Genomic DNA, 115,343 nt, shown 5'->3' on the forward strand with positions numbered 1-115,343 from the left:
GCATCACGGCGCCGACCTGCCCGGTGGCTCCGACGATTCCGATCCTCATGTGTCTGACTCCTCCTGTGCTGCCGATGCCGGGTCCGTCGACGGGCCGGCGCGCCGTTGCGCCCGCCTGTCGACCTGCCCACGTTCCGACACGCCGACGTGCCGACGGGGCGGGTGCGCCAGGCGCCCGCCCCGTCGTCCAGTGTCTCAGGTCGCTACGGAACGACCTTTTCGATTTTCACGCCACCGGTCCCGGCGACCGTGCCGGTCCCGTTGACCAGCTGCACCTGGCCGAAGAAGGACCGCCCCTCGGGAGCCGCCCCGGCCACCACCACATCGGCGCTGACCTGCGCGGACGCCCCGCTGGCCAGCTTCACCGAGGAGGCTTCGCCGGTCTTGATCTCGCCCAGCGAGGAGGCGAAGTACACATCGCGGTAGTCGTACGCGGTCGAACCGCCCGGGATGCTGTAGCCCGCGACCTCTACGGTGTAGGTGCCGGCCTTGGGCTTGGCCAGGCTCACCGCCTCCTCCGAGTCGCCGTCCGCCGAGGACCCGACGGACTTCCCGTTCAGCAGGACGTTCAGGTCCAGGTCGGCCTTGGCGTCGGAGACGCCGCCGATGGCCACGTCCAGCCGGGAGACGCCCTCACCCACGGTGACGGTGGTGGTCCGCTTCTCACCCTGCTTGATCGTCGGCCGGTCGGTCTTGGCCGAGCCCAGCTCGCCGCCCTTGAGGGTGCCGTCGAGCGCCGCGAAGTCGTTGCCGACCTTCCACTCGACCTTGGTCGGGGTGCCGACCTTGGCCTCCGCCACGGTCTTGACCGCCGGGTCGAACGTGGCGCCGAGCACGTTGGCGGTGAGCGTGTACGGGTTGTCGAGCAGCGGCGAGGTGCGGCGCGACTCGACCTCCAGCTCCCACACGCCCGGCAGCGGGTTCACGTAGGCCCGCTGGTCAGGGCGGCAGGTGTTCGCCGGGTTCGGGTAGTTCGGGTAGCAGTTCGGCGTGCCCGTCGGGTCGACCGGCAGACCGTAGGGGTTGATCGCTATCCACCGGGTCTGGCTGCCGGTGGCGAGCCCGCCCAGCGAGACCTCCAGCGACTTCGCCCCCCGCGGCACGGTCACGAAGTACGAGGTGGTGTTGTTGCGCTGCTGCGTGCCGGTCTCCTTGACCGTGTACGACGGGCTCGCGAGCGGCGTGGCGGCCACCACGGTGGTGAGGATCTGCTTGTCGACGCCCTCGGTCCGCTCGTCGTCCACGTCCAGGATCGCGGAGTGGATGCCGGCGGTCCGCGCCTTGGCCGTGACCTCGAAGGTGACCGGCTTGTTCAGCGGCAGTTTGACCTTGCCGCTGCTGGGCAGGTCGAAGGTGCCGTCGTTGTTGCGCCAGTCCAGCTCGTGCCAGACCGGCCGGTCGGGACCGGTGGTGCGGGTGACGGTGACCTCGTAGGTGCGCGACTGCCGGACCTTGAGCCCGCCCTCGCGGTCGTAGAGACCGGTGCCGAAGCCGGGCTCCTTGAGGAAGCCGGACAGCTTGGTGTCGACCGGGGCCTTGACCGTGTACTGGTGGGCGGTGGCGCCGTCGCGGATGGCGTCCCACGCCTCCACGATGTCGATCAGGCCGGCCCCCTCCTGGTACGCCTGGGCGCCGCGGATGTGCTTGGCCGTGCTGGTCAGCGCGGTGCGCAGATCCGCGGGGGAGAGCTCGATGCGCTTCTGCTTGGCGGCGGACAGCAGCAGCGCCGAGGCGCCCGCGGCCTGCGGGGAGGCCATCGAGGTGCCCTGCAGCATGCCGTAGCCGGGCGGCAGCTGGTAGCCGGCCTCGGCGGTCGGGGCGCCGGGCAGCCAGGTCTGGATGGTGTTGACCGAGGCGCCGGGGGCGGAGATCGACGGGGTGAAGCCGCCGTCCTCGCGCGGGCCGCGCGAGGAGAACGGGAACATGGCGTACTTCCGCTTCACCTCGGAGCCGTAGTTGGCGGCCCAGGTCTGCTTGGAGACGGTGGCGCCGACGCTGAGCACCTTGTCGGAGAGCGCCGGGTCGCCGATGGTGTTGGCGCCGGGACCGCTGTTGCCCGCCGAGATCACCAGCTGCACGCCGTAGGTGTCGATCAGGCGGGTGTACAGCTCGGAGCGGGCGTTGTTGCCGTCGTTGAGGGCGGGCAGCCCGCCGATCGACATGTTGACGATGTCGACGCCGCGGTTGACCACCAGGTCGATCATGCCCTCGGTCAGCGCGACGTTGGTGCAGCCGCCGGTCCAGGTGCAGGCGCGCGAGGAGACCAGCTTGGCGCCGGGGGCCGCGCCGTTCATCTTGCCGCCGAAGAGGCTGTGGGCGGCGGTGATGCCGGCGACGTGGGTGCCGTGCTCGGACTCGATGACGCCGATGTTGACGAAGTCGGCCTTCTTGCCGACCCGGTCGCCGCCGAGCGGGTCCGTCGGCACGTCCTTGCGGATCTCGACCACGAAGGGGATCCGCTCGGCGATCGGGGTGGCCGGATCGTCCTTGCCGAAGTAGCCGACCTGGAAGCCGTCCTTGTACGGCTTCATGGCCTCCTCGTCGCCGAAGTCGCCGTCGTCGTCGAGGTCGACCCGTACGGTGCCGGCGGCGGCGTCGTAGAGCAGCGCCCAGGAGTCCTTGGTGTCGCCGTCCCGGTTGAGGTCGCCGGCCGCGTCGCCGCCGGTCGTCGCGCTCTCCCGGAAGAGGCTGACCTGGTAGGAGCCGGCGGGCGCGGTGTAGCCGCGGCCGTTGAAGCTGAAGTCCGGGCCGGAGACCGAGGTCAGCATGGGGCGCCAGGTGCCGTCCTGGTCCACGATCGGGTCGGTGGCCGTCACCCAGTCGACGATCTTGCGCTCGCCGGTGGTGGTCTTCTGCAGCGCCGGGTGGCCCAGGTCGACGCCGGAGTCGAGGATGCCGATCGTCACGCCCCGGCCGTCGGCCTTGGGGTGGTCCTTCACGAACTTGACGGCGCCGGTCTCGAAGGCGGGCTGGTACGGGTTCTTGGCCGGCGTGTCCTTGCCGGGGGCGGGGTAGGAGCCCGCCTTGGCGCGCTTCGCGCCCTCCGCGCGGTCGGCGCCCGGCGTCGGGTCCGGAAGGGTGATCTCCTGGCGGAGGTCGATGCCGTGGACCGAGGAGAGCCGCTCGGCCTTGGCGATGGCGGCGTCGGCCTTGCCGGTGGGCACCGTGGCCCGGACGTAGCCGAGCTTGTCGTAGGTCTGGCCCACGGAGGCGCCCGGCACCGCGTCCAGCTGCGAGGCGACCTGCTCGGTCGCGCCCGGCGCGGTGGCGATCATCATGGTGACGTTCTTGTCGCCGTCGGCCTTGGCGTCGGCGAGGAGGTCGGCGTCGGTGGCGCCGAGCTTGTCCGAGGAGGACTTCGCGGGTGCGGAGTCGGCGGGGGCGGTGACCCACGGATCGTCCCCGTGCGGGACGGCGAAGGCGGGGCCGGCGGCGGCCAGCGAGGCCACCAGGCCCGCGGCTATCGCGACGCGGACCACCGCGGGTCTGGCGCCCGCGCGACGGGCCGATCTCTCTTCTGCTGAGGGGGGCATGGGCATCCTTGTTCGGAAATCGGAGCCAACAGTCCGTTCACCTTTGTGGAATGAGCGGATGTTTGGGGAGAGTTGCCCGAGCCTGATTGGCTGATTGGCATATTTCCGCCACGCGCCATCGGGGACGAAAGGGTGGGAATGGCCGTCAAGTGACCGGTCACAGCGACCCTGTGCCTTTTATGGATCGCTCTCAGTGCGGTGCGGTTCCCGTGGAGCCCTTCGTTGTCCGCGATGTGGTCGGCCATGTGCGTGGCGACGCCGCCGGTGGCGTGGAGGACGACGACACGCCCGGGCGGCGGCCCGGCGGATCCCTCTCGCCGCCCGGACGGATCGTCGCCTTCCCCGGCAGATGAACGGCAGGTGAGCGACACCGCGCCGGCGGAGGAGCGGCAGATGACCGTCCACGGGCCGGCAGATCGATGTGCGGTGATCGGCGGCGCGCGTTGCCGCTTCGTTAACGCGCGGGTCACTCCCGGTGCCAACGATCCCAGTGACAGGGCAGGACCCTGCCCGACCGCTCACGCCTCGCCCCGGGGAGACCGCGCATGTCCCGCATACGGTCCGCAGCACGCGCCCTCGACCGCCGTACGTTCATCGCCGCCGCCGGTGCCGCGGGGGCCGCCACGGGCCTCGGTGTGGCCTTCGGGCCGGGCAGCGGCTCCGCGACCGCCTCCCCGCCCACCGGGTCGCCCGAGGCCGGCGCCCCCGCCGCCGCCCGGGTGGTCACCGCCCCCGCCGGGCCCTCCACCGCGGGCACCACGCTCCGGAGCGTCGCCGCCCCGCGCGGCAGCGGCGCCTTCAAACGGCTGGGCGACGGCCCCGGTTGGGCCCGCGTGGTACGGACCGAGCTGGCCGCCGCCAAGAGCGGCCGCGAACGCCGCCGCACCGCGCTGGCCTCCTTCGTCCAGCTCACCGACCTCCACCTCACCGACGTGCAGCACCCGGTGCGGTACGAGTTCCTGCGCTCCGGCCAGGTCAACGCCTGGCGGCCGCACGAGGCGCTGTCGGCGGCCGGGGTGGTCTCCCTGATCGAGCGGATCAACGGGCTGCGGGGCGGGCCGGCCACCGGCGCGCCGCTGTCCTTCGCGATGACCACGGGCGACAACACCGACAACAACGCGAAGATCGAGCTGGACTGGTTCCTGACGGCCATGAGCGGTGGCCGCATCACCCCCAACAGCGGCGACCCGCGCCGCTACGAGGGCGTTCAGGACAGCGGGCTGAAGACCTTCTGGCACCCCGACGCCGCGCTGCGCGACGCCGACAAGCAGCTCGGCTTCCCGCGCGTCGACGGCTTCCTCAAGGCCGCGCTCCGCACCGTCAACAGTCCCGGACTGCACCTGCCGTGGTACTCCACCGTCGGCAACCACGACGACCTCTCGGGCGGCGTCTACGCCTTCGACCGCGGCTACATCACGGACCTGGCCACCGGCGGCCGCAAGCTCCAGATCATCCCGGCCGCCGAGGCCAAGAGGATCTACGAAGCGGAGCGCAGGGGTGCCGACCCCAAGGGCGAGGTCATGAAGGAGCTCTTCCGCACCTACGCGAGAAAGATGCGGTCGGTCACCCCCGACGAGCGCCGGGCGCCGTTCACGCTCAAGGAGTACCTGGCGGCGCACCTCGACCCGAAGTACGCCGGGGCGGGCCCGGTCGGCCACGGCTACACCCGGGCCAACCTGGAGAAGGGCACCCTCTACTACTCGTTCCGGATCTCCGACGACGTCATCGGCGTCAGCGTCGACTCCACCGACCCGGGCGGCCACTACACCGGATCCATCGGGACCGGGCAACTGCGCTGGCTGGAGCGGACCCTGAAGGCGCACAAGGACGACCACGTCCTGGTCTTCAGCCACCACTACAGCCGCAGCATGAAGAACATGACGCCCGACCCCGCCAACCCGCGCGAGGCCCGGCACACCGGCGAGGAGCTCGTCCAGCTCTTCCGGCGCCACACCAACGTGCTGGCCTGGATCAACGGCCACAGCCACCGCAACGAGATCACCCCGCGCGGCAGCTTCTGGGAGATCACCACCGCCTCGCACATCGACTTCCCCCAACTGGCCCGGGTGATCGAGGTCGTGGACAACCACGACGGGACGCTGTCGCTCTTCACCACGCTGGTGGAGTCCGCCGCCCCGCACCGCACGGACTTCACCGACCTCTCCCAGACCGGCCTGGCCGCGCTCTACCGCGAGCTGTCCTTCAACGCGCCCGGCGCCCGCGGCACCCTGGCGGGGCAGCCGACCGACCGCAACACGGAGCTGCTGCTGCCCAAACGCTGATCACCACTCAACCTTCCCGACGCCGACCGGAGTCCTCTCCGGTGGATCCCGAGAAACGGGGTCAACAGGGCTCGACGGAAGAAGAGTTGAAGTGTCAAACAATATGACGACACCGGTGAGCTCGTCCGTGACGCACACGCAGCGCCGGGGGCGTGTCGCACGGGCCTCGCTGGCGGCCGTGGCGGCCACCGCCGCCCTGGGCGCGAGCGCGCTGCTGGCGCCGGGCGCCTCCGCCGCCACCCACTCCGCCGGCGCCGGCAAGGGCCACGCCGCCACCCAGAAGGCCCTCGACGCCAACGTGGCGCTCGGCGTGCCGGGCGTCGTCGCCCAGGCCCGCGACGCGCGCGGCACCTGGAACGGCACCTCGGGGGTCGGCAACCTCAAGACCAAGAAGCCGCGCGGCGCGGACGACCGCTTCCGAATAGGCAGCATCAGCAAGACGTTCGTGGCGACCGTGGTGCTCCAGCTGGAGGCGGACGGCAAGCTCGACATCGACGACAAGGTCGACAAGTGGCTGCCGGGCGTGGTCCGCGGCAACGGCCACGACGGCCGTCGCATCACCATCCGCCAGCTGCTCAACCACTCCAGCGGCATCTACAACTACACCGAGGACGCCGGATTCGGCCGGAAGATCCTCAGCAAGAACTTCCTCAAGCACCGCTACGACACCTTCACCCCGCGCCAGCTGGTGAAGACCGCCATGGGGCACCGGCCGTACTTCAAGCCGGGCGCCGACTGGCACTACTCCAACACCAACTACATCCTCGCCGGGATGATCATCGAGAAGGCGACCGGCCACCCGTACGGCACCGAGGTCGAACGGCGCGTCCTCAAGCCGCTCAAGCTGCGCTCCACCTCGCTCCCCGGCACCAAGGCCAGGGTGCCCGGCCCGCACAGCCGCGGGTACAGCACCCTCTTCGACACCAGCCCGAAGGCCAAGGTCCACGACGTCACCGAGATGAACCCGTCATGGGGCCACTCGGCCGGCGAGATGATCTCCACCACGAGCGACCTCAACCGCTTCTACCAGTCCCTGCTGGGCGGCCGGCTGCTCCCCGCCAAGCAGCTCAAGGAGATGAAGACCACCATCCCGATGAGCAAGGAGGCGCCCAACGCCCGCTACGGGCTGGGACTGGCGAAGATCAAGCTGCCCTGCTCCACCACCGTCTGGGGCCATGACGGCGGCATCCACGGCTCGGCGAGCCTCGGCCTCACCACCGGGGACGGGCGCCACACGCTGGCCGCGAACCTCAACGGGGACTGGGCCGGGGACTTCGGCTCCGTGATGACGGCGGAGTTCTGCGGCAAGGGCGCCCCGGCGGCGGCCGGCGGCTGGTCGACCCCCTCGCTCACCGGGGGAGAATGACGACATAGGCGGCGGGCTCGCGGTCGGCCGCGGCCATCAGGGCCGTGCGGACCACCGCGGCCTGCTGCGCGGGGACCTCGCGCAGCTTGCGCGGGGTGATCCGGACCACCGTGATGCCCAGCCGCTCCAGGTGCTCGCGCCGGCCGGTGAATCCGGCCGGCGGCGGGTTCTGCTCATGGCGCGAGGACCGGGTGTCCAGGTCCACCGCCACCGACTGCTCCGGCCAGAAGGCGTCCACACCGCCGAGGCACGGGCCGCCGGGCAGCCGCAGATCGACGTTCCACAGCGGCTGGGGCAGCACGTGCGCGCGCACCATCTCGTACAGCTGCCCCTCCGCGATGGCCCGTCCCTCGGCGAGCAGGCCGTCGACCGCGTCGACCACGTGCGGCCGGGACAGCAGCCGCGAGGCGGAGAGCTCCCCCACGATCGCCGTCGCCTCGCAGTGCCCGCCGCGCACCGCCTCGGTGAGCAGCCGGCGCACCGTCGAGGCGTCGGTGAGTCGTGCCACGGTGTCGGCCAGCGCCCGGGCGACCGGGGCGGTGGGCACACCGGCGATCTCCTCGGACCGGGGCATCGCCTGGGTGCGTACGAAGCGCACGAAGCCGGTGGAGCGCAGCCGTCGGTTGCGAGGCACGAGGACGTCCACGCGGTCCAGCGAGAGCACCGGGGGAGCGGAGGAGAAGCGGTGCAGGGCGAGTGCGGCCAGGCCGGTGATCGCCGCCGGCCCGTAGCCCTCGGCGCCCGGGGGGCCCTCCTCCGTCGGCTCGGCGACGCCACCGGGGGCGCGGCTCGCGGTGTACAGCAGCGCGGCGTGCAGCCGCTCCTCGCTGGTCGGTGGCCCGGGATGGAGCAGATGGACACCCGGCAGGATCTGCTGCCACGGCCCGCCGGACCGGCACCGCTCGGCCGCGGTCGCCGCCGAGACGCCGTGCGCCCGGAGCTGACGCGTCGTCATCACCAGGCGCTGGGTGTCGGACAGATGGTGGAGGGGGCGGGGCGAGAGTGGAGTGTTGTGGTTCATGCCCCGGCCATTCCCGCGGACGCTCGGCCCCCTAACCCCTGTTACACAGTCGTCGACAAAACTGGACAACACCGTACTAAAGCAAGGGTGTTCGGACTTCCGTCATCTGTGCGGACGCACCGGGCGGCCACGCTGGTTCCCCGTGGTCCCGGGAGCCCGGGGCGTGAGCCAGGGGGTGCCGGCTCCGTGCGGCCACGGATGGCCGCGGCCGCACGGAGCCGGACTTGGTAGCGAAGGCGGAACGCCGGTGCGGTCGCCGCGGCCCGCGGCGCGCACGCCCGGCCGGACCCCGACAGGGTCGCGGGACTCCCGACCGGGCCGCCGGACCCCCGACGGGGTCCCTAGACCGCGGCGCGGGCGTCGCACTCCTGGGCCCGCAGCGCGCGGGCCAGGTCGTCGCGGGCCTCGATGACCAGACGACGCAGGGCCGGGGCGGCGTCCTCGTGCGCGGCCAGCCAGACGTCCGTGGCCTCCAGCGTCGCGGGGTCGTCCTGGAGCGCCGGGAAGAGGCCGCGCACGATCGCCATGGCGATCTCGATCGACCGGGTGCGCCACACCTCCTCGATCACCGCGAAGTACCGCGGGGCGTACGGCGCGAGCAGCTCCCGCTGGCCCGGCTGGTCGAAGCCGGCGATGGTGGCCTCCACCAGCGCGTTCGACAGCGCGTCGGACTCCACGACCGTCGCCCACGCCTCCGCCTTGACCTCGGCCGACGGGCGCGCGGCCAGGCAGCGCACCTGGTGGCGCTTTCCGGACGCGGTGTCGTCCCGGCGCAACTCGGCGGCGAGCACCGACTCGTCCGCCACGCCCTGCCCGGCCAGCGTCTCCAGGAACGTCCAGCGCAGCTCCTGGTCGACGTCGAGCCCGTCGATCCGGGCCGTGCCGTCCAACAGTCCGGTCAGCAGCTGCAGATCGGCGTCGTCGGAGGCCGCCTGAGCGAAGAAGCGGGCCCACGCCAACTGGTGGCCGCTGCCCGGCTCGGCGAGCCGCAGCTCGCGCAGCGCCCCCTCGGCCAACGCCCGACCCCCGCGCTCGCGCCACTCCGGCGCCGCGTAGTGCACCAGCGCGCCGCGGGCCCAGACATGGAGCATCTGGAGCACGCCGATGTCGGTCTCCGCCCCGGCGAACCGCAGCACCAGGTCGAGGTAGTCGCGGGCCGGCATCAGCCCGTCCCGGGTCAGGTTCCACAGCGCGGACCAGCACAGCGCGCGGGCCAACGGGTCGGTCAGGTCGCCGAGATGACGGCGCAGCGTGTCCAGCGAGTCGGCGTCGAAGCGCACCTTGCAGTACGTCAGGTCCTCGTCGTTGACGAGGATCAGCTCGGGCCGCTCGGCACCGGCCAGCTCCGCCACCACGGTGCGCTGCCCGGTGACGTCAACCTCCGCGCGGGCGTAGCGCACCAGCGGCCCGCCCGCCTCCACACGGCGGTAGAGGCCGACGGCGACCCGGTGCGGCCGCAGCGTCGGCAGCGCGGGGTCGGCCTCCTGCATGATCGCCAGCTCGGTGACGCGGTCCGCGGCGTCATACGTGGCCTGGGGGGTGAGCACATTGACCCCGGCGGTCTGCAGCCAGGCCCGGGCCCAGGCGGTCATGTCGCGTCCAGAGGTCTCCTCCAGCACCGACAGCAGATCGGCCAGCCGGGTGTTGCCGTAGGCGTGCCGCTTGAAGTAGCGGCGGGCGCCCTCCAGGAAGGCGTCCCGGCCCACGTACGCCACGAGCTGCTTGAGCACCGAGGCGCCCTTGGCGTAGGTGATGCCGTCGAAGTTGAGCTTGGCGTCCTCCAGGTCACGGATGTCGGCGGTGACGGGGTGGGTGGAGGGCAGCTGGTCCGCGCGGTACGCCCACGCCTTGCGGCGGTTGGCGAAGGTGATCCAGCCCTCGGTGAAGCGCGTCGCCTCCACCAGCGAGAAGGCGCCCATGAAGTCCGCGAACGACTCCTTGAGCCAGAGGTCGTCCCACCACTCCATGGTGACCAGGTCGCCGAACCACATGTGCGCCATCTCGTGCAGGATGACGTTGGCCCGGTTCTCGTACGCGGCGCGGGTCACCTTGCCGCGGAAGACGAACTCCTCGCGGAAGGTCACGCACCCCGGGTTCTCCATGGCCCCGATGTTGTACTCCGGCACGAACGCCTGGTCGTACTTGCCGAACGGGTACGGGTAGTCGAAGTGGTCGTGGAAGAAGTCCAGGCCCTGCTTGGTGACGGTGAAGATGTCGTCCGCGTCGAAGTGCTTGGCGAGCGAGGCCCGGCACAGCGCGCCGAGCGGGATCTCCAGCACCGTGCCGTCCTCCAGGGGGCGGCGGTAGTGGTCGCGCTCGACGTGGTAGGGACCGGCGACGATCGCGGTGATGTAAGTGGAGATCGGCCGGGTCGGCACGAAGCGCCACACGGCCGCCCCGTCCCCGGCGGGCTCCGGCGCTGCCGCCTCCTCACCGTTGCTCAGCACCGTCCAGTCGGCGGGGGCGGTCACCGAGAAGGTGAACGGCGCCTTCAGGTCCGGCTGCTCGAAGTCGGCGAAGACGCGCCGGGCGTCGGCCGGTTCGTACTGCGTGTAGAGATAGACCTGTCCGTCCTCCGGGTCGACGAACCGGTGCAGGCCCTCACCGGTCCGGCTGAACGCGCACCGCGCGTCCACCACCAGCACGTTCTCCTCGGCCAGCCCCTCCAGCGCGATCCGCGCGCCGTCGAAGACGGCCGTCGGGTCCAGCTCGCGCCCGTTCAGCGTCACCGAGGTCACCCGCGGCGCGACCAGGTCCGCGAAGCTGTCCGCGCCCGGCTCGGCGCAGCGGAAGCGGATCGTCGTCCTCGAACCGAAGGTGCGCGGGCCCTCGCCGTCTCCCGCATCCGCCGGGTCGACCGCCGTTCGCAGGTCCAGCGCCACCTCGTAGGAGTCCACCGTCAACAGCCGGGCCCGCTCGCGGGCCTCGTCTCGGGTCAGGTTCTCACCGGGCACGACGCGACTCCCTCGTCTCCGTTACGGACTTCTCGAATATCGGACGCTCGAAATCATGACACGCGGGACGGATGGCGGGAATCGTGGGAATGAGACCTGTGGACAACGGTGTTCCGAGGAGCGACGTACTTTCCCGTTCAAGGAGCGACCGTGACCGCGACCACCGCCAAGACCCCCGTCGACTTCTGGTTCGACCCGCTGTGCCCCTGGGCGTGGATGACCTCGCGCTGGATGCTCGAAGTGGAGAAGGTGCGCCCCGTCGAGGTGCGCTGGCATGTGATGAGCCTCGCCGTGCTGAACGAGAACAAGCTGGACGAGGTGCCCGAGGAGTACCGGGAGATGCTGCGCACCACCGCCTGGTGGCCGGTGCGGGTGTGCGTCGCGGCCGAGCAGAAGTTCGGCAGCGAGGTGCTGGGCCGGCTCTACACGGCGCTCGGCACCCGCTTCCACAACCAGGGCCTGGAGCGCGACCGCGAGACGATCGTCGCGGCGCTGGAGGAGGCCGGCCTGCCCGCCGAGCTGGCGGACGCCGCGTACACCGACGCGTACGACGCCGAGCTGCGCGCCTCCCACCAGGAGGGCATAGGTCTGGTCGGCGAGGACGTCGGCACCCCGGTGATCGCGGTCCCGGGCGCGGACGGGGAGCGCGTCGCCTTCTTCGGTCCGGTCGTCACCCCGGCCCCCAAGGGCGAGGCCGCGGGCCGACTGTGGGACGGCACGCTGCTGGTGGCCTCGACGCCGGGCTTCTACGAGATCAAGCGCACCCGGACGGCCGGCCCGATCTTCGACTGAGCGCCGTACCGGAACCGGCACCGGCACCGGCGGGCGTCGGCGACCGACGCCCGCCGCGGAGCGAAGAGCGAAGAGTGAAGTGAAAGGCCCCGCGCGAGCCACCGCGCGGGGCCTTTTCGCGCCTGCCACGTGAAGGGTGAGAAGACGATCACGAGCAGGACGACCGTGTCGGGCAGGTCCTCGCCGGACGTGCGGGTCCCGACCGGAATGAGCGGGTCCCTACCGGGAGAGCCGGCCCTTACGGGGCGAGCAGGAGGTTGTTGGCGCTCTCCTTGGCGGCCGCGTACCGCTTCGCCACGTCCTGCCAGTTGACGACCTGCCACATGGCCTCGATGAAGTCCACCTTCTGGTTCTTGTACTGGAGGTAGAAGGCGTGCTCCCAGGCGTCGAAGACCAGGATCGGCACCGAGCCCTGGCCGACGTTGCCCTGGTGGTCGTAGACCTGCTCCACGATGAGGCGGCCGGTGACCGGCTCGTAGGCGAGCACGCCCCAGCCCGAGCCCTGCGTGGTGGCGGAGGCCTTGGAGAGCTGCGCCTTGAACTTGGCGAAGGAGCCGAAGCTCTCCGCGATCGCGTCGGCGAGTTCGCCCACGCCGTCCTTCTCCAGCGGCTCGCCGCCGCCGTCGCCGGTCATGTTCTGCCAGTAGATGCTGTGCAGGATGTGGCCCGACAGGTGGAAGGCCAGGTTCTTCTGAAGACCGTTGACGGCCCCCCACTGGTCCTTGTCGCGGGCCTCCGCGAGCTGCTCCAGGGTGTCGTTCGCGCCCTTCACATAGGCGGCGTGGTGCTTGTCGTGGTGCAGCTCGATGATCTCGGCGCTGATGACCGGAGCCAGCGCCGAGTAGTCATACGGAAGTTCAGGAAGTGTGTAGATGGCCATGCCGAGCCCTCCGACGCTTATTGCAACTCACTTGCAAGTGCACGCTACCAGCAGAGATGCCGAGCGACAGCGATCAGGGGCGGACTCCGACCAAAGACGGAGGCGGGGCGGGTCCTCGGTCTGAGGACCCGCCCCGCCTCGGGAGCCGGTCGCCGCGCGGAGCGGCCGTGGCGAAGGAGTGGCCGTGTGTTCAGCCGCCGCCCGTCATCGGGTCAGCTCGGCCGCCTGCTTCCGCTCGGCCGCCTTCTGCCGGATGATGCCGAGAACGGCCAGCACCACGGTCAGTCCGCCGGTGTAGTAGAGCTGCTCGCGGGTGCCCTCCTGGCGGGCCATCAGGGCCAGGAAGGCCAGCACGCCGGCGAGCGCCACCCAGGTCAGGTACGGGAAGGCCCACATGCGGACCACGAGCTTCTCCGGCGACTCGCGCTCCAGCCGGCGGCGCATCTGGAGCTGGGAGACGGCGATGAAGCCCCAGACCACCAGCACGACGGCGCCGATCATGTTCGCCACCCAGACGAAGACCTTGTCCGGCGACCAGTAGTTCAGCAGCACGGTGATGAAGCCGAAGAGGCAGGACGCGGCCACCGCGAGCCGGGGCACGCCGCCGCTGACCTTGCCCAGGAAGGCCGGGCCCTGGCCGCGGGCGACCAGCGAGTAGGCCATCCGGGAGGAGCCGTAGATGTTGGCGTTCATCGCGGACAGCAGGGCGACGAGCACCACGACGTTCATGATCTCGCCGGCCGCGGGGATGTCCAGGTGGTTCAGGACCGAGACGTAGGGGCCGTCGCCGACGACCTTCGGGTCGTTCCACGGGATCAGCATGACGATGACGAGCATCGAGCCGATGTAGAAGAGCGCGATCCGCCACATCGCGGTGCGCACGGCGTTCGCGACGCCCTTGACCGGGTTCTCGGACTCGGCGGCGGCGATGGTGACCGTCTCCAGACCGCCGTACGCGATCACGGAGGCGACCAGGCCGACGACCAGGCCGTCGACGCCGTTGGGCATGAAGCCGCCGTGGCCGGTGAGGTTGTCGGTGCCCGGGGCGTCGGTGCCCGGCAGCACGCCGAAGATCGCGAGCAGGCCCAGCACCAGGAAGAGTCCGATGGCGCCCACCTTCAGGGCGGCGAACCAGAACTCGAACTCGCCGAAGTTCTTCACCGAGGCGAGGTTGGAGCCCAGGAAGACGATCATGAAGATCAGGACCCACATCCAGGACTCGGTCTCGGGGAACCAGCCCGTCATGATGCCGGCCGCGCCGAGACCCTCGACGCCCACCGCGAAGGTCAGCAGCGTCCAGTACATCCAGCCGGCGGTGAAGCCGGCCCAGGGACCCAGCGCCCGCTCCGCGTAGACGGAGAAGGAGCCGGAGGCCGGGTTGGCCGCGGACATCTCGCCCAGCATCCGCATCACCAGCATCACCAGGAGGCCGGACAGCGCGTACGCCAGGACGATGGAGGGGCCGGCCGCCGCGATGCCGAGGCCGGAGCTGACGAAGAGCCCGGCGCCGATCACGCCGCCGAGGGCGATCATCGACAGATGGCGCTGCTTGAGGCTGTGGGAGAGCGAGGCGCCGGAATCCCCGGGCATGCCGGTCTTGTCGGTCGCCTCGACGTCGCGCTCTGGCGCGGAGGACGCAGGTGTCCGATTCATGTCGATGATGTGTCCAGTACGTGAGAGCGGAGAGGTACGGAGGGCCCTCAGTGTGGGGTGCGTGTCCGCTCAGGACAACACCTGCGTCAGTGTTGTCTGAATATCGGACACCGACGTGACGCTAAGCGACCGAACATTCGTCAGGTTGTGATCGAAGTAGAACGAATGATGGTCATTTGTTCCGGGAGCGCAGCTCCCGCAGCCCGGCCACCGCCAGCACCGCGGCGGTCGCCCCGGCCGACCACAGCAACTGCGGACGCGCCTGCTCGTCGGTGGCCATGAGAACCAGCACGCCCGCCATGCCGACCAGGGACACCCATGTCAGCCAGGGGAAACACCACATGCGCAGAATCAGGTCGCCCGGCGCCTCACGCTCGATGCGGCGCCGCAGCCGCAGTTGCGACACGGCGATCAGGCCCCAGACGAAGAGCAGTACCGCGCCGACGGCGTTCAGCAAATACTGGAAGATCGAATCCGGCCACTTGAGATTGAGCAGGACCGAGGCGAAACCGAAGGCGACCGAGGCCAGTACCGCCCGCCGCGGCACCCCGCCCCGGGAGATCGCCAGCAGCGACCGCGGCGCCTCGCCCCGCTCCGCCAACGAGAAGACCATCCGAGATGAGCCATACAGATTGGCGTTGAGCGCGGACAGCAGCGCCACGAACACGACCACGTTCATGATCTGCCCGGCGGCCGGCACCCCGATGTGGTCCAGCACGGCCACGTACGGGCTCGTCCCCGGCGTCATGGCCGTCCAGGGCAGCACGGTGACGATGACCAGGATCGAGCCGACGTAGAAGAAGAGGATGCGCCACACGGCGCTGCGCACGGCGCGGCCGACGGCCCGCGCGGGGTCCTCCGACTCGGCCGCCGCGATCGTGACGACCTCCAGGCCGCCGAAGGCGAAGACGACGGCCAGGACGCCGGAGACCACGCCGCTCCAGCCGTTGGGCAGGAAACCGCCCTGTCCGGTGAGGTTGGTCAGCCCCACCGGATCCGTGTCGGGCAGCACCCCGAAGATCGCGAGCAGGCCGAGGCCGAGGAAGAGCACGATCGCGCCGACCTTGAGCGCCGCGAACCAGAACTCGAACTCGCCGAAGTTCTTCACGGCCGCCAGGTTCGCGAGCGTGAAGACCACCATGAAGACCAGCACCCACGCCCACTGCGGCACCGACGGGGCCCAGCCGTTGGCGATCCGCGCCGCCCCCGTCGCCTCCACCGCCAACACGACCACCAGCATGAACCAGTAGAGCCAGCCCACCGAGAAACCCGCCCAGCGGCCCAGCGCCCGCTCCGCGTGCACCGAGAACGCGCCGGAGGCCGGCATCGCCGACGACATCTCGCCCAGCATGCGCATCACCAGCATCGCGAGCGCGCCGGCGAGCAGATACGACACCACGATGCCGGGTCCCGCGACGGCGATTCCGGCACCGGAGCCGACGAACAGCCCCGCCCCGATCACTCCGCCGAGGCCGAGCATCGTCAGATGGCGCTGCTTGAGCCCGTGCGTGAGGGGTTCTTGGGGCAGGGGCTCGGACATCGTGCTCATATCTTTCGGGTTTGGGGAGACTCCACAGTCTCGCGTACAACCGCGACTCCCTGCAAAAGACCGGGAGTGCGCCCCGGACCTCACGTGACGAGCATCACGTCACCCATGTGCGGGAGAACGCATGAACGTCTGACTTTGTGTGAACTCCACCAAGGCCGCTCCCGCGCCTTTGTGGCCAAATCATGGTGATGGGCCATTGATCACTGGGCTAACGTCACCTTGTTCGACCGTGTTTTCGCATGCCCGGTCCTTCTTTGCCGTCCGCGTCACCACCAGCTGTTCCGAGCCTTTCGACCAAGCGGAGTCCTGATGAGCACTGCTGCCGCCGCCCCCCGTTCCGGAGCGGTCCTCGCCGATCTGCTGCCCGCCGCCACCAGCGGTCGGGCCCACGCCCGTGACGCGGCCCTGATCCTCGGCGGTGCCGCGCTGACCGGCCTGGCCGCGCAGCTCTCGGTGCCGGTCCCCGGCTCCCCGGTCCCGGTCACGGGGCAGACCTTCGCGGCGCTGCTGGTGGGCACCTCCCTCGGCGCCCGCCGCGGCTTCCTCTCGCTCGCGGTCTACACCCTGGTCGGCATGGCGGGCATGCCGTGGTTCGCCCAGGCCACCTCCGGCGCCGCGATGCCGTCCTTCGGCTATGTGCTGGGCATGCTGCTCGCGGCGACCGTGGTCGGCGCTCTGGCGCGACGCGGCGGCGACCGCGGGGTGCTGCGCACGGCGGGCACCATGGCGATCGGCTCCGCGATCATCTACGCGATCGGCGTGCCGTACCTGGCGCTCGCCACGGGCATGTCGATGAACGAGGCGGTGGCCGCCGGCCTCACCCCGTTCCTGATCGGCGACGCGCTCAAGGCGGCGCTCGCCATGGGCGCCCTGCCCGCCGCCTGGAAGCTGCTGGGCCGCAAGGGCTGAGCCTGACCGGCGCCCCACATACGAGCCGGGGCCGGCGCACACGAGGTGCGCCGGCCCCGGCTTTTTCCTTCGGTGGGCCTCGTTGGCCGCCGCCGGCGCCCTCTGAGCCCGCACCGCGCCTCCCGGGCCCGTGGGCGCCGCACCGGCGTCTCCCGGGTCCGTGGGCGCCGCACCGGCGTCTCCCGGGTCCGTGGGCGCCGTACCGGCGTCTCCCGGCCAGTGGGTGCCGCACCGGCGCCTCTCGGCTCGGTGAGCGCCGCACCGACGCCTTCCGGCTCGGTGAGCGCCATACCGGCGCCTCCCCATCCGTGGGAGCCGCACCGGCGCCTCTCGGGTCGGTGTAGGCCGCACCGCGCCTCCCGGCTCGGGTGAGCGCCTCCCCTCGCTCACACTCGCTCACGCCTCGCGCCCCGAAACGCAGACGACCCGTACACCCCCAGAAGAAGGGGGTGTACGGGTCGAGGTCGCTTCCTGTGCCGCTCGAACCGCGGACCCAGTGGCGGCGGATCGAGCGACCACAGAGGGCGCTCGGGGGTGGCTCGGCTACGAGCCGGTCAGAGCGTCCTCGGACTCGCTCCGCGCGGCCGACGCCCCGTCCTTCGGCTGCTGGGCGGCGGCACCGAGGCCGAGCTTGTCGCGGACCAGGGCGATGGCCAGGACCAGCACGGCCACCAGCACCGACAGGCTCACGACCTCGCGGTTGGCGTCGTCGAAGAACATGTAGCCGATCACGAAGGTGATCATCGCGATGGTGGCCCAGGTGAGGTACGGGTACAGCCACATCCGGACGACCAGCTTCTCCGGGTTCTCGCGCTCGATGATCTTGCGCATCCGCAGCTGGGTGAAGCAGATGACCAGCCAGACGAAGAGCGCGACCGCGCCGGAGGAGTTCAGCAGGAACTGGAAGACGGTGTCCGGCCACTGGTAGTTGAACCAGACGGCGAGGAAGCCGAAGACGACCGAGCCGAGGATGGCGGGCTGCGGGACGCCGCGCTCGTTGACCTTGGCGAACGCCTTCGGGGCGTCGCCGCGCTGGCCGAGCGAGAAGGCCATGCGGGAGGCGGTGTACAGACCGGAGTTCAGGCAGGAGAGCACGGCGGTCAGCACGATGACGTTCATGACCTGGCCGGCGTGCGGGATGCCGATCGAGTTCAGCGCGGCGACGTAGCTGCCGTCCTTGACGATCGACGGGTCGTTCCACTTCAGCAGGGTCACGACGACGAGGATCGAGCCCAGGTAGAAGACCGCGATACGCCAGATGACGCTGTTGGTGGCCTTGGTGACCGCGCGCTGCGGGTCCTCCGACTCGCCGGCCGCCAGGGTGACGATCTCGGAGCCCATGAAGGAGAAGACGACCATCAGCACACCGGTGAGGATGGCGCCCCAGCCGTTGGGCAGGAAGCCGCCGGCGTCGGTGAGGTGCGCGAAGCCGGCACCCTCGTTGTCCGAACCGGGGAGGACGCCGAAGACGGCGAGCAGGCCGATGACCACGAAGGCGCCGATGGCGACGACCTTGATGCCGGCGAACCAGAACTCGAACTCACCGTAGGAGGAGACCGAGGCCAGGTTGGTGGCGGTGAGCACCACCATGACGATCAGCGCCCAGGCCCACTGCGGGACGTCCGGGATCCAGCCCTCCAGGATCGCGGCGCCGGCCGTGGCCTCCACGGCGAGCACGACCACCCAGAAGAACCAGTAGAGCCAGCCGATGGTGAAGCCGGCCCAGCGGCCGAGCGCGCGGTCGGCGTAGGCGGAGAAGGAGCCGGAGGTCGGGTTCGCCGCCGACATCTCACCGAGCATGCGCATCACGAAGACGACCAACATGCCGACGAGGGCGTACGACAGCAGAATGCCGGGGCCGGCCTTGGCGATGCCGCCGCTGGATCCGACGAACAGGCCGGCGCCGATCACACCGCCGATCGCGATCATGGAGAGATGGCGGTTCTTGAGGCCGGCCTTGAGGCCGTCGGACGAGTTCGCCTGACCGGGGTCGCCGGAGGGCGTACCCACCGGGGGGGTCGCGGGCTGTGCGCTCATGTGCGCGATCCTTTGCACTGGGGTTTCGAGCCACGCCAGTGAATCTCAGGGGAAGCGATAGATGAACCTTTGAATCCAGATCGTTACTTGAGGTTTCCATGAGCTTTCTCCGGCTTTCCCCAAGATCAAGCAGGGAACTCGCCGAGATTGCCTCGTGTTTGCACTGCGTTTGCAACGCCTTTCGGCGCGCCGTGCGCGCCATGCGGCGCGTGCCCCCGGGGCGAATGACCCCGTTCGGGGTGCTTGTGGGGATGGTCGCCCACCCATGGCCGCCGGCGAATGCCGCCCATGTCACACTGCATGCCATGCGCGTGTACCTCGGCTCTGATCATGCCGGACTTGAACTCAAGAACCACCTCGTCGAGTGGCTGACGGCCCACGGCCACGAGCCCGTCGACTGCGGCCCGCACATCTACGACGCCCAGGACGACTACCCGCCGTTCTGCCTGCGTGCGGCGGAGCGGACCGCCGCCGACCCGGACAGCCTCGGCATCGTGATCGGCGGTTCCGGCAACGGCGAGCAGATCGCCGCCAACAAGGTCAAGGGCGTGCGCGCCGCGCTGGCCTGGAGCGAGCAGACCGCCGCCCTGGGCCGCGAGCACAACAACGCCAACGTGATCAGCATCGGCGGCCGGATGCACACCGTGGAAGAGGCGACGAAGTTCGTCGAGATCTTCCTGGACACCCCGTACTCCGGCGAGGAGCGGCACACCCGCCGCATCGAGATGCTCAGCGTCTACGAGACCACCGGTGAGCTCCCGCCGATCCCGGCCCACCACCCGCAGCAGCCGTAGCAGCCGTAGCCCCCGGCCGGCCGGCCGGCCAGCCGGCATCGCCCGCCCCACGCGCCGAAGCGACCGGGGCGGGCGTTCGCGTTTCTCCGGAGGCGGCGTTTCTCCAGAGGCGTTTCTTCGGGCGGCGTTTCTCCACAGGCGTTCCTTCGGATCCGGCGTTCTTCCGGCGTCCGGGTGCCGGCCGCGTACCCTCATCCGTGTCGAATCGCCTCCGGAGGAGTCCGCGTGCCCGAGGGCCACACCATTCACCGTCTGGCGGCGGACCACCGCGCCCTCTTCGCGGGGCGCCCGGTGCGGGTGAGCAGTCCGCAGGGCAAGTTCGCCGACAGTGCCGCGCTGCTGGACGGGGAGCGGCTCACCTCCGCCGAGGCGCATGGCAAGCACCTCTTCCTCGGCTTCGGCGAGCAGGGCTGGGTCCATGTCCACCTGGGCCTGTTCGGCAAGTACGCCCTCGGTGACGCCCCCGCCCCGCCGGCCACGGAGACCGTGCGACTGCGACTGGTCGCCGACGACTCCTACGCCGATCTGCGCGGCCCCACCACCTGTGCGCTGATCACCGATGCCGAGAAGCAGGCGATACACGACCGGCTCGGGCCCGACCCGCTGCGCCCGGCGGACGACGGCGAGGGCGCCTGGGCCCGCGTCTCGCGCAGCCGCACCTCGGTCGCCGCGCTGCTCATGGACCAGAAGGTGATCGCGGGCGTCGGAAACGTCTACCGCGCGGAGGTGCTGTTCCGGCACGGCATCGATCCGTACCGATCGGGGCGTGATCTCACCCGCGCGGAATGGGACGCGATCTGGGTCGATCTGGTCGCCCTGATGCGCGAGGGGGTGCGGAACAACCGGATCGACACCGTCCGGCCCGAACACACCCCGGAGGCCATGGGGCGCCCGCCGCGCGTCGACGACCACGGCGGCGAGGTGTACGTCTACCGTCGCGCCACGCTGCCGTGCCACATCTGTGGCGGCGAGGTCCGCACCGCCGACCTCGCCGCCCGCAACCTCTTCTGGTGCCCCGGCTGCCAGCGGAGGTAGCGGTCCCGGAGAGCGAGGACCGGCGCCCCGAGCGGGGTGACCCCCGGGCGCCGCGCGGCCGTCAGAAGGTGTGCGGCAGCCACGGCGCGACATCGCTGCCGAACGCCGTCGACACCTCCGCCAGCGCCCCCGGCCGCAGCTCGTGCACCCGCCCCGCGCCGGCCAGCGCGGAGAGCGCCACCCCGCCCAGATAGGCGGCGCCCAACTCCCGGGCGCCCAGCCGCAGATCGGCCGGCTCGGTGTCGTCGACGCGCTCGCAGGAGGCGCCCTCGGCGTCGCCCGCCAGCCGCCAACGCCCCTCGTTCCACGGGCAGAACGGGTCGACCACCTCCAGCACGGCGTCGACCGGCACGGAGTACGTCCGCGCCTCCAGCGCCGCGCCGACATCCACCAGTCGTACGTGCAGCCCGTCCCGCACCCCGACCTCGCAGCGCCGAACGTCGGACACCAACTGCCAGAGCGGATCGTCGACCGCGCGGGAGCTCAGCCCGAGCGTCGAGGTCAGATCGAGTTCGAAGAGGTAGCGCCACAGGGCGGCGTACGCGGCCGGAGTCAGCGCCTCCAGATCGGTCAGGACCACCATGCCGTCCGCGCCGGACGGCAGCCACTTCGCGTTGATCGCGTACCGCGCGTAGCCGAGCACCTCGCCGCCCGCCGACTCGGCCAGCACGCAGCGCAGCGGTGAGGCGCCCTTCCGCCTGCCCGGGGGATCCAGCAGCGGCACCCGGTCCCAACCCGGCTGTCGCACCAGCATGCCCGGCCGGGTGACGACCCGCTGCGCGTAGACGCCCTCGCAGGCCGACCGCGCGGCCTCGGGAGTGCTCTGCCGCAGCCGTATGCCCTCGGTGCCCTGCGGAAGATCGATCCGGACCCGCGAGGTGTCGATCTCGGCGTACGCACTCTGCGTAGCGATGCCGTAGCCGAAGCGGCCGTAGATGGCGGGCTCCGAGGCGGTGAGCACCGCGAGGGGTTCGCCCAGCGCGCGTACGTCATCCAACTGCCGGCGCATCATCGCGGTCAGCACACCGCGCCGGCGGTGGGTCGCCCGCACCCCGACCATGGTCACGCCGGCCGCCGGCACCAGCGCCCCGCCCGGGACCGACACCCGGAAGCTGAAGGCGCCCGCCGAGCCGATGATCAGGTCCTCGTCCCAGGCGCACAGGGAACGCTCCACCTCGGCGAGCTCGCGCCACAGCGCGCGCTCCGCCGGGGACTCCAGGGCGCCGCCGAAGGCGCCGTCCAAGACCCCGTACCACTCGTCCCAGTCCTCCGCGCGCAGCGCCCGTAGCTCCGTGGTCATGGGGGCAGGACTACCAGCCCGGTTCTGTCGCGCGCGAACGATTTTCCCCTTGATCGGGCACGGCGATACCCACCGGTTCGCCCCACCCCGGCGGGTGGTTCGGGACACCGCGAATCGACGCGCGTCCGAACGGATCGATAGGGTCCCAAAGCAATGACTGGTAGCGGCGGAGCGGACAGCCCCACGGCCCGGATGCGCAAGGCGCTGCACCGGGCCCGGACAAGCGTGCGCAAAGCCGGGGTCGACTACTTCCGCGGCGACGGCTCCGACTGGCTGGCGCTCGCCACCCTGCTGCTCGCCGTGCCGGCCATCGCCCTGGGCACCATCGCCCAACCCGACTGGTGCGCACCCTCCGCCCTCGTCCTGCCGATCGTCGCCGGCGGGTTGCTGCTGCGCCCGGCCAGCCTGCTGGCGCTCTACGCCGCGGCCGCGGCGGCGCTCATCGTGGAGTCCGCGGTCCTCGGCCCCTATCCGGGCTCGGGAGGCGCCGCCCGGGTCACGCCCGGCACCATCCTGGTCGTCGCCGCGGTGGGCTTCTTCGGGCTGCTGATCGCCCAGTTCCGCAGCAGAGTCGGCGTGCCCTGGCGGCGCGGCGGCACCATGCTGTTCGACCTGCGTGAACGCATCCGGGTGCAGAGCAAGTTGCCCGGACTGCCGCGCGGCTGGCACCGGGAGATGGCGCTGCGCCCGGCCGGCGGCCAGTCCTTCTCCGGCGACTTCGTGGTCGCGGCCCGCACCAACGGCGGGCGGACCCTGGAGGTCGTGCTGACCGATGTCTCCGGCAAGGGCATGGACGCGGCCTCCCGCGCGCTGCTGCTGTCGGGCGCCTTCGGCGGACTGCTCGGCTCGCTGCCCCCGCACGGCTTCCTCCCGGCCGCCAACGGCTATCTGCTGCGCCAGGACTGGGACGAGGGCTTCGCCACCTCCGTCCACCTCGTCCTGGACCTCGACAGCGGCGACTACGAGCTGCTGTCCGCCGGCCACCTCCCCGCCCTCCAGTTGAACGCCGGCACCGGCCGCTGGGAGGAGAAGGCGGCGGAAGGCCCGCTGCTGGGGGTCTACGACGGGGCCCAGTTCGACCCGGTCAAGGGCACCCTGCGCCAGGGCGACGTCCTGATGCTCTTCACCGACGGGCTGGTGGAGACGGCGGAGCGGGACATCAGCGAGGGCATGGACCGGCTCACCGGCGAGGCCGACCGCTATGTGACGGCCGGCTTCCACGGAGCGGCCTGGCACCTGATCGAGACCGTGGCCAAGGACGTCAACGACGACCGCGCGTTGCTGCTGATCTGCCGGCACTGACCGGCCTGCGAGGAGCCGGGATGGATGCCGGGACGAACGCCCACAGAGACGCCGAGAGAGACGCCGACATGAGCCCGCTGAGCCTGGCGGAGGTCGAACGGCTGGCGCGGCGGGCACACGCGGCGCAGCGGGACAAGGCGGGCCGGCCCTACGTCGAGCACCTGGCGGCGGTGGCGGCCGGCGTACGGGAGCGCGGCGGCACGGACGAACAGATCGCCGCCGCCTGGCTGCACGACGCCGTGGAGGACGGCGCCGTCACCGCCGAGTGGCTCGCCGGCGCGGCGCTGTCGCCGTGGACCAAGGACATGATCCGCGCCGTGACGAAGCTGCCGGGCGAGTCGCTCGCCGAGTACACCGCCCGCGTCCTGGCCACCCCGGGCGCCCTGCTGATCAAGGAGGCGGATCTGGCGCACAACGCCGACCCGGACCGTCTCGCCGCTCTCGACCCGGCGACCCGCGACCGCCTCACCGCCAAGTACGCCGAGGTCCGCCGGCTGCTCGGACTGGCCGACTGACCGGCTCACCCGCCGCCCGCGCGGGCCCGCAAGGCCCCACCTCGGGACAACCCCGGCCTCATACTCGGGTTTTCCCCACCCCCGATCCGCCAGCAGCCGCCATGGTCCCGGCCCCCGTCCGCTCCGTACGTTCGAGGAGCTGAACGAACGGGCGAGGCGGAGGGACGGACGGCCATGGGGCTGGGCGGTAGGCGGCGGCGGGCGCGGGCGGCGGAGGCGCCCCGGAGCACCGGGGACTGGGCCGTGGAACTGCGCGGTGTGCGCCGCCAGTACGGGCGTGGGACGGGCGCCGTCCACGCGCTGCGCGGAATCGATCTCGCCCTGCCGCGCGGCAGCTTCACGGCCGTCATGGGCCCCTCCGGCTCCGGCAAGTCGACCTTCCTGCAGTGCGCGGCCGGACTGGACCGGCCCACCGCCGGCTCGGTGATCCTGGGCGGCACCGAGATCACCGGCATGAGCGAGAACAAGCTCACCGCTCTGCGCCGCGGCCGCCTCGGCTTCGTCTTCCAGGCGTTCAACCTGCTGCCCTCCCTCACCGTCGAGCAGAACGTCGTGCTGCCGATGCGGCTCGCCGGGCGGCGCCCCGATCGGCACCACGCCCGCGAGGTGCTGGACCGCGTCGGGCTGCGCGAGCACGCGCGGCGCCGCCCCGGGCAGCTCTCCGGCGGCCAGCAGCAGCGCGTCGCCATCGCCCGCGCCCTGGTCACCCGCCCCGACGTGGTCTTCGCCGACGAGCCGACCGGCGCCCTGGACACCGGCACCGCGGCCGATGTGCTGACGCTGCTGCGGCAGGCGGTGGACGGGCTCGGGGCGACCGTCGTCATGGTCACCCACGACCCCGTCGCCGCCGGCTACGCCGACCGGGTGCTCTTCCTCGCCGACGGCGTCGTCGCCGACAGCCTCAGCCGCGGTTCCGCCGCGGAGATCGCCGCCCGGATGACCCGGCTCACCGCCGGCACGCGCCCCATGGTCGGAGCGGGGGCATGAGGTCCCCGACCAACGGGCTGGCCCGCGCGGCGGTGCGGTTCAAGCCGTCCTCCTTCGTGGGCACCTTCGTCGCGCTGTTCCTGGCCGCGCTCGTCGTGTCCGCCTGCGGCATCCTTCTAGAGACCGGAATACGCGCCTCCGCGTCCCCGCGGCGCTACGCCGACGCCCCCGTGGTCCTCGCCGCCGACCAGAGGTCCCACCTGCCCGTCGGCCAGGGTGAGGACCGCTACGACGGCGGCGCGCCGGTGCCCGACCGGGCCCGGCTGGACGCCGCGCTCCTGACCACGGTGGCCCGTACCCCCGGGGTGGCCGCCGCCGCGCCCGACGTGACCTTCCCCGTGCGCGGCGACGAGGGGCCGCTGACCGCGCACGGCTGGGGCGCCGCCCCGCTCACCGGGGTGACCCTGACCGCGGGTGCCGCTCCGCGCGGCGGCGAGGTGGTGCTGGACGGCGCCGCCGCGCGGGCGCTGGGCGTCCGCCCCGGCGACCGGACCACGCTGACCACGCCCGACGGTGACCGGGAGGTCCGCGTGGCGGGCGTGGCCCGCGCCGGCGCCGAGGCCGGGCCCACGGTCTGGTTCCCCGACGACCGGGCGCGGGAGGCATCCGGGCACTCCGACCGGGTCGACGCGATCCTGGTCCGCCCGACGTCCGGCGTCACGCCGGACCGGCTGGCCGACCGGCTGAAGAAGGCCCTCGACGAGCCGCGCGGCGCGGCCGCGCGCGCCGCGACCGCCGCCCGGGTGCACACCGGCGAGGACCGCGGCGGCGTCGAGGAGTCCGGCCTGGCCGGGGCGAAGGAGATGCTGGTCGCCCTCGGCGGCTCCTTCGGCGGCATCGCGGCCGCCGTCGCCGTCTTCACCACCGCCGGCACGGTCGCCCTCTCCATCGGCCAGCGCGGCCGAGAGTTCGCGCTGCTGCGCGCCATCGGCGCCACCCCGTGGCAGATCCGTCGCTCGGTGGCCACCGAGGCGCTGCTGGTGGCGCCGGCGGCGGGCGCGCTCGGCTGCCTGCCCGGCATCGCGCTGGCGCACTGGTGGTTCGGCCAGCTCAAGGAGAAAGGGGCGATCCCCGCACCGGTGGAGCTCGCCGTCTCCTGGATACCGCTGGTCTCGGCGGTCGGTGCCGGCCTGCTCACCTCGTTGCTCGCCGGGCTGGTCGCGGCCCGCCGGCCCGCCCGGATCAGGCCGGGACAGGCGCTCGGAGAGGCCGCCGTCGAGCGCCTCCGACCCGGCTGGATCCGCACCCCGCTCGGCGTGGCCGCCCTGGTCGGCGGCGTCGCGCTGGCGGGTGTCGCCGCCCACGAGTCCGGCGAGGACGCGGCCAACGCGGCGCTCGGCGTCGTCATGCTCTTCATGCTGGCGGTCGCCCTGCTCGGCCCGGTCATCGCCCGCTGCTGCGCCTGGCTGCTGGGCCTGCCGCTCCGCGCGGGCTCCGCCCCCGCCGCGCTGGCCTCGGCCAACTCCCGCGCGAACGCCCGCCGCCTGGCCTCCGCGATCACCCCGATCGTGCTCGCCATGGCCTTCGCCTCCACGCTGGTGTTCCTCCACACCAGCGAGGACCATGTGATGACCGAGCAGCGCCGCGCGGGCATCGTGGCCGACCACGTCATCGGAGCGCCCGAGGGGCTGCCCGCCGACACCACCGCGCGAGCCGCCGCGACGCCCGGCGTCGCCACCGCCGTCGGCGTCCTGCGCACCGGGGTGCTGGTCCCGGTGGGCTCGGGCGCCGACCGCTGGCTGGAGAGCGCCTCCGCCCAGGGGGTGTCGAGCGGCGGCCGCGACCTGGCGGCCGTCCAGGACCTGGACGTGCGCACCGGCCGATCCGAGGAGATCGGCCGCCCCGGCACGGTGGCCGTCGACTCGCTGCTCGCCCGCTCCGCCCGGGTGAAGGTCGGCGACCGGCTGGATCTACGGCTCCCGGACGGCACCGAGCTGTCGCCCCGGATCGTCGCCACCTACGGCCGAGGGCTGGGTCTCTCTCAGGTGACGCTGGCCCGCGCGGCGCTCGCGCCGCATGTGACCGCGGCGTACGACGGCGATGTGCTCGTCCGCGCGGAGCACGGCGTGGACCGGGCCGCCCTGGCCGCCCGCCTCGCCACGCTCGGGGAGGTCGGGGACGCTGACGGCTACGCGGCCGGGGAGGACGAGGACCGCGCGGTGAACGCCTGGGCCAACACCACCATGGCGGCGGTGCTCGCCGGCTTCGCCGCCGTCTCCGCCGCCAACACCCTGGTCATGACGGTCCTGGACCGCCGCCGAGAGCTGGGCACGCTGCGTCTGGTGGGGTCCACCAGGCGCCAGGTCCTGGGCATGGTCCGGTGGGAGGCGCTGCTGGTGGCCGTCGCGGGCATCGCCCTGGGCACCGCGATCGCTCTCGCCACCCTGGTGCCCATGATGCGCGGACTCACGGGGGAGGACCCCTATATCCCGCCGCTGCTGTACGCGGCGTTCGCAGGTGCGACGGTGGCCGTGGGGCTGGCCGCCACCTCGCTACCGGCCCGCGCGGCGCTCCGTTCGACCGCCCTCGCGACGGGCGGGCAGAAGCGGTGACCGCCCGCCCGCCCACCGTCCGGCAGGACGTCCATGGCCGTCTACGGCCTCGACGACGTATACGGCGTCGGCGACGTATACGGCGTCGGCGAAGTCTGCGGCCTCGGCGGCGTCTTCCGGAACGCCCACGCCATCCTGGGTTCCATCGCCCAGCGGAACATCCGCTGGACGGGTGGGGTGCACAGGACGGTGACCACCGCGGCGGCGATCAGAGAGACGGCGATCTCCCCGAGCGGCTTGTGCAGCCAGGCGTACTCGTCGAACCAGCCCCAGAAGCGGGAGCCCTTGGCGAGGAAGCCGTGCAGCAGATAGCCGTAGAGCGTCCCGGCGCCGAGCACCGTGAACCACATCCGGCGCCGGGGCACCCAGGACAGGAAGCAGACGACCAGCAGCATGGAGCAGCCGAAGAGGGCGAGGGTCATCACCGGGCCGGTCCACGGCGGAGCGGCCAGCTCCTGCACGCTGTCGCGGTGGTAGAACCAGGCGGAGTTCATCCGGGGGGCCGCCCAGTAGGCCACCAGCACGGCGCAGCCGAACGCCGGGAGGGACAGCAGCCGCACCTCACGCCGTCGCATCAGCTGGAAGTGCTCGGCCTTCATACACAGGCCGATCACGAAGAACGGCAGGAACTGCAGCACCCGCTGGAGGTCGAGGTCGTCGCCGATGTCGGGGGAGACGGAGGCCAGCACCGCGATCGCCAGGGCGAGCGGGACGGGCCAGCGCACCAGCTTCCAGATCGGCGTGGTCAGTCGCCAGACGAAGAGCGCGGCCAGGAACCAGGTGAGGTACCAGGGGTCGAGCAGGCTGAAGTCGTACGTGGGGTCGTCGTCGGCCCAGCGCTTGAAGAACGTGTAGGCGAGCTCGAAGATCACGTAGGGCACCGCCACGCCGGTGATCAGCCGCTGGAGACGGTCCGGCCGCATGTCGAAACTGCGTGAGAAGTAGCCGGAGATGAGGATGAACGCGGGCATGTGGAAGGCGTACACGGTCATGTACAGCGCCTCGGCGGCCCGACTGCCGTCGGTCAGCGGCTCCCAGGCGTGCCCCATGGCGACCAGCACGATGGCGAGGTACTTGGCGTTGTCGAAGAACGCGTCTCGCTGCTTCGGCTGACCTTTGCCCGGTGGGGTGGGCTCGGCGGGGCGGGGAGGGGCCTCGCTTACACGGGCGGGGGGAGCGGGGAACATCTGCGGCACGATAGCGCCGCGCGCGCAATTCGTAAAACCGCGGAGTGCTCCCCTTTGACGCTCGGGGGATTTTCCGTTGCCCTATGTGAATTGATCTCGGCGTGATGGCCGATCTGTACCGTTTCATCCTGTTTAAACGGTGCATATGCCCCGGAACCGGCGCAGGCGAAATGTCCAAATCAATGGTGCTTTGGTGGTTCGCCTGGTGGGCTCTTTATCGAATTCGGAATTCCCACTCCGAGTGACTGATCGACTCCGAATTCGGCCCGCCGTGCATACCCTCGAATTGTGTGTGGGGTCACTTTCCGGTCGTCGTTCCGGGGTGGCCGGCCGGTGGCTCAAGGGGGTCGTCGGCGGGCTCGAGGACTGTCCGACGATTCACCAGCGGCCTCCAAGGCGGGGCGAGTTGATGGCACGATGGTGGTGGCGGGGGGTGTGCGGGTCGTGTGCCTCCCGGGCTGGTGAGACGTGTGGCGACCGAGGTGAGTGATCTGTTGTGGCCATTTCCCTTTCATTGGTGCTCCTGGTGGGCATCATCCTGGTGCTGATGATTCGCCAGGGCCAGGTGAAGTGGGGGCCGGCGCTCGTCGCGGCGCTCTTCGGCTTCCTGCTCGCCTCGACGGACATGGCCCCGGACATTCAGAACTTCCTGGACTCGGTCGCGGAGACGATCGGCGATATCAACCCCTGAGCCCGCCCCCCGGCCCCTCTCGGCGGCGCGTGACGCGTGCGGCTCCCGCGGCGGGCGTCGCGATCGCGAACGGTCGGGTGGGGCGCGTCCGGGTGGAGATGGGGCGCCTTGAGGCGTGACGCTCGAACGGAGGCGTCTCCGCGCTCGGGCGCGCCCCCGGGGGCGCGTCGCTCCGGGCCGCGCGCCGGGTGTCGGGTGGCGTGTGACGTGTGCCCGGCGCCGGGTGGCGCCGGCGGTCGTCACACGCGGGATCGCGGCGACCCGGTCGTCATGGGCGGGAAACACGAACGGCCCGGTCGGGGGATACCCCCGGCCGGGCCGGACCATGGAGCGGGCGACGGGAATCGAACCCGCGTAGCCAGTTTGGAAGACTGGGGCTCTACCATTGAGCTACGCCCGCGTGCGCCGCGTGAACATCCCTTGGTCGAGAACCTCGGGCCACGGCACGGTGTGCATCGTAGCGGGTCCGGTGGGTTTCCCGCACACCCCCGCCTGCCAGCGGAAAAGCAGCAGCCAGGGCCCCTCCTGGCCATGTACCCTACGTGTCGCACCGACGGGGTGTGGCGCAGCTTGGTAGCGCGTCCGCTTTGGGAGCGGAAGGTCGTCGGTTCGAATCCGGCCACCCCGACCATCACACAGGCAAGATCACATTGTGGGGCTCATCCAGCGTGCGGTTACTATGCAAGCTGCGCGTCTGTGTCTCTCTGCTACCGGGCGCGATCAGCTGGACCGCTGAAGCGCGACCGCTGAAGCCCAGCGTCAGCAGATACCGAGAAGTCAGCCCCAAGGAGACCGAACCGTGAAGAGCGCCGTGGAGACCCTGAACCCGACTCGGGTTCGGCTCACTGTCGAGGTGCCCTTCGAGGAGCTCAAGCCCAGCCTCGACGCGGCGTACAAGAAGATCAACCAGCAGGTCAGCGTGCCGGGCTTCCGTAAGGGCAAGATCCCGGCCCGGGTCATCGACCAGCGGTTCGGTCGTGGCGCCGTGCTGGAGGAGGCCGTCAACGACGCGCTCCCGAAGTTCTACACCGAGGCCGTCAACGAGGGTGAGCTCAACCCGCTGGGCCAGCCCGAGGTCGACATCACCGAGCTCAAGGACAACGAGCTGCTGACCTTCACCGCCGAGGTGGACGTCCGCCCGACCATCGAGATCCCGGACTACTCCGGCATCGAGGTCACCGTCGACGCCGTCGAGGTCTCGGACGAGGACATCGAGAAGTCGGTCGAGCAGCTGCGCGACCGCTTCGCCACCACCTCCGTCGTCGAGCGCGCCGCCGCCGAGGGTGACGTCGTCACCATCGACCTGGAGGCCAAGGTCGACGGCGAGGTCCTCGCGGACGGCGTCGCCCAGGGCGTCAGCTACACCATCGGCTCCGGCGAGCTGCTGGACGGCATCGACGCCGCCGTCACCGGCCTGGAGGCCGGTGGCAGCGCCACCTTCACCTCCGAGCTCAAGGGCGGTTCCGCCAAGGGCAAGGAGGCCGAGGTCAAGGTCGACGTCACCGAGGTCAAGGCCCGTGAGCTGCCGGAGCTGGACGACGAGTTCGCCCAGCTGGCCAGCGAGTTCGACACCCTCGACGAGCTGAAGGCCGACAGCCGCAAGCGGCTGGAGCAGGCCCGCAAGTTCGAGCAGGCCACCCAGGCCCAGGAGAAGGTGCTCGACGCCCTCCTGGAGCTGGTCGAGGTCCCGATGCCCGAGAAGCTGCTCGAGGACGAGATCAAGACCCGCAAGCACAACCTGGAGCACCACCAGCTCGGCCAGATGGGCCTGACCCTGGAGGCGTACCTCCAGATGCAGGACAAGACGGTCGAGGAGTTCGACGCCGAGACCAAGGAGCAGGCCGAGCGGGGCATCAAGACCCAGTTCGTCCTCGACGAGCTCGTCAACAAGGAGAAGCTGTCGGTCGGCCAGGAGGAGCTCACCGAGCACCTCGTGCGCCGTGCGCAGTCCTCCGGCATGAGCCCGGACCAGTTCGCCCAGGCCGTCGTCGAGGGTGGCCAGGTGCCGATGCTCGTCGGCGAGGTCGCCCGCGGCAAGGCCCTCGCGGTCGTCGTCGAGGCCGCCACGGTCAAGGACAGCAACGGCGAGGTCGTGGACCTGGACGACGAGGACGAGACCGCCGAGACGGTCGAGGCCACCTCCGAGACCACCGAGGAGGCCGCCGAGGCCGCCGAGGAGAAGACCGAGAGCTGAGCCTCGGGGGCGCTCCAGCCCCTGACAGCTCGTGTGAACGGGCCCGGAAGCGCACTGCGCTCCCGGGCCCGTTCCCGTGTCGCGAGCCCCTCCAGCGGACGCACGCGGCCTCTGCCGTACGGGTCCGGGGGTGGGGAGGTCGCGGGCCTGGGCCCAGCCCGGGCGCCCGAGGGGCCGGAGCGCGTCAGCGAGTCACTCGAGGACGCGGCGCCCCCCCCCCCCCCCCCCCCTGCGGGCGCGGCAGCGGTCGGCGCGAGGTCGCACCCGACGCCGGGCGTCCGGCGCCGCGATCCGGCTTTCCCGGCCGGCACGGCCAGCCCGGTCGCCTGAGGCGCCGAAGGGTGTCAGCGAGTCACCCGGGGGCGCGGCGCCCCGCGTGGGTCCCCGAAGGGACCCCAGATGTCACGCGCGCCCGCGCGGGGCCGCTCAGCCCGGCCCCGGACCGCGAATACGCCACGCCCCATGCCAGGCCGTCTTTGCCGGCGCTGAGAGCCCCCGTAGTCGCCCGGGCGGGCGACTACGGGGTCAGCTGGCCGTACTGCGCTGAGCCGTGAGGTTGCGGCCAGGAGGGCTGTGGCACGGCGAGACCGCCATGGTGGCGGCGCCCGCGCGGACGCCGCGCCGGCCGGCCGCGGACCGCGCGGCGCGGCGCGGGACAGTCGACGCCGGCGCCCGGCGCCCCGCGAGATCCGCGCGAGAACGTGCGTACCGCGCCCCGGGGACCCGGCTCCCGACCGCGGGGGTTCGGGCTCCCGGCCGAAGCCCGTGTCGGGCTCCTGGCCGGCCTCGCCGCGCCCCGCAGTGCCCGTGAGTCCACTGATGCCTCTGAGACCCGCAGGCACCCCCGCACGCGCCGGCTCGGCGCCCCCAGGCGCGGCCGCTCGGGCGCCTCGCCGCTCCGCGCCCGTGCCCAGCGCCGCTCGGCATCCTGCGCCCGTGCCCAGTCGGACCATGCGCGGCCGCTCCGACGCCTCGCGCCGGTGCCGAGCGGCCATTCCGGCGTCCCGCGCCCCTGCCCTGCGGTCGCTCCAGCGTCCCGACTCCACGCCCATGACCGGCCGGTGTCGCGCTCTGGCGCCGCTCGCCTCCCGCGCCCCGACACGGGCCGGCACAGGGCCGCGCGCGGCCTTACCGTCCCCGGCACGGCGCCGCGCGGGGCCGCACCCGCCGGTGAGCGCTGAGCGGGCCCGCGCGGAGGCCGGCCCGTCCGTCGCGGCGGGCCGGGAGGGGCGGGGGCGCCATCCACATGGCGCGGGCGGTCGGCCGCCCCGCGGAGAGGACGGGCGCCCGTGCGCCGACGCGTCAGCGCACGGTCACCCCCGACACGCGGTGGCCCCCGGGCCGGGCCGAGGGCGCCGGGTGCCGTTCGAGAGCGGTGGTGCGGGCGGCTCGGAGGCCGGGGGCGGGGGTCTTCGCGGGGGTGAACCTGCGCTCAGAGCGAACAGTTCCTGATGCGGGATGGCGGCCGGTCACCAGCGCGTTAGGGTCCGTAGATACGAGGGCAGGGGAGTCCCCACAGCCCGGAAGAACCCGAAGATGATGCTGAGACGGCGCGCGCCGCCGTCAGAGACGAGCAGGTGGACACGTGACGATTCCGATGCCTTCCGCCGCCAGCGAGCCCAACCTCGGTGGCCTCGGCGACCAGGTCTACAACCGACTGCTCGGCGAGCGGATCATCTTCCTCGGTCAGCCCGTCGACGACGACATCGCCAACAAGATCACCGCGCAGCTGCTGCTCCTTGCCGCCGACCCGGACAAGGACATCTACCTCTACATCAACAGCCCCGGTGGTTCGATCTCGGCCGGCATGGCCATCTACGACACCATGCAGTACATCAAGAACGACGTGGTCACCATCGCGATGGGCCTCGCCGCGTCGATGGGTCAGTTCCTGCTGAGCGCCGGCACGCCCGGCAAGCGCTTCGCGCTGCCGAACGCCGAGATCCTGATCCACCAGCCCTCCGCCGGGCTGGCGGGTTCCGCCTCGGACATCAAGATCCACGCGGAGCGGCTGCTGCACACCAAGAAGCGGATGGCCGAGCTCACCGCCTTCCACACCGGTCAGTCGGTCGAGCAGATCACCCGTGACTCGGACCGCGACCGCTGGTTCTCCGCCGAGGAGGCCAAGGAGTACGGCCTGATCGACGACGTCATGACCACCGCCGCGGCGGTGCCGGGCGGCGGCGGCACCGGCGCCTGAGCGCCCTCCGCCCCAGCCCTTGATCGCTCATCACGAGGACGGTGACACCCACATGAACAACCTTTCCGGCATCAGCCGCTACGCCGGCCCCCGGGCCGAGTCGCGCTACGTCGTTCCGCGCTTCGTCGAGCGCACCTCGCAGGGCATCCGCGAGTACGACCCGTACGCCAAGCTCTTCGAGGAGCGCGTGATCTTCCTCGGCGTGCAGATCGACGACGCCTCGGCCAACGACGTGATGGCGCAGCTGCTGTGCCTGGAGTCGATGGACCCGGACCGTGACATCTCGATCTACATCAACTCGCCGGGCGGCTCGTTCACCGCGCTGACCGCGATCTACGACACGATGCAGTTCGTGAAGCCCGACATCCAGACGGTCTGCATGGGCCAGGCGGCCTCCGCCGCGGCCGTGCTGCTCGCGGCCGGCACCCCCGGCAAGCGGATGGCGCTGCCCAACGCGCGCGTGCTGATCCACCAGCCGTACAGCGAGACCGGCCGGGGACAGGTCTCCGACCTGGAGATCGCCGCCAACGAGATCCTGCGGATGCGCTCGCAGCTGGAGGAGATGCTGGCCAAGCACTCCACCCAGCCGATCGAGAAGATCCGTGAGGACATCGAGCGCGACAAGATCCTCACCGCTGAGGAGTCGCTGGCCTACGGCCTGGTCGACCAGATCGTGTCGACCCGCAAGACCTCCGTCGGCGTCTGACGGAGACGCCCCGTAGGCGGCGCCGGACCCGGCGCTGACGCGTACGAGTGGCGTACGAGCGCGGCACGGTCGCGCTCCTTGCCCAGGTCGCCCCCTTGGACCGGGAACGGCGGACACGGTCCGCACACCGAGTCGGTCCAAGGGGGGCCCGCACACCGGGCCCGGCAAGGTACCGTCATAGGGGGCTGGGGCCTGCCTCCAGGCGAACAAGCAGCAAGCGCAGCGCAAGCACTCGGGTCCGCGGAGCAAAGCGGATCCCAGGCGAAGGGGAAGCACCTCGTGGCACGCATCGGTGACGGCGGCGACCTGCTCAAGTGCTCGTTCTGCGGAAAGAGCCAGAAGCAGGTGAAGAAGCTCATCGCAGGCCCGGGTGTGTACATCTGCGACGAGTGCATCGACCTCTGTAACGAGATCATCGAGGAGGAGCTCGCGGAGACCTCCGAGGTGCGCTGGGAAGAGCTTCCCAAGCCCCGCGAGATCTACGAGTTCCTCGAGGGCTATGTGGTCGGCCAGGAGGCCGCGAAGAAGGCGCTGTCCGTCGCCGTCTACAACCACTACAAGCGGGTGCAGGCCGGCGAGAACGGCGGCAACCGCGACGACGGCATCGAGCTGGCCAAGTCCAACATCCTGCTGCTCGGCCCCACCGGCTCCGGCAAGACGCTGCTCGCCCAGACGCTGGCCCGGATGCTGAACGTGCCCTTCGCCATCGCCGACGCCACCGCCCTCACCGAGGCGGGCTATGTCGGCGAGGACGTGGAGAACATCCTCCTGAAGCTGATCCAGGCCGCGGACTACGACGTCAAGAAGGCCGAGACCGGCATCATCTACATCGACGAGATCGACAAGGTCGCCCGGAAGAGCGAGAACCCGTCGATCACCCGCGATGTCTCCGGCGAGGGCGTCCAGCAGGCCCTGCTGAAGATCCTGGAGGGCACCACCGCCTCGGTGCCGCCGCAGGGCGGCCGCAAGCACCCGCACCAGGAGTTCATCCAGATCGACACGACGAACGTGCTGTTCATCGTGGGTGGCGCCTTCGCCGGTCTGGAGAAGATCATCGAGGCGCGGGCCGGCGCCAAGGGCATCGGCTTCGGCGCCACCATCCGCTCCAAGCGGGAGATCGAGGCGAGCGACCAGTTCCAGGAGGTCATGCCGGAGGACCTGGTGAAGTTCGGGATGATCCCGGAGTTCATCGGCAGACTTCCGGTCATCACCTCGGTGCACAACCTCGACCGTGAGGCGCTGCTGCAGATCCTCGTCGAGCCGCGCAACGCGCTCGTCAAGCAGTACCAGCGGCTCTTCGAACTCGACGGTGTCGAGCTGGACTTCGACCGGCCCGCCCTGGAGGCCATCGCCGACCAGGCGATCCTGCGCGGCACCGGCGCGCGCGGACTGCGCGCCATCATGGAAGAGGTCCTGATGTCGGTGATGTACGAGGTGCCGTCCCGCAAGGACGTGGCCCGCGTCGTCATCACCGCCGACGTCGTCCACTCCAACGTCAACCCGACGCTCGTGCCGCGCACCCGCGGCGGCGAGCCGGGGGAGCGGCACGAGAAGAGCGCGTAGCCGACACACGGAAGAGGGGCCGTACGGCGTGCTGCCGTGCGGCCCCTCCGCGCGTCCGCTCCGCGCCGCCGTGGATCACTCGGCCGGCTTGCGCGTCTCCTCGTAGATCCCGGCGGTCACCTTCGCGAACTCCTCCAGGTCGACGTCGTCGACATTGGTGTTGTCCGCGTCCAGGTCGAGCACCATCGCCGCGTCCGTCTTCTCCGCCCAGGCGCACACCGGCGCGTAGTACTCGTCGTACATCTTGACGACCTCGCAGCTGAGCTTCGGACCGTCCGCGCCGTTCGGCTGGAACGACGCGCGCTTCTTCTCGACCGCGGCCTTGCCCCCGGACTCGAAGCTCTTGAACATCTCGTCCTGGATCTTGGCCGGGTCGCCGATGTCGCCGTACATGCCGGAGAAGGACAGACCGGAGTTCGGGTCGTCGGCGTGCTTGTAGGAGGCCAACACCGAGGTGGTGCCCTCGGGCATGTCCTGCTGCACGCTGGTCCCGGCGTCCTTGAGCGCCTTGGTGTCCTTGTCCAGCTCGTAGTCGTCCTCGTGCAGCGACTTGGGCGTGACCAGCCGCATCGCGTCGGTGGACTCGTCCTTCTTGGTCAGGAAGAAGGCCCCCACGGCGACCGCGGCGACGACCACCACGGCCGCCGAGCTGATCGCGATCACCTTGGTCCTGTTGCTCCCGCCGCCCGGCTGCTGCGGGGGCGGCGCCTGGCCCGGTCCCGGCTGCTGCGGATAGCCGTACCCCGGCTGTGCGGCCGGCTGCTGGGGGTAGCCGTAGCCGGGCTGTGCGGCCGGCTGCTGCTGCGGGTAGCCGTACCCCGGCTCCTGCGCGTACGGATTGGACCCGCCCGGGGGCTGCTGCGGCGCCCCGCCGTACGGGTTGGGCTGACCGCCCCCGTACGGACCGGGCTGGGGCGGCGGCTGGTTGTAGCTCATGGGGATCCCCTTCGGGGTTCGCTGAGAACCGGTGGGCTGGGCGACGCGGACGCGACGGCGGGCCGTGGCGGGAGGGCGCTACGGGAGGGCGACGCGGGTCTCGGTGCGCACCTTGGCGGTGGTCGCGCCGGCCTCTTCCAGCGTGACGGTCTTGCCTGAGGTCATGGCCGCCGCGTCGCTGAGCGCCACATAGCCGATGGTGCTGCTGTCGCCCCAGATGCAGAACGGGATGGTGAAGGAGGCGCTGGTGCCGGCGGCGCCGGTGAACTTGACGTTCTGACACTTGAGCACGGCGCCCGCGTCCAGGCCCGGCGCGTTGATCTGCTGCGGGCTGCCGTCCAGGGCCGCGGTGCCGCCGCCGCCGAGGTTCGGGTCCTTCTTGGCCTCTTCGGCCATCTTCGTGAACATCGCGTCGACGACCTTGTTCGGGTCGCTGACGGTCCCCCAGACGCCGCTGAACTGCATCTGCTTGGCGGAGAGGCCCTCACCGGCCTTGTACTCGGCTCCGGTGGAGTCCGTGGTCACGACCCCCAGCTGGGAGAGCTCGGACTTGCTGTCCGAGAAGATGGAGTCGTCGGCGCCGCTGGCGGGGTCCTTCTTGTACTCGCTGACCAGCACCGGCGGGGTCTGCAGCTTGTACTTCTTGTTGTCGGCCGGGACGTCGGCGCCACCGTTGGCGCCACCGTTGGCGCCGGGGACGGTGACCTTCTGGCCGCCCTTGCCCTTGCCCTTGCTCTTCTTGTCGTCGTCGTCACCGCCGGTGAACATGATGACGCCGCCGATGATCGCGCCGACCACCACCAGGGCACCGACGACCAGACCTATCGTCTTGTTCTTGTTGCCGCCGCCCTGCGGGGGCATCGGCACCTGCGGCGGCTGGCCGTACGGCCCCGGCTGCTGGGGCTGGCCGTACGGGCCCGGCTGCGGCTGCTGCGGGAAGCCGTAGCCCGCCGCCTGCGTCGGCTGGCTGTACGGGTTCGGCTGCCCCGCGGGCTGCTGAGGGTAGCCGTACCCCGGCTGGCCGGCCGTGCCGCCCTGGCCGTACGGGTTGGGCTGCTGGGGCTGGCCCTGCCCGTAGGGACCGGGCTGCTGCGGCTGGCCCTGCCCGTACTGGTTGTAGCTCATGTCAGTCCTTCGTTTGATTGCGTGTTGCCTTCGGGGCGGGCCCGACGTGCTACCCGTCGATCTCGACGCGGGCGTCCTTCCGTACCTTCGCCGTGAGTTCCGCCGCGTCCTCCAGTGACATGCCGCCGCTGCCCAGGACCGCCGCGGCCGGGTCCGCCATCACCGTGACGCCCAGCGTGCTCTCATCGCCCCAGACGCACGCGGGGGCCTCCATGGATCCCTTGGGGGAGGCGAACTTCAACATCTGACACTTCAGTACGTCCCCGTCGAAGCCGTCCGGGGTGAAGCTCTGGGCCGCGCCCTGGGGTTGGGCCGTGTCGCTGTCCTGGAGGGCCTTGACGATGCCGGCGAGGGCGAGTTCGGCTCCGCGCGCGGGGTCGGATATCTCGCCCCAGACGCCGGTGAACTTCATCATCTGCTTGCCGGCACTGAGGTAGTTGGCGGCCACCAGGTGCGGGTCCTTGACGCCGGGGACCTGCTTCAGCTGCTCCTGCCCCGACTCGGACAGGTCCTTCTCGCTGGTGCCCGAGCCCTGCCGGGCGTAGTCGCCGGCGACGGTGTCGGGGGTGGTCAGCTTGTACGGGCCGGAGTCGCCCGAGCCGCCGCCGGTCAGCAGGACGGCGCCCACGCCCACCGCGGCCAGCGCCAGCAGCGCCCCGCCGGCGAGCGCGAGCTTCCTGCCCTTTCCGCCGCGGGGGGCGGGAGCGGGCGGTGGGTAGCCGTAGCCGTAGCCCGGCTGGGCCTGGGCCTGCGCGGGGGCCTGCGGCTGCGCCGGCTGGCCGTAGGGACCCGGCTGGGCGTACGGCCCGGGGGCCGGCTGCTGCGCGTACGGGCCGGGAGCGGGCGCCTGCGCGTACGGGCCGGGCTGGCCCTGGCCGCCGCCGGCCGAGGGGTAGCCGTAACCGGGCTGCTGGGCGTAGGGATTCGGCATCGGTGGCTGACCTGCGCCGTACGGGCCCTGCTGGGACCCGTAGGGCCCGGGCTGCGGTGGCGGCTGGTGGTAGCTCAAGCGTGCCCCTCTTTTGATGCGACGATGCGACGGAATGCTCTTCGATGCTCGCGACAGATGCGCAACATCCTTCCCGACGTCATACGGACGCTTGACGCCGGGGCGACAACGGGTTCGTAACGGAGTGGCGGGGCCCCTTAGACTGACCGTCGTGACCGAGAACACTCAGCAGAGCCCCGCGAGCGGGCCGAACAGCCACCCTGAACTGCCGACCCAGTACGCACCGGCCGAGGTAGAGGGGCAGCTGTACGAGCGCTGGGTAGAGCGCGGTTACTTCACGGCCGACGCCAAGAGCGACAAGCCCTCGTACACCATCGTCATCCCCCCGCCGAACGTCACCGGCTCGCTCCACCTGGGCCACGCCTTCCAGCACACCCTCATGGACGCGCTCACCCGGCGCAAGCGCATGCAGGGCTTCGAGTCGCTGTGGCTGCCCGGCATGGACCACGCCGGCATCGCCACCCAGAACAAGGTCGAGCAGCAGCTCGCCGAGGAGGGCAAGTCCCGGCACGACCTCGGGCGCGAGGAGTTCGTCGAGCGCGTGTGGCGGTGGAAGGAGGAGTACGGCGGCAAGATCCTCGGCCAGATGCGCCGCCTCGGCGACGGCGTCGACTGGAGCCGTGAGCGCTTCACCATGGACGAGGGCCTGTCCCGCGCCGTCCAGACGATCTTCAAGCGGCTCTACGACGACGAGCTGATCTACCGCGCCGAGCGCATCATCAACTGGTGCCCGCGCTGCCTCACGGCCATCTCCGACATCGAGGTGGAGTACCAGGAGGACGACGGCGAGCTCGTCTCGATCAGGTACGGCGAGGGCGAGGACAGCGTGGTCGTCGCGACGACCCGCGCCGAGACCATGCTGGGCGACACCGCCGTGGCCGTCCACCCGGACGACGAGCGCTACGCCCACCTCATCGGCAAGCAGATCAAGCTGCCGCTGACGGACCGCACCATCCCGGTCGTCGCCGACACCCACGTCGACCCCGAGTTCGGCACCGGCGCCGTCAAGGTCACCCCGGCGCACGACCCCAACGACTTCGCGATCGGCCAGCGCCACGGGCTGCCCTCGCTGACGGTCATGGACGAGCGCGGCAACATCACCGTCCACGGTCCCTTCCAGGGCCTGGACCGCTTCGAGGCCCGCTCCGCCATCGTCGGCGCCCTGCGCTCCCAGGGCCGGATCGTCGCCGAGAAGCGCCCGTACGTCCACTCCGTGGGCCACTGCTCGCGCTGCAAGACCACGATCGAGCCGCGGCTGTCCATGCAGTGGTGGGTCAAGGTCGGCCCGCTGGCCCAGGCCGCCGGCGACGCCGTCCGCGACGGCGTGGTGAAGATCCACCCGGAGGACATGTCGAAGCGCTACTTCGACTGGGTCGACAACATGCACGACTGGTGCATCTCGCGCCAGCTGTGGTGGGGCCACCGCATCCCGGTCTGGTACGGCCCGGACGGCGAGGTCCTCTGCGTCGGACCGGACGAGCAGCCGCCGACGGGCGAGGGCTGGCACCAGGACACCGACGTGCTCGACACCTGGTTCTCCTCCGGCCTGTGGCCGTTCTCCACCCTCGGCTGGCCGGACCGGACCCCGGACCTCGAGAAGTTCTACGCCACCGACGTCCTGCTCACCGGCCACGACATCATCTTCTTCTGGGTCGCCCGGATGATGATGTTCGGTCTGTACGCGATGGACGGTGTCGCGCCCTTCCACACCATCGCCCTCACCGGCCTGGTGCGCGACGAGCGCGGCAAGAAGATGTCGAAGTCCTTCGGCAACGTCGTCGACCCGCTGGACTGGATGGACAAGTACGGCTCCGACGCCGTCCGCTTCACCCTGGCCAAGGGCGCCAACCCGGGCACCGACGTGCCGATCGGCGAGGACTGGGTGCAGGGCTCCCGCAACTTCGCCAACAAGATCTGGAACGCCACCCGCTTCGCGCTGATGAACGGCGCGACGGTGGAGGGCGAGCTGCCGCCGGCCGAGCGGCTGCGACCCGAGGACCGCTGGATCCTGTCCCGGCTCAACGCGGTCATCGCCGAGGTCGACGCCTACTACGACGACTACCAGTTCGCGAAGCTCTCCGACGCGCTGTTCCACTTCGCCTGGGACGAGGTCTTCGACTGGTACGTCGAGCTCTCCAAGACCACCTTCCTCAAGGGCGGCCCCGAGGCCGACGCCTCGCGCCGCGTCCTGGGCGAGGTCCTGGACGTGACGCTGCGGCTGCTGCACCCGGTCGTCCCGTTCGTCACCGAGACCCTGTGGACCTCCCTCACCGGCGGCGAGTCGATCGTCATCGCCGCATGGCCGGTCGACAGCGGTTTCCGCGACCCGGCCGCCGAGCGGGAGATCGAGACCGTCCAGCAGGTGGTCACCGAGGTCCGCCGGTTCCGCGCCGACCAGGGCCTGCAGCCCGGCCAGCGGGTCCCGGCCCGACTCGACCTGGAGGGCGCCGTGCTTCCGGGGCTCGCGGCCCACGAGGACGCCATGCGCGCCCTGCTGCGGCTCCAGCCGGCCGGTGACGACTTCACCGCCACCGCCTCGCTGCCGGTCGCGGGCGCGACCGTCGCGCTCGACCTGTCCGGCGCCATCGACGTCGCGGCCGAGCGCAAGCGGCTGGCCAAGGACCTCGCGGCCGCCGAGAAGGACCTGGCGCAGACCACGGCGAAGCTCGGCAACGAGGCATTCCTGGGCAAGGCCCCCGACCACGTGGTCGAGAAGATCCGCACCCGGAAGGCGGCCGCCGAGGCGGACATCGCCCGGATCACCGCCCAGCTGGCGAACCTGCCGCAGGGCTGACCCCGGCACCACCTAACGGCGGGCCCGTACGGATGTCGCATCCGTACGGGCCCGCCGTGCGGTGCGGTGCGGTGCGGGGCGGTGCGTGGCCCGCACCACCACCCCGGAGCCGGTCGGATCCGGCCTCGTCCGCCTGTCCGGCCGGTGTTGTCACAGGGGGCTCGTAGACTGGTCCGCGTGAGCGAGCGCCCCCGAAACGACGACCCCGACTCCACGCCCGGTCCGATCGACGAGTTCGACGAGATCGTGGAGGCGGAGACCGACCGCGACCCCGACCTGGCGGTGATCGAGGCGGGGAGTCGCACCCTGCGCACGCAGGCCGGGCCGCCGACGGGAGACCCGATCCCGGCCCGCCCCACCGACCCCGAGGTCGACCGCGCGCTGCGCGAGGTGGAGGCGGAGCTCGCCAGCCGCTGGGGCGAGACCAAGCTCGACCCGTCGCTGGTGCGCATCGAGGCGCTGCTGGACATCCTCGGCTCGCCGCAGCGCGCGTACCCGTCGATCCACATCACCGGCACCAACGGCAAGACCAGCACCGCCCGCATGATCGAGGCGCTGCTGGCCGCCTTCGAGCTGCGCACCGGGCGCTACACGAGCCCGCACGTCCAGTCGGTCACCGAGCGGATCAGCCTGGACGGGGCGCCGATCTCCGCCGAGCGGTTCATCGAGACGTACCGGGACATCCAGCCGTACATCGAGATGGTCGACACCCAGCAGCAGTACCGGCTGTCCTTCTTCGAGGTGCTCACCGCCATGGCCTTCGCGGCCTTCGCGGACGCCCCGGTGGACATCGCCGTGGTCGAGGTCGGCATGGGCGGCACCTGGGACGCCACCAACGCGATCGACGCGGGCGTGGCCGTGGTCACCCCCATCGCGCTGGACCACACCGACCGGCTCGGAGCCACGCCCGAGGAGATCGCGGTCGAGAAGTCCGGGATCATCAAGAAGGACGCCACCGTGGTGCTCGCGCAGCAGCCGGTGGACGCCGCCTCGGTGCTGTTGAAGAAGGCCGTCGAGGTGGACGCCACGGTCGCGCGCGAGGGCCTGGAGTTCGGCGTGCTGGCGCGCGAGGTGGCGGTCGGCGGGCAGCTGCTGACGCTGCGCGGGCTGGGCGGCGAGTACCCGGAGGTCTTCCTGCCGCTGCACGGGGCGCACCAGGCGCACAACGCGGCGGTGGCGCTGGCGGCGGTCGAGGCGTTCTTCGGCATCGGCTCGCAGCACGCCCGCACGCTCGACATCGACACGGTGCGCCGGGCGTTCGCCTCCGTCACCTCGCCGGGCCGGCTGGAGGTGGTGCGGCGCAGCCCGACCGTGGTGCTGGACGCCGCGCACAACCCGGCGGGCGCGCAGGCCACGGCCGCCGCGATCTCCGAGGCGTTCGGCTTCAGCCGGCTCATCGGCGTGGTCGGGGCCAGCGGCGACAAGGACGTGCGCGGCTTCCTGGAGGCGTTCGAACCGATCTTCGCCGAGATCGTGGTGACGCAGAACTCCACCCACCGCGCGATGGACGCCGACGCGCTGGCGGCGGTCGCGGTCGAGGTCTTCGGCGAGGAGCGGGTGCAGGTCGAGCCGCGACTGGACGAAGCGCTGGAGGCGGCGATCACGCTGGCCGAGGAAGAGGGCGAGTTCACCGGCGCCGGCGTGCTGGTCACCGGCTCCGTGATCACGGTGGGCGAGGCCCGGCTGCTGCTGGGGAGGGGCTGAGATGCGAACCCTGTGTTCGAGCACGCTGATAGGCGAGTTCTTCGTGATCGGCTTCGCCGGGCTGGTGGCGATGAACACCTCCGACCTGTCGACCGCCACGGTGTGGACGGTCAGCGGCGTCGCCATGGTGCTGTGCCTGCTGCTGTGCGGCATGGTCAGCCGCCCGGGGGCGGTGCAGATCGGCTGGGCGCTCCAGGTCGGGCTGATCCTCAGCGGCTTCGTCGTCAGCACGATGTTCATCCTGGGCGCCCTCTTCGCCGCCCTGTGGTGGGCCTCGGTCCACTTCGGCCGCAAGGTCGACGAGGCGAAGGCCCGCTTCGCGGCGCAGGCGGCGGCCGAGCGATCCGCTTAGCCGCGCGGCGCGGGAGGGGTCCGGCGGGGCCCGGTCGGGGCACGGCCGCGGTCGCTTCGGGCAGCCGCCGTCCCGGCCCGTCCGAGGGATCGGTGAATATCCGATGACCAGGTGCGATGCCGGGTGCTGCGCACCCGTCCCGCCCCTGTAGCCTTCGGCACTACACACCGACCGCGTACGCCCGTCCGTGCGACATCGCCATGCCGCGCGACGTCTGTCCCAAGGAGCCGCACCATGACCCAGCGCACCCTCGTCCTCCTCAAGCCCGACGCCGTTCGGCGGGGCCTGGTCGGCGAGATCATCGGCCGGATCGAGCGCAAGGCGAACTGGGCCGTCACCGCGCTGGAGCTGCGTACCCTCGGCCGCGACACGCTGGAGCAGCACTACGCCGAGCACGTCGGCCGGGACTTCTACGAGCCGCTGGTGGCCTTCATGTCCTCCGGCCCGATCGTGGCGCTCGTCGTCGAGGGCGAGCGGGTCATCGAGGGCGTCCGCGCGCTGGCCGGCCCGACCGACCCGATCAAGGCGCCGAGCGGCACCATCCGGGGCGACTTCGGCACCATCACGCGTGAGAACCTGATTCACGCGTCTGACTCGGAGGAATCCGCCGAGCGGGAAATCAAGATTTTCTTCCCCGGCCTGGGCTGAACCCGCACCACCTTCGTCTGAGGCGGAATCACGTCCACACCCCGCTGACCGGGGGCGACCGCTATTTTCGGTCGCCCCTTGGCATATGCGGGCCGATCGGGGGAACGCGACACCCCGACACGACGTCACCATGAGAGGGGGCGGGTACGTGTTCTGCTGACAATGGCGGAGGACCCTCGCGTCGTGTTCGAGCGAGCGAGACTACGATGAAGCTTCCGCGCCTCGCAGCGCACCCATCCTGCCGACCTCAAGTAAGCATTCGCTCCAGTTGGGAAGGCCAGACGTATCCTCATGGGGAACAACATGTCGTTCATCGGCCGTGACATGGCTGTCGACCTCGGGACCGCCAACACGCTGGTGTACGTCAGGGGCCGCGGGATCGTCCTCAACGAGCCGTCAGTCGTCGCCATCAATACCAACACCGGCGGAATCCTCGCGGTGGGCGCCGAGGCGAAGAAGATGATCGGCCGGACCCCTGGCAATATCGTGGCCGTCCGTCCGCTCAAGGACGGGGTGATCGCCGATTTCGAGATCACCGAGCGGATGCTCCGCTATTTCATCCTCAAGATCCACAAGCGGCGCTATCTGGCGCGTCCGCGGGTCGTGGTCTGCGTGCCGTCCGGCATCACCGGGGTCGAGCGCCGCGCCGTGATCGAGGCGTCCACCCAGGCGGGTGCCCGTCAGGTGCACATCATCGAGGAGCCGATGGCGGCGGCGATCGGCTCGGGACTGCCGGTCCACGAGGCCACCGGCAACATGGTGGTGGACATCGGCGGCGGCACCACCGAGGTCGCCGTCATCTCGCTCGGCGGAATCGTCACCGCGCAGTCCATCCGGGTCGCCGGCGACGAGTTGGACAACGCGATCATCCAGCACGTCAAGAAGGAGTACAGCCTGCTGCTGGGCGAGCGCACCGCCGAGAACATCAAGATCACCATCGGCTCGGCCTACGAGACCGAGCAGGAGGAGCACACCGAGATCCGCGGCCGCGACCTGGTCAGCGGACTCCCCAAGACCGTGGTGATCTCCGCCGCGGAGGTCCGGAAGGCCATGGAGGAGCCGGTCAACTCCATCGTCGACGCGGTCAAGACCACGCTCGACAAGTGCCCGCCCGAGCTCTCCGGCGATGTGATGGACCGTGGCATCGTGCTCACCGGCGGCGGCGCGCTGCTGCGCGGCCTGGACGAGCGGCTGCGCCGGGAGACCGGTATGCCCATCCATATCGCCGAGGACCCGCTGGACTCCGTGGCCCTGGGCTCCGGCAAGTGCGTCGAGGAGTTCGAGGCCCTCCAGCAGGTGCTGGACGCCCAGCCCCGCAGATGACCCGCGGGTGATCCGCGAACGGCCCACACCCGGTGCCGTTGGCGGCATCCCCTCACCGTCGTACGGCCCCGTGCGACATGTGTACGACCTCCGTATGGACGCCGTACCAGCTCGTGGATGACACTCCGTCATCGGCGCGTTTCCGCCGCACGGGCGCCGCTTCGCCCATGCGGCGGAACGCCGGCAGACAACGCTGATATACAGGCATAAGGTCCGACTCCTACGAGGAAGGCACGTCGCCGCACGTGAGGGACACACGAGAGAGCAGACTGCTCCTGGTGCTGCTGATTGCCATCGCGTTCGCACTGATCACGGTGGACATCCGCGGCGGCGAGGACTCACCCCTGGACGGCGCCCGGCAGTCCGCCGAGTCCGTCTTCGGGCCGGTGGAGAACGGCGTGGCCCAGGTCGTCGACCCGGTCGGCAACGCCATCGCCGCCGTGCGGGACTCCGATGAGCGACACGACCGCATCAGCGACCTCGAACGGGAGAACGCGGAGCTCAAGCAGCGACTCGGCAGCGAGGAGCGCAACCGCGCCCGGCACGCCGAGTACGACAGGATGATGAAGAGCGCCGGTGCCGGCCGCTACGGCGTCATCGGCGCCGAGGTCATCGCCATCGGCGCCGCCCAGGGCTTCTCATGGACCGTCACCATCGACGTCGGCGGCAAGGACGGCATCCGCCGCGACATGACCGTCATCAACGGCGACGGACTGGTCGGCCGGGTCACCACCGTCGGTCGCTCCACCTCCACCGTGCTGCTGGCCGGCGACCCCGACTTCACCGTCGGCACCCGCATGGAGAAGACCGGGGAGCTCGGCTTCGCCACCGGCCAGGGCGACCGACCGCTGCGGCTCCAACTGCTCAACGGCAAGGCCAAGGTGAAGAAGGGCGACCGGCTGGTCACCTTCGGCTCGCGTGCCAACAAGCCGTTCGTCCCCGGGGTCCCGGTCGGCGAGGTGGTCCGCGTCGACCCGTCCGACGGCGGACTCACCCGCACCGTCCAGGTGCGCCCGTACGTCGGCTTCACCAAGCTCGACATCGTCGGCGTCGTCGTCCAGCCGCCGCGCGAGAACCCGCGCGACGCGGTGCTGCCGCCCAAGCCGAAGAAGCCCGAGCCGGCGCCCACGGTCACCGTCACGGCCACCCCGCCCGCGCGCGAGGACGAAGACGCCTACGCCGCCGAAAGGGACTGACGATGCTGCGCATCAACCGGATCCTGCTCTCCACGACCCTGGTGATCGTCGCGCTGATCACCCAGGTCTGTGTGCTCGCCCGGCTCAACCTGCCCGGCGCCGTCCCCGACCTGCTGCTGCTCGTCGTGCTCGGCCTGGCGCTGGTCTACGGACACACCGGCGGCGCCCTCATCGGCTTCGGCGCCGGCCTCCTCGCCGACCTGGCCCCGCCCGCCGACCACGCGGCCGGGCGCTACGCCCTGGTCCTGTGCGTCATCGGCTACCTGGCCGGCCTCGCCCGACCCGAGAACGGGCAGCTCCGCTCGGCCACCGGGCCCATGCTGGTGGTCGTCGCGGGCGCCCTCGGCTCCACCCTGCTCTACGCGGGCGTCGGCTCCCTGGTCGGCGACACCGCCGCCAGCCATGTGGGCCTCGGCCACCTGCTCTTCACGGCCGCCCTGTACGACCTGCTGCTGGCGCCCTTCACCGTGCCGCTGATCATGGCCATCGCCCGCCGCACCGACAACGACCCGATGGCGGACAGCTCCGGCGGCGGAGCCGGCGGCGACAGCGGCTGGCTCACCCCGGCCGGCTCGATGCGCACCGGCCGCGGCTCCGGCCGTATGGGCAGAGCCGCCCGCATCGGCAGCCAGCGCGGCGGGCTCCTCACCAAGGCCGCCAAGAGCCGCGCCAACAAGGCGGGACGCATCAAGGGGGTCAAGAGGCTGTGAGGCGGCGCCGTCACCGCTCATGGAGGACGCCATGAGCAACTCCCTCCCGTCACCCGCCACCACCCTCAACGGAGGCGCTGACGCGCCGAGCGGTTCCCTTTCGTCACCCGCCACCACCCTCAACGGAGGCGCTGACGCGCCATGAGCAACATTCCTGAGACCGGGCGGACCACGCGTATCACCGTTCGCCTCGTCGCCATCCAGATCCTGGTCTTCTCGCTGCTGCTCACCCTCGCCGGGCGCCTGTGGTACCTCCAGATCCGCAACGGCGACGAGTACACCGCCGAGGCCGCCAGCAACCACGTCCAGCAGGTCATCCAGCCCGCCACCCGCGGCTCGATCCTGGACGCCCGCGGCATCCCGCTCGCGGACAACGAGACCCGCCTCGTGGTCTCCGCCAGCCGCACCGACCTGATGAAGATGAAGGACGACGGCAAGGCGGTGCTCACCCGGCTGGCCGCGGTCCTGGACATGAAGCCGCAGGAGGTCATGGACAAGGTGCGGCTGTGCGACGCCAAGACGCCGCAGCCGTGTTGGAACGGCTCCCCGTACCAGCCCATCCCGATCACCGACGAGGCCACCACCCAGCAGGCGCTCCAGATCCGCGAGCGCGCCGAGGACTTCCCCGGCATCAGCGCCGAGCCCACCCCGGTGCGTCGCTACGCCGCGCCCGGGGACGCCAACGCCGCCCAGGTCCTGGGCTACCTCTCCCCGGTCACCGACGAGGAGATCAAGGACGCCGAGAAGAGCGAGTCGCCGCTGCTGCGCTCCGACCAGATCGGCCGCTCCGGCCTGGAGCGCTCCTACGACGACCAACTGCGCGGCAAGGCCGGCATCACCCGCTACGAGGTGGACAACCTCGGCCGGGTCATCGGCAAGGGGAAGAGCGAGCGGGCCGAGCCCGGGTCCAACGTCGTCACCAGCATCGACGCCCGGGTGCAGGCCATCGCCGAGAAGGAGCTGGCACTGGCGATGAAGGAGGCCCGCAAGGTCTCCGACCGGAACACCGGCACCAACTACAAGGCCGACGCGGGCGCCGTCGTCGTCATGGAGGCCAGGACCGGCCGGATCGTCGCCATGGCGTCCAACCCCACCTACGACCCCAACGCCTGGGTCGGCGGCATCTCCGCCAGGGACTACCGGAAGCTCACCGGCAAGAAGTCCAACTACCCGCTGCTCAACCGCGCCATCCAGGGCCAGGCCGCGCCCGGCTCGATCTTCAAGGTCATCCCGACCACGGCCGCGGTCAACGCGGGCTACCGGTTCTCCGACCGCTACCCCTGCCCCAGCTCGTACAGCATCGGCGGCCAGGTCTTCAAGAACTTCGAGTCCCAGGGCCACGGCAGCATCACCCTCGGCCAGGCGCTCGAGGTCTCCTGTGACACCGTCTACTACGGGCTGTCCCACCAGCAGTGGCAGAAGGACGGCGGGATCAACCCCAAGAAGCACCCGAAGGACTGGTTCTACAAGACCGCCCACCAGTTCGGCCTCGGCAAGGAGACCGGCATCGACCTCCCCAACGAGGTCAGCGGCCGGGTCCCGGACCGCCAGTGGAAGAAGGACTACTGGAAGGCCAACAAGGACGTCTGGTGCAAGCAGGGGAAGAAGAGCGGCGACTACGCCGAGCGGATCGCCTACGAGAACTGCCTCGAGGGCATGAAGATGCGCGCCGGTGACGCCGTCAACTACTCCATCGGCCAGGGCGACACCCTCGTCACCCCGATCCAGATGGCCACCATCTACTCGGCCATCTCCAACGGCGGCACGCTCTACGACCCCACCGTCGGCAAGGCCGTCATCAGCGCCGACGGCAAGAAGGTGCGCGAGATCAAGCCCGCGTCGCACGGCAGGCTGCCGATGGACGCCAAGACCAATCGGCAGATAAACGAGGCCCTGGCCGGCGTCGCCACCCGCGGCACCGCCGCCTGGCGCTTCGGCGGCTGGCCGCAGGACAAGATCCCGATGCACGCCAAGACCGGTACGGCGGAGGTCTACGGCAAGCAGACCACCTCGTGGTTCGCGTCGTACACCAAGGACTACACGATCGTGATGACGATCTCCCAGGGCGGCACCGGCTCCGGCGCCTCCGGGCCGGCCGTGCGCAACATCTACAGCGCGATGTACGGCGTCTCCCCCGACGGCGAGATCGACCGCGGGAAGGCGCTGCTGCCCGAGCCGCAGCGCAGGCTGCCCAAGATCAACCGTGACGGGACCGTCGAGGCCAAGTCGTTCGGCGAGAAGTACACGGCCATCGGCACGACCGGAAGGCGGCCCGAAGAGTGAGCGCGTCGTCCGAACTCGCCGTACGCAGGTACGGGCCGGAGAAGTCCACGTGGGGCAAGCTCATGGCGCGCGACTCCCTCGTGCGCCGGCTCGACTGGATACTCATGCTCTCCGCGCTCGCCCTTTCCGCCATCGGCGCGGCGCTGGTGTACTCCGCGACCCGCAACCGCACCGAGCTCAACCAGGGCGACCCGTACTACTTCCTGTTCCGCCATGTGCTGAACACCGGCATCGGGCTGGCGCTGGCGGTGGCCACCATCTGGCTCGGCCACCGCACCCTGCGCGGCGCCGTGCCGGTCCTCTACGCGCTGTCGGTGCTGCTGGTGCTGGCCGTGCTCACCCCGCTCGGCTCCACCATCAACGGCGCGCACGCCTGGATCGTGATCGGCGGCGGCTTCTCCCTCCAGCCGTCCGAGTTCGCCAAGATCACCATCATCCTGGGGATGGCGGTGCTGCTCGCCTCACGGGTGGACGCGGGCGACCGCGTCCACCCCGACCACCGCACCGTCGTCCAGGCGCTGGCCCTGGCCGCGCTGCCCATCGCCATCGTGCTCCTCATGCCCGACCTGGGCTCCGTGATGGTGATGGCGGTGATCGTGCTGGCCGTGCTGCTCGCCTCCGGCGCCTCCAACCGCTGGATCGCCGGACTCATCGGCACCGCCGTGCTCGGCGCCGTCCTGGTCTGGCAGCTCGGCGTGCTCGACCAGTACCAGATCGACCGCTTCGCCGCGTTCGCCAACCCCGCCCTCGACCCCGCCGGCGTCGGCTACAACACCAACCAGGCGCGCATCGCCATCGGCTCCGGTGGTCTCACCGGCTCCGGGCTGTTCCAGGGCACCCAGACCACCGGTCAGTTCGTGCCCGAGCAGCAGACCGACTTCGTCTTCAGCGTCGCCGGCGAGGAGCTCGGATTCCTCGGCGCGGGCCTGATCATCGCGCTGATCGGCGTCGTGATGTGGCGGGCCTGCCGCATCGCGCGGGACACCACCGAGCTGTACGGCACCGTGGTCGCCGCCGGGATCATCGCCTGGTTCGCGTTCCAGTCGTTCGAGAACATCGGCATGACGCTCGGGATCATGCCGGTGGCCGGCCTGCCGCTGCCGTTCGTCTCCTACGGCGGATCCTCCATGTTCGCCGTCTGGATAGCGGTCGGACTCCTCCAGTCCATCCGCGTGCAACGGCCGGTCGCCGCCTGACGACCTGTCGCCGGACCCGCCGCGGGGCTAGATTCGACGCATGGCGGACACCGTGCGAGAAGTCGAGCGGAAGTACGACGCGGCCGACGCCGGGGGGCTCCCCGACCTGAGCGGAGTCCCCGGCGTGGCGCGCACCGTCGCCGGGGGAGTGGTCACCCTCGACGCCACCTACTACGACACCCCGGACCGGCGGCTGGCGGCCGACGGCATCACGCTGCGCCGCCGCACCGGCGGCGACGACGCCGGATGGCATCTGAAGCTGCCGGCCGGCCCCGACACCCGGGACGAGATCCGGGCGCCGCTCGCGGACGCCCTGCCCCGCCGGCTGGCCGCCCTCATCCACTCCCGCACCCGGGGCGCCCGGGTCGTCCCCCTGGTCCGGCTGGTCTCCGAGCGCGAGGTGCACCGGCTGCTGGACGCCGAGGGCGGGCCGCTCGCCGAAGGCTCCGTCGACCGGGTCACCGCCTACCGGCTGGCGGACGGGGACGGGGAACGGGCGCCGGCGCGCTGGACCGAGATCGAGGTGGAGCTGGCCGAGGGACGCGACCCCCGGCTGCTCGACGCGATCGAGAAGAAGCTGCGCAAGGCGGGCGTGCGGCGCGCCGCCGCGAGCTCCAAGCTGGCCAGGGCGCTGCACGAGACCGCCACCGAGGAGGAGCGGAAGCGGACCGCCGAGGCCCCGCGGCCGCCCCGGCCGGCCGAGCCCACCGCCGGCGACGTGGTGCTGGACTACGCCCGCGGCCAGCTCGCCGCCCTCGTCGCGCTCGACCCCGCCGTGCGCCTGGACGCCCCCGACTCCGTCCACCGGATGCGGGTGGCCACCCGTCGACTGCGCAGCCTGTTCCGGTCCTACGCCAAGGTGCTCGACCGCGGCGTCACCGACCCCCTCGGCGAGGAGCTCAAGTGGCTGGCCGCCGAGCTCGGCGTGGACCGCGACCACGAGGTGCTCACTGAGCGGCTGAGCCGGCGACTGAACGAGGTGCCGCCCGCGCTGCGGGTGGGCCCCGTGCGCAACCGGCTGCACACCTGGTCGCACGCGCACCGCGGCGGGTCCCGGCGGCAGGTGATCGCCCTGCTCGACGGCGAGCGGTATCTCGCGCTGCTGAACGCGCTCGACGCCCTGCTCGCCGACCCGCCGCTGCGCCCGGCCGCCGCGAAGTCCCCGCGGAAGGTGCTCCGCAAGGCGGTGCTCCGCGACTTCGCCCGCCTCGCCAGCCGGGTGGAGACCGCCCTGAGCGCCCCGGCGGGACCCGAGCGCGACGAGGCCGCCCACGCCGCCCGGAAGGCCGCCAAGCGCACCCGCTACGCCGCCGAGGCGGCCCGCCCGGCGCTGGGCAAGCCCGCCAAGCGCTTCGCCCAGCGCATGACCTCCGTGCAGGACGCGCTCGGCGACCACCAGGACAGCGTGGTCGCGCGCCAGGCGCTGACCGAGCTGTCCGCCCAGGCGCACGCCGCGGGGGAGAGCACCTTCACCTACGGCCTCGTCTACGGGCACGAGGAGGCCCTGGCGGCCGACCGCGAGCGGGAGCTGCCCGAGCTGTGGGCGGAGGTCTCACGGAAGAGGCACCGGGCGGCGCTGGGGGCGTGACGCGGTCCGGAAGGGGATGCCCGCCGATCGGGGTACGCTGGATGGTCACCTCTGTCCGCTCATGAGAGACGACCCCATCAGATGCCTGTCGAGTCGGTCTTCCCGCGCCTGGAAGCGCTTCTTCCGCATGTCCAGAAGCCGATCCAGTACGTCGGCGGAGAGCTCAACTCCACCGTCAAGGACTGGGACACCTGTGACGTGCGCTGGGCGCTCATGTACCCCGACGCCTACGAGGTCGGGCTGCCCAACCAGGGCGTCATGATCCTCTACGAGGTCCTCAACGAGCGCGAGGGCGTGCTCGCCGAGCGCACCTACAGCGTATGGCCGGACCTCGAGGCGCTGATGCGCGAGCACGGCGTCCCGCAGTTCACCGTGGACGCCCACCGGCCGGTCTCCGCGTTCGACGTGTTCGGTCTGTCCTTCTCCACGGAGCTGGGCTACACCAACATGCTCACCGCGCTGGACCTGGCCGGCATCCCGCTGGAGTCCAAGGACCGCACCGTCGACCACCCGATCGTCCTGGCCGGCGGCCACGCGGCGTTCAACCCGGAGCCCATCGCGGACTTCATCGACGCGGCGGTCATCGGCGACGGCGAGCAGGCCGTGCTCGACATGACCGAGATCATCCGCGCCTGGAAGGCGGAGGGTCGGCCGGGCGGTCGCGAGGAGATCCTCTTCCGCCTCGCGAAGACCGGCAACATCTATGTCCCGGGCTTCTACGAGGTGGAGTACCTGCCGGACGGCCGCATCGGTCGCGTGGTCCCCACCCGCTCCGGTGTGCCGTGGCGCGTGTCCAAGCACACCGTCATGGACCTGGACGAGTGGCCGTACCCGAAGCAGCCGCTGGTGCCGCTCGCCGAGACCGTGCACGAGCGCATGTCGGTGGAGATCTTCCGCGGCTGCACCCGCGGCTGCCGCTTCTGCCAGGCGGGCATGATCACCCGCCCGGTGCGCGAGCGCTCCATCACCGGCATCGGCGAGATGGTGGAGAAGGGCCTCAAGGCGACCGGCTTCGAGGAGGTCGGCCTGCTGTCGCTCTCCTCCGCCGACCACACCGAGATCGGTGCCATCGCCAAGGGCCTCGCCGACCGGTACGAGGAAGACAAGATCGGTCTGTCGCTCCCCTCGACCCGGGTCGACGCCTTCAACGTCGACCTGGCCAACGAGCTGACCCGTAACGGCCGCCGGTCCGGCCTCACGTTCGCCCCCGAGGGCGGCTCCGAGCGCATGCGCAAGGTCATCAACAAGATGGTCTCGGAGGAGGACCTGATCCGCACTGTCGCCACCGCCTACGGCAACGGCTGGCGCCAGGTGAAGCTGTACTTCATGTGCGGTCTGCCCACCGAGACCGACGAGGACGTGCTGCAGATCGCCGACATGGCGACGAAGGTCATCGCCAAGGGGCGCGAGGTCTCCGGCAAGAACGACATCCGCTGCACCGTCTCCATCGGCGGCTTCGTGCCCAAGCCGCACACGCCGTTCCAGTGGGCGCCGCAGCTCTCCTCCGAGGAGACCGACGCCCGGCTGGAGAAGCTGCGCGACAAGATCCGCGGCGACAAGAAGTACGGCCGCTCCATCGGCTTCCGCTACCACGACGGCAAGCCCGGCATCGTCGAGGGCCTGCTCTCGCGCGGTGACCGCCGGGTCGGCGCGGTGATCCGGGCCGTGTACGAGGACGGCGGCCGCTTCGACGGCTGGCGCGAGCACTTCAGCTACGACCGCTGGATGGAGTGCGCCGGCAAGGCGCTGCCGGAGTTCGGCGTCGACGTCGACTGGTACACCACGCGCGAGCGCACCTACGAGGAGGTCCTGCCCTGGGACCACCTGGACTCCGGTCTCGACAAGGACTGGCTCTGGGAGGACTGGCAGGACGCGCTCGACGAGACCGAGGTCGACGACTGCCGCTGGACCCCGTGCTTCGACTGCGGTGTGTGCCCGCAGATGGACACGCACATCCAGATCGGCCCCACGGGCAAGAAGCTGCTGCCTCTGTCGGTCGTCAACAACTGACCCGACCGAGCCGAGCTCGCGTACGGCCCCGGTGGCGCCCGCCACCGGGGCCGTACGACGTTCCGGGCGCCGGTGGCCGGAACCGCACAACCCCTCTGCCGTGCGGAGGAACCGGGCGCCACAATGTCGCGATGCCCGAACTCATCGCCCCCACCGCCCGGGTCCACGCCTCCTTCCTGGCGGCGATGGACGAGTTACGCGCCGAGGGCCGGGACAGCACCAGCGAGACCACGGTCGGATCCGAGCTGACGGAGTACGGCGACATCTGGCACGACCCGGGCGTCTTCGCCGACTACATGGCCCGGCTGCGGACCGACGCCCGGGAGACCGCCCCGCCCGCCCGCGGCGTCGTGCCGATGACCACCCTCTGGTACGTCGACGGCGACACCTATCTGGGGCGGCTCGCCATCCGGCACCGCCTCGACGACTTCCTGCGCGAGTACGGCGGCCACATCGGCTACGGGGTGCGCGCCTCCGTGCGCCGCCGGGGCCACGGCACCGCCATGCTGCGCGCCGCCCTGCCCCATGCCCGGACCCTGGGCCTCGACTCCCTGCTGGTCACCTGTGACACCGACAACGTCGGCTCGCGCAAGGTCATCGAGGCCTGCGGCGGGCTCCTGGAGGACGAGCGCGGGGGCAAGCTGAGGTACTGGATCTGCACCGAGGGCTGACCCGGTACGCTGCCCGGATGGAACGGCTCGACGGGTACACGACATCTCCGGCTCCGCGTCAGGAACCCGGAGGCGGATGTCTGACCAGGGCTTTCCTGCTCCCCGTGCGGATCGTGGCGTTGATCGTCGTCGTTCCCCTGCGCCTGCTCTGGGAGGCGCTGACCGCCTGCGGCCGGGCCCTGTACCGCTGGCTGCTGCTCCCGCTCGGGCGCGCCCTGGCCTGGCTTCTGAACATCCTCGTCGTGGTGCCGCTGCGGGCACTCGTCACGGCCGTCGGATGGCTGCTGCACCACCTGCTGGTGGTCCCCGCGCGGTGGCTCTACCGGGTGCTGCTGACGCCCCTCGGCCGCGGGCTCGTCTGGCTCGGCCGCCACCTCTTCGTCGTCCCGCTCGTCGCCCTCTACCGCTATGTGCTGACCCCGATCGGCCACGCCATCTCCTGGGTGGCGCGCGGAATCTGGGCCGTCATCACCTTCGTGGTGCGCTACACGGTGGTGGTGCCGCTGGTCGCGCTCTGGCGCTATGCGCTGGGGCCGATCTGCCGCGGCGTCGGCACGGTCCTCGGCTGGGCCTGGCAGGCCGCCGGCCACGTCGTTCGCTTCCTCTGGGGGATCGTCTCCACCCTGTTCCGCTGGGTGGTCGTCATCCCCGTCGGATGGGTCTGGCGCGGTCTGCTGCGACCGGTGCTGCACGCCGTCCGCGACCACGTGTGGCGCCCGGTCGTCACCGTCGTGCGGCAGGTCACCGCCGAGGTCCGGCGGGCGCTGTTCGGCGCGCCGCGCGCGTAGCCGGCCGTGACCGGCGGGAACCGCGGCCGGTGAAGGCGCGTACTCTAGAGCAAAGGACTGGGCGCGAAGTGTCACCGCCGACGGGGCGGTGATCCGGACCGGACGACGCCGGGATGGCTGCGGCCGGAAGCGTCCCCGCCGAGGCGGGGACCGCGCCACGGCTCGATGTACACAAGGAGAATTTCCACTGGGCAAGCGACAGCCCGAAGGCCCGCCGCCCGCACCCGCGGTGCAGCGCATCCGCCTTCGGTACACCAAGCGCGGCCGCCTCCGCTTCACCAGCCACCGCGACTTCCAGCGCGCCTTCGAGCGTGCGCTGCGGCGCGCCGAGGTGCCCATGGCCTACTCGGCGGGCTTCACCCCGCACCCCAAGGTGTCGTACGCCAACGCCGCCCCCACCGGAACCGGCAGCGAGGCCGAGTACCTGGAGATCCAGCTCGCTGAGGCCCGCGACCCGGAGACGCTGCGCCGGCTGCTCGACGAGTCGCTGCCCACCGGGCTCGACATCACCGAGGCCGTCGAGGCCAGCACCTCGGGCCTGGCCGACCGGCTGCAGGCGTCGGTGTGGGAGATCCGGCTCGACGGGGTCGAGGTCAGCGAGGCCGAGCGGGCCGTCGCGGCCTTCCTCGCGGCGGAGACCGTCGAGGTCCAGCGCAAGACGAAGAACGGCGTCCGCACCTTCGACACCCGGGGTGCCGTGGCCCGGCTCGCGGCGGTCGCACCCGCGGCCGATAGGCCCGGCGACGGTGCCTGTGCGATACTGCGGCTGGTTGTGCGGCACGAGACACCTGCCGTACGGCCCGACGACGTCCTGTCCGGCCTCCGCGCCACGGCCGACCTGGCGCCGCCGGTCCCCGCAGCGGTGACCAGGCTGGCGCAGGGGCTGCTCGATGAGGAGACCGGCACGGTGACCGACCCGCTCGCGCCCGACCGCGAGGCAGTCACGGCCGCCCCATCCACGGCCGCCGGACTGGCCGCCGCGAAGGCGGCGGAAGGTTCCGGGTAGGACCGCCGTCGATGCGCCGCCGAGGTACCAGGGAGCCACCCGGGTCCGGCAGGCGCACTGACCAGGAGACTTTCGCCGGTCCCCGCCTTTCGGGTCCCGGCGAGCGAGACAAGAGCTCCCGTGTGGCGCCCGCGCCCCGGACGGCGGCAGTCGCGCATTGCGCGGGCCGTGCCCGGAACCCGGCGCGGCGCCCGGGAGCGTGACGGGAGAACCGCCCGCATGCTCGAATCAATTGAGCCCACTGAGCCCCAGGACCAGTCGGACGCGCGAGGACGGGCCGCCGATGGCGGTGCCGCCGGCACGACCGGTACCGGGCAGGACAACAACAACAGCCCCAGCGACACGCTGCCGGCGCGACGTCGGCGCCGCGCGGCCTCCAGGCCGGCCGGACCCCCGGCGGCGACGCCGAGTGACGACGCGGCTATCGCCTCCGCCTCCGCCGCTGCCGCCATACCGACGGAGGAGGCCGAGTCGGCCGTCGCCGAGCCGGTCGTGGAGCCGGTCGCCGAGGTGAAGCCCCCGCGCACGCGTCGTCGTGCCACGCGTAAGGCCACGGCTCCCGCTGCCGCGTCCGTGGAGAGCCCCGAGCCGGCCGCCGAGGTCGCCGACGAGGCCGTTGAGGCTGAGCCGGTCGCTGAGCCGGAGCCGGTGGTGGAGGCTGAGGTGAAGCCCGCGCGGACGCGTCGTCGTGCCACGCGTAAGGTCACCGCTCCCGCGCCGGCGGAGGTCGTGGAGCCGGTCGCCGAGGAGGTCGCCGAGGCTGAGGCGCCCGTGGCTGAGCCGGTCGCTGAGCCGGAGCCGGTGGTGGAGGCTGAGGTGAAGCCCGCGCGGACGCGTCGTCGTGCCACGCGTAAGGTCGCCGCTCCCGCGCCGGCGGAGGTCGTGGAGCCGGTCGCCGAGGAGGCCGTCGCGGTCGAGGCGCCCGTCGCCGAGCCGGAGCCGGTGGCCGAGGTCGAGACGAAGCCCGCGCGGACCCGTCGCCGTGCCGCCCGCAAGGCCACCGCCCCCGAGGCGCCGGCCGCGGAGGCCGTCGAGCCCGCGGCGGAGCCGGAGCCGGTCCGACCGGAGCCCGCTGCCGCCCCCGTGGCCGAGAAGCCCGCGCCGGAGGCCCCCGCGCGGTCCCGCCGCCGGGCCGTGCGCCCGCCGACGGCCCTGTTCCAGGCCCCGGTGTTCACCGAGCCGATGTTCCAGACCCCGGAGACGGCGGCGCTCGCCGCAGCCGAGGAGCGCGCGGCCGCCGAGGAGGCCGTCGAGGTCGAGGAGGCTGTCGAGGTCGAGGAGGCCGAGCCGCTGCGCCCCGCCGCCGGCCGCCGTCGCCGCCGTCGGCGCGACCAGCCGGTCGAGGAGCGCGTGGAGGTCGAGGAGGCCCCGGAGACCGCCGAGGCGGAGGCCGAGGGCGTCGCCGAGCCGGTCGAGGTCGAGGCCGAGGCGGACGAGGAGGAGCCGGGCGACCGTCCGCGTCGTCGGCGCCGCGGCGGCCGTCGTCGTCGCCGTGGTGAGGCCGCGGAGGCCGAGGGCGGCGAGGAGCGGCTCGAGGAAGCGGCCGAGACCGAAGCCGAGGCCGAGGGGGTCGAGGCGGAGGCCGAGGCCGAGGAGCCCGCCGAGGACGAGGACGCCCTGGTCGGGGCCGGCTCCAGCAGCAGCCGTCGCCGTCGCCGTCGGCGTCGGCGCAGCGGCGAGGCCGTCGAGGGCGAGCCCGCCGCGGACGAGCCGGAGCGCACGGTCGTCAAGATCCGCGAGCCGCGCAAGCGTGAGGAGCCCTCGGACGAGGTGCAGTCCATCAAGGGCTCGACCCGTCTGGAGGCGAAGAAGCAGCGCCGCCGCGAGGGCCGTGAGCAGGGCCGCCGCCGGGTGCCGATCATCACCGAGGCCGAGTTCCTGGCGCGCCGCGAGGCCGTCGAGCGGGTCATGGTCGTGCGTCAGAACGGCGACCGCACCCAGATCGGCGTGCTGGAGGACAACGTCCTCGTCGAGCACTTCGTCAACAAGGAGCAGTCCAACAGCTACGTCGGCAACGTCTACCTGGGCAAGGTCCAGAACGTGCTGCCGTCGATGGAGGCCGCGTTCGTCGACATCGGCAAGGGCCGCAACGCCGTCCTGTACGCCGGTGAGGTGAACTTCGAGGCGCTGGGCCTGGCCAACGGCCCGCGCCGGATCGAGACCGCCCTGAAGTCCGGGCAGTCCGTGCTGGTCCAGGTCACCAAGGACCCGATCGGCCACAAGGGCGCCCGGCTGACCAGCCAGGTCTCCCTGCCCGGCCGCTACCTGGTGTACGTGCCCGAGGGCTCGATGACCGGCATCAGCCGCAAGCTGCCCGACACCGAGCGGGCCCGGCTGAAGCAGATCCTCAAGAAGATCGTCCCCGAGGACGCGGGCGTCATCGTGCGCACCGCGGCGGAGGGCGCCAGCGAGGACGAGCTGCGCCGCGACGTCGAGCGGCTCCAGGCGCAGTGGGAGGAGATCCAGAAGAAGGCGAAGAACGGCGGCGCCCCGACGCTGCTGTACGGCGAGCCGGACATGACCGTGCGCGTCGTCCGCGACATCTTCAACGAGGACTTCTCCAAGGTCATCGTCAGCGGTGACGGCGCGTGGGAGACCATCCACGGATACGTCTCCAACGTGGCGCCGGACCTGGCGGACCGGCTCCAGAAGTGGACCTCGGACGTCGACGTCTTCGCCACGTACCGCATCGACGAGCAGCTGATGAAGGCGCTGGACCGCAAGGTCTGGCTGCCCAGCGGCGGCTCGCTGGTCATCGACCGGACCGAGGCGATGGTCGTGGTCGACGTCAACACCGGCAAGTTCACCGGCCAGGGCGGCAACCTGGAGGAGACGGTCACCAGGAACAACCTGGAGGCGGCCGAGGAGATCGTGCGCCAGCTGCGGCTGCGCGACCTCGGCGGCATCATCGTGATCGACTTCATCGACATGGTGCTGGAGTCCAACCGCGACCTGGTGCTGCGCCGCCTGCTGGAGTGCCTGGGCCGGGACCGCACCAAGCACCAGGTGGCCGAGGTCACCTCGCTGGGTCTGGTCCAGATGACCCGCAAGCGGGTCGGCCAGGGTCTGCTGGAGTCCTTCTCCGAGTCCTGCGTGCACTGCAACGGCCGCGGCGTCATCGTCCACATGGACCAGCCGACGTCGGTCGGTGGCGGCGGCAAGCGCAAGAAGAAGAAGGCCGGTGCCGGCGCCCCGCAGGCCGAGCCCGAGCAGCTCGTGGAGGAGCTGCCGGAGCCGGAGGCGGCCGCCGCGGAGGCCGAGACGGTGGCCGAGGTCGCCGCCGAGGTCGCCGAGCCGCAGGCGCTCCCCGAGCCGGCGTTCGCGCCCGACGAGGAGCTCTACAGCAGCGCCGCCGAGGCCGAGGCCGCGGCGATGCGCGGTCGTGGCCGTGCCCGTCGCCGGGTGACCCGTAAGGCGACCGCCCCGGCCGGTGCGCCGAAGGCCGTGGAGCCGGTGGTCGTGCAGCCGGTGGTCGTGGTGGCGTCCGAGGAGCCGGAGGTCGTGGCCGAGGCCGTGAGCGAGGCGGTGGCGGCGTCCGAGGTGCCGGCGGTCGTCGCCGAGCCCGAGGCCCGGCCGGAGCCCGTGGCGGCGCCGCGCGCCCGTCGTCGGGTGACCCGGAAGGTGTCGGCTCCGGCCGGTTCGCCGGCAGGCTCGGAGGACGCGGCCGTGGTCGTCGTGGCCACCCCGGCCGCGGAGGCCCCCGCCGAGGCTCCGGCCGAGGCGGCGGCGACCGAGGCCGAGGCTGAGGCCGCGGTCGAGGCGCCGGCCAAGAAGACGGCCCGCAAGGCCGCCAAGAAGGCCCCGGCGAAGAAGGCCACCGCCAAGAAGACGGCCGCCAAGAAGACCGTCGCGAAGAAGGCGACGACCAAGAAGGCGGCCGCCAAGAAGACGACGGCCAAGAAGAGCGCCACCAAGAAGGCCGCGGCGGCGGAGCAGACGCTCTCGTCCGTCACCGCCTCCACGGAGGACTGACCTTCAGCGCGTCCCGTCGCCGCCCGGAGCCCCGCTCCGGGCGGCGACGTCGTTCTCCGACGGTGTGACACCGCGCGGAGCCGTCAAGCGGCCCGGGGCGGCCCGGGGGCGGACAGGAGCGGTCGGGAGCCGGTGCGCGGCCGGTTCGGGAGCCGGCGGGCGCCGGTGGGAGCCCATGGGGGCCGGCCGGGGGAGGGGGACGCCCGGTGTCGGGTGGCCCGGTTTGACCGGTCGCCGAGGGGACCGTAATCTTGACCGTCGGCGTCTGTACGCCACACCCCTGAGCAATCACCTCCCGGTCCCTCGGGAGAGGCCGCTCGTCCTCATGGATGGTCATGGACCCCTGGTCCCTGTGGAGCGGCTGGCATCAGAGGTCCGTTTTCGAGCGAGAGAGAGTTCCGCGTGTACGCGATCGTGCGCACCGGCGGCCGCCAGCAGAAGGTTTCTGTCGGCGACGTCATCGAGGTTGACCGCATTTCCACCAGCAAGGTCGGCGACACCGTCGAGCTCTCGACCCTGCTCGTCGTCGACGGCGACTCGGTCACCAGCGACCCGTGGGTCCTGGCCGGCGTGAAGGTCCAGGCCGAGGTTGTGGACCACCACAAGGGCGACAAGATCCGCATCCAGAAGTACAAGAACAAGACCGGTTACAAGAAGCGGATCGGCCACCGCCAGCTGCACACCGCGCTGAAGATCACCGGCATCGACGCTCCGGCGAAGTAAGGGACTGAGGAGACATGGCACACAAGAAGGGCGCATCGTCCACTCGGAACGGTCGCGACTCCAACGCTCAGCGGCTCGGCGTGAAGCGCTTCGGCGGTCAGGTCGTCAACGCCGGTGAGATCCTGGTCCGTCAGCGTGGCACCCACTTCCACCCGGGCACGGGCGTCGGCCGTGGCGGCGACGACACGCTGTTCGCGCTGGCCGCCGGTGCGGTGCAGTTCGGCACCTTCCGCGGCCGCAAGGTCGTGAACATCGTTCCGGTCGCCGAGTAATCTCGGCCCCACCAGGAGCGAACTAGCACCTTCCGAGGGCGGACCGCCCTTCCCCGCCGCGCGGGGAAGACGGTCCGCCCTCGGCGTGTTACCCCAGAAGTACATCCCGCAGATTTCCCGTATGCACAGCCACCGCAGGAGGCAACCGTCATGACCACCTTCGTGGACCGCGTCGAGCTGCACGTCGCCGCGGGTAACGGAGGCCACGGCTGCGCCTCCGTGCACCGCGAGAAGTTCAAGCCGCTCGGCGGCCCCGACGGGGGCAACGGCGGCCGTGGTGGCGATGTGATCCTGGTCGTCGACCAGTCCGTCACCACGCTCCTCGACTACCACCACAGCCCGCACCGCAAGGCCACCAACGGCAAGCCCGGCGAGGGCGGCAACCGCTCCGGCAAGGACGGCACGGACCTGATCCTGCCCGTCCCGGACGGCACCGTCGTCCAGGACACCCGGGGGAACGTGCTGGCCGACCTGGTCGGCCACGGCACCCGCTTCATCGCCGCCCAGGGCGGCCGTGGCGGCCTGGGGAACGCCGCGCTCGCCTCGGCCCGCCGCAAGGCCCCGGGCTTCGCGCTGCTGGGCGAGCCCGGTGACACCGGCGACATCGTCCTGGAGCTGAAGACCGTCGCGGACGTCGCGCTGGTGGGCTACCCGAGCGCGGGCAAGTCCTCGCTGATCTCGGTGCTCTCCGCCGCCAAGCCGAAGATCGCCGACTACCCGTTCACCACCCTGGTGCCCAACCTCGGCGTGGTGACCGCCGGTTCGACGGTCTACACCATCGCCGACGTGCCGGGTCTGATCCCCGGCGCCAGCCAGGGCAAGGGCCTGGGCCTGGAGTTCCTGCGCCACGTCGAGCGCTGCTCGGTGCTGGTGCACGTGCTGGACACCGCCACGCTGGAGTCCGAGCGCGACCCGATGACCGACCTGGACGTCATCGAGTCCGAGCTGGCGGAGTACGGCGGCCTGGGCGACCGGCCGCGGATCGTCGTGCTCAACAAGGTCGACATCCCCGACGGCCAGGACCTCGCGGACATCATCCGCCCCGAGCTGGAGTCCCGCGGCTACCAGATCTTCGAGGTCTCCGCGGTCTCGCGCACCGGCCTCAAGGAGCTCTCCTTCGCGCTTGCGAAGATCGTTGCCGAGGCGCGGGCCGCGAAGCCGAAGGAGGAGGCGACCCGGATCGTCATCCGGCCGAAGGCCGTGGACGACGCGGGCTTCACCGTCACCGTCGAGGCGGACGGACTCTTCCGCGTCCGCGGCGAGAAGCCGGAGCGCTGGGTCCGCCAGACCGACTTCAACAACGACGAGGCCGTGGGCTATCTGGCCGACCGCCTCAACCGCCTCGGCGTCGAGGAGCAGCTGGTGAAGGCCGGTGCCCGCGCGGGCGACGGCGTGGCCATCGGCCCCGAGGAGAACGCCGTGGTCTTCGACTGGGAGCCCACCATCTCCGCCGGCGCCGAGATGCTCGGCCGCCGCGGCGAGGACCACCGCTTCGAGGCTCCGCGCCCGGCCGCCCAGCGCCGCCGCGAGCGCGACGCGGAGCGGGACGACGCGGAGCGGGAGTACGACGAGTTCGACCCGTTCTGACCGGCGACCCCGCGGCGGCTTGGGCAGGCCCCACGGGCGTCCCGGAGCGGTCCGGACCCCCGTAACCGGGGTGGGCCGCCGGCGCGCCCCTGAAGAGCCCGCAGGGCCCCGTACGAGCCGTACGGGGCCCTGCGGGCTTCTGTGCCCCGGGCCGCCGACCGTGGCCGCGGCCCCGACGGGCGGCGCCACCCCGGGCACACGGCGCGTACGGCGAAGCCCCTCGGAGGACGTCCTCCGAGGGGCTTCGTTGCGTGTACTGCCGGGGCGGGTGCCGGGGAGATCAGACCCCCGCGGTCTCCTCCGAGGCGTCGGAGTTGTCGGCGCCGGCCTCCATCTCCATCTCCTCGGCCGCGTCGTTGGCCTCGCGCTGCCCGGGGAACTCGGCCGCGAGCCGGGCCTCCATGCGGACCGCGCGCTCCTCGGCCTCGGCGCGCAGGTCGAGGGCCGCCCGGTTGAAGCGGGCCAGCGACGGCGGGTCGGACGGGCCGAGCAGGTGCTCCTTGAGCTCGGCGCGCTCGGCGGCGAGGGTGTCGTGCTCCGGGTTGCGGACGGCGTCCAGCAGCGCCGGGACCTCCGTGGCCTCCGGGGTGAGGATCATGGCGGCGCGCACGGTCGGGAAGCCCGCCCTGAACTCCTCCTCCGACATGCCGCTGGTGTTCGCCACCGCGTACGGCTTCTCGCTGCTCAGGTAGTCCGAGACCACGCTGGAGACGTCGCTGATCAGCACGTCGGCCTGGTTGAAGCAGTTGAAGATCGCCGGGCGCGGGCCGGTGACGATCTGGTGCTCCCACGCGGGCAGCGAGGCCCAGAAGGCGTTCTCCCAGGCGGTCATGGCCTCCTCGACGCGGGCCGCGCGGTGCGGGTCCGGGGCGCCCTGGACCCGCATCCGCTCCATCTCGTCCACGCTGGGGCGGAAGGTGGAGGTGGTGAGGGCCTTGAGCTCCTCCGCGCGGCGGACCAGCTCGGCCTCGGCCTCCGGGCCGGGACGGGCGCCGGAGCGCCGGGTGTTCGCCTCGGCGATCATCGCCTTGATGCGCTGGTTGGCGGCGCCGGCCTCCGGCACCACCGAGCCCGTCATCGGGTGCGGCTTGTAGATCAGGCGCACGGCCGGGTCGGCCAGCAGCGCGCGGACGATGTTCTCGCCCGCCAGCATCACCGAGGTGTTGCCCGGGTTGCCGTCCCAGCCCTCCCAGGTGGGGGCGTAGAGGACGTTCAGGAACTCGCCGGTCGGCTTGCCGGCGTACGGCCGGATCGGGGCCAGCTGCGGGCGGCCCACCTCGACCACGTCGAGGTCGTCGACGCCGATGTCGGCGAGCTGGTAGCGCTCGCGGGCGGCCGGGCCGGCCACCCAGACCTCGTCGTACGCCTTGGCGTACGGGTTGCAGCTGGAGAGCTTGTCGCTCTCGCCGTGGTTGATGAAGGCGTGCTTGATCGACGGGATGCGCAGCACCTGCGAGGTCTTGCCGGAGTTGGCCGGGTGGAGCAGCACCTTGAGGGTGGAGTGCTCCAGCCGCATCAGGTTGGCGACCTTGGGGAGGCACACGATCGGGATGTCCGTCGCGTCGATCTTCTGGACCATGAAGCGCTCGCGGAGCACGATGATCGGCTTGCCGTCGAGGGCGGCCAGGGTGGAGAGCCACATGTTGGCCTGGTACGCCGACGAGGTGCCGCCGGAGAAGTACATGCCCACGGTCGGCTGGTACTCGGCCAGCCAGGCGTCCAGCCACTCCAGGGCGGCCTGCTCGCTCACCGAGCGCTTGCGCGGCAGCAGCCAGCTCGCCAGGTGGATCGTTCCGGCGATGCCGATCAGCAGGCCGACGGCGAGACCGACGGCGCCCAGCAGGGCGTTCTCGGTGGCCGCGGTGACCACCAGGCCGGCGGTGACCGGGACCGCCAGACGCAGCAGGCGGCGCGCGTGCTGGCGGGCGAAGAGCCGCGGCGGCGCGTCCGTCAGCCGGAGCCCGGACGTGTCGATGTTGCGGGTGACGAACGGCAGCTGGCGGGTGCGGCGGACCATCACCGCGGCCGCCTGGCAGGCGAAGTGGACCACGTAGAAGAGCAGCACACCGACGGCGAGCGGAGCGTGCTCACTCGTCGGGTCGATGCCGTCCACGCGCGCAAGACCGACCAGCAGGAACATGTCGCGGATCAGCTGCCGCACCACGACGTCGAAGCGGATCTTCCCCAGCAGGGAGAGCAGGCCAGGCTGCTTGTGCTGGAGATACAGGTCGAGCGCGAGGCCACCCGCCGAGGCGGCGACGAGGAGCGGCACGTTCGGCAGCAGGGCGCCGGCGAGCTGAGTGGCGAAGAACACCACCATCGCGAGCAGCGCCGCCAGCTGTACGGCTCGGCGGGAGGAGGATCCGGCAGAGGGCACGGGGTGGGCTCCTGGCAGGAGTGACGACGGACTGGGGTTCATGCAAAAGCGGGGGTTGGCCGCCTGTTCCACCCATAGACGCCGGGAGGACGTGCGAGGTTGTGGAAGGGGCCGACCACCGACCGTATGACGCCGCCAGCCCCGGTGACAATCTACGGTGACGTGATTCATCTCCAACCGGGACCAATCGCACCGTCCGCCCGCTGAAACCGGGCGGCGGCCCCCGGCTCCACTGACGTAGATTGCGGACGACGGAAACGGCGGTTCCGGCTCCCGCGCGGTGGCGCGGAGGCACGGGACGGCGGATGGAAAACGGGAAGGCAAGGGGACGGCGTGGCAGGGCAGGACGGGTCGGCGGCGGCACGGGCGGAGCGCACCAAGGTCGTCGAGGCCCGCAGGATCGTGGTCAAGATCGGCTCCTCGTCGCTCACCACCGCGGCGGGCGGGCTGGACGCCGACCGCGTCGACGCCCTCGTCGACGTCGTCGCCAAGGTCCTGGGCGCCGCCGGCAAGGGGGACGGGGACGAGGGCGGCGCGGCCGAGAAGGAGATCGTGCTGGTCTCCTCCGGCGCCATCGCCGCCGGTCTGGCGCCGTTGGGCCTGGACCGGCGCCCCCGTGACCTCGCCCGGCAACAGGCCGCCGCCAGCGTCGGCCAGGGCCTTCTGGTGGCCCGCTACACCGCCTCCTTCGCCCGCTACGGCCGGCGCGTCGGGCAGGTGCTGCTCACCACCGACGACACCAGCCGGCGCGCCCACTACCGCAACGCCACCCGCACCCTGGACCAGCTGCTGGCCATGGGCGCCGTCCCGATCGTCAACGAGAACGACACGGTCGCCACGGACGAGATCCGCTTCGGCGACAACGACCGGCTCGCCGCCCTGGTGGCCCATCTGGTCAAGGCCGATCTGCTGGTGCTGCTCTCCGACGTCGACGGCCTGTACGACGGCGATCCGTCGCTGCCCGGCACCAGCCGTATCGCCGAGGTACGGGGGCCGCGGGACCTCGACGGCGTCTCGATCGGCAGCGCGGGTCGGGCCGGGGTCGGCACCGGCGGCATGGTCACCAAGGTCGAGGCGGCCCGGATCGCCGCGGCGGCCGGCATCCCGGTGGTGCTGACCGCCGCCAGCCAGGCCGCCGACGCGCTGCTGGGCCGCGCCACCGGCACCTACTTCCACCCCACCGGCCGCCGCTCCCGGGACCGCCTGCTGTGGCTGGCGCACGCCTCCACCCCGCGCGGGGCGCTCACTCTCGACGACGGCGCGGTGCGGGCCGTCGTGGAGCGGCGTACCTCGCTGCTGCCGGCAGGTGTGGCGGCCGTCGAGGGCGACTTCACCGCCGGGGACCCGGTCGAGCTGCGGGACGCCCAGGGTCGGCCGATCGCCCGCGGCCTGGTCAACTTCGACGCCAAGGAGATCCCCCGGCTGCTCGGGCGCTCCACCCGCGACCTCGCGCGGGAGCTCGGTTCCGCCTATGAGCGGGAGATCGTGCACCGCGACGACCTGGTCGTGCTGCATCCCTGACGGGCGTCACCTCTCCGCCGCGAGGGGCGCCTCCCGCGACTGTGGTGGGCGCCACCGGGGCCACGGGTTCCGCCGACCCGGGCACCAGAGCGGTGAATCCCCGGAGACCTTCCGCAAAACCGCCCCGCGCTCGCCCCGGGACTGGTCAACTTTGTTTACGGGGCCGTATACGCGCAGCGCGGTCGGCTCCATGCCCGGAGAGAGCACCACAGCCTCCGTCCGCGCGCGGGCGGAGCGGCGATCGACAGGAGGCCGTCGGTGAGACGAGGGCGCCCGGGGGCGCTGCCCCGAGGGACGGCGGAGCGCACCCTGACCAGTGTCGGGAGCGGTGACGAGATCGGCGGGACGCGAAGCCGTACGGCGTCGGTGCCGAACGGGGACGGGCGCGAGGGCTCCCGGCTGTGGCACGTCACGCTCAGTCTGTCGGGCGCCGCGGCGCCCTTGGCGGAGGTCCGGCGGGCGCTGGAGCGGCTCGCCCACGACCACCCGTTCCTGCTCACCAGCCGCTATGCGAGCGACCACGCGGAGATTCGCTACTGGGAAGAGGCTCGGGACCTGCACGACGCGGCGGCGGTGGCGCTGCGGCTGTGGGGCGAGCACCGCTCCACAGCCAAGCTGCCGCCGTGGGAGATCGTCGGCCTCGAGGTGATCGACCGCGAGACGTACCACCAGCGGATAGCGGAGGGGTCCGGCCCGCTGGCCGCGTCCCCGGTCGGCGTGCACCCCTTCTGAGGCCAAGCCGTGCCCGTGCGGCCCAGGTCACGTCGTGGGGCGCGGGCCGCCCTCGGAGTCCTGCCTCGTGGGGCCCACCCGGTGAGGCCGTGTCCGTCGGGACGTGCCTCATGCGGCGTGTCTCATTATGGAGAACATCGTCTCGAAAGGCGGAATAGCGGGCGGTGTCGTCGCGGCGCCTCAGTAGGCTGCGGGCATGACCAGCGCATCCACCTCGCCGCTCGCCAACCCCTGGCCGAAGTCTCCGGTCCTCCAGGCCGCCTACCGGGCCCAGAGCGCGGCCGCCGATCTCGCCCCGCTGCCGCGCGCCGCCAAGGACGACGCCCTGCTGGCGATGGCCGACGCGCTGGAGGTCCGTACCAAGGAGATCGTCGAGGCCAACGCGGTCGACGTGGCGCGCGCCCGCGAGGCCGGCACCAGCGAGTCGATCGTCGACCGGCTGACCCTCACCCCCGAGCGGGTGCGGGCCATCGCCTCGGACGTGCGCGACGTGGTGGCGCTGCCGGACCCGGTCGGCGAGGTGGTGCGCGGCTCTACCCTGCCCAACGGGATCGACCTGCGCCAGGTCCGGGTCCCGCTCGGCGTCGTCGGCATCATCTACGAGGCCCGGCCGAACGTGACCGTCGACGCCGCCGCCCTCTGCCTCAAGTCGGGCAACGCCGTGCTGCTGCGCGGCTCTTCCTCCGCGTACCAGTCCAACAGCGCGCTGGTGACCGTGTTGCGCGACGCCGTCGGCGGGGCCGGACTGCCCGCCGACGCGGTGCAGTTGGTGCCCGGTGAGAGCCGCGAGTCGGTACGCGAGTTGATGCGCGCCCGCGGCCTGGTGGACGTGCTGATCCCGCGCGGCGGGGCCTCGCTCATCCGCACCGTCGTCGAGGAGTCCACCGTCCCGGTGATCGAGACCGGCACCGGCAACTGCCATGTGTACGTGGACGCCCAGGCCGACCTCGACACCGCGGTGCGGATCCTGGTCAACTCCAAGGCCCAGCGGCCGAGCGTGTGCAACGCCGCCGAGACGCTGCTGGTGCACCAGGACATCGCCGCCGAGTTCGTGCCCCGGGCGCTCGCGGCGCTGGCCGAGGCGGGGGTGACGGTGCACGCCGACGAGCGGATGCTGGCCCTGGCCGAGGACTCCCAGGCGACGGTCGTGCCGGCGGTCGTCGAGGACTGGGAGACCGAGTACCTCTCGTACGACATCGCGGCGGCCGTCGTCGACTCGCTGGACGCGGCCGTGCGACACATCCGGCTGTGGTCCTCCGGGCACACCGAGGCGATCGTCACCACGTCGCAGGAGGCGGCCCGCCGGTTCACCCGTCTGGTGGACTCCACGACGGTCGCGGTCAACGCCTCCACCCGCTTCACCGACGGCGGCCAGTTCGGCTTCGGCGCCGAGATCGGCATCTCCACGCAGAAGCTGCACGCGCGCGGCCCGATGGGCCTGCCGGAGCTGACCTCGACCAAGTACATCGTCACCGGCGACGGCCACACCCGCTGAGCCCGCGGGGAGCCGCCGGGGCGGTCGGCCGCCCCGGCGGTCGCACCCGTCCCGGACCCGTCCCGGACCGGTGCCCTCCGTTGCCCTGGACCCGCCCCGGGCAGGGCTGAATTCTTTTCCGCCCTGCCCAAATTGACCGCTCCGGTCTACCCTGATGGGGTGCCGGACGACGTGGGGGGCAGGCCGTTCCCGGACGGCGACGAGCCCGACGAGCGCAGCCACGGGGACGCGGAGGACGCCTTCGCCACCGTGATCTTCGACGAGGACTTCGTGCGGTCCGCGGAGATCCACGAGCCCACCGCGGTCGAGCGGATGCTGGCCGCCGCGCAGGCCCGCGCCGAGGCCGAGGCGTCGCGCCGGCGCAGCCGCGGCGGATCCGCCGACGACGAGCTCTACGACGAGGGGTACGGCCCCGACGGCGACTTCGGCTACGACCCCGACGACGAGCGCGGCGTCGACGACCGGTTCGGCCCCGGCCGGGACGCGGACGGCGACGAGGACGACGCCTTCGGCCCCTACGGGCGCTACGGCAGCGCCGGGCGCCCCTACCACGGCCATGCGCGCTGGCACCGCCCCGTCGCCTGGCTGCTCGCCGTGCTCATGGGCATCGGCGTGGTGGCCCTCGCCTTCGCCGCGGTCTACCGCGGCGCCTCCAGCGGCCGCCAGGACCCCGTCGCACCGCCCACGAGCACCGGCGTCGACAGCCCCTCCGGCGACCGTTCGGGCGCGCTGCCGTCCGTCTCCGCCTCCACCGGAGCGCCTCCGGCGTCCGCGGTGCAGCCCTCGCCCTGACCCCTCTCCCCGACCGTCCCGACCGTCCGGGAGACCACGCCGCGCGATGTCCCGCGACGGGCGCGGACCGCGCGGTGCGGCCTCCCTCGACCGGGCGGGTGCCCACGCTCCGGCTGGGTCGCGGACAGCCGCCGATCGGGCCGCCGACTTGGCCCCCGTGGCCCTCGCCGTGTGGCCTCCCTCGACCGGGCGGGTGTCCACGGATTCGGCCGTGTCGCCGACGGCCGCCGACCGTGTCGCCGACGGGCCGCTGGCCGTGTCGCCGACGGCCGCCGATCGGGCCGCCGACCCGGGTCCCCGTGGCCCTCGCCGCGTGGCCTCCCTCGACCCGGCCGGTGCCCACGGATCGGGCCGTGTCGCCGACGGGCCGCCGATCGCCGACAGCCGCCGACCGGGTCCCGCGGCCCTCGCCGGCCGGACCCCGGTCCCGCCCGCGCGACCCTCCTCGCCTGGACGAGACTCCGGCCGCCGCGCGATGTTCCCCGAGCCGCTCCGGCCGTGTCGCCCGGCGTTTCCGGGGCCGTTCCGGCCGCGTCGTCCGGCCCGTCCGAGATGGTCACCCGCACCGCGTTTACCGTCGGCCTTCGCGACCTACTCTTGTGTTATGGCCGGGCGTGGAGAGCCTCCCGAGGGGACACCCGAGGGCGTCCCGGGAGGTGCTGACGACGAGTACCGTTCCGTCGTCTTCGACGAGGACTTCGTGCGGGCTGCCCGCCTCCAGGAGTTCTCGGCCGAGGAGCGAAAGGGTGACCACGCGCCTGCCGTCCGTAGTCGGCACCTCTGGTCCCGCGCGAGGGCCTCCCGGCAGGCCGTCGTCCTGGTCATCCTCATAGCCGCGGCCTTCGCGGCGGCCGTCTACATGGGCGTGCGCCACCCCTACCAGGAACCCCGCCCGCGGCCCGTCGAGACGCTGCGCAGCACCGTGATCCCGCTCGCCCCCGCCGACCCGGTGCCCGGCGGATCGCCGGCCGACCTGTTCCGGCACAGCCGCGCCGACCAGTATCGCGGCGGCGCCGACGGCGTCACCCTGCCGCCCGCGCGGCGCACCGACAACTTCTCCGAGAGCCAGGTGATGAGCGCGCTCACCACCGCCAGGGACTACGTGGTGGCGTCCGCCGTCGACCGTGAAGTGGTCCGGGGCGCCGCCACCCAGCCGGTGCGGCTGCTCCTCGACGCGGCCCAGTACGGGCAGTTCGAGCAGAGCCTGGAGCGCCCCACCGCCGACGGGCGGCACGCCGTCACCGGCTGGTTGATCCGGTTCGACCCGGCCCAGGTGGCGCTCGCCGACGAGCCGGTGCGGGTGCGCGGCACCCTCACCGTCAGCGAGGCCACCTCCAGCGCGCTGGAGGTCACCGCCGCGCACACCTACGTCTACGCCGTGCGGCCGGCGGGCGCCGACACGTCCGCGCCCGCCTCGCTGTACACCGTGCGCCGCGAGCTCCGGCTGCGCCTGGACCACGAAGACCTCCGCGACCACCGCGTCGAGGTCGTCCAGAGCCGGGTCCAGGCCGGCCCCCAGTCCTGCGCCGCCAACTCCGCCGCGTACCTGAGGCCGCTGCTGGCCGGCCAGCGGGCCGGCTCGGAGGCCCCCAGCCCCACCGACCCCTTCGCCCTCAGCCAGGACGCCCCGCTCGCCGCCTGCGGTCTGCTGGCCCCCAGCGCCCAGCCCAGCGGCCTCCCGGCCGGGGCCGACGGATGACGAGGACCCACGTCATCCGCCCCCACGTCATACGCCCCCGCACCATGCGCCACCGCGCCAGCCACCGCGCCATGCGACCCCCGCACCACGCGACCCCGCGTTCTTCGCCGCGACGGCGCGGGAGCTCAGAGGCGCGGGCGCTACGAGGGGTCGGGCCCCTTGTCCGACGACGTGCCCCCGGCGCCCCCTCCGGCGCTGAACCGGTCCCGCAGTCGGCCGCCCAGGTCCCCCGCGCCGCCGGCGACGTCGCGGACGAACCCCATCAGCGGATCCTTGCTCCTGCGGACGGAGTCGGCGTAGTGGGCGGCGGACTCCTTGAAGGAGTCGGTCACCGAGGTGTTCCCGTCCTCGTCGCGCCTCGGGTAGTGGCCATCCATGATCCGCTGGTAGTCGCGGCCGGTGGCCCACTTCTTCAGCTCGGCGGCGCGCACGGTGGTGAACGGGTGGCTGCGCGGCAGCAGATTCATGATCTTCAGCACCGAATCCCGCAGGTCGCCGCCCGCCTCGTACTCCTCGGCCTGCTCCAGGAACGCGTCGACGTTCATCTCGTGCAGATGGTGGCCGCCGGCCAGCTTCATCAGCCCGCGCATCGAGGCCCGCAGATCCTGCCCCACCAGCAGCCCCGCGCGGTCCGCGGACAGCTCCGACTTGCGGAACCACTCCCGCAGCGCCGTGACGATCGCCATCACCGCGACGTTGCCCAGCGGGATCCAGGCGACCTTGAGCGCGAAGTTGGTGAGGAACAGCAGGACCGTCCGGTAGACGGCGTGGCCGGACAGGGCGTGCCCCACCTCGTGGCCGACGACCGCCCGCATCTCCTCCTCGTCGAGCAGTTCCACCAGGCCGGTGGTCATCACGATCATCGGCTCGTCCAGGCCGATGCACATCGCGTTCGGGCGTGGGTCCTGGGTGACGTACATGGCCGGGACCTTCGGCAGGTCCAGGACGTAACAGGCGTCCCGCAGCATGTCGTTGAGGTGCGCGAACTGCCGGTCGCTCACCCGCACCGAGTCGGACAGGTACAGCAGCCGCAGACTGCGCTCCGGCAGCAGCCCGCTGAGCGTCTTGAAGACGGTGTCGAAGCCGCTCAGCCTGCGCAGCGCCACCAGCGCCGAGCGGTCCGCGGGATGTTCGTACGCGCGGGACGAGATGCCCGGGAAACGTCGTCGCTCGCCGCCGGGCGGGTTCTCCCGGCCCGTGGTGCCGGTGCTGCTGTCGCTCATCGAAACCCCCTACGAGTGGGCTGTCGGCGCCGCTGCGCCCCGCTGCGGCCGCGCCGCGGCCGTGGTCCCGTCCCCCGACATGCCCCCACCCTAGGTCCTCGGGGCGGAGTGGTTACCGTGGAGGCATGCCCGAGATGACTGGTGTGGCCGCCGTGACCACCGAACTGCTCGCCGCCACCTCCAAGGACCAGGGACCCGGCTGGATTCTCCGCACGGTCATCGTGGTCGGCGTCGTGGGAGCCGTGCTGCTGGGGTGGTTCCTGCTGAGGGGGTACGGCGGGCGGGACTGACGCAGGGACACCGCATACGATGTGGCAGACGACTTCGCCCGCTCACATCCTGGATAGGTCCTGGCGACGATGACCGCTTACAGCACCGCGCACACCCTGGCCACCCTCGCCTCCGGTGGCGAGCACGTGGACACCCACCAGAGCATCAGCCCCTATGTGACCGGCGGCGGTGCGCTCGTCGTGCTGCTCCTGATGCTGTGGATCACCACCCGCTTCAACCGGGACCGCTGAGCCGGGACCACACGGCCGCTGCGCCGCGGTGGGCCCCGTAGAGCCTGGTCGTGCGGTCGCGCACGACCACCTGCGGCCTTGGCCGTCCACCGCGCGCAGTAGGGTCTGCACGCATGGGAGAGCAGAGAGGGCCCGCGAAGCGGCGGCTCGGTGTCATGGGTGGGACGTTCGACCCCATCCACCACGGTCACCTGGTCGCGGCCAGCGAGGTGGCCGCGCAGTTCCACCTCGACGAGGTGGTGTTCGTGCCCACCGGGCAGCCGTGGCAGAAGAGCCACAAGAAGGTGTCCCCGGCGGAGGACCGCTACCTGATGACGGTGATCGCCACCGCCTCCAACCCCCAGTTCTCCGTCAGCCGCATCGACATCGACCGCGGCGGTCCCACGTACACCACCGACACCCTGCGCGATCTGCGCGCGGAGAACGGTGACGCGGACCTGTTCTTCATCACCGGCGCGGACGCGTTGGCGCAGATCCTCACCTGGCGGGACGCCGAGGAGCTGTTCTCCCTGGCCCACTTCATCGGGGTGACCCGGCCCGGGCACATACTGGCCGATCCCGGCTTCCCGGCCGGCGGTGTCTCCCTGGTCGAGGTGCCGGCGCTGGCGATCTCCTCCTCCGACTGCCGCGCCCGGGTCGCCAAGGGCGAACCGGTCTGGTATCTGGTGCCGGACGGTGTGGTGCGCTACATCGACAAGCGCGAGCTGTACCGGCACGACTGCTGAAGGGGCACCCCCGGTGAACGACGGACAGGACCCGTACGCACCGCAGGATCCGTACGGCGGGCAACCGCAACCGCAACCGCAGGCGTACGGCTACGACGCCTACGGCCGACCGGTGTACCAGCAGCCGCAGGCGGTGCGGCAGGACGCGCAGCAGCCACCGCAGCCACCGCAGCCACCGCGGACGTACGACCCGTATGCCTCCTACGGCCCGTACGAGGCATACGGCCAGCAGGTGCCCCAGCAGTACGACCCGTACGGCGCCGACGGCTATGGCCAGCGCGCCCCCGGCCCGGACGGCTACGGCGGGCAGGGGCAGCAGCAGCCGCAGTCCTACACCGGGTCCCAGAACCCCGCCTACGCCCCGCAGGGGTATCCGCGGCAGGGCTACCCCCAGCAGGGCGCCGGAGGGCCGGAATACGCGCCCTACGGGGCCGCGGGGGCGGCTGAGGCGGGAGTCGCCGGGGCTACCGGGGTCGCCGGGGCCACGGGAGCCGCCGGGGCGACGCGGCAGCAGCCCGTCGTGCCGCCGCAGCGCGAGGAGGAGCCCCGTCCCGGCTCAGGCGCCGTCAGGGAGCCCCGCGCGGGCGGGCGCCGGCGCTCCGCCGGGCCCGGGCAGGAGTCGGCCCGGGAGCCCGAGGCCGGGCCGTACCGCACCGAGCAGTTCTCCTTCCTCGAAGAGCCCGACGAGGACTCCGAGGACGTCATCGACTGGCTGAAGTTCGCCGAGACCCGCACCGAGCGGCGCGACGAGCGCAAGCGCAAGGCCCGCAACCGCGTGATCGCGCTGGTGGTCGTGCTGGCGCTGGCAGCGGTCGGCGGCGTCGGCTATCTCTGGTACGCGGGCAAGCTTCCGGGCCTCGGCGGCGGCGAGGAGAAGGCCGCCCAGGCGGGCGGCCCGCAGCAGCGCGACGTGATCGTGGTCCATCTGAAGGAGACCCGGGGCGGCGACAGCTCCACGGCGCTCCTCGTGGCCAACGAGACCACCAAGAAGGGCACCACCGTCCTGCTGCCGAACGCGCTCGCCGTCGCCACCGAGGACGGTGGTTCCACGACGCTCGGCAAGTCGGTGGAGGACGAGGGCACGGACGCGACGCGCGACGCCCTCTCCACCCTGCTGGGCGCGAAGATCGAGGGCACCTGGCAGCTGCACACGCCCTACCTGGAGAACCTGGTCGAGCTGGTCGGCGGCATCGCCCTGGACACCGATGTGACCGTCCCCTCCCCGAAGAAGGGCGAGGGCCCGCTGGTCAAGCCGGGCAAGGAGCAGTCGCTCAACGGGCGCGCGGCGGTCGCGTACGCCACCCACCGTGAGCCGGCCGAGCCGCAGACCAAGCAGCTGGCCCGGTTCGGCCAGGTCATGCAGGCCGTTCTGAAGAAGCTCTCCAGCGACGCGGACGACGCGACCGTCACCGTGCAGTCGCTCGCCCAGATCCCGGACCCCTCGCTCACCGAGAAGCAGCTCGGCGCCTCCCTGGCCGGCCTCGCCGAGCAGGCCAAGACCGGCTCGTACGCCACCACGCTGCTGCCGGTGCGGCAGGACGGGACGCTCAGCGAACAGGCCACCGAGCAGATGGTGAAGGACATCCTCGGCGGCACCGTCAAGAACACCGACCCGGGCGGGGCGCCGCGGGTCAGCGTGCGCGACGCCAGCGGCAAGGAGGGCACCGCCAGTGCCGCCCAGGTCGCGCTGGTCAACGGTGGCTTCACGGTCGTCGCCGCCGGCAACACCGGCGGTCCGCAGCCGGCCTCCAGCGTCACCTACGCCGACGAGCGGCAGGCCGAGCAGGCCCAGGAGGTCGCCAAGACCCTGGGGCTGCCGGTGACCGCCGTGAAGAAGGGCAAGGGGGCCTCCAACGCCGACGTCACGGTGGTCCTGGGCAAGGACTACAAGGGTTCGGTGGGCTGAGCCCGGGAGCCCTGACGCGCCGCGCCGGGGGCCCCGCGAGGCCCCCGGAGGGAACGGGACATCTGGAGGCGCGGTCCGCGCGGGGACCGCGCCTTCGGCGCTCTCGCCCGGCGTGCCGCCGGCTGGCCCGGGTCGGTCGAGGGGGATGGCGGTGCGCGCGGGGTCCACTCCGCGCGGTGGAGCCTGAGGGCGTGCGCGTGTCCTCGCGCGAGGTGGCCCCTGTCAGCTGCGTCGCGCGCGTCACCGCGCGGTGTGGCCCCGCCGAACAAACGGCTGGCGGAGGTGAGGGTGGGCCGTGAGACCCTTGAGGTACCACATCCCGCCGACGGGTCGTACGCGTGTGCGAGTCGTTCGGTGGTCCGGACCTGCCGGACATCTCCACATCGACCCCGAGCCGAAAGCCTGCTTGTGACCGCCACGGACCGCTCCATCGAGCTCATCAACGCCGCCGCGCAGGCGGCCGCCGACAAGCTCGCGCACGACATCATCGCGTACGACGTCAGCGACGTGCTCTCCATCACCGACGCCTTCCTGCTGGCCTCGGCCCCCAACGACCGCCAGGTCAAGTCGATCGTCGACGAGATCGAGGAGCGGCTGAACAAGGAGCTGAACGCGAAGCCGGTCCGCCGCGAGGGCGACCGCGAGGCCCGCTGGGTGCTGCTGGACTACGTCGACATCGTCGTCCACGTCCAGCACAGCGAGGAGCGGGTCTTCTACGCCCTGGAGCGGCTGTGGAAGGACTGCCCGCAGCTGGAGCTGCCCGCCGACGCCGTCGCGACCCGCGGCAAGGCGGCGGAGTACGCCCAGGCCCAGGCCGCGGCCGGGGACGGCGGCCCGGACGGTGATTTCCGCTGAACGGAAGCAAGGGCGGTCGCGGCCGTCGCATCGTGCTGTGGCGACACGGCCAGACCTCCTGGAACCTGGAGCGCCGCTTCCAGGGCTCCACGGACATCGAGCTGACCGAGACCGGCGTCGCGCAGGCGCGCCGGGCCGCCCGACTGCTGGCCGCGATGAAGCCGGACGCGATCATCGCCTCCGACCTCAAGCGGGCCACGGCCACCGCGGCCGAGCTCGCGGCCGTCACCGGCCTGGAGGTCGCGCACGACGCCGGGCTCCGGGAGACCTACGCCGGCCACTGGCAGGGGCTCACGCACGAGGAGATCATCGAGCGCTTCGGCGAGCAGTACGCCGCGTGGAAGCGCGGTGAGCCCGTGCGGCGCGGTGGCGGCGAGCTGGAGACCGAGGTCGCCGACCGGGCGGCGCCGGTGGTCCGCGCCGCCGCCGACAAGCTGCCGGACGGCGGCACGCTGGTGGTGGTCAGCCACGGCGGCACCATCCGCACCACCATCGGTCGGCTGCTCGGGCTGGACTCCCACTCCTGGGAGGCGCTCGGCGGGCTGACCAACTGCTGCTGGTCGGTGCTGGGCGAGGGCGCGCGCGGCTGGCGCCTGCTGGAGCACAACGCCGGCACGCTGCCGGAGCCGGTGCTCGGCGACGACGTCTGACCCCGGGCAGGCCCTCCGACCACGGTCCCGGAGGGCCTCCGGACGCCGGATTTCACTTTCTGGCGGTGCACAGGCTAAAGTTCTTCTTGTTCGCAGGGACGGCGGGGAAAACCCCGACGAAACCAAAGAACAGCGGGGCTATAGCTCAGTTGGTAGAGCGCTTGCATGGCATGCAAGAGGTCAGGAGTTCAATTCTCCTTAGCTCCACAATCAAGATCCCGCCCCTTCGGGGGCGGGATCTTCTACGTATGCGGCCGCACCCTATGGGCTCACGCCGTCGTCGCCCGCGCCGACGCGGGCGAAGGCGCCTGCTCCGGCTCCGGCTCCGGACGCAGCCTCCGCAGCCGGCTCAGCCGCTCCCAGCTCTCCGCGTCGTTCGGGGTGTAGACGACGATCCGGTTCTCCGGCATCCCGTTGATCGACAAGGAGACCGAGGTCATCCGCAGCCGGTCGACGTCGGGGTGCCAGAAGGTCTTCACCCGCGGGCCCGGCTCGACGACGTCGCCGCTCCGCCACAGCTCGGCGAAGCGCGGGCTGGCCGCCGACAGCCCGCGGACGAAGTCCTCCCAGGCGGGCTCGCCCACATGGCGCCCGTAGGCGCTGCGCAAGGTCGCCACCATCACCGGCAGCTCCCTGTCCCGGTAGACGAGCGGACAGGCGCTCACGTCGACGGTGAAGAGCATCCACAGCACGTTGCGCACCCGCCCCTCGCGGAGCAGGGGCACGTCGAACAGATGGCGGTAGGCGGGGTTGGTCGCGAGGATGTCGTACCGCGCGTTGTAGACCACCGCCGGATGCGGGTCGAGCGCGTCGATGATGCCCTGGACCTCGGCGCCGACCTGCCGCGCGTCCCCGATCGGGCCGGGCGCGTACGCCACCTCCGCCAGGTGGTACAGGTGCTCGCGCTCGGTGGCGTCCAGCCGCAGGGTGCGCGCCACCGCGTCCAGTACCTGGGAGGACGCGTTGATCGGGCGGCCCTGCTCCAGCCATGTGTACCAGGTGACGCCGACGCCGGAGAGCTGTGCCACCTCCTCGCGGCGCAGCCCCGGGGTGCGGCGGCGCAACCCGGGCGGCATCCCCACGTCCTGCGGGGTCACCCGCGCTCGGCGGCTCCGCAGGAAGGCGGCCAATTCCGGTCGGCGGCGCTGTGGTGTGCTGGCCATCGTCGTCACATCCCCCATCGTTGACGCTGTGTTCGGACCCTGCCAGGTGCTGTCGGTACCAGCATCGGCGGGCTCTCGTTACCGGTACCGGCGCGCGACCAGGCTTGTCGATATGGCCAACACCACGCGGGCCAAGCCCGCTTCCCCCCAAGCCTCCGTCCACCCCGGCGCGTCCGTCGACCTCGATCTGTCCACCCGCCCCGGGGCGGGTGCCGCCGGCGACAGGGCCCGGGACGCCCCGGACGAGGCGCGGCACAGACCGGGGCCGCGGCCCGGCTGGCTGCTGGTGATCGTCCTCACCGGCCTGTTCATGGCGCTGTTGGACGTCTTCATCGTCAATGTGGCGGCACCGACCCTCGCCGCCGACCTGGGCGCCTCCGGAGCCGGGCTGCAACTGGTCATCGCGGGCTACACCATCGCCTACGCCGTCCTGCTCATCACCGGCGCCCGGATCGGGGCGCGGATCGGGCACCGCAGGGCGTTCCTGGCCGGTCTCGCCGTCTTCACCGCCGCCTCGCTGGCCTGTGGACTGGCCCCGAACACCGGGTCGTTGATCGCCTTCCGGGTGGTGCAGGGCACGGGCTCGGCCCTGATGCTGCCGCAGGTGCTCAGCCTGATCCAGCGTACGTACACCGGCAGTTCACGGGCGCGGGCCCTGGGCGCGTACTCCGCCGTGCTCGCCTCGGGCGCGGCCGCCGGGCAGATCGTGGGGGGCGTGCTGGTGAGCGCCGACCTCTTCGGCGCCGGCTGGCGGCCGGTCTTCCTGGTCAACGTGCCGATCGGGGTGCTGCTGCTGGTGGTCGGGCCGCGGCTGATGCCGCGCGACCGGGTGGACGCGGCGGCCGCCTCCCGTCGGATGGACATGCCGGGCCTGCTGCTGCTCGCGGCGGCCGTTCTGCTGTTCACCGTGCCGCTGGTGCTCGGGCAGGACCGCGGCTGGCCGCTGTGGTGCTGGGTGGCGCTGGCCGCGAGCGCGCTGCTGGTGGCGGCGTTCACCGGGTACGAGGCGCGGCTGTCCCGGCGCGGCGGGGCGCCGCTGATCGCCCCGCGGGTGATGCGGGCGCCGGGGATGTCGGTGGCGGTGGTCCGGCTGGCCGTGGCCATGGCCGTGAACGGCGGCTTCCTGTTCGTCCTGGCGCTGCACACCCAGAGCGCGCTCGGCTACAGCGCGCTCCGCGCGGGGCTGACCTTCGCCCCGGCCGCGGTGGCCTTCGGGGTGACCGGGCTCAACTGGCGGCGGCTGCCCCGGCGGTGGCAGTCGGGGCTGGTGCCGGGCGGCTTCGTGCTCGCGGCCGTCTCCTTCGCCGGCGTCGGGCTGGCGCTGCACGGCGGCCGCCATGCCGACCTGGGGCTCTACGCCTCGATGGTGGGCGTGGGCGTCGGTCTGTCGCTCGCCTACAGCCCCGCCCTCGCCAGGGCGCTGGAGACGGTGCGGCAGGAGGACGCGGCGGACGCCAGCGGGGTGCTCGTGACATCGGGTCAGATCGGACTGCTGATCGGAGTGGCGGCACTGGGCGCCCTCTACCTGGGCATGGCGGGGGACGTGCCCACGGGGGACGCGGCCGGGGACGCGCTCCTGGCGACCGCGCTCGCCATGGCCGGCACCTCCCTGGGCGGCGCCCTGGTCGTCGGGCGCCGCCGCTGACCGGAAGGCCGTCCCATGGCAGAATCGATCGTCGGAGGGGGGACGGGGCCCACAGGGGAGGAATGGTGCGATGCAGACCAGTGTCCTCAAGGAGGTCGGCGATCTCGGCGACCTCCGCGACAGCGCTGCCTCCGCCGGGTCCGACCGTTCGCCCGCCGGCCTCAGATGCCCGGCCTGCCAGTCGGTCAGCGTCGCCCAGGTGCTCGGCGACAACGGTGGCGTTTCCTACGTCTGTACGGCCTGCGGCCACATCTGGAGCTGAGTGATCGATGGGGGCACACAGCCGGAAGTGCGACTGGTGCAACAGCGGGACGCCGATCGTCCGCGATATGGAGCCGCTCAATCCCGAGTACCAGTACTGGTGCGTGGAGTGTGCGCGGGCGCTGATCATAAAAGGCGACCCGATCGAGACCTACCGGGAGCTGGAGGGCGAGCCGATCTACGGCCGGCTCCTCGACGAGCACTGCACCCTCAAACGCTTCTATTCGTTCGCGACGGCGTGACCGTGGTGCCGTGACAGGTGCGGCGACCGTGGGTGCGTGGGTGCGTGGGCACGGGGCGGTGGCCTGAAGGGGGCCGCCGCCGGCCGCCCGCGCGGTCCGCGTGAGCCGGGGAGAGCCCCGCGCGGGCCGCGGAGTGGTCGGCTCCGGCCCCGGACCGGTCGACGCGCTCCGCGCGGAGGCGGTGCGAGGGCCCCCGGGGAACCGATTTGGCAAAGGGCCGGGTGGTCCGTGTAATGTAGGCATCGCCGCCGAGGGGAACCGGAGGGAAACCGAAGGAGAACCAAGCGGTGCAAAGCCTGGGGCTATAGCTCAGTTGGTAGAGCGCTTGCATGGCATGCAAGAGGTCAGGAGTTCAATTCTCCTTAGCTCCACTCTCGAAGAGGGCGGGTCATCCGAAATGGATGACCCGCCCTCTTCCGTGTTAAGCGGCTGTGTTGTGGCTCACCGCGGTGCGGCCCCTTGGCGCGCTGCGGTAATCTGACCCCATGCGTGCCGTACGCCTTCTGCTTAGCGGGCCGCGCTGATCAGTACCGACCGGTGACACACCAGGTCGGCATCGGCGCGGCGTCCCCTCCTGTGCGAGGGGATTTTTCATTTCCGCCGGTGGCCGCCGGAGCCCCCGGTGATCCGCTGACAGAGACGATCGATGGAGCTTTGAGGACGATGAGCGAGACCCACACCGCTGCCGAGGCGGCGGCTGCCCCGCACCGCTACACGGCGGCGCTGGCCGCCGACATCGAGGCCCGCTGGCAGGACGTCTGGGACGCGGACGGCACGTACGAGGCGCCCAACCCGAGCGGCGACCTGGCGGGCGACTCCGAGCTGGTCGCGCGGCCGAAGAAGTTCATCATGGACATGTTCCCGTACCCCTCGGGTGCGGGGCTGCACGTCGGCCACCCGCTGGGCTACATCGCCACCGACGTCTACGCCCGCTTCCACCGCATGACCGGGCACAACGTCCTGCACACCCTGGGCTTCGACGCCTTCGGCCTGCCGGCCGAGCAGTACGCGGTGCAGACCGGCACCCACCCCCGGGTCTCCACCGAGGCCAACATCGCCAACATGCAGGCGCAGCTGCGCCGCCTGGGCCTGGGCCACGACAAGCGCCGCTCGTTCGAGACGATCGACCCGGACTACTACAAGTGGACCCAGTGGATCTTCCTCCAGATCTTCAACTCCTGGTACGACGAGGAGGCGCGGCGGGCGCGCCCGATCGACGAGCTGGTCGAGGCGTTCGCCTCCGGTGAGCGCGCCACCCCGGACGGGCGCCCCTGGAGCGAGCTGAGCGCCACCGAGCGCTCCGACGTGCTGGGCGGCTACCGCCTGGCGTACGCCTCGGACGCGCCGGTCAACTGGTGCCCCGGCCTGGGCACCGTGCTGGCCAACGAGGAGGTCACCGCGGACGGCCGCTCCGAGCGCGGCAACTTCCCGGTGTTCAAGGCCAACCTGCGCCAGTGGAACATGCGGATCACCGCGTACGCGGAGCGGCTGCTGACCGACCTGGACGGGCTGGACTGGCCGGAGGCCATCAAGCTCCAGCAGCGCAACTGGATCGGGCGCAGCGAGGGCGCGCGGGTCGACTTCGCGGTCGACGGCCACCCGGACGCCAAGGTGACGGTCTTCACCACCCGCCAGGACACCCTGTTCGGCGCCACCTACATGGTGCTGGCCCCCGAGCACGAGCTGGTCGAGGAGATCGTCCCGGCGGCGTGGCCCGAGTCCACCCACGAGGTGTGGACCGGTGGGCACGCGACCCCCGGCGAGGCGGTGGCCGCCTACCGCAAGCAGGCCATGGCCAAGTCGGACGTCGAGCGGCAGGCCGAGGCCAAGGACAAGACGGGCGTCTTCACCGGCGCGTACGCGATCAACCCGGTCAGCGGCGACCGCGTCCCGGTCTTCATCGCCGACTACGTGCTGATGGGCTACGGCACCGGCGCGATCATGGCGGTTCCGGCGCACGACAGCCGCGACTTCGCCTTCGCCCGCGCCTTCGAGCTGCCGATGCGCTGCGTCGTGAGCCCCTCGGACGACCGCGGCACCGACCCGTCCACCTGGGACGACGCCTTCGACTCGTACGAGGCGGAGATCATCGGTTCCGCCGGCGCGGAGGTCTCCCTGGACGGGCTGGTGGTCCCGGACGCCAAGGTGAAGATCACCGAGTGGCTGGCCGCCCGGGGCATCGGCGAGGGCACCGTCAACTACCGGCTGCGCGACTGGCTGTTCAGCCGCCAGCGCTACTGGGGCGAGCCCTTCCCGATCGTGTACGACGAGGACGGCGTGGCGCACGCGCTGCCCGAGTCGATGCTGCCGCTGGAGCTGCCCGAGGTCGACGACTACGCGCCGCGCACCTTCGACCCCGAGGACGCGGACTCCAAGCCGGAGACCCCGCTGTCGCGCAACGAGGCGTGGGTCGACGTCGAGCTGGACCTGGGCGACGGCCCCAAGCGCTACCGGCGTGAGACCAACACCATGCCGAACTGGGCCGGTTCGTGCTGGTACGAGCTGCGCTACCTGGACCCGCACAACAGCGAGAAGCTGGTCGACCCGGAGATCGAGCGCTACTGGATGGGCCCGCGCGAGGGCCAGCCGCACGGCGGCGTCGACCTGTACGTGGGCGGCGCCGAGCACGCCGTGCTGCACCTGCTGTACGCCCGCTTCTGGTCGAAGGTCCTGTTCGACCTGGGGCACATCTCGTCCCCCGAGCCCTTCCACCGCCTGTTCAACCAGGGCATGATCCAGGCGTACGTCTACCGGGACCTCCGCGGCTTCCCGGTCCCGGCCGCCGAGGTCGAGGAGCGGGACGGGAAGTTCTTCTACGCCGGCGAGCAGGTCAAGCGCGAGCTGGGCAAGATGGGCAAGTCCCTGAAGAACGCCGTCACCCCGGACGAGATCTGCGCGGAGTACGGCGCGGACACGCTGCGTCTGTACGAGATGGCCATGGGCCCGCTGGACGTCTCCCGTCCGTGGGACACCCGCGCGGTCATCGGCCAGTACCGGCTGCTGCAGCGGCTGTGGCGCAACGTCGTGGACGAGAACACCGGTGAGGTGACGGTCACCGACGCCGAGCCGGACGAGGCCACGCTGCGCGCCCTGCACAAGGCCATCGACGGCGTGCGCCAGGACATGGCCGGGCTGCGCTTCAACACCGCCATCGCCAAGATCACCGAGCTGAACAACCACGTCACCAAGGTGGGCGAGGTGCCGCGCTCGGTGGCCGAGGGCCTGGTGCTGCTGATCGCCCCGCTGGCCCCGCACATCGCCGAGGAGCTGTGGCGCAAGCTGGGGCACCAGGACTCCGTGGTGCACCACGACTTCCCGGTCGCCGACCCCGCCTTCGCCGTGGACGAGGCCGTGACCTGCGTCGTGCAGATCAAGGGCAAGATCAAGGCGCGGCTGGAGGTCCCGCCGTCGATCACCGACGACGAGCTGGAGAAGCTGGCGCTGGGCGACCCGGCGGTCGTGGCGGCGCTGGGCGGCGCGGGCATCCGCAAGGTCATCGTCCGGGCGCCGAAGCTGGTCAACATCGTCCCCGCCTGATGGCCGCCTGATCCCCGGCCGCCCTGGGCCGGGGACTGCCCGGCCCAGGGCCGAGGAGTAGGGGATGTCCACTACGGGCAGGTCGCGGGTTCCCCTGGAACCCGCGACCTGCCCGTAGCGTTTACGGTGAAGGGGCCGTAAGGCCGCCCATCCGTACGTGCGGTTCGTTCGGTTCGGGTTCGGTTTGGTTCGGGTTCGTTCGGGTTCGGTTCCGTTTCGGTGAAGGAGCACCCATGGAAACCATCGGGTTGATCCTGCTGCTGCTCTTCGTGCTCTTCGTCGCGGCGGGTGCCTACGTGACGGTGCGGACCGTTCGCGCGGCGAGGCGCGGCATCGACCGCACCGTCACCCAGGCCCGGCGCACCGTGGAGGACACCCGCCTGCGCGCCAAGCGGTACGCGACGCCCGGCGCCGCCGGAGAGCTGGCCCAGCTGCGCCTGTCGCTGCGCACCTCGATGCGCGCCACCCGGGAGGCGCTCCAGGCGGGCGTCGCCGAGGACCCCGCCCTGAAGGAGTCGCTGGCCCTGTTCGAGCGGCTCAGCGCGCACGGGGTGGAGCTGGAGGACGAGCTCAGGCGACTGGAGCGGGAGCCGGACCGTATCCGGCTGGCGACCCGGCTGCCGGAGCTGCGCGAGCGCACGGAACGGATCACCCACTCCGCCGACTCGCTGCGCTGGGCCGCGCGGGAACGGGCCCACCGGTTCGCCTCGGACGACCTGGTCGATCTGGGACGCGAGATCGAGCTGGAGGCGGGCGCGCTGCGGCACTGGGCGCCGGCTCCGGAGCCGGACGTCTCGCCGGGTGCGCCGGCCGGGCCCGGGGTCGGCGGTGGGTCGGGATCCGGGTCCGAGGCGGGACAGGCGGGGCCGCGGGCGATCGCCGCCCCCGAGGACCCCGAGTGGCAGCCGGGCCACGGCTGGCAGCGCTGGCAGAAGGCGCCGAGGCCGGAGAGCAACGGCTGAACGGTGGTGCGGCCGGTGAGCGGCGCTGAACGGCGGTGTGGCCGAAGAGCGGCGCTGAACGACGGTGTGGCCGAAGAGCGGCGGCTGAACGGCGGTGACGGCGGTGAGTGGCGCGTCGCGGGTCGGGCGGGTCCGGCGGACGGCCCGGGGACGGCCGCGCACACCACGGCCGGAGGGCCCGCGCTGTCGGTGATCCGTGTCCCCCGATAACCTCCCAGTCATGCCCCGCCATGTCGCCATCGTCACCGATTCCACGGCGTATCTGCCGCAGCACGCGATGGAGCGGCATCGCATCACGTCGGTGCCGCTGACGGTGGTCCTGGGGGACCAGGCGCTGGAGGAGGGCACCGAGATCAGCGCCCGGTCCGTCGCCCAGGCGCTGCAGAAGCGCACGCCGGTCACCACCTCCCGGCCCAACCCGGAGATGTTCGCCGCGGCCTACAGCGCGGCGGCCGCGACCGGCGCCACGGGAATCGTCTCGCTGCACCTGTCGGCCGAGTTCTCCGGCACGTACGACGCGGCGGTGCTCGCCGCCCAGGACGCGTCCGTGCCGGTGCGCGTGGTGGACACCGGGATGGTGGCGATGGCCTTGGGCTTCTGCGCGCTGGCCGCCGCAGAGGCCGCGGAGAGCGGCGGCACCCTCGACGAGGCGGTGGCCGCCGCCGAGAAGTGCGCCGAGGGCACCTCCACGTACTTCTACGTGGACACCCTCGACTACCTCCGCCGCGGCGGCCGCATCGGGGCCGCACAGGCCCTCGTCGGCTCAGCCCTCGCGGTCAAGCCGCTGCTCCAGCTCGACGAGGGCCGGATCGAGCTGCGGGAGAAGGTGCGCACCGCCTCCAAGGCCATCGCCCGCCTGGAGGAGATCGTCGTCGAGCGTGCCGGATCCCGCCCCGTCGACATCGCCGTCCACCACCTGGCCGCCGGTGAACGCGCCACCGCCCTCGCCGCACGCCTGCGCGAGCGGGTTCCCGGCCTTGCCGAGCTCTACGTCAGCGAGGTCGGCGCGGTCATCGGGGCCCACACGGGGCCGGGGCTGCTCGGCGCGGTGGTCTCGCCGCGGTAGGCGGTCGGGCCGGCCGGGCGCCGAGGCCGGGGATGTGGGCGGTACGCCGGGGATGTGGGTGGCGCCTCGCGAAGTCGGGCGATGTGCCGGGATATCGGGGCGCCGGCAATTCGGGCGGACGCCCTCGTGTGGGTGACGCGCTTATCCCCAACGCGCGGGTTATCCACGGAATTCAGGCGCGCTCAGCGGGAGTCGCGGCGTCGCCCTACCGTCGGGGCATGGATCTCCGATCACGCAGCGTAATCGAGCCGACCATGGCCTTCGCCGCGGTCGCGCCCCCACGGGAGCGGGCCGCCCGCCTGCTCCGCGACGTACCCCGCGTTCGACGTGACGCGCCGCGCGACGCCCCGCGAGCGGGACCGGCCGTGGAGGAGCCGGGTACCGGGGGCGGCGAGCCGGGTGTGGGGGAGGACGATCCTTCGGGCGGCGGAGTGGTGGTGTCGCGCGAGGGAGCGGGCGTCCCGCGTGGCAGGGAGGGTGCACCACGAGACGCGCCGGGCGTGCGGGGAGACGGGCCGGTCGGGCGGGGAGAGGCGCTGGGTGTGCCCGGAGACGCGCCGAGCGTGCCCGGAGACGGGCCGGGCGTGCCGCGAGGCGAGGAGGACCTGGGCCTGTCGCGTCCCGGAGACACGGAGAGCGCCTATGAGCCGGGCGCGCCCGTCGAGCCCGATGGCGCGGCGTCGAAGCCCTCCGGCGGGCCGCGGCTGCGTCCGCACGTCCGACTGGCGCTGCGAGAGCGACTCCCGCTGTGGTGGCAGACGCGCTGCGGCGTCGAGCCGAGGGCGCTCGCGGCCCTCGGACTGGTGCTGCTGGTGGTGACGGGGTTCGGCGTCCACCACTTCTGGGCCGGGCGACCGCAGACCGTGCGGGCACCGGCGGTCGAACCTCCGCGGGCGGCTCCAGCGGAGCCCGGGCCCCCGAGGGGAGCCGGTCCCACGGCGGCCGCCGGGCCGGGGCGGACGGTCGTGGTCGATGTGGCGGGGCGGGTCCGGGACCCCGGTGTGCACCGGCTGCCGACGGGGTCACGGGTCGCCGACGCTCTCAAGGCGGCGGGCGGGGTGCGGCCCGACACCGATATGAGCGGCCTGAACCGCGCCCGCACGCTGACGGACGGTGAGCAGATCGTCGTCGGCGGCACCCCGGCTCCGGCCCCTGCACCACCCGGTGGTCCCGCCGTTCCGCCGCCCGGGGGCGCGCCCACGCCCGGCAGCGCCCCGGTCAGCCTGAACTCCGCCACCGCCGAACAGCTCGACGCGCTGCCCGGCGTGGGCCCGGTCCTCGCCCAGCACATCCTGGACTACCGCGCGCGGCACGGCGGCTTCCGCTCCGTGGACGAGCTGCGCGACGTCAACGGCATCGGCGACCAGCGCTTCGCCGACCTCAGCCCCCTGGTGCGGCCATGACGCGTCAGCCGCCCCCGGCCGGGGCCACCCCGGAGCGGGCCGGCCGACGCCTGCCCGTGGCGGGCGTCATGAGGGCGGCGCCATGACGTCCTCGACGCCGACCTCCGGGCCGGGCCGTGGAGGGACCACCGGCCCGGGCCGGTCACCGATGCGCCGGCCGGCCGGGGCGCGGGCCGCGGTGCACGCACGGGCCGCGGTGCACAGGGCGGCGGCCTCGCCGCTCGGCGCGTCCGATCCGCACCAGGAGGGGCCGGCCGACCTTCGCCTGGTTCCTCCCGCTCTCGCCGCCTGGGGTGCGGCCGCGCTGGCGCTGGGGTTGCCGGGAGTCGTCGTGGCGATCGGCTGCGCGGGGGCGGTCCTCGTGGCGGCGGCGCTGTGGTGGGGCGTACTCCGGCGGCACCGCCCCTCCGGCGGCCCGGTGGGCGAGGGGGCGCGGGGCCCGGCGGCGCGGCGGCGGGCGGCCGGGCCGGTGACCGCCGTGGTGACCGCGTTGTTGTGCGCCGCCGCGGCCGGCTCGGTCGCGGGTCTCCAGGCCGCTGAGCTGCGCCGGGGACCGGTCGCCGCGTTGGCGGGGCGGTACGCGGAGACCACGGTGGAGCTGACGTTGACCGGCGACCCGCGTCAGGTGCGGCCGCGGGTGCGCGGCGCCGCCCCACTGCCGTCCACCGTGGTGGTCCCGGCCGAGACCCTGCGTGTCACCACGGTCGGCGGGGCGGTGACGCACACCGAGGTGCCCGTCCTGGTGATGGTCCATCCGCAGGGCCGGGCGCGGGCGGCGTGGCTCGCGCAGCTGCCCTCCACCCGGCTGCGGGTGACGGGCCGTCTGGCGCCGTCGACCCGCTCCGGGGACCGGGCGGCGGCCGTCTTACGGGTGCGGGGCGCCGGGCCGCCGCACGTCACGGCCGGGCCGACGGTGACGCAGCGCGTGGCGGGGCGGCTGCGCGCCGGGCTCCGTGAGGCGAGCGACGGGCTCGCGCCGGACGCCCGGGCGCTGTTGCCGGGGCTGGTGGTCGGGGACACGGCACGGATTCCACCAGACCTGGACGACGCCTTCCGGGCCACGGACCTGACGCACTTGTTGGCCGTCAGCGGCAGCAACCTCACGCTGGTGCTCACCCTGCTGATCGGCCCGCCCCGGTCGGCCGCGCGGGCCGAACGGGGCGGCCTTGCCGGGCGGTTGGGCATCCCGCTGCGGGCCACGGCCCTCCTGGGCGGCGGGCTGACGCTCGCCTTCGTCATCGTGTGCCGCCCGGAGCCCAGCGTGCTGCGGGCCGCCGCCTGCGGCCTGATCACACTGCTGGCGATCGGCACCGGGCGCCGGCGCGCGCTGCTCCCCGCGCTGGCCGCCGCGGTGCTCGCCCTGGTGCTCTACGACCCGTGGCTGGCGCGGAGTTACGGCTTTCTGCTCTCCGTGCTGGCCACCGGCGCGCTGCTGCTCATCGCGCCGGGGTGGGGCGCCGCGCTGCGTCGCCGAGGGGTGCCGCCGCGGCTGGCCGAGGTGCTGGCGGCGGCCGCCGCGGCCCAGGCGGTGTGCGCGCCGGTGATCGTGGTGCTGGCCGCGCGGGTGAGCCTGGTGGCGATCCCCTGCAACCTGCTCGCCGAGCTCGCGGTGGGCCCCGCCACGGTCCTGGGCTTCGCCGCCCTCGCCGTGGCGCCGCTCGCCCTCCCGGTGGCCCGTGCGCTGGCCTGGCTGGCGGGGTGGCCGACGGAGTGGATCGCGACGGTGGCCCGGACCGGCGCCGGGCTACCGGGCGCCGAGGCGGGCTGGCCGGGTGGCTGGAGCGGCGGCCTGCTGCTGGCGGCGGTCACCGCACTCGCCGTGCTGCTGGGACGTCGCCTGACCCGTCACCCCTGGCTGTGCCTGGCCGGCGCGCTGCTCCTCCTGGTGGCGTTGGTGCGCCCCGCCCCGCTGGCGCGCGTGGTCACCGGGTGGCCGCCGCCCGGCTGGCGCATGGTGGCGTGCGACGTCGGCCAGGGAGACGCCCTGGTGCTGGCGGCGGGCGCCGGCTCCGCCGTCGTCGTGGACACCGGGCCAGAGCCGCGCACCGTCGACCGGTGCCTGCGCGACCTCGGCGTGGAGCGGATCCCGCTGCTGGTGCTGACGCACTTCCACGCCGACCATGTGGCGGGTCTGGCGGGCGCCGTGCGCGGCCGGCCGGTCGGCGCGATCCAGACGACCGCGCTGACCGAGCCGCCCGGCCAGGCCGCGTTCGTGCGCCGCGTGGCGCGGGCGGCGCGGATCCCCGTGATCACCGCGACGCCGGGTGAGCGACGGCGGACCGGGCCACTGTCCTGGGAGGTGCTCTGGCCGCCGGGCGGCGCGGCGGCCGCGCGGGATGGGGCGCCCGGTGGCTCGACCGGGTGGCCGGGGGAGGGGCCGAACGACGCGAGCGTGACGCTGCTGGTCCGCACCGGGGGACTGACCCTGCTGCTTCTGGGCGATCTCGAACCGCCCGCTCAGCGGGCCCTGCTGGCCGCCACGCCGGGGCTCGGGCCGGTCGACGTCCTCAAGGTCGCGCACCACGGGTCGGCCTACCAGGACCCGGAGCTGATACGTCGGCTGCGCCCCCGGCTGGCCGTCGTCTCCTGCGGGGCGGACAACCCGTACGGGCACCCGTCGCCCCGCACGATCGCGGCGCTGCGCCGGCAGGGCGCGGTGGTGGTGCGCACGGACACCGACGGTCCGATCGCGGTCAGCGGTGCCGGTGCCGGGCTGCGGGCCTCGGTCAGGGGCGGCAGACGTCGTCGGGTGCGCTCTGCCGGTCGGCGCAGGGCACGTGCTTGTACATGCGCAGGAAGTTCCGGGCGGTGTCGCTGTTCAGGAAGGCGAGGAACTTGGCGGTGAGGGAGCCGTCCTCGGGCCGCCCGTAGGTGTAGAGGTATTCGACCGCCCAGAAGGGATAGTCGCGTTGTCTGCCCCATTCGATGTCGGGCTCATGGCCGTCCAGCCGGAGCGTGTGCACGCCGGCGTGCTTGGTGGCCGCGTAGGTCTCCGTGTAGCCGAGGGCGCCGGGCGTGCGGTTGATCGTGTCGAGCAGGTCCTCGGTGCTGTTCACCTCGCAGCGGGTGACGCGGGCCCGGCGGTCCCGGTCCTTGGTGGCGCAGTCGAAGGAGGAGACGACGCCGGGCTCGGAGCGGTCGAGCACCGTGGTCTCGAAGGTCCTGCGGGTGCCGGACCTGCTGTCCCGGCTGACCAGGCGTATCGGCTGGTCGGCGCCGCCGAGTTGGCGCCAGTTGGTGTAGGTGCCGTCGTAGATCGCCCGCACCTGCCGGCGGGTCAGGCTGTCCACTCCGTTGCGCTCGTTGACCACCAGGCTGAGCAGGACCACCCCGACCGGTGGTTGACCCTCCAGCCGTCGGTAGGACCTGGGGGCCGGCACGTCCGACATGGCGATGAAGGCCGGGCTGCCGTTCGGCGCCGAGCGACCCGCGCGATCCAGGTTGCCGAGCCCCGCCAGGCTGCCGCTCTCCCGCACCGTGATCTCGGCCCCCGGGCACTGCTTCTCGTAGGCGCGGGCCGTCTCCCGCATCGGAGGAGCGAAGGCCGTGGACCCGTCGACGGTGAGCCGCCCGGACGCGCACTCCATGCGGACGGGCTCCTCGGCGGCCGAGTTGAGCAGCAGCCCGCCCAACAGCCCGACCAGGACGATGAAGGTCGCGCCGAGAGCGAGGCTGGGGGTGCTCGGCCCACGGCGCTGCGCGTTGCGTCTGACGCGGCCACCGCTGAGGAAGCCGTCCAGGGTGACCGAGTCGCCCGAACCGGACAGCAGGACCAGCAGCTTGAAGTGGTCACGCTTGTTGAGCGGCACGCGGGGGATGGCGAGTCGACTGCCGTCGGGGCGCAGACCGCCGTTGCGGTCGAGCATGGCGGTGAGCGTGGACGGATTGGCGTCGGGCACCTCGACCCCGATGATGGTGCGACCGGGGAAGTCGACGGTGAGCGGCTCCTGGTAGTCGTTGCGCACGATGTCCTTGCTGCCGTCGTTCTCGATCCGCAGCAGCGCCAGCGTGGCGTCGGGCACCTCCCGGTTCTCCCGCAGCAGCCGCAGCTGCACCATGCTGTGCGCGGCCTGTGGATTGACGCCGATCGCGGTGTCCATCTGCACCCGGTAGCCGATGCGTTTGCGGCCCGGCAGAAAGCGCTCCACCGCCCAGACCACCCCGGTGGTCACCAGCCCGGCCAGCGCCAGAATCGTCTCGGTGTCAGGCAGGGCCATGGCAACCTCGCACACATGGTCGGATGTGGGTCCGAGCAATCTACGAAGGAGGCACGGCTTCCGCGGGGGCTTCGAAAAGCGGTCACCAGAGGTTCATCGTCCGGCCCTCAGACCGTCCACACCCCGCCCCGCATCAGGTGCCGTCCCGGCATCTCCGGCATCTCGTGCCACACCTGCACCTCCGTCAGCAGCACCCGGTGGTAGGCGTAGGCGTGGCCGTTGCGCGGGTGTCGAGGGTCCCAGCCGGCCTTGGCGGCGAAGGCGTCCGCCGTCGCGGCCGGCACCTCGTCCACCCGGACGACATCCGCCACCCGGCCCTCCAACAGCGCCACATCGCGGGTGTGCGCCAGCGAGAGCCGCACCGGACGGCCGGGCTCGCCCAGGTTGCGACCCGTGGGATTGGACCTGCGGGTGGAGAGCCATATCGCCTCCCCGTCCCACAGGAACGACAGCGCGACCAGACAGGGCACCCCCGCGGAGTCGGCCGAGGCGACCCAGATGTCCTCCTCGCGCTCCAGCCTCTCCAGCAGATCGCGCCTGCGCTGCTCCGCGCTGCGCACGGCCGTGCTCTGCACCGCCATGGGGGGCTCCTCACCTGGGGTTATGCGGTTGCCGGGGCGAACCCCCGGCACGCTACCCGCGGGCGCTGCCCGCCGCCTCGGGCGCGGGACGTAGGGCTGCCGCCCGACGCCGGGCGAGCTCCTCCACCACACGCGGCAGACCCTCCTCGGCCGCCGCCACGCTGGAGAAGATCGGGAACACCTTGACCAGGCCGGTGATCCGGAAGATCTTCAGAAGGCGTTCCTCGGTGCAGACCAGCCCCACGGAGCCGTCGTGGGCCCGACAGCGCTTGAGCCCGCCCGTGATGACTCCCAGGCCCGTGCTGTCCAGATAGTCCACACCGTTCATGTCGATGATCAGGTGGGAGCGCCCGTGGTTGACCAGCTCGATGAGCACCTCCCGCAGCTTCGGGGCGGTGTAGACATCGCATTCGCCGACCGTCGTGACGACGGTCATCTCGTCGGAGACATGCTCATAGGTGATGCTCAGGTCCATGGCTTCCCCTGCGCGGAGCGTGTCTGACAAGTCTACGACCGGGACCGGTCGTGCCCACCCATGGGCGACAACGCGCGGGTCCAGCAGATCAGTTGACGTACGATCCGTTCCGCCCGCGCCCCACCGGCCGGCCAGAACGGCAGCAGAGCGAGAGCGGGCAGGCTGGCGACGGTGACCAGCAGCAGCGCCGGTACGAGCAGGGCCGCAACCGCCACCGCGCGCAGCGCGTCGCCCCAACGGGCGGCGGCGCGAACGACGAGGGAGACGAGGGAAAGGGGAACGGGCGGCAAGGCGGCCTCCAGACGGGCTGATGTCACGCCAGGTGGTGCCGGCGGGCGGTGGTGCGCCGCCGGTGGTTTCCACGATGGGGCCGGGCACGAGGGCGTCGACCGGAGGCGACGGGTGGCGACGGGGCCGGGGCCGGCCGAGGAGGGGATGCGATGGGACGCGATGAGGAGGGCCGGGGCCACCGCCGCGGCGGTGGCCACGGGGAGCACGACAGGGCCGACGGGGGGAGCGAGGGACGCGGCGACGGACGGGACGGACGCGGTGAGGGACGCAAACCGCGGACGGTCGCCCCGCCGCGCGTGCCGCCGGGCGCGCTGCGCGAGTTCAAGCGGTATCTGTACCGGCTCTACCTCACCGCGGGCGCGCCCAGCCTGGAGGGCATCGCCGCCCTCATCGCGGAGGACGACGGCCTTCCCGGCGCCCCCGGCAAGGACACCGTCGCCCGGCTGTTGAGCGGCGGACGGCTGCCGAGGCTCCAGGACGCCGAGTCGGTGGCGGCCGTGCTGGGCCGCGAGGCCGACCACGGTCGGGACCCCGCCGAGGTGGTCGCCCGCACCCGTGAGCTGTGGGTGGCGGCCAACGAGAACCCCGTGCCGCCGCTGCGGACCGTCGAGGAGTGGGGCCCGTTCCGGCTCGGGGTGCACCACGCCGTCGCCGCCGACGGCCAGCGGACCGATCCGCTCACCCCCTACATCGAGCGCAACCACGACGAGACCCTGCGGGACCGGCTGCGGCAGGCGGCGGTCAGCCGGCAGTCCGTGCTGGTCGTGCTCGTCGGCCAGTCGTCCACCGGCAAGACCCGCGCCGGCTACGAGGCGGTGCGCGCCGAACTGCCCGGCTGGCCGCTGCTGTTCCCCGCCGACGCGGAGGAGCTCGCCGGCTGGGTCGCCGCCGACGCCGTCGACGCCCGCAGCGTGCTGTGGCTCAACGAGACCCAGCGCTACCTCTCCGGTACCGCGGGAGAGGTCGCGGCCCGCGCCCTGGCCACCCTGCTGGAGCGGGTCACCCCGCTCGCGGTGGTCGGCAGCATGTGGCCGGAGTACGCGCGCAAGCTGACCGCGCGTCCGGCCGGAACGCAGGACCGGAACTTCCACGCCCGTGGCCTGCTGGAGCTCCATCGGGCCGAGATCCATGTGCCGGACCACTTCGCCGGCGGCCTGCCGCGCGTCGGCGAGGCCGCCGCGCGAGACCCGCGGCTGGCCGCCGCGCTGCGGGTGGCCGGGGCCGAGGCCCGGGTGCTGCAACAGCTCACCGGCGGCCCGGAGCTGGTGCGCCGGTACGACGAGGGGCCGGGCAACGCCTTCACCGAGATCGAACACGCGGTCCTCACCGCGGCGGTCGACGCCCGACGCCTGGGGCACACCAGCGCGCTCCCCGCGGAACTGCTCGCCGAAGCCGTCGCCGGATACCTCCCGACCACCGCGCGGGTCACCCATGACCGCGACTGGTTCGCCGCCGCCGTCGCCGCCCTGTGCCCGCGGCCGCACGCCAACGGCACGCTCACCGCGCTCGTCCCGGACCGGGTCGCCCCGGGTCTCGGCGCCGCCGACGGCTACCACCCCGCCGACTACCTCGACCAGAGCGTGCGCCGCTCGCGCGGCCATCTGGCCCCACCCGCCCAGCTCTGGCAGGCGGCCGAGCGGCACGCGCGCACCGCCGACGACCTGTACGCCCTGGGCCACGCGGCCGAGGACCGACGGCGGTACGGCCACGCGTTACGGCTCTACCAGCGCGCCGTCGACCACGGCAGCCCCGCGGCCCGAGCGGCTCTCGCCTCGCTCCTCGACGCCGTCGGCGACCACATCGGGGCGGAGGCCGCGGCCGCGGACTGCCCGCGCGCCTGGGCGGCCCTGGCCATGGCCCGTGAGGCCGGCGGCGACCTGCCCGGCGCCGAGCGCGCCTACCGCGTCGCGGCCGAGACCGGCGAGCCCTGGGCCTGGGCACCCTTGGCCCGCATCCGGGAGAACGCCGAGGATCCGGAGGGCGCCGAGGAGATCGCCTGCCGCGCGGCCGCCGAGGGACATCCGCAGGTGTGGCTCACCCTGGCCCGGCTGCGCGAGCGCTCCTCCCCGGCCCGCTCCCGAGCGCGGCCCGCGCCGGGGGCGGGAACGGGGACGGTCACCGGCAGGCCGTCGGACCCGGCGTCGGGGCCCGACCCGGTCGGCGGGGGCGGCACCGCGAACGGCACGGGAGTGCACGAGGGCGCGACCGCGAACGGCAGCCGCACCTCGCCGCCGCGCGGGGCGGAACCGGCCCTGGAAGGCCGCCTGCCGAGGGGCACGGGCACCCGCCTCCCCGCCCCACCCGGCCGGTGCGTCCCCAGGGTGGACGCCCACGCCTCGCGACCGGAGGAAGCCCCGAAACCGGGGGGTACGGCGGCCACGGCGGGAGTCGAGGGAGCGCCGGTCGAGCCCGCCGAGCGCGCCTACGCGGCGGCCGCGGCAGCGGGAGAGCCCTGGGGTTGGCTGGGCCTGGCCCGGCTGCGCGAGCGGGCCGGGGACGTGCCGGGCGCCGAGACCGCCTACGGTCAGGCCGCCGCGGCAGGGGTCACCGCCGCCTGGACCCACCTGGTCCAGTTGCGCCGGCGGTCCGGAGACCCGGCCGGGGCGGAGGAGGCGGCCGTCCGCGCGGCCGAGTACGGGGACGCCGAGGCGTGGAGCGTGCTGGCCCGGCTCCTGGAGCAGCAGGGCGACCTGCCGGGGGCCGAGCGCGGCTACGCGGCCGCCGCGGCCACCGGCGCCAGCAGCGCCCTCGCCCGCCTGGCCGGGCTCCGCGAGGAGTGCGGGGACCGTCCGGGCGCCGAGCGCGCCGCGGTCGACGCCGGGCGGGACGGCGACGGCGAGGCGTGGAGCACGCTGGCCCGGTTGCGGGAGGCGGCGGGCGACGGCGACGGCGCCGAGTACGCCGCCGCCCAGGCGTCCCGCACCGGGGACGCCGAGATCTGGACCGTGCTCGCCCGACTGCGCGAGGCGGCGGGGGACCGGGTGGGCGCCGAGCGCGCGGCCGACGAGGCCGCCGAGAACGGCGACCCCGACGCCTGGGCCGCGCTCTCCCGGATCCGGGAGCGGGCCGAGGACCGGCGGGGGTCGGAGTGCGCCGTTCGACGGGCGGTCGACGTCGGCGGCACCGGCGCCTGGGCGGCCCTCGGCCGGGTTCGGGAACAACACGGTGACGCCCCGGCGGCCGAACGCGCCTACCTCGCCGCGACCGCCCTGGGCGACACGGACGCCTGGGGCGACCTGGCCCGACTGTACGAGGAGACCGGCGACCGGCGCCGCGCGGAACAGGCGTACCGCACGGCCGTCGACGCGGGCGACACCGAGGCGTGGGGCGGGCTGCTGCGCGTGCTGCGCCCGGGCGGCGGCCGGCGGCTTGAGCCGCGCCGGCGGCGCCACGGCCTCGACGCGGCCGGCGGCTTCGCCGAGGTGCTGTGACTCCTTGATCCTGTTGCCCTGTTGCCCTGTTGCCCTGTGACCGCGCGGCCCCGCGGCAGAGCGGGCCGCCCCCGCTGCGGCTAGCCTTCGGTCGAGGTGACGGTCCGGCGCCGTGCCGCGTGGGTGAGGGCCTCTTCTGCGCGGGCCACCGAGCCGTACCTCTCGAAGACCTTCATGAGTCCGGTGATGCGGAGCACCACCAGCACCTCCTTGGAGATCGGGGCCAGGGCGAGGCCGCCGTCGACCCGCCGTACCCGTCTCAGCGCGCCGACCAGGACACCCAGGCAGGTGCTGTCGATCCAGTGCACCCCACTCATGTCGATCACCAGGTGATGGCGGCCCTGGTCGATCAGCGCGATCAGCACCGCGTGCAGCTTCGGCGCCTCGTAGACATCGGGTTCGCCCTCGACGGTCACCACGGTCACCGTGTCGGACAGGTGCTCGTACCCGACCTTCAGCTCCATCGGCGAGCCACCGCCCCCGCTAAGACTCCGGACTCTCCAGCCATCCCTCGTACTCCTCCGCCAGCTCGTGGAGCGCCTCGCCGTGGAGGTTCCCCGCCGTGTCCTCGACCACCACCAGCCACTGGGCGTCCTCGGCGTCGTCCTCGCCCGCCAACGCGTCCCGGACCAGCTGCGGCTCCTCGGTCAGGCCGAACCGCTCCACCACGGTCTCGGCCACCTCCTCCGCCGCGTCGCGGTCGGGGAGGACCAGCACATGTCGCACATCGCTCACGGGCATATTCTCCGGCACGGATCGAGGTGTCAGCCCCTCGTGGGATGCTGGTCCGCGATGGCCAGGAAGAGTACGACCGACGACCCGCTCGCCCCCGTGACGATCGCCGTGGGGCAGGAGGACCTGCTGCTCGACCGCGCCGTGCAGCAGGTCGTGGCGGCCGCGCGCGCCGCCGACCCGGACACCGATGTGCGCGACCTCATGCCGGACGCGCTGCAGCCCGGCACGCTGGCCGAGCTGACCAGCCCGTCGCTGTTCGCCGAGCGCAAGGTCGTGGTGGTGCGCAACGCCCAGGACCTCTCCGCCGACACGATCAAGGACGTGAAGGGGTATCTCGGCGCCCCGGCCGAGGAGATCACCCTGGTGCTGCTGCACGCCGGCGGGGCCAAGGGCAAGGGGCTGCTCGACGCCGCGCGCAAGGCCGGCGCCCGCGAGGTGGCCTGCCCCAAGATGACCAAGCCCGCCGACCGGCTGACGTTCGTGCGGACGGAGTTCCGGGGGACCGGCCGCTCCGCGACCCCCGAGGCATGTCAGGCGCTGGTCGACGCCATCGGCAGCGATCTGCGCGAGCTGGCCAGCGCCTGCGCGCAGTTGGTGGCCGATGTGGAGGGCGTCATCGACGAGGCCGTCGTCGCCCGCTATTACACGGGGCGGGCCGAGGCGTCGAGCTTCACCGTCGCCGACCGCGCGGTCGAAGGACGCGCGGCCGAGGCCCTCGAAGCGCTGCGCTGGGCGCTGTCGACCGGCGTCGCCCCGGTGCTGATCACCAGCGCGCTCGCCCAGGGCGTCCGCTCCATCGGGAAGCTCGCCTCCGCGCCCCGCGGCGCCCGCCCCGCCGATCTCGCGCGCGACTTGGGCATGCCACCGTGGAAGATCGACCGCGTGCGCCAGCAGATGCGCGGTTGGTCGGCGGACGGGGTGGCGGTCGCGCTCCGCGCGGTGGCCGAGGCCGACGCGGGCGTCAAGGGCGGCGGGGACGACCCCGAGTACGCCCTGGAGAAGGCCGTCGTCACCATCGCCCGCGCCGCCCGCTCGAACCGCGGCCGCTGACCCCCGGCCCCGGGACCGGGCCGGGATGGGGACCGCCGACGACCGGGACCGATGAGGACCGGGGCCGACGACGGCCGGGACCGACGACGACCGGGGCCGACGACGGACGACCGGGGCGGAAGGCCCGTTACTTCTGGAGCTTGGCCAGCGTGGCCTTGGCGCTGGTCTGCAGCAGTTCGCCCGCCTTGTCGGGGGAGACCGCCGTGACCCCGGTGGAGGAGGACGACACGTACTCGGACCAGGTGATCTGGTAGGTGAACCAGCCGTCGCGGACGCCGAGGATCACATAGGCCCCGTCGTCCTCGCCGTCCTTCTCCTTCACGGTCACCAGATACGCCTCGTCGCCGACGCCGGAGACGTCCTTGAGGACGTACTTGTCGCCCCCGGAGGCATCCAGGCTCTCGTACGCCTTGTACTGGGCCTCGAACTCGGGCGCCGGATCCGTCTTCTTGTGCAGGCTGGCGGAGGTGTAGACGCTCACCGAGGAGTAGTCGTCGCTGGACGCGCCCGTCGGCTTGTACTCGATCTCGCAGGACATCCCGTCGAGGGCGGCGTGCTCGGAGCCGTCGTGCTCCGGGTTCTTCTCGTCCTCGTCCGGGGTGTCCTCCCGGAACCCGGCGCCCTCGAAGGCGGAGAAGTCGGAGGACGCGCAGAGGTCCTCCTTGTAGCGGTAGCCGGCCAGGTCGGCCTTCTCCTCGCCGTCGAAGCCGCCGGTGGCGAAGAGCGTGCCGGCCCAGACCGCCGAGGCGAGCACCGCGCCGCCGACGCCCCACAGCCAGCCCTTGCCCTTGCCACCGCCTCCGCCGCCGGGCGGGGCCGGGAAGCCGGACGGGGGTGTGACGGCACCGAAGCCGGCGGGCGGCGGCACCGCTCCCGGCGCCGCCCCGGGCATGGGCGTCCCACCGGCCGGAGGCTGCGCGTACGGATTGGGCTGCGGCGGCTGCGGCGGAACCTGGCCGTACGGGTTCGGCGGCGCGGGCGGCATCCCCGGCTGCTGCGGCGGCTGCTGGTACGGGTTGGGCGTCTGGTCCCCCGGTATCGACATGCGCGAAGAGTACCCGAACGGGTACAGGGCGAAGACGCTTCCGGGGTCACGAAACGGCTCACGCCTCAACCGCGCCCCCGGCGCCCCGGGGCGCCCGGCCGCACTCGCTGCCGTGCACCCGTGCCCGACCACGCCGAAGGCCCCGTCCGGCCTCCGGGGAAAGGAGGCGGAAGGGGCCTTCGGTACCAGCTGTGGTGCGCCGCACCCGCGTGGCGAACGCAGGCCGCGTGCGGCGCGATGTCGCTGTGCGAGACAGCGAGGCTTGCTCTACAGGACTGCTCCTGCGGGCCGCCGGTCGGAGCGGGTGAGAGGGACCGCTGTGCCCGTTCCGGCGGGGGCTTCACGCCCCGGTGGATTCCAGAAGCGCCTCGTCAGGACCCGGAGGTCCGAACCCGGCGGTGTTCCGGAAAGACGTGCGGAGGTCAGCCCTGGAGGGACGAGACCTGCTGCGCCAGCGCCGACTTCTTGTTGGCGGCGGCGTTCTTGTGGATGACGCCCTTGCTGGCGGCCTTGTCCAGCTTCTTGCTGGCCTCGCGGACGGCGACGGTGGCCTTCTCGAGGTCACCGGCGGCCACGGCCTCGCGGGCCTTGCGGATGGCGGTCTTGACCGAGGACTTGATCGACTTGTTGCGAAGTCGCGCCTTCTCGTTGGTCTTGTTCCGCTTGATCTGGGACTTGATGTTCGCCACGAATGAGCCTTTTCAGGTTCGAATGGATGGTTCGCTTGGATCCCAGGGGATCCGGGGCGCGCCTCGGCATGAGAGGGCACGAGGCACAGTGGACCAGGCTACCAGCAGGCTCTAACGCGTCCCAAACCGGAGAGCGCCGCCCGGTCATGGGACGATAGGGGGAAACCAACACCTGGAACCAACACCGCGTCCCGCCTAGACACAGGACCCTGCGTGCCCGCGACCCCTACCAACGTGCCGGAGCCGAGCCGTACCGACCCGGCGCTCATCCGCAACTTCTGCATCATCGCGCACATCGACCACGGCAAGTCGACGCTGGCCGACCGGATGCTTCAGCTCACCGGAGTGGTCGAGCAGCGGCAGATGCGCGCGCAGTACCTCGACCGCATGGACATCGAGCGCGAGCGCGGCATCACCATCAAGTCCCAGGCGGTCCGTCTGCCGTGGGCCCCGACCACGGGGCCCGACCAGGGCCGTACCCACATCCTCAACATGATCGACACGCCTGGGCACGTCGACTTCACCTATGAGGTGTCGCGGTCGCTGGCGGCCTGTGAGGGCACCATCCTGCTCGTCGACGCCGCGCAGGGCATCGAGGCGCAGACCCTCGCCAACCTCTACCTGGCGATGGAGAACGACCTCGCCATCGTCCCCGTGCTGAACAAGATCGACCTGCCGGCCGCGCAGCCCGAGAAGTTCGCCGAGGAGCTCGCGAACCTGGTCGGCTGCGACCCGGACGACGTGCTGCGCGTCTCGGCCAAGACCGGCATGGGCGTCGAGGCCCTGCTGGACCGCGTGGTGCGGGAGGTCCCGGCCCCGGTGGGCGTGGCCGACGCCCCCGCCCGCGCGATGATCTTCGACTCGGTCTACGACTCCTACCGCGGTGTCGTGACCTACGTCCGTGTCGTCGACGGCCAGCTCGGCAAGCGCGAGCGCATCAGGATGATGTCGACCGGCGCGACCCACGAGCTGCTGGAGATCGGCACCAACTCGCCCGAGATGCTGCCGGCCGACGGCCTCGGCGTCGGCGAGGTGGGCTACCTCATCACCGGTGTGAAGGACGTCCGTCAGTCCAAGGTCGGTGACACGATCACCCAGCAGACCAAGGGCGCCACGGAGGCGCTCGGCGGCTACAAGGACCCCAAGCCGATGGTGTTCTCCGGCCTCTACCCGCTGGACGGCTCGGACTACCCGGAGCTGCGCGACGCCCTCGACAAGCTCCAGCTCAACGACGCCGCGCTGGTCTACGAGCCGGAGACCTCCGCCGCGCTGGGCTTCGGCTTCCGCGTCGGCTTCCTCGGCCTGCTCCACCTGGACGTGATCCGCGAGCGCCTGGAGCGCGAGTTCGGGCTCGACCTGATCGCCACCGCCCCCAACGTGGTCTACCGCGTGCTCATGGAGGACGGCAGCGAGCACACGGTCACCAACCCGAGCGAGTTCCCCGAGGGCAAGATCTCCGAGGTCTACGAGCCGGTGGTGCGCGCCACCATCCTCGCGCCCAGTGAGTTCATCGGCTCGATCATGGAGCTCTGCCAGACCCGTCGCGGCACCCTGCTCGGCATGGACTACCTCTCCGAGGACCGGGTGGAGATCCGCTACACCCTGCCCCTCGCCGAGATCGTCTTCGACTTCTTCGACCAGCTGAAGTCCAAGACCCGCGGCTACGCCTCGCTGGACTACGAGCCCACCGGCGAGCAGACCTCCCAGCTGGTGAAGGTCGACATCCTGCTGCACGGCGACAAGGTGGACGCGTTCTCCGCGATCACCCACCGGGACAACGCCTACGCCTACGGCGTCCGCCTGGTCGCCAAGCTCAAGGAGCTCATCCCGCGGCAGGCCTTCGAGGTCCCCGTCCAGGCGGCCATCGGCTCCCGGGTCATCGCCCGCGAGACCATCCGCGCCATCCGCAAGGACGTCCTCGCCAAGTGCTACGGCGGTGACATCTCCCGTAAGCGGAAGCTGCTGGAGAAGCAGAAGGAAGGCAAGAAGCGGATGAAGATGGTCGGCTCCGTGGAGGTCCCGCAGGAGGCGTTCATCGCGGTGCTCTCCAGCGACGACTCCGCGGGCGGCAAGGGCAAGAAGTAATCCGTACGCCTCACGGGCTCGCCAGGAGCGCCCGTGAGGCGCGGCCGTGGAATCCGCGGCCGGGTCGTCACACCGACCCCGACAAGGGTCCGGCGCACCACGCCGGGCCCTTGATCCGAGTTCCGCGGACAACGTCCCCGCCAGACCCTTACCAACAGCGGATACGGCCTCTACGCTGATCTCCACTCGAAGGTTACCCACGAGTCAATAAGACGAGTCGGCCGACGGAGTCCGACCATCGACGGAAGTCGAGGGTCGACGGCGTCGGTCGACGAGCGTTGAGGCGGGCCCCGGAGGATGCCGTGACCGACACGAAGACGTTGCTAGAGAACCGGCCGCCGTCCCTGGCGACGCACTTCCTTCGGCGCGTCGACAAGACACCCGACAACGAGGCGTTCCGCTACCCGGTGCCGCCCGCCTCAGGCGAGGGCCCCGACGAGTGGCGCCCGTTGACCTGGCGGCAGACCGCCGATCGGGTCTTCCATGTCGCCGCCGGCCTGATCGCCCTCGGGGTGCGCCCCGAGGAGCGGGTGGCGATCGCCGCCGGCACCCGCGTCGAGTGGATCATCAGCGACCTCGGCGTGCTCTGCGCCGGCGCGGTGACCACCACCGTCTACCCCAGCACCAACGCCGAGGAGACCGCGTTCATCCTCGCCGACTCCGGCAGCCGGGTGCTGATCGCCGAGGACGCCGCCCAGCTCGCCAAGGCGCGCGAGCAGCGCGACCGGCTGCCCGAGCTGACGCACGTGGTGGTCATCGAGGAAGCGGACGCGGTGGCCGCCCCGGACGACCCGGACGGCTGGGTGCTCTCGCTGGCCGAGCTGGAGCGGCGCGGCGAGGCCCACCTGGCCCAGCACCCCGACTCCGTCCGGGAGCGGATCGACGCGCTCCGCGCCGACCAGCTGGCGACGCTCATCTACACCTCCGGCACCACCGGGCGCCCCAAGGGCGTGCGGCTGGCCCACGACGCGTGGTCGTACATGGCCGTCGCCATCGGCAACATCGATCTGCTCTACCCCGACGACATGCAGTACCTGTGGCTGCCGCTGGCGCACGTCTTCGGCAAGGTGCTCACCGCCGGGCAGATCTACGTCGGGCACGCCACGGCCGTCGACGGCCGGGTCGACAAGATCATCGAGAACCTGCCGGTGGTCCGACCCACCTATATGTGCGCCGTGCCCCGGATATTCGAGAAGGTCTACAACGGCTCGGCGAAGAAGGCCCGCGAGGCCGGCGGCGCCAAGTACAAGGTCTTCCAGTGGGCCGCCGAGGTCGCCCGGGAGTACGCCAAGGTCTCCCAGGACAACTTCCGGCGCACCGGCACCGCGGCGGTCCCGCTCGGGCTGCGGACCAAGCACGCCCTGGCCGACAAGCTCGTCTACGCCAAGCTGCGCGAGGCGTTCGGCGGCCGACTGCGGGCCGCCGTCTCCGGCTCGGCCGCGCTCTCCCCCGACATCGCCTACTTCTTCGGCGGCGCCGGCATCCACATCCTGGAGGCGTACGGACTCACCGAGTCCAGCGCCGCCAGCTTCCTCAACCCGGAGAACTACCGCACCGGCACCGTGGGCAAGGCGCTGCCCGGCCTGGAGGTCCGGTTCGCCGAGGACGGCGAGATCCTGCTGCGCGGCCCCGGCATCATGCAGGGCTACCACGGGCAGCCGGAGAAGACCGCCGAGGTGCTGGAGCCGGACGGCTGGTTCCACACGGGCGACATCGGCGAGCTCTCCCCGGACGGCTATCTCCGGATCACCGACCGCAAGAAGGACCTGATCAAGACCTCGGGCGGGAAGTACGTGGCCCCGGCCGAGGTCGAGGGACAGTTCAAGGCGGTCTGTCCGTTCGTCTCCAACATCCTGGTGCACGGTGCCGACCGCAACTACTGCACCGCGCTCATCGCCCTCGACGAGCCGACCATCCTCGGCTGGGCCGAGGAACACGGCCTGGGCGGCAAGACGTACGCCGAGGTGGTGGCCACCCCCGAGGTGCACGAGCTGATCGACGGCTACGTCAAGCGGCTCAACGAGGGCCTCCAGCGCTGGCAGACGATCAAGAAGTTCCGGCTGCTCCCGCGCGACCTCGACGTCGAGCACGGGGAGCTCACGCCGAGCCTCAAGCTGAAGCGGCCCTTCGTGGAGCGCGAGTACAAGGACCTCCTGGAGGAGATGTACGCGGGCACCCGCGAGGCGTAGCGCCTCGCCGGCGGGGCGAAGCGAGGGTGAGGGGCCGGCCGGATCCGGCCCCCCACACCTCCGGCCTCCGATCTTCCGCGGACCGACCCCGTCCGCGGACCGACCGTTCTCGCGGGCGGGCCGTCCCCCGGCCGGGCCGGCCCCACCACGAGGCGGGCCGGGTCGCTCCGGCGATGCCGGACAATGGGTTGCATGCCTTCCGTACTGCCCGATGGTGAGCCCGTGCCCGACGACGGGGCGCTGCCCCGTGACGCGCTGGCGGGTGCGGCCGGGCGGCCGCTGGGCTTCTACCTGCACGTGCCGTACTGTGCCACCCGCTGCGGCTACTGCGACTTCAACACGTACACCGCCAGCGAGCTGCGTGGCTCCGGCGGCGCCCTCGCCTCGCGCGAGAACTACGCCGACACGCTGATCGAGGAGATCCGGCTGGCGCGCGAGGTGCTGGGCGACGACCCACGCCCGGTCCAGACGGTCTTCGTCGGCGGCGGCACCCCGACCCTGCTGCCCGCGGCCGATCTGGGGCGGATGCTCGCCGCCATCCGGGAGGAGTTCGGGCTGGCGCCGGACGCCGAGGTCACCACCGAGGCCAACCCGGAGTCCGTCGGCCCGCGCTACCTCGCCGAGCTGCGCGACGGCGGATACAACCGGGTCTCCTTCGGCATGCAGAGCGCCCGTCGGCATGTGCTGAAGATCCTCGACCGCACCCACACCCCGGGCCGCCCCGAGGCCTGCGTCGCCGAGGCCCGCGCGGCCGGCTTCGAGCACGTCAACCTGGACCTGATCTACGGCACGCCGGGCGAGAGCGACGACGACTGGCGCGCCTCCCTGGACGCGGCGCTGGGCGCGGAGCCCGATCACGTCTCCGCCTACGCGCTGATCGTCGAGGAGGGCACCCAGCTCGCCCGGCGCATCCGGCGCGGCGAGGTCCCGATGACCGACGACGACGTGCACGCCGACCGCTATCTGATCGCCGAGGACCGGCTGTCGGCCGCCGGCTTCGAGTGGTACGAGGTCTCCAACTGGGCCACCACCCCCGAGGGCCGCTGCCGCCACAACGAGCTGTACTGGCGCGGCGCCGACTGGTGGGGCGCGGGTCCCGGCGCCCACAGCCACGTCGGCGGCGTGCGGTGGTGGAACGTCAAGCACCCGGGCGCCTACGCCCAGGCCCTCAGCGAGGGCCGGTCGCCCGGCGCGGGCCGCGAGGTCCTCGCCGAGGAGGACCGTCGGGTCGAGCGGATCCTGCTGGAGCTGCGGCTGTCCGAGGGCTGCCCGCTGGACCTGCTGAAGCCGGCCGGCCGCGCGGCGGCCGAGCGCGCCCTGGCGGACGGGCTGCTGGAGCGGGGCCCGTACGACGCCGGCCGCGCGGTGCTGACGCTGCGCGGGCGGCTGCTGGCCGACGCGGTGGTGCGCGATCTGGTGGACTGATTACCTGTTCGGGTGAACTGACGCGCATACGCCGACTACCCGCCTACGCTCTCCATAGGCTGCCGTTACAAGCACGCGGCGGATGTGGAGGAGACCACGGAGATGACCGCTGTGGATGAGCGCCGAATGACCGAGATCTTCGAGAACCTCGACGTTCCCGAGGGCATCAAGGTCGAGCTCCTCAGGGGGGAAATCGTGATGATGGCCGCGCCCAGCTGGGTGCACAACGACATCGTCGAGTGGGTGCAGGCGCAGATCCCCATCGAGAAGTGGCAGCGGAAGACGACGCAGGCCGTCGCGATCCCGGGCGAGGAGAGTGAGCCGCAGCCCGACCTCGTGGTCCTTGAGCGGGAGGCGTTCCAGGGGCCCGAGGCCCTGATCCCTTCCCCGGATGTGTCCCTCGTGGTGGAGGTGGTCTCCAAGACCAGTCGGGACCGTGACTACGGGGCCAAGCGCTCCATCTACGCGGCCGGCCGGGTGCCCGCCTACCTGATCATCGATCCGTTCGCCGCCGAGTGCCTTCTGCTCACGGCCCCCGTCGGTGCCGGCTACGAGGCCAAGTACCAGGCGCAGCGGACCACCGGTTTCGGGGAGCCGGTCCCGCTCGACGTGCTCGGCATCGAACTGGACACCAGCCGCTTCCGTACGCTGCCCTGATCAGGCGGGGGCCGTCACGAAGTCGATCAGCTCCTCCACCCTTCCCAGCAGCTCCGGCCGCAGGTCCTTGTAGGTGCGGACCGAGCCCAGGATCCGCTGCCAGGCCGCGCCGGTGTGCTCCGGCCAGCCCAGCGCGCGGCAGACACCGGTCTTCCAGTCCACCCCGCGGGAGACCGTCGGCCAGGCGGGGATGCCCACGGACGAGGGCTTGACCGCCTCCCAGACGTCCACGTACGGGTGGCCGACGACCAGGACGTGGTCGCCCGTCACCTCGGCGGCGATGCGGGACTCCTTGGAACCGGGGACCAGATGGTCCACCAGCACGCCCAGCCGGGCGTCCGGGCCCGGGGCGAAGTCGCGGACGAGGGCCGGAAGGTCGTCGACGCCCTCCAGGTACTCCACCACCACGCCCTCGACGCGCAGGTCGTCGCCCCACACCTTCTCCACCAGCTCGGCGTCGTGGCGTCCCTCGACGTAGATGCGGCCCGCGCGGGCGACGCGGGCGCGGGCACCGGGCACCGCGATCGAACCGGAGGCGGTCAGCCGGGGACCCGCCTGCCGGGCCGGGGCCGTCGGTCGGACCAGGGTGACGACCCGGCCCTCCAGCAGGAAGCCGCGCGGCTCCATGGGGAACACCCGGTGCTTGCCGAAGCGGTCCTCAAGAGTGACGGTGGGGCCCTGGGCGGTCTTCTCACAGCGGACGACGGCGCCGCAGAAGCCGGTGGCGACCTCCTCGACCACCAGATCGGGATCGGCGGGCACCTCGGGCGCGGGAGCGCTCCGCTTCCACGGAGGGGTCAGGTCCGGGTCGTACTGTCTGCTGCGCACCGGGAGACGCTACGCCACCCCGAACCGCGCCGCCAGCTCGGCGCGTTGGCGGCGCACGAAGGCCGCGTCCACCACGGCGCCGTGCCCCGGGACGTACCGCGCGTCCTCGCCGCCCAGGTCGAGCAGCCGGTCCAGGGCGGCGGGCCAGCGACCGGGGAGCGCGTCCCGGCCGGCCTGCGGCTCACCGGACTCCTCCACCAGATCGCCGCAGAAGACCACCGGCGGCTCGCCGGAGGCGGGCGCGCCGGGGACCAGCACCACCAGGTCGTGGCTGGAGTGGGCGGGGCCGAGGTCGGCGAGCAGCACCCGACGGTCGCCCAGGTCGACGGCGAGCTCCCCGGTGACCGGATGGTGGGGCAGCACCAGGAAGTCGACGGCCTCGGCCGCCGCGTCCGCGTCCACACCCTGCCGGACCGCGCTTCCGTGCAGCTCGTCCCGCTCCCGCTCCAGCAGCCCGGCCAGCCCCACCGACCCGTACACCTCGCAGCCCGCGAAGGCGGCGGTGCCCAGGACGTGGTCGAAGTGCGGATGGGTGAGCACGATGTGCGTCGGGCGACGGCCGAAGAGCTCGGTCACCTCCCGGCGGATCTCCGCCCCCTCCCGCAGCGTGGAGCCGGTGTCGACGACCAGCACCCCCGTCTCGCCGGCGATCGCCCCCACCGTCGCGTCCCAGCCCGGCAGCCGGCGTCGTGCGACCCCCGGCGCGAGTCGCTCCCAGCGCGCCCGGTCGCCGTCACCGTTCATCCCGGCCTCTTCCCCATCGCTGCTCATAGGGAGACGCTAGCGCCAGCACGACGGCGTCGCGCGGGCGCCCGGGGCGGCTCGCGGTCGCCGGCCGCGCCCCCGGGAGCGGGGCGGAACCGGGCCCGGCCAGGGCCAGGACCGGCCCGGACGAGCTGGTCAGGGCTGGTGCGCGGCCGGTGCGGGGCCGGTGCGGCGAGGCCGGCCCTTGCCCGGGCCCTGGCACCCGGCCGTACACTGGGCCCGGAAGATCTGGCACTCGGCTCAGGTGAGTGCCAGGGGGAAGAGACTTCAAGCCCCGAGCAGCGGCCGGACTGGAGGTGTGTGTGCGCCATGCTGAGTGAACGCAGACTCGAAGTGCTGCGCGCCATCGTCCAGGACTACGTGGGCACCGAGGAGCCGGTCGGCTCCAAGGCGCTCACCGAGCGCCACCGGCTCGGCGTCTCCCCGGCCACGGTGCGCAACGACATGGCCGCCCTGGAGGACGAGGGGTACATCGCCCAGCCGCACACCAGCGCGGGCCGCATCCCCACCGACAAGGGCTACCGCCTGTTCGTGGACAAGCTCGCCGGCGTCAAACCGCTCTCCCAGGCCGAGCGGCGCGCCATCCAGAACTTCCTGGACGGCGCCGTCGACCTGGACGACGTGGTGGGGCGCACGGTCCGGCTGCTGGCCCAGCTGACCCGGCAGGTCGCCGTGGTGCAGTACCCGTCGCTCAGCCGGTCGACGGTGCGCCATGTCGAGCTGCTGGCGCTCGGACCGGCCCGGGTCATGGTGGTGCTGATCACCGACACCGGACGGGTCGAACAGCGGCACGTGGAGTGCCCCGCCCCGGTCGGCGAGACGACCCTCGCGGACCTGCGGGCGCGGCTCAACGGCCGGGTGGTGGGGCGGCGCTTCGCCGACATCCCGCAGCTCGTCCAGGACCTGCCCGACTCCTTCGAGGTGGACGACCGCGGCACGGTCTCGGCCGTCCTGGCCACCCTGTTGGAGACCCTGGTCGAGGAGACCGAGGAACGGTTGATGATCGGCGGCACCGCCAATCTGACCCGCTTCGGACATGATTTTCCTCTCACCATCCGGCCCGTCCTGGAGGCCCTGGAGGAGCAGGTCGTGCTCCTGAAACTCCTGGGCGAGGCCAAGGATCCGGGCATGACCGTACGCATCGGGCACGAGAACGCCCACCAAGGGCTGACGTCCACGTCCGTCGTCGCGGTCGGCTACGGTTCGGGCGACGAGGCGGTCGCCAAACTCGGCGTGGTCGGACCGACCCGCATGGACTACCCCGGAACGATGGGAGCGGTACGCGCAGTGGCACGTTACGTCGGACAGATCCTGGCGGAGTCGTAAGTGGCGACGGACTACTACGCAGTCCTGGGCGTGCGGCGGGATGCCTCGCAGGACGAGATCAAGAAGGCGTTCCGCCGGCTCGCTCGTGAGCTGCACCCGGACGTCAACCCGGACCCGAAGACCCAGGAGCGGTTCAAGGAGATCAACGCCGCTTACGAGGTCCTCTCCGACCCGCAGAAGAAGCAGGTCTACGACCTCGGCGGCGACCCGCTCTCCAGCACCGGCGGTGCCGGGGCCGGCGCCGGCGGCTTCGGCGCGGGCTTCGGCAACTTCTCCGACATCATGGACGCGTTCTTCGGGACCGCCTCGCAGCGCGGACCCCGGTCCCGCACCCGGCGCGGCCAGGACGCCATGATCCGCCTCGACATCGAGCTCGACGAGGCGGCGTTCGGCACCACCAAGGACATCCAGGTCGACACCGCCGTCGTCTGCACCACGTGCACCGGCGAGGGCGCGGCCCCCGGCACCTCGGCGCAGACCTGCGACATGTGCCGCGGCCGTGGCGAGGTCTCCCAGGTCACCCGGTCCTTCCTGGGCCAGGTCATGACCTCCCGCCCCTGCCCGCAGTGCCAGGGCTTCGGCACCGTGGTGCCCACCCCGTGCCCGGAGTGCGCCGGCGACGGCCGGGTGCGCTCCCGCCGCACGCTCACGGTCAAGATCCCGGCCGGTGTGGACAACGGCACCCGGATCCAGCTCGCCGGCGAGGGCGAGGTCGGCCCGGGCGGTGGCCCGGCGGGCGACCTGTACGTCGAGATCCACGAGCTTCAGCACCCGGTCTTCCAGCGTCGCGGCGACGACCTGCACTGCACGGTCACCATCCCCATGACGGCGGCCGCGCTCGGCACCAAGGTGCCGCTGGAGACGCTCGACGGCATGGAAGAGGTCGACATCCGGCCCGGCACCCAGTCCGGTCAGTCGATCCCGCTGCACCAGCGCGGCGTCACCCATCTGCGCGGCGGCGGCCGTGGCGACCTCGTCGTCCACGTCGAGGTGCAGACGCCCAGCAAGCTCGACCCGGAGCAGGAGGAGCTGCTGCGCCGGCTCGCCAAGCTGCGCGGCGAGGAGCGCCCGACGGGCGAGTTCAAGCCGGGGCAGCAGGGCCTGTTCTCGCGTCTGAAGGACGCGTTCAACGGGCGCTAGGCCCGTTGAACGCGGAGCCCGGGGAGCCGCGCTCCCCGGGCTCCGCCTCGCCCTCGGGCGCCCGGCCGCGGCCGAGGCCCGAGGTCGGTACTGTGCGGTACGGGGGACGTGACACGATGTGGTCATGTCCTCCGCGCTGACCGATCTCTATCGGTACCCGATCGTGCAGGCCCCCATGGCCGGTGGCGCCTCCTGTCCCCGGCTCGCCGCCGCCGTCTCCGACGCGGGTGGCCTCGGTTTCCTCGCCGCGGGCTACAAGACGCCGGAGGCGATGTACGAGGAGATCAAACAGCTCCGCGCCCAGACGGAACGCCCCTTCGGGGTGAACCTGTTCATGCCGCAGCCGGCCGCCGCCGACCCCTCCGCCGTCGAGGTCTACAGCGAGCAGCTCGCGGCCGAGGCCACCTGGTACGAGACGCCGCTGGGCGACCCCGACTCGGGCAACGACGACGCCTACGAGGTCAAGCTGGCGATCCTGCTGGACGACCCCGTGCCGGTGGTCTCGTTCACCTTCGGCTGCCCCTCGCGCGCCGTCTTCGACGCCTTCGCCAAGGCCGGCACGCGCACCGTGGTCACCGTCACCTCGCCGGAGGAGGCGGAGGCGGCGCAGTGGGCGGGCGCCGACGCGGTGTGCGTCCAGGGCGTGGAGGCGGGCGGCCACCAGGGCACGCACCGCGACGACCCGCAGGCCGACGGCGCCGGCGCCGGCACCGGGCTGCTGACGCTGACCGCGCTGGTCCGGGATGCCGTGCGGATCCCGATCATCGCGGCGGGCGGACTGATGCGCGGCGGGCAGATCGCGGCGGTGCTGGCGGCCGGCGCGAGCGCGGCCCAGCTGGGCACGGCGTTCCTGGTCTGCCCCGAGTCGGCGGCCAACCCGCTGCACAAGGCGGCCATGACCGACCCGCTGTTCCCGCGCACCGAGCTGACCCGAGCCTTCTCCGGCCGCCCGGCCCGCGGCCTGGTCAACCGTTTCATCCGCGAACACGGCCCGTACGCGCCCGCCGCCTACCCCCAGGTGCACCACCTCACCTCCGGCCTGCGCAAGGCGGCGGCGAAGATCGGCGACCCGCAGGGCATGGCGCTGTGGGCGGGCCAGGGCCACCGGCTGGCGCGCGAACTGCCCGCCGGGCGGCTGGTCGAGGTGCTGGTCGGCGAGCTGGAGGCGGCGCGGGCCGGGCAGTCGGCCGCCCCGCGCGACGGGGTGGCGTCATGACGGCGCCGGTCTTCGTGGTCGACACGGTGCCGGCGGCCGGGGAGTTCGTCCTGGACGGACCCGAGGGCCGACACGCGGTGTCGGTGCGCCGGCTGCGCGCCGGTGAGGAGTTGGTCCTCACCGACGGCCGCGGCACCTGGGCGGAGGGCGTCGTGCTCGCCGCCGAGGGCAAGGACCGGCTGGTGGTCCGGGTGACCGCCGGCGGCGCGGCCGAGCCCGAGCCCGCCCCGCGCATCACCGTCGTCCAGGCGCTCCCCAAGGGCGACCGCGGCGAGTTGGCCGTGGAGACCATGACGGAGACCGGGGTCGACGCCATCGTGCCGTGGGCCGCCTCCCGCTGCATCACCCAGTGGCGCGGCGACCGGGGCGCCAAGTCCCTGGCCAAGTGGCGGAGTACCGCACGCGAGGCGGGCAAGCAGTCACGTCGGGTGCGCTTCCCCGAGGTGCACGACGCGATGACGACCAAGGAGGTCGCCGCGCTCCTCGGCGACGCGGACCTCGCGGCCGTGCTGCACGAGGAGGGCAGCGAACCGCTCGCCACCGCGGAACTCCCCGCCTCGGGGAGCATCGTGCTGGTCGTGGGCCCCGAGGGGGGTGTCTCCCCGGAGGAGCTCGCCGCCTTCGCGGAGGCCGGCGCCCGACCGTACCGGCTGGGCCGCACGGTCCTCCGCACCTCCACGGCGGGCACCGCCGCCACCGCCCTCCTCCTGGGCCGCACCGGCCGCTGGAACTGACCCGGTAGCCCCGTTCGGCGGCGGGTGCTCGCCCCCTACCGCCGCGCCCTGCGTACCGCCGCAACCCTCCGCGGTGGCCCGTCTCGTCCCGCCGCGGTGGCGAACGACCCCGACGGCGGAGTCCGGCGGTGCCGAACCGGCGCGCGGTGGTGACTGGGTCGCACGGTGCTCCGTACCTCGCACCGGCCGCTGGAACTGACCCGGTAGCCCCGTTCGGCGGCGGGTGCTCGCCCCCTACCGCCGCGCCCTGCGTACCGCCGCAACCCTCCGCGGTGGCTTGTCTCGTCCCGCCGCGGTGGCGAACGACTCCGACGGCGGAGTCCGGCGGTGCCGAACCGGCGCGCGGTGGCGGCCGTTCCTGCGATCGGCCGCGATGATGGGCCGGTCGACGGTCTTCCGGATCGCGCGGCGGGCTGGCAGTCTGTCCCGTATGGGGGCATTACGACATGTGCGGCGGCTCCTTGCCGCCGGAGTCACGGGAGTTGCGGTCCTGGCCGTGACGGCCTGCGAACCCGAGGAGCGTCGGGGACTCAGCGCCATCGGCGTGGCCGTCACCACGGACAAGGTCGCCACCCGGGCGCTGGAGCGCGGCGGTATCGGCGTGCGGTGGATGACGTGCACCGCCGACCTCAAGGGCGACCAGGTGATCGGGGCGTCCTCCTCGCCCGCCAGCGAGGCGTCGGTGGACTGTCGCGGTGAGACCGAGCGGGGCGACGCGGAGATCCGGGTCACCGGCGTCGTGACGTATGCGCGCGAAGGGCGGTGCGTGCGCGGCGATCTGACGGCCAAGGTGGCCGGCAAGCAGGTCTTCCGCGCGGACGTGATCGGCGAGTGCGGTGGGGGCGGCGGGAGCGGGGAGGGTGACGGCGACGGCGGCGAGCGGCCGTCCGACGGCGCCACGCGAACCGCCCACCAACCCACCGACGGCCCCGCCACCGGCCCGTCCGCGCCGCGGACCTCCGCAGCCCCCACCGTCGGCAAGTAGTGCGGCACCGGACGCAGACCGCCCGGTAGCATCCCCACCGTACGGAACCGTACGAGCCGACGACCCGGAGGAGCCCACCGGTGGCGGGAGAACCGCAGGCCGACTGCCTGTTCTGCAAGATCGTGTCGGGAGACGTGCCCGCGACCATCGTCCGGGAGAGCGAGACCACCGTCGCCTTCCGTGACATCAATCCCCAGGCCCCGACGCACATCCTGGTGATTCCCAAGGCGCACTACCCGGACGCCGCCTCCCTCGCGGCCGCCGAGCCGACGATCGCCGCGGACATACTGCGTGAGGCCGGCGAGGTCGCCACCGAGGAGAAGATCGAGGGCACCGGCTTCCGGATCGTGTTCAACACCGGCACGGGCGCGGGCCAGACCGTCTTCCACGCCCACGCGCATGTGCTCGGTGGCCGCGGCCTCCAGTGGCCTCCGGGGTAAGTTCCCTTGTCCGCACGAGAACTGGTGGTCCTGGGCACCGCCAGCCAGGTCCCGACCCGGCACCGCAACCACAACGGCTATCTGCTCCGCTGGGACGGCGACGGCATCCTCTTCGACCCCGGTGAGGGCACCCAGCGGCAGATGCTGCGCGCCGGGGTCGCGGCGCACGACATCGACCGGATCTGCGTCACGCACTTCCACGGCGACCACAGCCTGGGCCTGGCCGGGGTGATCCAGCGGATCAACCTGGACCGGGTGCCGCACCCGGTCACCGCGCACTACCCGGCCAGCGGCCAGCGCTTCTTCGACCGGCTGCGGTACGCCACCGCCTACCGGGAGACCGTCGAGCTGGCCGAGCGGCCGGTGGCG

General features: G+C 72.4%; 90 protein-coding genes, 4 tRNA genes and 2 pseudogenes (2 of these 96 only partly in view). 69 read left to right on the plus strand and 27 right to left on the minus strand.

The window, feature by feature from the left end:
- On the minus strand, window positions 1-49 hold the start of the coding sequence (locus CD790_RS14115) for an aspartate-semialdehyde dehydrogenase (RefSeq protein ID WP_144383550.1). Its footprint begins 980 nt before the window's first position; the window shows 49 of its 1,029 coding nt (coding positions 1-49); the start codon lies at window positions 47-49; the stop codon falls past the left edge of the window.
- A 154-nt stretch (window positions 50-203) separates the two neighbouring features.
- Window positions 204-3,533: a S8 family serine peptidase gene (locus CD790_RS14120; RefSeq protein WP_144383551.1), complete on the minus strand. Its 3,330-nt coding sequence runs from the start codon at window positions 3,531-3,533 to the stop codon at window positions 204-206.
- 209 nt (window positions 3,534-3,742) lie between these two features.
- On the opposite strand from CD790_RS14120, the gene CD790_RS34595 reads away from it, so the two are divergent.
- From CD790_RS34595 to CD790_RS14130, 3 genes are all read left to right on the plus strand, one after another.
- Window positions 3,743-3,886, plus strand: coding sequence for a hypothetical protein (locus CD790_RS34595; protein WP_186319012.1), 144 nt, complete (start codon window positions 3,743-3,745; stop codon window positions 3,884-3,886).
- A gap of 192 nt (window positions 3,887-4,078) precedes the next feature.
- Complete coding sequence (locus CD790_RS14125; protein ID WP_144383552.1) at window positions 4,079-5,815, plus strand: TIGR03767 family metallophosphoesterase; 1,737 nt, start codon at window positions 4,079-4,081, stop codon at window positions 5,813-5,815.
- Between the two features lie 127 nt (window positions 5,816-5,942).
- Window positions 5,943-7,181 carry a serine hydrolase gene (locus tag CD790_RS14130; RefSeq protein ID WP_260867569.1) on the plus strand — a complete coding sequence of 413 codons (1,239 nt, stop codon included), beginning with the start codon at window positions 5,943-5,945 and terminating at the stop codon, window positions 7,179-7,181.
- Here CD790_RS14130 and CD790_RS14135 read toward each other — a convergent pair.
- Both CD790_RS14135 and pepN read right to left on the minus strand, forming a co-directional pair.
- Window positions 7,165-8,202, minus strand: coding sequence for a hypothetical protein (locus CD790_RS14135; RefSeq protein ID WP_144383554.1), 1,038 nt, complete (start codon window positions 8,200-8,202; stop codon window positions 7,165-7,167). The genes CD790_RS14130 and CD790_RS14135 overlap by 17 nt on opposite strands.
- A gap of 341 nt (window positions 8,203-8,543) precedes the next feature.
- Window positions 8,544-11,156, minus strand: coding sequence for an aminopeptidase N (gene pepN, locus CD790_RS14140; protein WP_144383555.1), 2,613 nt, complete (start codon window positions 11,154-11,156; stop codon window positions 8,544-8,546).
- 150 nt (window positions 11,157-11,306) lie between these two features.
- Between pepN and CD790_RS14145 the strand changes: the two genes are divergently transcribed.
- Window positions 11,307-11,948, plus strand: a complete 642-nt coding sequence (locus CD790_RS14145) for a DsbA family protein (protein ID WP_313956505.1) — start codon at window positions 11,307-11,309, stop codon at window positions 11,946-11,948.
- 238 nt (window positions 11,949-12,186) lie between these two features.
- Here CD790_RS14145 and CD790_RS14150 read toward each other — a convergent pair whose 3' ends face one another.
- The 3 genes from CD790_RS14150 to CD790_RS14160 form a co-directional block, all read right to left on the minus strand.
- A complete protein-coding gene (locus CD790_RS14150) occupies window positions 12,187-12,828 on the minus strand; it encodes a superoxide dismutase (RefSeq protein WP_144383556.1) in 642 nt (213 codons plus the stop codon).
- Window positions 12,829-13,032: 204 nt separating this feature from the next.
- On the minus strand, window positions 13,033-14,481 hold the full coding sequence (locus tag CD790_RS14155; RefSeq protein ID WP_144383557.1) for an amino acid permease: 1,449 nt from the start codon (window positions 14,479-14,481) through the stop codon (window positions 13,033-13,035).
- A gap of 172 nt (window positions 14,482-14,653) precedes the next feature.
- The gene (locus tag CD790_RS14160; protein ID WP_144383558.1) at window positions 14,654-16,030 is read right to left on the minus strand and encodes an amino acid permease; all 1,377 of its coding nucleotides are present in this window, start codon (window positions 16,028-16,030) and stop codon (window positions 14,654-14,656) included.
- 309 nt (window positions 16,031-16,339) lie between these two features.
- On the opposite strand from CD790_RS14160, the gene CD790_RS14165 reads away from it, so the two are divergent.
- Window positions 16,340-16,939, plus strand: a complete 600-nt coding sequence (locus CD790_RS14165; RefSeq protein WP_144383559.1) for a biotin transporter BioY — start codon at window positions 16,340-16,342, stop codon at window positions 16,937-16,939.
- Between the two features lie 609 nt (window positions 16,940-17,548).
- Here CD790_RS14165 and CD790_RS14170 read toward each other — a convergent pair.
- A pseudogene (locus CD790_RS14170) lies at window positions 17,549-18,976 on the minus strand (amino acid permease); the annotation flags it as partial.
- A gap of 305 nt (window positions 18,977-19,281) precedes the next feature.
- Between CD790_RS14170 and CD790_RS14175 the strand changes: the two are divergent.
- On the plus strand, window positions 19,282-19,770 hold the full coding sequence (locus CD790_RS14175) for a ribose-5-phosphate isomerase (protein ID WP_144383561.1): 489 nt from the start codon (window positions 19,282-19,284) through the stop codon (window positions 19,768-19,770).
- Between the two features lie 225 nt (window positions 19,771-19,995).
- Window positions 19,996-20,805: an Fpg/Nei family DNA glycosylase gene (locus CD790_RS14180; protein WP_144383562.1), complete on the plus strand. Its 810-nt coding sequence runs from the start codon at window positions 19,996-19,998 to the stop codon at window positions 20,803-20,805.
- Between the two features lie 61 nt (window positions 20,806-20,866).
- Here the strand turns inward: CD790_RS14180 and CD790_RS14185 are convergent, their stop codons facing one another.
- Window positions 20,867-22,105: a GNAT family N-acetyltransferase gene (locus CD790_RS14185; RefSeq protein ID WP_144383563.1), complete on the minus strand. Its 1,239-nt coding sequence runs from the start codon at window positions 22,103-22,105 to the stop codon at window positions 20,867-20,869.
- Window positions 22,106-22,258: 153 nt separating this feature from the next.
- Between CD790_RS14185 and CD790_RS14190 the strand changes: the two genes are divergently transcribed.
- The 4 genes from CD790_RS14190 (at window position 22,259) to CD790_RS14205 (ending at window position 27,461) form a co-directional block, all read left to right on the plus strand.
- The gene (locus CD790_RS14190; RefSeq protein ID WP_144383564.1) at window positions 22,259-23,407 is read left to right on the plus strand and encodes a PP2C family protein-serine/threonine phosphatase; all 1,149 of its coding nucleotides are present in this window, start codon (window positions 22,259-22,261) and stop codon (window positions 23,405-23,407) included.
- A 68-nt stretch (window positions 23,408-23,475) separates the two neighbouring features.
- Window positions 23,476-23,922 (plus strand): HD domain-containing protein, encoded by a 447-nt coding sequence (locus tag CD790_RS14195; RefSeq protein ID WP_144383565.1) that lies wholly within the window; start codon window positions 23,476-23,478, stop codon window positions 23,920-23,922.
- 174 nt (window positions 23,923-24,096) lie between these two features.
- On the plus strand, window positions 24,097-24,909 hold the full coding sequence (locus CD790_RS14200) for an ABC transporter ATP-binding protein (protein ID WP_144383566.1): 813 nt from the start codon (window positions 24,097-24,099) through the stop codon (window positions 24,907-24,909).
- Window positions 24,906-27,461, plus strand: a complete 2,556-nt coding sequence (locus CD790_RS14205) for an FtsX-like permease family protein (protein ID WP_144383567.1) — start codon at window positions 24,906-24,908, stop codon at window positions 27,459-27,461. Before CD790_RS14200 ends, CD790_RS14205 begins: the two co-directional genes overlap by 4 nt.
- 41 nt (window positions 27,462-27,502) lie before the next feature.
- Here the strand turns inward: CD790_RS14205 and CD790_RS14210 are convergent, their stop codons facing one another.
- On the minus strand, window positions 27,503-28,648 hold the full coding sequence (locus tag CD790_RS14210; protein WP_144383568.1) for an acyltransferase family protein: 1,146 nt from the start codon (window positions 28,646-28,648) through the stop codon (window positions 27,503-27,505).
- Between the two features lie 496 nt (window positions 28,649-29,144).
- Here CD790_RS14210 and CD790_RS14215 point away from each other — a divergent pair, with 496 nt between their 5' ends.
- Window positions 29,145-29,339, plus strand: coding sequence for a hypothetical protein (locus tag CD790_RS14215; protein WP_144383569.1), 195 nt, complete (start codon window positions 29,145-29,147; stop codon window positions 29,337-29,339).
- 326 nt (window positions 29,340-29,665) lie between these two features.
- Here the strand turns inward: CD790_RS14215 and CD790_RS14220 are convergent.
- A tRNA-Gly gene (locus CD790_RS14220) sits at window positions 29,666-29,739 on the minus strand.
- A gap of 154 nt (window positions 29,740-29,893) precedes the next feature.
- On the opposite strand from CD790_RS14220, the gene CD790_RS14225 reads away from it, so the two are divergent.
- The 5 genes from CD790_RS14225 (at window position 29,894) to clpX (ending at window position 36,002) form a co-directional block, all read left to right on the plus strand.
- Window positions 29,894-29,970: transfer RNA gene (locus CD790_RS14225), tRNA-Pro, on the plus strand.
- A gap of 168 nt (window positions 29,971-30,138) precedes the next feature.
- A complete protein-coding gene (tig, locus tag CD790_RS14230; RefSeq protein WP_144383570.1) occupies window positions 30,139-31,533 on the plus strand; it encodes a trigger factor in 1,395 nt (464 codons plus the stop codon).
- 1,597 nt (window positions 31,534-33,130) lie between these two features.
- Entirely contained in the window at window positions 33,131-33,733 is a 603-nt protein-coding gene (locus CD790_RS14235) for an ATP-dependent Clp protease proteolytic subunit (RefSeq protein WP_144383783.1), read from the plus strand.
- A gap of 52 nt (window positions 33,734-33,785) precedes the next feature.
- Window positions 33,786-34,439, plus strand: a complete 654-nt coding sequence (locus CD790_RS14240; protein WP_144383571.1) for an ATP-dependent Clp protease proteolytic subunit — start codon at window positions 33,786-33,788, stop codon at window positions 34,437-34,439.
- 279 nt (window positions 34,440-34,718) lie between these two features.
- Complete coding sequence (clpX, locus tag CD790_RS14245; protein ID WP_144383572.1) at window positions 34,719-36,002, plus strand: ATP-dependent Clp protease ATP-binding subunit ClpX; 1,284 nt, start codon at window positions 34,719-34,721, stop codon at window positions 36,000-36,002.
- A 75-nt stretch (window positions 36,003-36,077) separates the two neighbouring features.
- Here clpX and CD790_RS14250 read toward each other — a convergent pair whose 3' ends face one another.
- From CD790_RS14250 to CD790_RS14260, 3 genes are all read right to left on the minus strand, one after another.
- Window positions 36,078-36,938, minus strand: a complete 861-nt coding sequence (locus CD790_RS14250; RefSeq protein ID WP_144383573.1) for a hypothetical protein — start codon at window positions 36,936-36,938, stop codon at window positions 36,078-36,080.
- A gap of 78 nt (window positions 36,939-37,016) precedes the next feature.
- Window positions 37,017-38,063, minus strand: a complete 1,047-nt coding sequence (locus tag CD790_RS14255; protein WP_144383574.1) for a hypothetical protein — start codon at window positions 38,061-38,063, stop codon at window positions 37,017-37,019.
- Between the two features lie 49 nt (window positions 38,064-38,112).
- Entirely contained in the window at window positions 38,113-38,994 is an 882-nt protein-coding gene (locus CD790_RS14260; RefSeq protein ID WP_260867571.1) for a hypothetical protein, read from the minus strand.
- 229 nt (window positions 38,995-39,223) lie between these two features.
- Here CD790_RS14260 and CD790_RS14265 point away from each other — a divergent pair, with 229 nt between their 5' ends.
- The 18 genes from CD790_RS14265 (at window position 39,224) to obgE (ending at window position 63,895) form a co-directional block, all read left to right on the plus strand.
- A complete protein-coding gene (locus CD790_RS14265) occupies window positions 39,224-41,866 on the plus strand; it encodes a valine--tRNA ligase (RefSeq protein WP_144383576.1) in 2,643 nt (880 codons plus the stop codon).
- 177 nt (window positions 41,867-42,043) lie between these two features.
- Window positions 42,044-43,570 (plus strand): folylpolyglutamate synthase/dihydrofolate synthase family protein, encoded by a 1,527-nt coding sequence (locus CD790_RS14270; RefSeq protein ID WP_144383577.1) that lies wholly within the window; start codon window positions 42,044-42,046, stop codon window positions 43,568-43,570.
- A 1-nt stretch (window position 43,571) separates the two neighbouring features.
- Window positions 43,572-43,922: a DUF4233 domain-containing protein gene (locus CD790_RS14275; protein ID WP_144383578.1), complete on the plus strand. Its 351-nt coding sequence runs from the start codon at window positions 43,572-43,574 to the stop codon at window positions 43,920-43,922.
- A 234-nt stretch (window positions 43,923-44,156) separates the two neighbouring features.
- A complete protein-coding gene (ndk, locus tag CD790_RS14280; protein WP_144383579.1) occupies window positions 44,157-44,570 on the plus strand; it encodes a nucleoside-diphosphate kinase in 414 nt (137 codons plus the stop codon).
- A gap of 303 nt (window positions 44,571-44,873) precedes the next feature.
- Entirely contained in the window at window positions 44,874-45,893 is a 1,020-nt protein-coding gene (locus tag CD790_RS14285) for a rod shape-determining protein (protein WP_144383784.1), read from the plus strand.
- Between the two features lie 245 nt (window positions 45,894-46,138).
- Complete coding sequence (gene mreC, locus CD790_RS14290) at window positions 46,139-47,089, plus strand: rod shape-determining protein MreC (RefSeq protein WP_144383580.1); 951 nt, start codon at window positions 46,139-46,141, stop codon at window positions 47,087-47,089.
- 5 nt (window positions 47,090-47,094) lie between these two features.
- Window positions 47,095-47,799: a rod shape-determining protein MreD gene (mreD, locus tag CD790_RS14295; protein ID WP_144383785.1), complete on the plus strand. Its 705-nt coding sequence runs from the start codon at window positions 47,095-47,097 to the stop codon at window positions 47,797-47,799.
- A gap of 141 nt (window positions 47,800-47,940) precedes the next feature.
- Window positions 47,941-50,082 carry a penicillin-binding protein 2 gene (gene mrdA / locus CD790_RS14300; RefSeq protein ID WP_144383581.1) on the plus strand — a complete coding sequence of 714 codons (2,142 nt, stop codon included), beginning with the start codon at window positions 47,941-47,943 and terminating at the stop codon, window positions 50,080-50,082.
- A 62-nt stretch (window positions 50,083-50,144) separates the two neighbouring features.
- Window positions 50,145-51,278 carry a rod shape-determining protein RodA gene (gene rodA / locus CD790_RS14305; RefSeq protein WP_186319032.1) on the plus strand — a complete coding sequence of 378 codons (1,134 nt, stop codon included), beginning with the start codon at window positions 50,145-50,147 and terminating at the stop codon, window positions 51,276-51,278.
- Window positions 51,279-51,318: 40 nt separating this feature from the next.
- Entirely contained in the window at window positions 51,319-52,866 is a 1,548-nt protein-coding gene (locus tag CD790_RS14310) for a CYTH and CHAD domain-containing protein (RefSeq protein ID WP_144383583.1), read from the plus strand.
- Between the two features lie 81 nt (window positions 52,867-52,947).
- The gene (locus CD790_RS14315; RefSeq protein ID WP_144383584.1) at window positions 52,948-54,876 is read left to right on the plus strand and encodes a TIGR03960 family B12-binding radical SAM protein; all 1,929 of its coding nucleotides are present in this window, start codon (window positions 52,948-52,950) and stop codon (window positions 54,874-54,876) included.
- Between the two features lie 131 nt (window positions 54,877-55,007).
- Window positions 55,008-55,547, plus strand: coding sequence for a GNAT family N-acetyltransferase (locus CD790_RS14320; protein WP_186319013.1), 540 nt, complete (start codon window positions 55,008-55,010; stop codon window positions 55,545-55,547).
- Window positions 55,548-55,651: 104 nt separating this feature from the next.
- Window positions 55,652-56,335: a hypothetical protein gene (locus tag CD790_RS14325; RefSeq protein WP_260867572.1), complete on the plus strand. Its 684-nt coding sequence runs from the start codon at window positions 55,652-55,654 to the stop codon at window positions 56,333-56,335.
- Between the two features lie 229 nt (window positions 56,336-56,564).
- Window positions 56,565-57,341, plus strand: a complete 777-nt coding sequence (locus CD790_RS14330) for a TIGR03936 family radical SAM-associated protein (RefSeq protein ID WP_144383585.1) — start codon at window positions 56,565-56,567, stop codon at window positions 57,339-57,341.
- Between the two features lie 219 nt (window positions 57,342-57,560).
- Window positions 57,561-61,313 carry an Rne/Rng family ribonuclease gene (locus CD790_RS14335; protein WP_144383586.1) on the plus strand — a complete coding sequence of 1,251 codons (3,753 nt, stop codon included), beginning with the start codon at window positions 57,561-57,563 and terminating at the stop codon, window positions 61,311-61,313.
- A gap of 402 nt (window positions 61,314-61,715) precedes the next feature.
- Window positions 61,716-62,036 carry a 50S ribosomal protein L21 gene (gene rplU / locus CD790_RS14340; RefSeq protein WP_144383587.1) on the plus strand — a complete coding sequence of 107 codons (321 nt, stop codon included), beginning with the start codon at window positions 61,716-61,718 and terminating at the stop codon, window positions 62,034-62,036.
- A 14-nt stretch (window positions 62,037-62,050) separates the two neighbouring features.
- Complete coding sequence (rpmA, locus tag CD790_RS14345) at window positions 62,051-62,308, plus strand: 50S ribosomal protein L27 (protein WP_144383588.1); 258 nt, start codon at window positions 62,051-62,053, stop codon at window positions 62,306-62,308.
- Between the two features lie 150 nt (window positions 62,309-62,458).
- Window positions 62,459-63,895 carry a GTPase ObgE gene (gene obgE / locus CD790_RS14350; RefSeq protein WP_144383589.1) on the plus strand — a complete coding sequence of 479 codons (1,437 nt, stop codon included), beginning with the start codon at window positions 62,459-62,461 and terminating at the stop codon, window positions 63,893-63,895.
- Between the two features lie 280 nt (window positions 63,896-64,175).
- On the opposite strand, the gene CD790_RS14355 is transcribed toward obgE, so the two are convergent.
- Window positions 64,176-66,272: a hypothetical protein gene (locus CD790_RS14355; RefSeq protein WP_144383590.1), complete on the minus strand. Its 2,097-nt coding sequence runs from the start codon at window positions 66,270-66,272 to the stop codon at window positions 64,176-64,178.
- A gap of 333 nt (window positions 66,273-66,605) precedes the next feature.
- On the opposite strand from CD790_RS14355, the gene proB reads away from it, so the two are divergent.
- From proB to CD790_RS14380, 5 genes are all read left to right on the plus strand, one after another.
- Complete coding sequence (gene proB / locus CD790_RS14360; protein ID WP_144383591.1) at window positions 66,606-67,793, plus strand: glutamate 5-kinase; 1,188 nt, start codon at window positions 66,606-66,608, stop codon at window positions 67,791-67,793.
- A gap of 258 nt (window positions 67,794-68,051) precedes the next feature.
- Complete coding sequence (locus CD790_RS14365) at window positions 68,052-68,525, plus strand: hypothetical protein (protein ID WP_144383592.1); 474 nt, start codon at window positions 68,052-68,054, stop codon at window positions 68,523-68,525.
- 196 nt (window positions 68,526-68,721) lie between these two features.
- Entirely contained in the window at window positions 68,722-70,020 is a 1,299-nt protein-coding gene (locus CD790_RS14370) for a glutamate-5-semialdehyde dehydrogenase (RefSeq protein WP_144383593.1), read from the plus strand.
- Between the two features lie 159 nt (window positions 70,021-70,179).
- A complete protein-coding gene (locus tag CD790_RS14375) occupies window positions 70,180-70,812 on the plus strand; it encodes a hypothetical protein (protein ID WP_144383594.1) in 633 nt (210 codons plus the stop codon).
- Window positions 70,813-71,416: 604 nt separating this feature from the next.
- Window positions 71,417-72,511, plus strand: a complete 1,095-nt coding sequence (locus CD790_RS14380; RefSeq protein ID WP_144383595.1) for a hypothetical protein — start codon at window positions 71,417-71,419, stop codon at window positions 72,509-72,511.
- Between the two features lie 140 nt (window positions 72,512-72,651).
- Here the strand turns inward: CD790_RS14380 and CD790_RS14385 are convergent, their stop codons facing one another.
- Window positions 72,652-73,734: a M48 family metallopeptidase gene (locus tag CD790_RS14385; protein WP_144383596.1), complete on the minus strand. Its 1,083-nt coding sequence runs from the start codon at window positions 73,732-73,734 to the stop codon at window positions 72,652-72,654.
- A gap of 125 nt (window positions 73,735-73,859) precedes the next feature.
- On the opposite strand from CD790_RS14385, the gene CD790_RS34600 reads away from it, so the two are divergent.
- The 7 genes from CD790_RS34600 to CD790_RS14410 all read left to right on the plus strand — a co-directional run bounded on the left by CD790_RS34600 (window position 73,860) and on the right by CD790_RS14410 (window position 78,598).
- Window positions 73,860-74,024, plus strand: a complete 165-nt coding sequence (locus CD790_RS34600; RefSeq protein WP_186319035.1) for a hypothetical protein — start codon at window positions 73,860-73,862, stop codon at window positions 74,022-74,024.
- A gap of 69 nt (window positions 74,025-74,093) precedes the next feature.
- Window positions 74,094-74,255 carry a hypothetical protein gene (locus CD790_RS34605; RefSeq protein ID WP_186319014.1) on the plus strand — a complete coding sequence of 54 codons (162 nt, stop codon included), beginning with the start codon at window positions 74,094-74,096 and terminating at the stop codon, window positions 74,253-74,255.
- Window positions 74,256-74,368: 113 nt separating this feature from the next.
- Window positions 74,369-74,980: a nicotinate-nucleotide adenylyltransferase gene (gene nadD, locus CD790_RS14390; protein WP_144383597.1), complete on the plus strand. Its 612-nt coding sequence runs from the start codon at window positions 74,369-74,371 to the stop codon at window positions 74,978-74,980.
- Window positions 74,981-74,993: 13 nt separating this feature from the next.
- Window positions 74,994-76,886, plus strand: coding sequence for an LCP family protein (locus CD790_RS14395; protein ID WP_144383598.1), 1,893 nt, complete (start codon window positions 74,994-74,996; stop codon window positions 76,884-76,886).
- 408 nt (window positions 76,887-77,294) lie between these two features.
- Window positions 77,295-77,741 carry a ribosome silencing factor gene (rsfS, locus tag CD790_RS14400; RefSeq protein WP_144383599.1) on the plus strand — a complete coding sequence of 149 codons (447 nt, stop codon included), beginning with the start codon at window positions 77,295-77,297 and terminating at the stop codon, window positions 77,739-77,741.
- Window positions 77,738-78,391 carry a histidine phosphatase family protein gene (locus CD790_RS14405; RefSeq protein WP_144383600.1) on the plus strand — a complete coding sequence of 218 codons (654 nt, stop codon included), beginning with the start codon at window positions 77,738-77,740 and terminating at the stop codon, window positions 78,389-78,391. Before rsfS ends, CD790_RS14405 begins: the two co-directional genes overlap by 4 nt.
- 134 nt (window positions 78,392-78,525) lie before the next feature.
- Window positions 78,526-78,598, plus strand: a tRNA-Ala gene (locus CD790_RS14410).
- Window positions 78,599-78,660: 62 nt separating this feature from the next.
- Here the strand turns inward: CD790_RS14410 and CD790_RS14415 are convergent.
- The gene (locus tag CD790_RS14415) at window positions 78,661-79,572 is read right to left on the minus strand and encodes a helix-turn-helix transcriptional regulator (protein WP_144383601.1); all 912 of its coding nucleotides are present in this window, start codon (window positions 79,570-79,572) and stop codon (window positions 78,661-78,663) included.
- Window positions 79,573-79,666: 94 nt separating this feature from the next.
- Between CD790_RS14415 and CD790_RS14420 the strand changes: the two genes are divergently transcribed.
- The 9 genes from CD790_RS14420 (at window position 79,667) to CD790_RS14460 (ending at window position 91,515) form a co-directional block, all read left to right on the plus strand.
- The gene (locus CD790_RS14420; RefSeq protein ID WP_186319015.1) at window positions 79,667-81,199 is read left to right on the plus strand and encodes an MFS transporter; all 1,533 of its coding nucleotides are present in this window, start codon (window positions 79,667-79,669) and stop codon (window positions 81,197-81,199) included.
- Between the two features lie 70 nt (window positions 81,200-81,269).
- Window positions 81,270-81,461 (plus strand): hypothetical protein, encoded by a 192-nt coding sequence (locus tag CD790_RS14425; protein ID WP_144383602.1) that lies wholly within the window; start codon window positions 81,270-81,272, stop codon window positions 81,459-81,461.
- Between the two features lie 7 nt (window positions 81,462-81,468).
- Window positions 81,469-81,702 (plus strand): hypothetical protein, encoded by a 234-nt coding sequence (locus CD790_RS14430; protein ID WP_144383603.1) that lies wholly within the window; start codon window positions 81,469-81,471, stop codon window positions 81,700-81,702.
- A gap of 298 nt (window positions 81,703-82,000) precedes the next feature.
- A tRNA-Ala gene (locus CD790_RS14435) sits at window positions 82,001-82,073 on the plus strand.
- Window positions 82,074-82,365: 292 nt separating this feature from the next.
- The gene (leuS, locus tag CD790_RS14440; RefSeq protein WP_144383604.1) at window positions 82,366-85,239 is read left to right on the plus strand and encodes a leucine--tRNA ligase; all 2,874 of its coding nucleotides are present in this window, start codon (window positions 82,366-82,368) and stop codon (window positions 85,237-85,239) included.
- Between the two features lie 233 nt (window positions 85,240-85,472).
- Window positions 85,473-86,201: a hypothetical protein gene (locus CD790_RS14445; RefSeq protein WP_144383605.1), complete on the plus strand. Its 729-nt coding sequence runs from the start codon at window positions 85,473-85,475 to the stop codon at window positions 86,199-86,201.
- 220 nt (window positions 86,202-86,421) lie between these two features.
- Window positions 86,422-87,267, plus strand: coding sequence for a DegV family protein (locus CD790_RS14450; RefSeq protein ID WP_144383606.1), 846 nt, complete (start codon window positions 86,422-86,424; stop codon window positions 87,265-87,267).
- A gap of 542 nt (window positions 87,268-87,809) precedes the next feature.
- Window positions 87,810-88,670, plus strand: coding sequence for a ComEA family DNA-binding protein (locus CD790_RS14455; protein WP_313956506.1), 861 nt, complete (start codon window positions 87,810-87,812; stop codon window positions 88,668-88,670).
- A gap of 148 nt (window positions 88,671-88,818) precedes the next feature.
- Entirely contained in the window at window positions 88,819-91,515 is a 2,697-nt protein-coding gene (locus CD790_RS14460; RefSeq protein WP_144383789.1) for a ComEC/Rec2 family competence protein, read from the plus strand.
- Here CD790_RS14460 and CD790_RS14465 read toward each other — a convergent pair.
- The 4 genes and pseudogenes from CD790_RS14465 to CD790_RS14480 form a co-directional block, all read right to left on the minus strand.
- Window positions 91,397-92,887: a substrate-binding domain-containing protein gene (locus tag CD790_RS14465; protein ID WP_144383607.1), complete on the minus strand. Its 1,491-nt coding sequence runs from the start codon at window positions 92,885-92,887 to the stop codon at window positions 91,397-91,399. The genes CD790_RS14460 and CD790_RS14465 overlap by 119 nt on opposite strands.
- Before the next feature lie 107 nt (window positions 92,888-92,994).
- Window positions 92,995-93,468, minus strand: coding sequence for a pyridoxamine 5'-phosphate oxidase (locus tag CD790_RS14470; protein ID WP_144383608.1), 474 nt, complete (start codon window positions 93,466-93,468; stop codon window positions 92,995-92,997).
- A 148-nt stretch (window positions 93,469-93,616) separates the two neighbouring features.
- Window positions 93,617-93,943, minus strand: a pseudogene (locus CD790_RS14475) (STAS domain-containing protein); the annotation flags it as partial.
- Between the two features lie 32 nt (window positions 93,944-93,975).
- The gene (locus CD790_RS14480; RefSeq protein WP_144383610.1) at window positions 93,976-94,233 is read right to left on the minus strand and encodes a hypothetical protein; all 258 of its coding nucleotides are present in this window, start codon (window positions 94,231-94,233) and stop codon (window positions 93,976-93,978) included.
- Between the two features lie 150 nt (window positions 94,234-94,383).
- Between CD790_RS14480 and CD790_RS14485 the strand changes: the two genes are divergently transcribed.
- On the plus strand, window positions 94,384-97,665 hold the full coding sequence (locus CD790_RS14485; RefSeq protein WP_144383611.1) for a hypothetical protein: 3,282 nt from the start codon (window positions 94,384-94,386) through the stop codon (window positions 97,663-97,665).
- 80 nt (window positions 97,666-97,745) lie between these two features.
- Here the strand turns inward: CD790_RS14485 and CD790_RS14490 are convergent, their stop codons facing one another.
- Both CD790_RS14490 and CD790_RS14495 read right to left on the minus strand, forming a co-directional pair.
- On the minus strand, window positions 97,746-98,129 hold the full coding sequence (locus tag CD790_RS14490; RefSeq protein WP_144383612.1) for an STAS domain-containing protein: 384 nt from the start codon (window positions 98,127-98,129) through the stop codon (window positions 97,746-97,748).
- A gap of 19 nt (window positions 98,130-98,148) precedes the next feature.
- Entirely contained in the window at window positions 98,149-98,400 is a 252-nt protein-coding gene (locus CD790_RS14495) for a hypothetical protein (RefSeq protein ID WP_144383613.1), read from the minus strand.
- A gap of 57 nt (window positions 98,401-98,457) precedes the next feature.
- Between CD790_RS14495 and holA the strand changes: the two genes are divergently transcribed.
- Window positions 98,458-99,450: a DNA polymerase III subunit delta gene (gene holA / locus CD790_RS14500; RefSeq protein WP_144383614.1), complete on the plus strand. Its 993-nt coding sequence runs from the start codon at window positions 98,458-98,460 to the stop codon at window positions 99,448-99,450.
- A gap of 127 nt (window positions 99,451-99,577) precedes the next feature.
- Here holA and CD790_RS14505 read toward each other — a convergent pair whose 3' ends face one another.
- Window positions 99,578-100,495: a hypothetical protein gene (locus CD790_RS14505; protein WP_260867574.1), complete on the minus strand. Its 918-nt coding sequence runs from the start codon at window positions 100,493-100,495 to the stop codon at window positions 99,578-99,580.
- A gap of 422 nt (window positions 100,496-100,917) precedes the next feature.
- Window positions 100,918-101,184 (minus strand): 30S ribosomal protein S20, encoded by a 267-nt coding sequence (gene rpsT, locus CD790_RS14510; RefSeq protein ID WP_144383615.1) that lies wholly within the window; start codon window positions 101,182-101,184, stop codon window positions 100,918-100,920.
- Between the two features lie 213 nt (window positions 101,185-101,397).
- Between rpsT and lepA the strand changes: the two genes are divergently transcribed.
- From lepA to CD790_RS14530, 4 genes are all read left to right on the plus strand, one after another.
- Entirely contained in the window at window positions 101,398-103,269 is a 1,872-nt protein-coding gene (gene lepA, locus CD790_RS14515; RefSeq protein ID WP_144383616.1) for a translation elongation factor 4, read from the plus strand.
- A gap of 302 nt (window positions 103,270-103,571) precedes the next feature.
- The gene (locus CD790_RS14520; protein ID WP_144383617.1) at window positions 103,572-105,458 is read left to right on the plus strand and encodes a long-chain fatty acid--CoA ligase; all 1,887 of its coding nucleotides are present in this window, start codon (window positions 103,572-103,574) and stop codon (window positions 105,456-105,458) included.
- Between the two features lie 192 nt (window positions 105,459-105,650).
- The gene (gene hemW, locus CD790_RS14525) at window positions 105,651-106,883 is read left to right on the plus strand and encodes a radical SAM family heme chaperone HemW (RefSeq protein ID WP_144383618.1); all 1,233 of its coding nucleotides are present in this window, start codon (window positions 105,651-105,653) and stop codon (window positions 106,881-106,883) included.
- A 102-nt stretch (window positions 106,884-106,985) separates the two neighbouring features.
- A complete protein-coding gene (locus CD790_RS14530) occupies window positions 106,986-107,540 on the plus strand; it encodes a Uma2 family endonuclease (protein WP_144383619.1) in 555 nt (184 codons plus the stop codon).
- Here the strand turns inward: CD790_RS14530 and CD790_RS14535 are convergent, their stop codons facing one another.
- On the minus strand, window positions 107,541-108,368 hold the full coding sequence (locus CD790_RS14535; RefSeq protein ID WP_144383620.1) for a DUF3097 domain-containing protein: 828 nt from the start codon (window positions 108,366-108,368) through the stop codon (window positions 107,541-107,543). It lies immediately after the preceding gene.
- Between the two features lie 9 nt (window positions 108,369-108,377).
- On the minus strand, window positions 108,378-109,139 hold the full coding sequence (locus tag CD790_RS14540; protein ID WP_399217526.1) for an MBL fold metallo-hydrolase: 762 nt from the start codon (window positions 109,137-109,139) through the stop codon (window positions 108,378-108,380).
- A 303-nt stretch (window positions 109,140-109,442) separates the two neighbouring features.
- Between CD790_RS14540 and hrcA the strand changes: the two genes are divergently transcribed.
- The 7 genes from hrcA to CD790_RS14575 all read left to right on the plus strand — a co-directional run.
- Window positions 109,443-110,459 (plus strand): heat-inducible transcriptional repressor HrcA, encoded by a 1,017-nt coding sequence (gene hrcA, locus CD790_RS14545; RefSeq protein ID WP_144383621.1) that lies wholly within the window; start codon window positions 109,443-109,445, stop codon window positions 110,457-110,459.
- Complete coding sequence (gene dnaJ / locus CD790_RS14550; protein WP_144383622.1) at window positions 110,460-111,599, plus strand: molecular chaperone DnaJ; 1,140 nt, start codon at window positions 110,460-110,462, stop codon at window positions 111,597-111,599.
- 124 nt (window positions 111,600-111,723) lie between these two features.
- Window positions 111,724-112,815: a nitronate monooxygenase gene (locus CD790_RS14555; RefSeq protein ID WP_144383623.1), complete on the plus strand. Its 1,092-nt coding sequence runs from the start codon at window positions 111,724-111,726 to the stop codon at window positions 112,813-112,815.
- Window positions 112,812-113,549, plus strand: coding sequence for a 16S rRNA (uracil(1498)-N(3))-methyltransferase (locus CD790_RS14560; protein WP_144383624.1), 738 nt, complete (start codon window positions 112,812-112,814; stop codon window positions 113,547-113,549). Before CD790_RS14555 ends, CD790_RS14560 begins: the two co-directional genes overlap by 4 nt.
- Before the next feature lie 496 nt (window positions 113,550-114,045).
- Window positions 114,046-114,534 (plus strand): hypothetical protein, encoded by a 489-nt coding sequence (locus CD790_RS14565; RefSeq protein ID WP_144383625.1) that lies wholly within the window; start codon window positions 114,046-114,048, stop codon window positions 114,532-114,534.
- 80 nt (window positions 114,535-114,614) lie between these two features.
- A complete protein-coding gene (locus CD790_RS14570; RefSeq protein WP_144383626.1) occupies window positions 114,615-114,974 on the plus strand; it encodes a histidine triad nucleotide-binding protein in 360 nt (119 codons plus the stop codon).
- A 6-nt stretch (window positions 114,975-114,980) separates the two neighbouring features.
- On the plus strand, window positions 114,981-115,343 hold the start of the coding sequence (locus CD790_RS14575) for a ribonuclease Z (protein WP_144383627.1). The gene runs 582 nt beyond the window's last position; 363 of the gene's 945 nt are visible here — the first part of the coding sequence; it begins with the start codon at window positions 114,981-114,983; its stop codon lies beyond the right edge, outside the window.

Source organism: Streptomyces sp. SAJ15 (genome assembly GCF_007595705.1).
Classification (GTDB): domain Bacteria; phylum Actinomycetota; class Actinomycetes; order Streptomycetales; family Streptomycetaceae; genus Streptomyces.

Bases quoted from the DNA above. Each gene is read 5' to 3' on its own strand.
- CD790_RS14385 (WP_144383596.1), bottom strand. From the start codon at position 73,734: ATGAGCGACAGCAGCACCGGCACCACGGGCCGGGAGAACCCGCCCGGC.
- CD790_RS14255 (WP_144383574.1), bottom strand. From the start codon at position 38,063: ATGAGCTACAACCAGTACGGGCAGGGCCAGCCGCAGCAGCCCGGTCCC.
- CD790_RS14485 (WP_144383611.1), top strand. From the start codon at position 94,384: ATGGGACGCGATGAGGAGGGCCGGGGCCACCGCCGCGGCGGTGGCCAC.
- CD790_RS14205 (WP_144383567.1), top strand. From the start codon at position 24,906: ATGAGGTCCCCGACCAACGGGCTGGCCCGCGCGGCGGTGCGGTTCAAG.
- mrdA (WP_144383581.1), top strand. From the start codon at position 47,941: ATGAGCAACATTCCTGAGACCGGGCGGACCACGCGTATCACCGTTCGC.
- CD790_RS14190 (WP_144383564.1), top strand. From the start codon at position 22,259: ATGACTGGTAGCGGCGGAGCGGACAGCCCCACGGCCCGGATGCGCAAG.
- CD790_RS14240 (WP_144383571.1), top strand. From the start codon at position 33,786: ATGAACAACCTTTCCGGCATCAGCCGCTACGCCGGCCCCCGGGCCGAG.
- CD790_RS14250 (WP_144383573.1), bottom strand. From the start codon at position 36,938: ATGAGCTACAACCAGCCGCCGCCCCAGCCCGGTCCGTACGGGGGCGGT.
- rodA (WP_186319032.1), top strand. From the start codon at position 50,145: ATGGCGCGCGACTCCCTCGTGCGCCGGCTCGACTGGATACTCATGCTC.
- leuS (WP_144383604.1), top strand. From the start codon at position 82,366: ATGAGCGAGACCCACACCGCTGCCGAGGCGGCGGCTGCCCCGCACCGC.
- CD790_RS14160 (WP_144383558.1), bottom strand. From the start codon at position 16,030: ATGAGCACGATGTCCGAGCCCCTGCCCCAAGAACCCCTCACGCACGGG.
- CD790_RS14505 (WP_260867574.1), bottom strand. From the start codon at position 100,495: ATGTCGATACCGGGGGACCAGACGCCCAACCCGTACCAGCAGCCGCCG.
- CD790_RS34605 (WP_186319014.1), top strand. From the start codon at position 74,094: ATGACCGCTTACAGCACCGCGCACACCCTGGCCACCCTCGCCTCCGGT.
- CD790_RS14425 (WP_144383602.1), top strand. From the start codon at position 81,270: ATGCAGACCAGTGTCCTCAAGGAGGTCGGCGATCTCGGCGACCTCCGC.
- CD790_RS14285 (WP_144383784.1), top strand. From the start codon at position 44,874: ATGTCGTTCATCGGCCGTGACATGGCTGTCGACCTCGGGACCGCCAAC.
- CD790_RS14490 (WP_144383612.1), bottom strand. From the start codon at position 98,129: ATGGAGCTGAAGGTCGGGTACGAGCACCTGTCCGACACGGTGACCGTG.
- CD790_RS14465 (WP_144383607.1), bottom strand. From the start codon at position 92,887: ATGGCCCTGCCTGACACCGAGACGATTCTGGCGCTGGCCGGGCTGGTG.
- holA (WP_144383614.1), top strand. From the start codon at position 98,458: ATGGCCAGGAAGAGTACGACCGACGACCCGCTCGCCCCCGTGACGATC.
- CD790_RS14420 (WP_186319015.1), top strand. From the start codon at position 79,667: ATGGCCAACACCACGCGGGCCAAGCCCGCTTCCCCCCAAGCCTCCGTC.
- nadD (WP_144383597.1), top strand. From the start codon at position 74,369: ATGGGAGAGCAGAGAGGGCCCGCGAAGCGGCGGCTCGGTGTCATGGGT.
- CD790_RS14155 (WP_144383557.1), bottom strand. From the start codon at position 14,481: ATGAATCGGACACCTGCGTCCTCCGCGCCAGAGCGCGACGTCGAGGCG.
- hemW (WP_144383618.1), top strand. From the start codon at position 105,651: ATGCCTTCCGTACTGCCCGATGGTGAGCCCGTGCCCGACGACGGGGCG.
- CD790_RS14120 (WP_144383551.1), bottom strand. From the start codon at position 3,533: ATGCCCCCCTCAGCAGAAGAGAGATCGGCCCGTCGCGCGGGCGCCAGA.
- CD790_RS14195 (WP_144383565.1), top strand. From the start codon at position 23,476: ATGAGCCCGCTGAGCCTGGCGGAGGTCGAACGGCTGGCGCGGCGGGCA.
- CD790_RS14470 (WP_144383608.1), bottom strand. From the start codon at position 93,468: ATGGCGGTGCAGAGCACGGCCGTGCGCAGCGCGGAGCAGCGCAGGCGC.
- CD790_RS14210 (WP_144383568.1), bottom strand. From the start codon at position 28,648: ATGTTCCCCGCTCCCCCCGCCCGTGTAAGCGAGGCCCCTCCCCGCCCC.
- CD790_RS14450 (WP_144383606.1), top strand. From the start codon at position 86,422: ATGCCCCGCCATGTCGCCATCGTCACCGATTCCACGGCGTATCTGCCG.
- CD790_RS34600 (WP_186319035.1), top strand. From the start codon at position 73,860: ATGCCCGAGATGACTGGTGTGGCCGCCGTGACCACCGAACTGCTCGCC.
- CD790_RS14560 (WP_144383624.1), top strand. From the start codon at position 112,812: ATGACGGCGCCGGTCTTCGTGGTCGACACGGTGCCGGCGGCCGGGGAG.
- CD790_RS14315 (WP_144383584.1), top strand. From the start codon at position 52,948: ATGCCTGTCGAGTCGGTCTTCCCGCGCCTGGAAGCGCTTCTTCCGCAT.
- CD790_RS14165 (WP_144383559.1), top strand. From the start codon at position 16,340: ATGAGCACTGCTGCCGCCGCCCCCCGTTCCGGAGCGGTCCTCGCCGAT.
- CD790_RS14135 (WP_144383554.1), bottom strand. From the start codon at position 8,202: ATGAACCACAACACTCCACTCTCGCCCCGCCCCCTCCACCATCTGTCC.
- CD790_RS14415 (WP_144383601.1), bottom strand. From the start codon at position 79,572: ATGGGGGATGTGACGACGATGGCCAGCACACCACAGCGCCGCCGACCG.
- CD790_RS14445 (WP_144383605.1), top strand. From the start codon at position 85,473: ATGGAAACCATCGGGTTGATCCTGCTGCTGCTCTTCGTGCTCTTCGTC.
- CD790_RS14540 (WP_399217526.1), bottom strand. From the start codon at position 109,139: ATGAGCAGCGATGGGGAAGAGGCCGGGATGAACGGTGACGGCGACCGG.
- hrcA (WP_144383621.1), top strand. From the start codon at position 109,443: ATGCTGAGTGAACGCAGACTCGAAGTGCTGCGCGCCATCGTCCAGGAC.
- CD790_RS14260 (WP_260867571.1), bottom strand. From the start codon at position 38,994: ATGCCGAATCCCTACGCCCAGCAGCCCGGTTACGGCTACCCCTCGGCC.
- CD790_RS14370 (WP_144383593.1), top strand. From the start codon at position 68,722: ATGACCAGCGCATCCACCTCGCCGCTCGCCAACCCCTGGCCGAAGTCT.
- CD790_RS14235 (WP_144383783.1), top strand. From the start codon at position 33,131: ATGCCTTCCGCCGCCAGCGAGCCCAACCTCGGTGGCCTCGGCGACCAG.
- CD790_RS14335 (WP_144383586.1), top strand. From the start codon at position 57,561: ATGCTCGAATCAATTGAGCCCACTGAGCCCCAGGACCAGTCGGACGCG.
- CD790_RS14175 (WP_144383561.1), top strand. From the start codon at position 19,282: ATGCGCGTGTACCTCGGCTCTGATCATGCCGGACTTGAACTCAAGAAC.
- CD790_RS14150 (WP_144383556.1), bottom strand. From the start codon at position 12,828: ATGGCCATCTACACACTTCCTGAACTTCCGTATGACTACTCGGCGCTG.
- CD790_RS14530 (WP_144383619.1), top strand. From the start codon at position 106,986: ATGACCGCTGTGGATGAGCGCCGAATGACCGAGATCTTCGAGAACCTC.
- CD790_RS14275 (WP_144383578.1), top strand. From the start codon at position 43,572: ATGCGAACCCTGTGTTCGAGCACGCTGATAGGCGAGTTCTTCGTGATC.
- obgE (WP_144383589.1), top strand. From the start codon at position 62,459: ATGACCACCTTCGTGGACCGCGTCGAGCTGCACGTCGCCGCGGGTAAC.
- CD790_RS14320 (WP_186319013.1), top strand. From the start codon at position 55,008: ATGCCCGAACTCATCGCCCCCACCGCCCGGGTCCACGCCTCCTTCCTG.
- CD790_RS14125 (WP_144383552.1), top strand. From the start codon at position 4,079: ATGTCCCGCATACGGTCCGCAGCACGCGCCCTCGACCGCCGTACGTTC.
- ndk (WP_144383579.1), top strand. From the start codon at position 44,157: ATGACCCAGCGCACCCTCGTCCTCCTCAAGCCCGACGCCGTTCGGCGG.
- CD790_RS14310 (WP_144383583.1), top strand. From the start codon at position 51,319: ATGGCGGACACCGTGCGAGAAGTCGAGCGGAAGTACGACGCGGCCGAC.
- CD790_RS14430 (WP_144383603.1), top strand. From the start codon at position 81,469: ATGGGGGCACACAGCCGGAAGTGCGACTGGTGCAACAGCGGGACGCCG.
- rpmA (WP_144383588.1), top strand. From the start codon at position 62,051: ATGGCACACAAGAAGGGCGCATCGTCCACTCGGAACGGTCGCGACTCC.
- CD790_RS14200 (WP_144383566.1), top strand. From the start codon at position 24,097: ATGGGGCTGGGCGGTAGGCGGCGGCGGGCGCGGGCGGCGGAGGCGCCC.
- CD790_RS14555 (WP_144383623.1), top strand. From the start codon at position 111,724: ATGTCCTCCGCGCTGACCGATCTCTATCGGTACCCGATCGTGCAGGCC.
- CD790_RS14380 (WP_144383595.1), top strand. From the start codon at position 71,417: ATGGCCGGGCGTGGAGAGCCTCCCGAGGGGACACCCGAGGGCGTCCCG.
- CD790_RS14460 (WP_144383789.1), top strand. From the start codon at position 88,819: ATGCGCCGGCCGGCCGGGGCGCGGGCCGCGGTGCACGCACGGGCCGCG.
- CD790_RS14185 (WP_144383563.1), bottom strand. From the start codon at position 22,105: ATGACCACGGAGCTACGGGCGCTGCGCGCGGAGGACTGGGACGAGTGG.